General features: G+C 64.9%; 97 protein-coding genes, 1 tRNA gene, 1 rRNA gene and 1 pseudogene (1 of these 100 running past the window's edge). 39 read left to right on the forward strand and 61 right to left on the reverse strand.

Annotated elements, in window-relative coordinates:
- Nucleotides 1-142: 142 nt before the first annotated feature.
- From RND64_RS12440 to RND64_RS12500, 13 genes are all read right to left on the reverse strand, one after another.
- Nucleotides 143-1664, reverse strand: a 16S ribosomal RNA gene (locus RND64_RS12440).
- Nucleotides 1665-2167: 503 nt separating this feature from the next.
- Nucleotides 2168-3469, reverse strand: a complete 1302-nt coding sequence (tyrS, locus tag RND64_RS12445; protein WP_049698122.1) for a tyrosine--tRNA ligase — start codon at nucleotides 3467-3469, stop codon at nucleotides 2168-2170.
- Between the two features lie 75 nt (nucleotides 3470-3544).
- On the reverse strand, nucleotides 3545-3757 hold the full coding sequence (locus RND64_RS12450) for a Trm112 family protein (RefSeq protein WP_049698546.1): 213 nt from the start codon (nucleotides 3755-3757) through the stop codon (nucleotides 3545-3547).
- Between the two features lie 111 nt (nucleotides 3758-3868).
- Nucleotides 3869-6943, reverse strand: coding sequence for an AMP-binding protein (locus tag RND64_RS12455; protein WP_049698123.1), 3075 nt, complete (start codon nucleotides 6941-6943; stop codon nucleotides 3869-3871).
- A 108-nt stretch (nucleotides 6944-7051) separates the two neighbouring features.
- The gene (argH, locus tag RND64_RS12460; RefSeq protein WP_049698124.1) at nucleotides 7052-8509 is read right to left on the reverse strand and encodes an argininosuccinate lyase; all 1458 of its coding nucleotides are present in this window, start codon (nucleotides 8507-8509) and stop codon (nucleotides 7052-7054) included.
- Nucleotides 8502-9704 carry an argininosuccinate synthase gene (locus RND64_RS12465; RefSeq protein WP_049698547.1) on the reverse strand — a complete coding sequence of 401 codons (1203 nt, stop codon included), beginning with the start codon at nucleotides 9702-9704 and terminating at the stop codon, nucleotides 8502-8504. The genes argH and RND64_RS12465 overlap by 8 nt, the downstream gene beginning before the upstream one ends.
- A gap of 150 nt (nucleotides 9705-9854) precedes the next feature.
- Nucleotides 9855-10352, reverse strand: coding sequence for an arginine repressor (locus RND64_RS12470; RefSeq protein WP_039856974.1), 498 nt, complete (start codon nucleotides 10350-10352; stop codon nucleotides 9855-9857).
- A gap of 32 nt (nucleotides 10353-10384) precedes the next feature.
- Complete coding sequence (gene argF, locus RND64_RS12475; protein ID WP_049698125.1) at nucleotides 10385-11308, reverse strand: ornithine carbamoyltransferase; 924 nt, start codon at nucleotides 11306-11308, stop codon at nucleotides 10385-10387.
- On the reverse strand, nucleotides 11305-12492 hold the full coding sequence (locus RND64_RS12480; protein WP_049698126.1) for an acetylornithine transaminase: 1188 nt from the start codon (nucleotides 12490-12492) through the stop codon (nucleotides 11305-11307). The genes argF and RND64_RS12480 overlap by 4 nt, the downstream gene beginning before the upstream one ends.
- Complete coding sequence (gene argB / locus RND64_RS12485; protein WP_049698127.1) at nucleotides 12489-13487, reverse strand: acetylglutamate kinase; 999 nt, start codon at nucleotides 13485-13487, stop codon at nucleotides 12489-12491. Before argB ends, RND64_RS12480 begins: the two co-directional genes overlap by 4 nt.
- Complete coding sequence (gene argJ / locus RND64_RS12490; protein ID WP_049698548.1) at nucleotides 13484-14704, reverse strand: bifunctional glutamate N-acetyltransferase/amino-acid acetyltransferase ArgJ; 1221 nt, start codon at nucleotides 14702-14704, stop codon at nucleotides 13484-13486. Before argJ ends, argB begins: the two co-directional genes overlap by 4 nt.
- A 77-nt stretch (nucleotides 14705-14781) precedes the next feature.
- On the reverse strand, nucleotides 14782-15819 hold the full coding sequence (gene argC, locus RND64_RS12495) for an N-acetyl-gamma-glutamyl-phosphate reductase (protein ID WP_049698128.1): 1038 nt from the start codon (nucleotides 15817-15819) through the stop codon (nucleotides 14782-14784).
- A 38-nt stretch (nucleotides 15820-15857) separates the two neighbouring features.
- Nucleotides 15858-16556, reverse strand: coding sequence for a TetR/AcrR family transcriptional regulator (locus RND64_RS12500; protein WP_049698129.1), 699 nt, complete (start codon nucleotides 16554-16556; stop codon nucleotides 15858-15860).
- A gap of 125 nt (nucleotides 16557-16681) precedes the next feature.
- Between RND64_RS12500 and RND64_RS12505 the strand changes: the two genes are divergently transcribed.
- Nucleotides 16682-17359 (forward strand): DUF4386 domain-containing protein, encoded by a 678-nt coding sequence (locus RND64_RS12505; RefSeq protein ID WP_049698130.1) that lies wholly within the window; start codon nucleotides 16682-16684, stop codon nucleotides 17357-17359.
- A 25-nt stretch (nucleotides 17360-17384) separates the two neighbouring features.
- Here RND64_RS12505 and pheT read toward each other — a convergent pair whose 3' ends face one another.
- The 3 genes from pheT to RND64_RS12520 all read right to left on the reverse strand — a co-directional run bounded on the left by pheT (nucleotide 17385) and on the right by RND64_RS12520 (nucleotide 22482).
- Nucleotides 17385-19859 carry a phenylalanine--tRNA ligase subunit beta gene (gene pheT, locus RND64_RS12510; protein ID WP_049698131.1) on the reverse strand — a complete coding sequence of 825 codons (2475 nt, stop codon included), beginning with the start codon at nucleotides 19857-19859 and terminating at the stop codon, nucleotides 17385-17387.
- 57 nt (nucleotides 19860-19916) lie between these two features.
- Nucleotides 19917-20978, reverse strand: a complete 1062-nt coding sequence (pheS, locus tag RND64_RS12515; RefSeq protein WP_049698132.1) for a phenylalanine--tRNA ligase subunit alpha — start codon at nucleotides 20976-20978, stop codon at nucleotides 19917-19919.
- Nucleotides 20979-21171: 193 nt separating this feature from the next.
- A complete protein-coding gene (locus RND64_RS12520; RefSeq protein ID WP_331436053.1) occupies nucleotides 21172-22482 on the reverse strand; it encodes an acyltransferase family protein in 1311 nt (436 codons plus the stop codon).
- Nucleotides 22483-22594: 112 nt separating this feature from the next.
- Between RND64_RS12520 and RND64_RS12525 the strand changes: the two genes are divergently transcribed.
- A complete protein-coding gene (locus RND64_RS12525; RefSeq protein WP_049698134.1) occupies nucleotides 22595-23053 on the forward strand; it encodes an SRPBCC family protein in 459 nt (152 codons plus the stop codon).
- Nucleotides 23054-23066: 13 nt separating this feature from the next.
- Here RND64_RS12525 and RND64_RS12530 read toward each other — a convergent pair whose 3' ends face one another.
- The 4 genes and pseudogenes from RND64_RS12530 to infC form a co-directional block, all read right to left on the reverse strand.
- Nucleotides 23067-23861, reverse strand: coding sequence for a TrmH family RNA methyltransferase (locus tag RND64_RS12530; RefSeq protein ID WP_197494435.1), 795 nt, complete (start codon nucleotides 23859-23861; stop codon nucleotides 23067-23069).
- A gap of 55 nt (nucleotides 23862-23916) precedes the next feature.
- Nucleotides 23917-24297 carry a 50S ribosomal protein L20 gene (gene rplT / locus RND64_RS12535; protein WP_049698135.1) on the reverse strand — a complete coding sequence of 127 codons (381 nt, stop codon included), beginning with the start codon at nucleotides 24295-24297 and terminating at the stop codon, nucleotides 23917-23919.
- 40 nt (nucleotides 24298-24337) lie between these two features.
- Nucleotides 24338-24532 (reverse strand): 50S ribosomal protein L35, encoded by a 195-nt coding sequence (gene rpmI / locus RND64_RS12540; protein ID WP_005208912.1) that lies wholly within the window; start codon nucleotides 24530-24532, stop codon nucleotides 24338-24340.
- A 105-nt stretch (nucleotides 24533-24637) separates the two neighbouring features.
- Nucleotides 24638-25292, reverse strand: a pseudogene (gene infC / locus RND64_RS12545) (translation initiation factor IF-3).
- A 261-nt stretch (nucleotides 25293-25553) separates the two neighbouring features.
- Here infC and RND64_RS12550 point away from each other — a divergent pair.
- From RND64_RS12550 to RND64_RS12560, 3 genes are all read left to right on the forward strand, one after another.
- The gene (locus tag RND64_RS12550; protein ID WP_005208917.1) at nucleotides 25554-25994 is read left to right on the forward strand and encodes a DUF1844 domain-containing protein; all 441 of its coding nucleotides are present in this window, start codon (nucleotides 25554-25556) and stop codon (nucleotides 25992-25994) included.
- Between the two features lie 159 nt (nucleotides 25995-26153).
- A complete protein-coding gene (locus RND64_RS12555) occupies nucleotides 26154-26453 on the forward strand; it encodes a DUF1540 domain-containing protein (protein ID WP_005208919.1) in 300 nt (99 codons plus the stop codon).
- A 106-nt stretch (nucleotides 26454-26559) separates the two neighbouring features.
- Entirely contained in the window at nucleotides 26560-26946 is a 387-nt protein-coding gene (locus RND64_RS12560) for a hypothetical protein (protein WP_152930025.1), read from the forward strand.
- A 59-nt stretch (nucleotides 26947-27005) separates the two neighbouring features.
- Here the strand turns inward: RND64_RS12560 and RND64_RS12565 are convergent, their stop codons facing one another.
- Nucleotides 27006-27434, reverse strand: coding sequence for an Lrp/AsnC family transcriptional regulator (locus RND64_RS12565; RefSeq protein WP_049698136.1), 429 nt, complete (start codon nucleotides 27432-27434; stop codon nucleotides 27006-27008).
- A 68-nt stretch (nucleotides 27435-27502) separates the two neighbouring features.
- Here RND64_RS12565 and RND64_RS12570 point away from each other — a divergent pair, with 68 nt between their 5' ends.
- On the forward strand, nucleotides 27503-28144 hold the full coding sequence (locus RND64_RS12570) for a LysE family transporter (RefSeq protein WP_049698137.1): 642 nt from the start codon (nucleotides 27503-27505) through the stop codon (nucleotides 28142-28144).
- A 51-nt stretch (nucleotides 28145-28195) separates the two neighbouring features.
- Here the strand turns inward: RND64_RS12570 and uvrA are convergent, their stop codons facing one another.
- The gene (gene uvrA / locus RND64_RS12575) at nucleotides 28196-31078 is read right to left on the reverse strand and encodes an excinuclease ABC subunit UvrA (RefSeq protein WP_049698138.1); all 2883 of its coding nucleotides are present in this window, start codon (nucleotides 31076-31078) and stop codon (nucleotides 28196-28198) included.
- Between the two features lie 290 nt (nucleotides 31079-31368).
- On the opposite strand from uvrA, the gene RND64_RS12580 reads away from it, so the two are divergent.
- The 4 genes from RND64_RS12580 (at nucleotide 31369) to RND64_RS12595 (ending at nucleotide 36423) form a co-directional block, all read left to right on the forward strand.
- Nucleotides 31369-32055 (forward strand): MBL fold metallo-hydrolase, encoded by a 687-nt coding sequence (locus RND64_RS12580; RefSeq protein WP_049698551.1) that lies wholly within the window; start codon nucleotides 31369-31371, stop codon nucleotides 32053-32055.
- Nucleotides 32056-32255: 200 nt separating this feature from the next.
- Nucleotides 32256-33263 (forward strand): DoxX family membrane protein, encoded by a 1008-nt coding sequence (locus tag RND64_RS12585; RefSeq protein WP_049698139.1) that lies wholly within the window; start codon nucleotides 32256-32258, stop codon nucleotides 33261-33263.
- 56 nt (nucleotides 33264-33319) lie between these two features.
- Complete coding sequence (locus RND64_RS12590; protein WP_049698140.1) at nucleotides 33320-34087, forward strand: hypothetical protein; 768 nt, start codon at nucleotides 33320-33322, stop codon at nucleotides 34085-34087.
- Nucleotides 34084-36423: a HelD family protein gene (locus RND64_RS12595; protein WP_049698141.1), complete on the forward strand. Its 2340-nt coding sequence runs from the start codon at nucleotides 34084-34086 to the stop codon at nucleotides 36421-36423. The genes RND64_RS12590 and RND64_RS12595 overlap by 4 nt, the downstream gene beginning before the upstream one ends.
- A gap of 20 nt (nucleotides 36424-36443) precedes the next feature.
- On the opposite strand, the gene helR is transcribed toward RND64_RS12595, so the two are convergent.
- The 3 genes from helR to uvrB form a co-directional block, all read right to left on the reverse strand.
- On the reverse strand, nucleotides 36444-38630 hold the full coding sequence (gene helR / locus RND64_RS12600) for an RNA polymerase recycling motor ATPase HelR (RefSeq protein ID WP_049698142.1): 2187 nt from the start codon (nucleotides 38628-38630) through the stop codon (nucleotides 36444-36446).
- Nucleotides 38631-38908: 278 nt separating this feature from the next.
- Nucleotides 38909-39349 carry a universal stress protein gene (locus RND64_RS12605; RefSeq protein WP_049698143.1) on the reverse strand — a complete coding sequence of 147 codons (441 nt, stop codon included), beginning with the start codon at nucleotides 39347-39349 and terminating at the stop codon, nucleotides 38909-38911.
- Nucleotides 39350-39522: 173 nt separating this feature from the next.
- Nucleotides 39523-41685: an excinuclease ABC subunit UvrB gene (uvrB, locus tag RND64_RS12610; protein ID WP_049698144.1), complete on the reverse strand. Its 2163-nt coding sequence runs from the start codon at nucleotides 41683-41685 to the stop codon at nucleotides 39523-39525.
- A 79-nt stretch (nucleotides 41686-41764) separates the two neighbouring features.
- On the opposite strand from uvrB, the gene RND64_RS12615 reads away from it, so the two are divergent.
- Nucleotides 41765-42286, forward strand: a complete 522-nt coding sequence (locus RND64_RS12615) for a DUF402 domain-containing protein (RefSeq protein WP_049698552.1) — start codon at nucleotides 41765-41767, stop codon at nucleotides 42284-42286.
- Between the two features lie 5 nt (nucleotides 42287-42291).
- Here the strand turns inward: RND64_RS12615 and coaE are convergent, their stop codons facing one another.
- On the reverse strand, nucleotides 42292-43485 hold the full coding sequence (coaE, locus tag RND64_RS12620; protein ID WP_049698145.1) for a dephospho-CoA kinase: 1194 nt from the start codon (nucleotides 43483-43485) through the stop codon (nucleotides 42292-42294).
- A gap of 156 nt (nucleotides 43486-43641) precedes the next feature.
- Nucleotides 43642-45111, reverse strand: a complete 1470-nt coding sequence (gene rpsA / locus RND64_RS12625; RefSeq protein ID WP_049698146.1) for a 30S ribosomal protein S1 — start codon at nucleotides 45109-45111, stop codon at nucleotides 43642-43644.
- Between the two features lie 290 nt (nucleotides 45112-45401).
- Between rpsA and RND64_RS12630 the strand changes: the two genes are divergently transcribed.
- Nucleotides 45402-46004 (forward strand): 2'-5' RNA ligase family protein, encoded by a 603-nt coding sequence (locus tag RND64_RS12630; RefSeq protein ID WP_049698147.1) that lies wholly within the window; start codon nucleotides 45402-45404, stop codon nucleotides 46002-46004.
- Between the two features lie 70 nt (nucleotides 46005-46074).
- The gene (locus RND64_RS12635; RefSeq protein ID WP_200903232.1) at nucleotides 46075-46905 is read left to right on the forward strand and encodes a class I SAM-dependent methyltransferase; all 831 of its coding nucleotides are present in this window, start codon (nucleotides 46075-46077) and stop codon (nucleotides 46903-46905) included.
- A 30-nt stretch (nucleotides 46906-46935) separates the two neighbouring features.
- Here RND64_RS12635 and RND64_RS12640 read toward each other — a convergent pair whose 3' ends face one another.
- Genes RND64_RS12640 through RND64_RS12650 form a run of 3 tightly spaced genes read right to left on the reverse strand, consistent with a single transcriptional unit; the run spans nucleotide 46936 to nucleotide 49619 of the window.
- Nucleotides 46936-47721 (reverse strand): amino acid ABC transporter ATP-binding protein, encoded by a 786-nt coding sequence (locus RND64_RS12640; protein WP_276525305.1) that lies wholly within the window; start codon nucleotides 47719-47721, stop codon nucleotides 46936-46938.
- Nucleotides 47718-48680 carry an amino acid ABC transporter permease gene (locus tag RND64_RS12645; RefSeq protein ID WP_049698149.1) on the reverse strand — a complete coding sequence of 321 codons (963 nt, stop codon included), beginning with the start codon at nucleotides 48678-48680 and terminating at the stop codon, nucleotides 47718-47720. The genes RND64_RS12640 and RND64_RS12645 overlap by 4 nt, the downstream gene beginning before the upstream one ends.
- A gap of 3 nt (nucleotides 48681-48683) precedes the next feature.
- Nucleotides 48684-49619: an ABC transporter substrate-binding protein gene (locus RND64_RS12650; protein WP_197494437.1), complete on the reverse strand. Its 936-nt coding sequence runs from the start codon at nucleotides 49617-49619 to the stop codon at nucleotides 48684-48686.
- Nucleotides 49620-49938: 319 nt separating this feature from the next.
- On the opposite strand from RND64_RS12650, the gene RND64_RS12655 reads away from it, so the two are divergent.
- The gene (locus RND64_RS12655) at nucleotides 49939-51210 is read left to right on the forward strand and encodes a lipase family protein (protein ID WP_053117407.1); all 1272 of its coding nucleotides are present in this window, start codon (nucleotides 49939-49941) and stop codon (nucleotides 51208-51210) included.
- Here RND64_RS12655 and RND64_RS12660 read toward each other — a convergent pair whose 3' ends face one another.
- Nucleotides 51211-52311, reverse strand: coding sequence for an isocitrate/isopropylmalate dehydrogenase family protein (locus RND64_RS12660; RefSeq protein WP_049698151.1), 1101 nt, complete (start codon nucleotides 52309-52311; stop codon nucleotides 51211-51213).
- A gap of 154 nt (nucleotides 52312-52465) precedes the next feature.
- On the opposite strand from RND64_RS12660, the gene RND64_RS12665 reads away from it, so the two are divergent.
- The 3 genes from RND64_RS12665 to RND64_RS12675 all read left to right on the forward strand — a co-directional run bounded on the left by RND64_RS12665 (nucleotide 52466) and on the right by RND64_RS12675 (nucleotide 56319).
- On the forward strand, nucleotides 52466-53965 hold the full coding sequence (locus RND64_RS12665) for an APC family permease (protein ID WP_049698152.1): 1500 nt from the start codon (nucleotides 52466-52468) through the stop codon (nucleotides 53963-53965).
- 54 nt (nucleotides 53966-54019) lie between these two features.
- Nucleotides 54020-55633, forward strand: a complete 1614-nt coding sequence (locus RND64_RS12670) for an amidohydrolase (RefSeq protein WP_049698153.1) — start codon at nucleotides 54020-54022, stop codon at nucleotides 55631-55633.
- 62 nt (nucleotides 55634-55695) lie between these two features.
- Nucleotides 55696-56319 carry a TetR/AcrR family transcriptional regulator gene (locus RND64_RS12675; RefSeq protein WP_049698154.1) on the forward strand — a complete coding sequence of 208 codons (624 nt, stop codon included), beginning with the start codon at nucleotides 55696-55698 and terminating at the stop codon, nucleotides 56317-56319.
- A gap of 10 nt (nucleotides 56320-56329) precedes the next feature.
- Here RND64_RS12675 and polA read toward each other — a convergent pair whose 3' ends face one another.
- The 8 genes from polA to RND64_RS12715 form a co-directional block, all read right to left on the reverse strand.
- Entirely contained in the window at nucleotides 56330-59143 is a 2814-nt protein-coding gene (polA, locus tag RND64_RS12680; protein WP_049698155.1) for a DNA polymerase I, read from the reverse strand.
- Nucleotides 59144-59211: 68 nt separating this feature from the next.
- Nucleotides 59212-59787 carry a GNAT family N-acetyltransferase gene (locus RND64_RS12685; protein WP_049698156.1) on the reverse strand — a complete coding sequence of 192 codons (576 nt, stop codon included), beginning with the start codon at nucleotides 59785-59787 and terminating at the stop codon, nucleotides 59212-59214.
- A 4-nt stretch (nucleotides 59788-59791) separates the two neighbouring features.
- Complete coding sequence (locus RND64_RS12690) at nucleotides 59792-60562, reverse strand: ABC transporter ATP-binding protein (RefSeq protein WP_049698157.1); 771 nt, start codon at nucleotides 60560-60562, stop codon at nucleotides 59792-59794.
- Entirely contained in the window at nucleotides 60546-61556 is a 1011-nt protein-coding gene (locus tag RND64_RS12695; protein ID WP_049698158.1) for an ABC transporter ATP-binding protein, read from the reverse strand. The genes RND64_RS12690 and RND64_RS12695 overlap by 17 nt, the downstream gene beginning before the upstream one ends.
- Nucleotides 61553-62788 carry a branched-chain amino acid ABC transporter permease gene (locus RND64_RS12700; protein WP_049698159.1) on the reverse strand — a complete coding sequence of 412 codons (1236 nt, stop codon included), beginning with the start codon at nucleotides 62786-62788 and terminating at the stop codon, nucleotides 61553-61555. Before RND64_RS12700 ends, RND64_RS12695 begins: the two co-directional genes overlap by 4 nt.
- Nucleotides 62785-63831 carry a branched-chain amino acid ABC transporter permease gene (locus RND64_RS12705; protein WP_049698160.1) on the reverse strand — a complete coding sequence of 349 codons (1047 nt, stop codon included), beginning with the start codon at nucleotides 63829-63831 and terminating at the stop codon, nucleotides 62785-62787. Before RND64_RS12705 ends, RND64_RS12700 begins: the two co-directional genes overlap by 4 nt.
- Nucleotides 63832-63915: 84 nt before the next feature.
- Nucleotides 63916-65142, reverse strand: coding sequence for a branched-chain amino acid ABC transporter substrate-binding protein (locus RND64_RS12710; protein ID WP_049698161.1), 1227 nt, complete (start codon nucleotides 65140-65142; stop codon nucleotides 63916-63918).
- Nucleotides 65143-65309: 167 nt separating this feature from the next.
- Entirely contained in the window at nucleotides 65310-65933 is a 624-nt protein-coding gene (locus RND64_RS12715) for an ANTAR domain-containing response regulator (RefSeq protein ID WP_200903220.1), read from the reverse strand.
- A 153-nt stretch (nucleotides 65934-66086) separates the two neighbouring features.
- On the opposite strand from RND64_RS12715, the gene RND64_RS12720 reads away from it, so the two are divergent.
- A tRNA-Leu gene (locus RND64_RS12720) sits at nucleotides 66087-66163 on the forward strand.
- Nucleotides 66164-66208: 45 nt separating this feature from the next.
- Here RND64_RS12720 and RND64_RS12725 read toward each other — a convergent pair.
- Nucleotides 66209-68434, reverse strand: a complete 2226-nt coding sequence (locus RND64_RS12725; protein ID WP_049698162.1) for an FUSC family protein — start codon at nucleotides 68432-68434, stop codon at nucleotides 66209-66211.
- Nucleotides 68435-68722: 288 nt separating this feature from the next.
- Between RND64_RS12725 and RND64_RS12730 the strand changes: the two genes are divergently transcribed.
- From RND64_RS12730 to RND64_RS12750, 5 genes are all read left to right on the forward strand, one after another.
- Nucleotides 68723-69610, forward strand: coding sequence for a hypothetical protein (locus RND64_RS12730; protein ID WP_049698163.1), 888 nt, complete (start codon nucleotides 68723-68725; stop codon nucleotides 69608-69610).
- Nucleotides 69611-71386, forward strand: a complete 1776-nt coding sequence (locus RND64_RS12735; RefSeq protein WP_049698164.1) for a GMC family oxidoreductase N-terminal domain-containing protein — start codon at nucleotides 69611-69613, stop codon at nucleotides 71384-71386.
- A 147-nt stretch (nucleotides 71387-71533) separates the two neighbouring features.
- Complete coding sequence (locus tag RND64_RS12740; RefSeq protein ID WP_049698165.1) at nucleotides 71534-72571, forward strand: iron ABC transporter substrate-binding protein; 1038 nt, start codon at nucleotides 71534-71536, stop codon at nucleotides 72569-72571.
- A gap of 200 nt (nucleotides 72572-72771) precedes the next feature.
- The gene (locus RND64_RS12745; RefSeq protein ID WP_331436054.1) at nucleotides 72772-74112 is read left to right on the forward strand and encodes an ABC transporter permease; all 1341 of its coding nucleotides are present in this window, start codon (nucleotides 72772-72774) and stop codon (nucleotides 74110-74112) included.
- Nucleotides 74113-74159: 47 nt separating this feature from the next.
- Nucleotides 74160-75182, forward strand: coding sequence for an ABC transporter ATP-binding protein (locus RND64_RS12750; protein WP_270485410.1), 1023 nt, complete (start codon nucleotides 74160-74162; stop codon nucleotides 75180-75182).
- Between the two features lie 57 nt (nucleotides 75183-75239).
- On the opposite strand, the gene RND64_RS12755 is transcribed toward RND64_RS12750, so the two are convergent.
- Nucleotides 75240-76040: a helix-turn-helix domain-containing protein gene (locus tag RND64_RS12755; protein WP_270485413.1), complete on the reverse strand. Its 801-nt coding sequence runs from the start codon at nucleotides 76038-76040 to the stop codon at nucleotides 75240-75242.
- A gap of 202 nt (nucleotides 76041-76242) precedes the next feature.
- Between RND64_RS12755 and cynS the strand changes: the two genes are divergently transcribed.
- The 4 genes from cynS to RND64_RS12775 all read left to right on the forward strand — a co-directional run bounded on the left by cynS (nucleotide 76243) and on the right by RND64_RS12775 (nucleotide 78794).
- Complete coding sequence (cynS, locus tag RND64_RS12760) at nucleotides 76243-76689, forward strand: cyanase (protein ID WP_049698169.1); 447 nt, start codon at nucleotides 76243-76245, stop codon at nucleotides 76687-76689.
- Nucleotides 76690-76716: 27 nt separating this feature from the next.
- Nucleotides 76717-77601: a formate/nitrite transporter family protein gene (locus tag RND64_RS12765; protein WP_270485418.1), complete on the forward strand. Its 885-nt coding sequence runs from the start codon at nucleotides 76717-76719 to the stop codon at nucleotides 77599-77601.
- Between the two features lie 200 nt (nucleotides 77602-77801).
- Nucleotides 77802-78563, forward strand: a complete 762-nt coding sequence (locus tag RND64_RS12770) for a M23 family metallopeptidase (protein WP_270485421.1) — start codon at nucleotides 77802-77804, stop codon at nucleotides 78561-78563.
- An 84-nt stretch (nucleotides 78564-78647) separates the two neighbouring features.
- Nucleotides 78648-78794, forward strand: coding sequence for a hypothetical protein (locus RND64_RS12775; RefSeq protein WP_156525513.1), 147 nt, complete (start codon nucleotides 78648-78650; stop codon nucleotides 78792-78794).
- Between the two features lie 47 nt (nucleotides 78795-78841).
- Here the strand turns inward: RND64_RS12775 and RND64_RS12780 are convergent, their stop codons facing one another.
- Entirely contained in the window at nucleotides 78842-80467 is a 1626-nt protein-coding gene (locus RND64_RS12780; RefSeq protein WP_270485426.1) for an MFS transporter, read from the reverse strand.
- Nucleotides 80468-80742: 275 nt separating this feature from the next.
- Here RND64_RS12780 and RND64_RS12785 point away from each other — a divergent pair, with 275 nt between their 5' ends.
- Together RND64_RS12785 and RND64_RS12790 are read left to right on the forward strand one after the other, a co-directional pair.
- Nucleotides 80743-81555 carry a hydroxypyruvate isomerase family protein gene (locus RND64_RS12785; RefSeq protein ID WP_270485428.1) on the forward strand — a complete coding sequence of 271 codons (813 nt, stop codon included), beginning with the start codon at nucleotides 80743-80745 and terminating at the stop codon, nucleotides 81553-81555.
- Between the two features lie 42 nt (nucleotides 81556-81597).
- Nucleotides 81598-82485, forward strand: coding sequence for a 2-hydroxy-3-oxopropionate reductase (locus RND64_RS12790; RefSeq protein WP_270485431.1), 888 nt, complete (start codon nucleotides 81598-81600; stop codon nucleotides 82483-82485).
- A 14-nt stretch (nucleotides 82486-82499) separates the two neighbouring features.
- Here RND64_RS12790 and RND64_RS12795 read toward each other — a convergent pair whose 3' ends face one another.
- Nucleotides 82500-83120 (reverse strand): TetR/AcrR family transcriptional regulator, encoded by a 621-nt coding sequence (locus RND64_RS12795; protein WP_331436055.1) that lies wholly within the window; start codon nucleotides 83118-83120, stop codon nucleotides 82500-82502.
- Between the two features lie 148 nt (nucleotides 83121-83268).
- Here RND64_RS12795 and RND64_RS12800 point away from each other — a divergent pair, with 148 nt between their 5' ends.
- Both RND64_RS12800 and RND64_RS12805 read left to right on the forward strand, forming a co-directional pair.
- Nucleotides 83269-84303, forward strand: a complete 1035-nt coding sequence (locus RND64_RS12800; protein ID WP_331436056.1) for an agmatine deiminase family protein — start codon at nucleotides 83269-83271, stop codon at nucleotides 84301-84303.
- On the forward strand, nucleotides 84300-86321 hold the full coding sequence (locus RND64_RS12805; protein WP_331436057.1) for an amidase: 2022 nt from the start codon (nucleotides 84300-84302) through the stop codon (nucleotides 86319-86321). The genes RND64_RS12800 and RND64_RS12805 overlap by 4 nt, the downstream gene beginning before the upstream one ends.
- A gap of 151 nt (nucleotides 86322-86472) precedes the next feature.
- On the opposite strand, the gene RND64_RS12810 is transcribed toward RND64_RS12805, so the two are convergent.
- Nucleotides 86473-88362, reverse strand: a complete 1890-nt coding sequence (locus RND64_RS12810; protein ID WP_331436058.1) for an HNH endonuclease signature motif containing protein — start codon at nucleotides 88360-88362, stop codon at nucleotides 86473-86475.
- 102 nt (nucleotides 88363-88464) lie between these two features.
- The gene (locus RND64_RS12815) at nucleotides 88465-88926 is read right to left on the reverse strand and encodes a mycothiol transferase (RefSeq protein WP_331436059.1); all 462 of its coding nucleotides are present in this window, start codon (nucleotides 88924-88926) and stop codon (nucleotides 88465-88467) included.
- Nucleotides 88927-89096: 170 nt separating this feature from the next.
- Here RND64_RS12815 and RND64_RS12820 point away from each other — a divergent pair, with 170 nt between their 5' ends.
- The 4 genes from RND64_RS12820 (at nucleotide 89097) to RND64_RS12835 (ending at nucleotide 91788) form a co-directional block, all read left to right on the forward strand.
- Nucleotides 89097-89354: a BatC protein gene (locus RND64_RS12820; protein WP_331436060.1), complete on the forward strand. Its 258-nt coding sequence runs from the start codon at nucleotides 89097-89099 to the stop codon at nucleotides 89352-89354.
- Nucleotides 89355-89363: 9 nt separating this feature from the next.
- Entirely contained in the window at nucleotides 89364-90590 is a 1227-nt protein-coding gene (locus tag RND64_RS12825; protein WP_331436061.1) for a cupin domain-containing protein, read from the forward strand.
- Nucleotides 90587-91486, forward strand: coding sequence for a sucrase ferredoxin (locus RND64_RS12830; RefSeq protein WP_331436062.1), 900 nt, complete (start codon nucleotides 90587-90589; stop codon nucleotides 91484-91486). Before RND64_RS12825 ends, RND64_RS12830 begins: the two co-directional genes overlap by 4 nt.
- Nucleotides 91487-91584: 98 nt before the next feature.
- The gene (locus RND64_RS12835; RefSeq protein ID WP_005208831.1) at nucleotides 91585-91788 is read left to right on the forward strand and encodes a DUF2945 domain-containing protein; all 204 of its coding nucleotides are present in this window, start codon (nucleotides 91585-91587) and stop codon (nucleotides 91786-91788) included.
- Nucleotides 91789-91814: 26 nt separating this feature from the next.
- Here the strand turns inward: RND64_RS12835 and RND64_RS12840 are convergent, their stop codons facing one another.
- Nucleotides 91815-92369: a hypothetical protein gene (locus tag RND64_RS12840; RefSeq protein ID WP_331436063.1), complete on the reverse strand. Its 555-nt coding sequence runs from the start codon at nucleotides 92367-92369 to the stop codon at nucleotides 91815-91817.
- A gap of 78 nt (nucleotides 92370-92447) precedes the next feature.
- Here RND64_RS12840 and RND64_RS12845 point away from each other — a divergent pair, with 78 nt between their 5' ends.
- The gene (locus tag RND64_RS12845; RefSeq protein WP_331436064.1) at nucleotides 92448-93080 is read left to right on the forward strand and encodes a DUF2461 domain-containing protein; all 633 of its coding nucleotides are present in this window, start codon (nucleotides 92448-92450) and stop codon (nucleotides 93078-93080) included.
- A gap of 42 nt (nucleotides 93081-93122) precedes the next feature.
- Here RND64_RS12845 and RND64_RS12850 read toward each other — a convergent pair whose 3' ends face one another.
- Nucleotides 93123-93521: a YchJ family protein gene (locus RND64_RS12850; protein WP_331436065.1), complete on the reverse strand. Its 399-nt coding sequence runs from the start codon at nucleotides 93519-93521 to the stop codon at nucleotides 93123-93125.
- A gap of 93 nt (nucleotides 93522-93614) precedes the next feature.
- Here RND64_RS12850 and RND64_RS12855 point away from each other — a divergent pair, with 93 nt between their 5' ends.
- The 3 genes from RND64_RS12855 (at nucleotide 93615) to RND64_RS12865 (ending at nucleotide 96839) form a co-directional block, all read left to right on the forward strand.
- Nucleotides 93615-93956 (forward strand): hypothetical protein, encoded by a 342-nt coding sequence (locus RND64_RS12855; RefSeq protein ID WP_331436066.1) that lies wholly within the window; start codon nucleotides 93615-93617, stop codon nucleotides 93954-93956.
- A 266-nt stretch (nucleotides 93957-94222) separates the two neighbouring features.
- Complete coding sequence (locus RND64_RS12860; RefSeq protein WP_331436669.1) at nucleotides 94223-96046, forward strand: APC family permease; 1824 nt, start codon at nucleotides 94223-94225, stop codon at nucleotides 96044-96046.
- A 64-nt stretch (nucleotides 96047-96110) separates the two neighbouring features.
- Nucleotides 96111-96839 carry a DUF998 domain-containing protein gene (locus tag RND64_RS12865; protein WP_331436067.1) on the forward strand — a complete coding sequence of 243 codons (729 nt, stop codon included), beginning with the start codon at nucleotides 96111-96113 and terminating at the stop codon, nucleotides 96837-96839.
- Here the strand turns inward: RND64_RS12865 and RND64_RS12870 are convergent.
- From RND64_RS12870 to hisI, 14 genes are all read right to left on the reverse strand, one after another.
- Nucleotides 96818-97264 (reverse strand): GNAT family N-acetyltransferase, encoded by a 447-nt coding sequence (locus RND64_RS12870; protein WP_331436068.1) that lies wholly within the window; start codon nucleotides 97262-97264, stop codon nucleotides 96818-96820. The genes RND64_RS12865 and RND64_RS12870 overlap by 22 nt on opposite strands.
- A gap of 123 nt (nucleotides 97265-97387) precedes the next feature.
- On the reverse strand, nucleotides 97388-98032 hold the full coding sequence (locus RND64_RS12875; RefSeq protein ID WP_331436069.1) for a hypothetical protein: 645 nt from the start codon (nucleotides 98030-98032) through the stop codon (nucleotides 97388-97390).
- Nucleotides 98033-98038: 6 nt separating this feature from the next.
- The gene (locus RND64_RS12880; protein WP_049698185.1) at nucleotides 98039-98917 is read right to left on the reverse strand and encodes an acyl-CoA thioesterase; all 879 of its coding nucleotides are present in this window, start codon (nucleotides 98915-98917) and stop codon (nucleotides 98039-98041) included.
- Between the two features lie 94 nt (nucleotides 98918-99011).
- The gene (gene pyk, locus RND64_RS12885; RefSeq protein ID WP_039856938.1) at nucleotides 99012-100445 is read right to left on the reverse strand and encodes a pyruvate kinase; all 1434 of its coding nucleotides are present in this window, start codon (nucleotides 100443-100445) and stop codon (nucleotides 99012-99014) included.
- 88 nt (nucleotides 100446-100533) lie between these two features.
- Nucleotides 100534-102039 carry a glutamate synthase subunit beta gene (locus RND64_RS12890; protein WP_331436070.1) on the reverse strand — a complete coding sequence of 502 codons (1506 nt, stop codon included), beginning with the start codon at nucleotides 102037-102039 and terminating at the stop codon, nucleotides 100534-100536.
- Nucleotides 102032-106603, reverse strand: coding sequence for a glutamate synthase large subunit (gene gltB / locus RND64_RS12895; protein ID WP_331436071.1), 4572 nt, complete (start codon nucleotides 106601-106603; stop codon nucleotides 102032-102034). Before gltB ends, RND64_RS12890 begins: the two co-directional genes overlap by 8 nt.
- A gap of 445 nt (nucleotides 106604-107048) precedes the next feature.
- On the reverse strand, nucleotides 107049-109196 hold the full coding sequence (gene lgt, locus RND64_RS12900; protein WP_442903975.1) for a prolipoprotein diacylglyceryl transferase: 2148 nt from the start codon (nucleotides 109194-109196) through the stop codon (nucleotides 107049-107051).
- A gap of 73 nt (nucleotides 109197-109269) precedes the next feature.
- Nucleotides 109270-110094, reverse strand: a complete 825-nt coding sequence (trpA, locus tag RND64_RS12905; protein ID WP_331436073.1) for a tryptophan synthase subunit alpha — start codon at nucleotides 110092-110094, stop codon at nucleotides 109270-109272.
- Nucleotides 110091-111434, reverse strand: a complete 1344-nt coding sequence (trpB, locus tag RND64_RS12910; protein ID WP_331436074.1) for a tryptophan synthase subunit beta — start codon at nucleotides 111432-111434, stop codon at nucleotides 110091-110093. Before trpB ends, trpA begins: the two co-directional genes overlap by 4 nt.
- 64 nt (nucleotides 111435-111498) lie before the next feature.
- The gene (gene trpC / locus RND64_RS12915) at nucleotides 111499-112317 is read right to left on the reverse strand and encodes an indole-3-glycerol phosphate synthase TrpC (RefSeq protein WP_049698191.1); all 819 of its coding nucleotides are present in this window, start codon (nucleotides 112315-112317) and stop codon (nucleotides 111499-111501) included.
- Nucleotides 112318-112396: 79 nt separating this feature from the next.
- Nucleotides 112397-113308, reverse strand: a complete 912-nt coding sequence (locus RND64_RS12920; RefSeq protein ID WP_331436075.1) for a TIGR02234 family membrane protein — start codon at nucleotides 113306-113308, stop codon at nucleotides 112397-112399.
- A complete protein-coding gene (locus RND64_RS12925) occupies nucleotides 113305-114930 on the reverse strand; it encodes an anthranilate synthase component I (RefSeq protein ID WP_331436076.1) in 1626 nt (541 codons plus the stop codon). Before RND64_RS12925 ends, RND64_RS12920 begins: the two co-directional genes overlap by 4 nt.
- Complete coding sequence (locus RND64_RS12930) at nucleotides 114927-115106, reverse strand: tautomerase family protein (RefSeq protein ID WP_005179191.1); 180 nt, start codon at nucleotides 115104-115106, stop codon at nucleotides 114927-114929. The genes RND64_RS12925 and RND64_RS12930 overlap by 4 nt, the downstream gene beginning before the upstream one ends.
- A 124-nt stretch (nucleotides 115107-115230) precedes the next feature.
- Nucleotides 115231-115343, reverse strand: partial view of a phosphoribosyl-AMP cyclohydrolase gene (hisI, locus tag RND64_RS12935; protein WP_331436077.1) — the end only. It continues 286 nt past the right edge of the window; the window shows 113 of its 399 coding nt (coding positions 287-399); its start codon lies off the right edge, out of view — the gene reads right to left on this strand; the stop codon is at nucleotides 115231-115233.

The raw sequence follows: 115343 nt of genomic DNA on the forward strand, positions 1-115343 counted from the left end.
CATACCGGCCTCACGACCGACAACAATCAGAGATGATCGCGCAATGATGCACGGCTCTGACTTGCCTGATGTTTCACCCGTGAACACACTCGTGCCGCACCACGATCGGGTGCAGAAACACGGTTGTTTGTATGCTCCTTAGAAAGGAGGTGATCCAGCCGCACCTTCCGGTACGGCTACCTTGTTACGACTTCGTCCCAATCGCCGATCCCACCTTCGACAGCTCCCTCCACAAGGGTTAGGCCACCGGCTTCGGGTGTTACCGACTTTCATGACGTGACGGGCGGTGTGTACAAGGCCCGGGAACGTATTCACCGCAGCGTTGCTGATCTGCGATTACTAGCGACTCCGACTTCATGGGGTCGAGTTGCAGACCCCAATCCGAACTGAGACTGGCTTTAAGGGATTCGCTCCACCTCACGGTCTCGCAGCCCTCTGTACCAGCCATTGTAGCATGTGTGAAGCCCTGGACATAAGGGGCATGATGACTTGACGTCATCCCCACCTTCCTCCGAGTTGACCCCGGCAGTCTCCTGCAAGTCCCCGGCATAACCCGCTGGCAATACAGGACAAGGGTTGCGCTCGTTGCGGGACTTAACCCAACATCTCACGACACGAGCTGACGACAGCCATGCACCACCTGTACACCAACCACAAGGGAACAGCCATCTCTGACTGCGTCTGGTGTATGTCAAACCCAGGTAAGGTTCTTCGCGTTGCATCGAATTAATCCACATGCTCCGCCGCTTGTGCGGGCCCCCGTCAATTCCTTTGAGTTTTAGCCTTGCGGCCGTACTCCCCAGGCGGGGTACTTAATGCGTTAGCTACGGCACGGATTCCGTGAAATGAAACCCACACCTAGTACCCACCGTTTACGGCGTGGACTACCAGGGTATCTAATCCTGTTCGCTACCCACGCTTTCGCTCCTCAGCGTCAGTTACTACCCAGAGACCCGCCTTCGCCACCGGTGTTCCTCCTGATATCTGCGCATTTCACCGCTACACCAGGAATTCCAGTCTCCCCTGTAGTACTCAAGTCTGCCCGTATCGCCTGCACGCCTGCAGTTAAGCTGCAGAATTTCACAGACGACGCGACAAACCGCCTACGAGCTCTTTACGCCCAGTAATTCCGGACAACGCTTGCACCCTACGTATTACCGCGGCTGCTGGCACGTAGTTGGCCGGTGCTTCTTCTGCTCCTACCGTCACTTGCGCTTCGTCGGAGCTGAAAGAGGTTTACAACCCGAAGGCCGTCATCCCTCACGCGGCGTCGCTGCATCAGGCTTGCGCCCATTGTGCAATATTCCCCACTGCTGCCTCCCGTAGGAGTCTGGGCCGTGTCTCAGTCCCAGTGTGGCCGATCACCCTCTCAGGTCGGCTACCCGTCGTCGCCTTGGTAGGCCATTACCCCACCAACAAGCTGATAGGCCGCGGGCCCATCCCCAACCGCAAAAGCTTTCCACAAATCCCCATGCGAGGAAAAATGAATATCCGGTATTAGACCCAGTTTCCCAGGCTTATCCCAAAGTCAGGGGCAGATCACCCACGTGTTACTCACCCGTTCGCCACTCGAGTACCCAGCAAGCTGGGCCTTTCCGTTCGACTTGCATGTGTTAAGCACGCCGCCAGCGTTCGTCCTGAGCCAGGATCAAACTCTCCATGAAAACCTATCAAAAACCCGCCAACCCCAAAGAGTCGACAGAATTTTCAACACAATCTCAGCCAGAGAGACAAAAACCTGACCAAACAAAAACTAGCAACACCCAGACCCAAAGACCTGAGCGTCACAAAAATAAATCATCACATAATCCAAAAACTTGGACACACGATGCCAAAATATGGCATCAGACAATCTTGTCAATACACTATCGAGTTCTCAAAGAACACACACCTACCAGCGCCACCCCGCATGGCGAGGCGCTCTCTAGTAAGCTGGTGTTTGGAATTGTTGACCCCGTCTCCGGAGCAACTCTTCCAGGCTACCAGATCCGATTCGCGTTCGCAACACCGTGTGTTGCGGGCTATTCGTTTCTGGCCGCATCGGTGTTCCAGGCTATCAGACCTGAGACACTGCAGTTTCCCCGATTCCGTGTCGGCCCCGGGGTCTTGCTCGCTGCGGTGCAACAAGAAAGTTACACACACGGGAACAGGGCGTCAAATCGCCTGGTCAGAGGCTTAAACGAGCGCCGGCAAAGCTCTTCTTACCGCGTCGGATGACCAGCCAACGGCCGTGCAGCAGGTCGGAAGTGCCTGGAGTCCACTCCGGATCGGTGATCTTGGTGTTGTTGACGTAGGCACCTCCTTCGCCGATCGCGCGTCGTGCAGCTTTGTTGCTCTCAGAGAGCCCGCTGTCCACGAGAAGTCCGACGAGCGTCGGTGCGTCGGAGCTGTATTCGGCGATCGTGGTCTCGCCCAGTGCTGCCGCAAGCGTCGACTCGTCGAGATCCGTCAGTTCGGCGCGGCCGAACAGCGCCTGACTGGCCAGTTCCACGGCGTGGGTGTTGGCCGCGCCGTGGATGAGCGTCGTCATCTCCGCTGCGAGGCGCTTCTGCGCCAACCGAAGATGCGGAGTCTCTTCCGTTGCACGCTCCAGCTCACCGATCTCTTCCCTGCTCAGGAACGTGAACCACTTCAAGTAGCGGACGACGTCGGCGTCGGACGTGTTCACGAAGTACTGGTACCAGGCGTAAGGACTGGTGAGTTCCGGGTCGAGCCAGAGGCTTCCGCCGCCGGTCGACTTACCGAACTTCTTGCCGTCCGACGAGGTCACGAGCGGAACTGTCAGCGCATGCACGGTGTCTCCGGTGATCCGGCGCGTGAGATCGACACCGCCGACGATGTTTCCCCACTGATCCGAGCCACCGATCTGCAGGCTGCACCCGTGCCTGCGGTGCAGTTCGAGGTAGTCGTTGGACTGCAGCAGCAGGTAACTGAACTCGGTGTAGCTGATCCCATCGGACTCGAGGCGTCGTCGAACGGTTTCTCGAGCGAGCATCACGTTGACCGAAAAGTGCTTACCGAGGTCGCGGAGGAACTCGATCGCGCTCAGCCCTGCCGTCCACTCCATGTTGTTGACCAGCAGGGCGCTGTTCGGACTGTCGTCGAATCGCAAGAAGCTGGCCAGCTGGTCGCCGATGCGTCCGGTCCATCCGCCAACCGTGTCGACGGAGTTCATGGTCCGCTCACCGACATCACGCGGGTCGCCGATGAGTCCTGTCGCACCACCTGCGAGAGCGATAGGCCGATGACCTGCGAGTTGAAAGCGACGCAGCGTCAGAAGCGGCACCAAATGCCCAGCATGCAGGCTCGACGCCGTCGGGTCGAAGCCCGCGTACACAGTGATCGGGCCGGCTTCGACAGCGGACCGCAGTTCATCGATGTCGGTTGACTGCGCGATCAAGCCTCGCCACTGCAGATCGTCGAGAATGTCTGAACCATCGATTCGGTCTTCAGAGGTCAGTGTGCTCACACATCGATCTTGTCATCTGCGCGTGCGCGGCCGGCGAACACCCGACCTGTATCGATCAGACCCGGCCCTCATCGATCAGGCAGAAGTGAGACGTTGATGCTCTTCGTCGTCGACCGCGCGCGCCTCAGTGGCCAACATGACCGGGATGCCGTCGGCATCGATCCGGTAGGCGACACGAAGCCGCGGGTTGTAGAGCTCATCGCCCGCGTCGAGCAGCGGGCCGTGATCCTGCGGGCACACCAGCCGGTCACGAACGATCGGATCCAGTGACTGCGCGCGAGAACCCATCGGCTTGCTTCCTCTCTCAGCGGATTTCCCCAGCGGATTTCGACGTGCCGCGGGGCACGACAGCAAGCCTAACGGCGCGGCGAACGCGTCGATCACCCGCTCGCCTCCACATCAACGCGTGCCGGTCGCGGCTCCCCCGGCTGTTGTCCTGGTCGGCGCGCCCGCGGTTCCGACAGCTCTTGCCGACGTCGTGCGATCGCGTGAGGTTGCGGAGGACGAATCCGGCAGCCAATCCACTCTGCTCACCGCAGTCTTGGTGAACCGTCGGTACCTGCCCTCCGAGTCGCGGTACCAGACCTTTGACCCGGGTTTCGGCACACCACGAGCCGCCAGTGCGCTCGCCTGGGGGCGATAGGACTCCGATACCGGGATCTCGTCGACGACGCAGACCAGGTGAGGTCGACGGTGCGCGGGCAGTGCGCCGAGGCCGAGCCGCAGTTGCGTGACTGTCAATGAATCCACGTCGACATCGGACCGCATCGTCAGCGCGGCCACCACGATCTGGCCTCCCGGATCGCCGAGCCGGTAGGCGGCCACTTGATCGACACCGGGCACCCGCGAGAGCAGTTGCTCGATCGGCGGGAGGTAGATGGGGCCCTCGATCGAATGCGCCACGGTGTCAACCGATCCCATGAACCACAGGTCGTCGTCGGAGTCCCGGTAGAACAGGTGACCCGACACCTCCCACCGGTCCTTGGGCGCGAAGACGTCACGCAAGACGGTCGCGGTGGTGTCGAAGCGATGCCGTGAACGCGCCAGCAGCAGCCCGACCTCGCCCTGCCCCGCACGGTCGACGAAACCGTTTTCACCGACGACGAGGCGCTCGGCGTCGACGTCGTATGCCGCGATTGCCACCTCGTTGGTTTCCGGCAGAGCGCGACCCATCGACCCGACCTTGTCGGCGGCGACGTTGGCCAGGATGGCCGAACCGTCAGCTGTCGCGAAGAACTCGAGAACGCGGGCACGTGGGAAGCGTTCGCTTATCTCGTCCCAGAGGCCGGTGGGAAGTCCCGATCCCATGAACAAGCGGATCGGATTGTGCTCGTTGATCTGAAAGTTCTTGTCGTGCAGTATCTCTCGCAGCATCGACCAGGTGTAGGACACCACCGTGACGCCGTATCGATGAACCTCGGTGGCGAAGTTCTCGGCGTCGACGCCCTCCGACAATGCGATACGCGACCGTCCGACGGCCGTCGCGCCGAGCGTGGTCAACAATCCGGAGGCGTGGTGCAGCGGCGGGATGCAATAGACCGTGTCGCGGTCTGTGAGACCTGCCGCCGACGCCGCTCCGAACGCCGACATCGCGAACCTGTGATTGGTCACCGGCCACACCGCAAGTTTGCCGCGTGAGCGGGTGAACAGGATGAATGCCAGATCGCCTGCGAGACCGGGATCGGGGCGATACCACGCTGGCATCTGTACGACGTCGGGGTCGATCTGTTCCATGTCGATGACGGTGCGGCCGTCAACGCCGTCGATCTCGCGTGCCGACCCGCTTCCGCCACCGAGCACGAGGACGCGATCGCTGTGAGCTGTCGCGGTCTCGAGGTGAACGGGATCGCAGACGACGACGTTCGCGCCTGCCAGCCGCAGCATCTCGCCGACATCGCCCTCACCGGCGAGAAGTACGGCGACCGCGCCCAACCGGGACAGTGCGGCAACCGCGACCAGCGCGCTCGGGCGGGTGTCCATCAGAACCCCGATGTGCTCGCCGGGGCGCACGCCACACTGCACCAGTCCCGCCACCACGTTGTTGATGCGGGTGTCGACCTGCGAATGGGTGAGAACTCGATTCTCGAAGAGGAAAACCTCGCGGTCGCCGCCCCAGTCGGTGTTCTCCGACATCAGCTTTCCCAGCGAGATACGAGTACCTGACTGGATCTGTCCGAGGCGGAACAGTCGCGGCACCGTGCGGACTGATTCCTGCGCGACGGCAAGCGACGTCCGCTGCACAGCGCCCGCCATTTCCCACAGATCGCGGGACGCCCCGGCACCCGCATCGGCAACCGAACCGATGCCGTGCGTGATCCGAGACAGCAGGCCGACGCCGGTGCCTTTCCCGTCGACCGGCGCCTCCATCGGCTCGACGTGATCGGGCTCAGGCCCCAGGTCCTCCTGCCAATTGATCCATTCCGCAGTCGTCGGCCACGTACGAGTACCCGAAGTACTTCCCACCACAAGACCGAAATGCCCTACGGGAAGCCGTGATTCGTACACGCGAGCTCGTGGTGCCGCACGGACGACACCACGGATAGCGATCGGTTGCCCGATGTCGTCGACCTCGCCGACGAAACCCAGAACGGGGGCGGTGATCTCGGCGAGCGTCACCAGTTCGCCGTTGATCACAAACCCGCCGGACACCATGCGGTTATGTGCGACGAACTGGCGCAGCAGTTCCGCGATGGCCGGGCCGGACCAGGCGACCCACCCTTCGGCTTCGAGGAAGCGGCGCTGATCTTCGCGGGGCAGAAGTGCGTCGCGGTCGTGGAGCTGGCGGAGGAAGTCGAAGCGGCTGCGCGCGGTCTTCACCGGGTCGAGCATTTGGAAACCGAGACGCGCCAGCCAACTGGGCACCCACAGATGTGGAAATACCTTGTCGGCCAAGACCTCCGCGCCGGGAGCGACCAGTGCTGCGGGCAGTCCGAGCGGTAGTGCCGCGAGAACGTCGACCGGGCTACCGAAGGTGATCACGCTGGCCACCCCGCGGGAACGTCGATACGCAGCTGCCTGATAGGCGAACATGCCGCCCTGCGAGTAGCCGGCGACGTGAACATCGCGGCCGGTGGATTCGATGATCCAGTCGATCGCCTCGCTCACCGCGACGACGTGGTCGGCGAGGTTGCGCTCCATCCCGCCTTCTTCGTGATCGGGAGATCCGAAGTCGACGACCCAGGCAGTGATGCCGTTGCGGTGCAGCACAGAGACGGCACCGTTGTGCTCGGTCACGTCATAGACGTTGGCAGACACCATCATCGGGGGAATCAGCACGATGTTGGGACCGGTCGCCGGGGCATCCGGGAAGTAGCGTCGCAACCGGAACATCCGTGTCGTCTCGACCACGGTGAACGGCGCGGGCTCGGTCCCGGTCTGCAGACCGCCGTACCGGAGCACCTCGAGACCATTCTGCGCTGTCGCGAGGACACGCTCGGCAAATGCCTTCACGTCGGGAATACCGCCGCCTGCCATCAACCACGCTCCTCCCCGCACACTGTATGGTGATCTGCATCACCTTACCCAAGCTTGGTCAACTCGCACCGTACACGGATCGACATAGACCCCGCGCACTCGTCGACCTCACTGTGACGGTGAACTCACCGACCACCGTGATCGCAGTGCCGGGAGCGCGCGGTCGAGGACGTCGAGCTGGCGCTGCACCTGCGACGGAGCGGTGCCGCCGTAGGCGTCGCGCGACTCGATCGACCCTCGAACGGTCAGTACCTCACGAACCTGCGGGGTGAGAGCCGGATCGATCGACGCGAAGGTGGCATCGTCGAGTTCATCGAGTCCGACGCCGCGGTTCTCCGCCTCGCGAACACACGCACCGGCGACCTCGTGGGCCACTCGGAACGGAACACCTTGACGCACAAGCCATTCCGCAATGTCGGTGGCGAGGGTGAATCCCGCGGGAGCCAGCTCGGCCATCCGATCCTCGTGGAACTCGAGTGTGCCGACCATCCCGGCGATCGCAGGCAACAGCAACTCGAGCTGCGCGACGGCGTCGAATACGGGTTCTTTGTCTTCCTGCAGGTCGCGGTTGTACGCGAGCGGCTGAGCCTTCAAGGTCGCCAGCAAGCCGGTGAGGTCACCGATCAGCCTGCCCGCTTTGCCGCGTGTGAGTTCTGCGACGTCGGGGTTCTTCTTCTGCGGCATGATCGAACTCCCCGTCGACCAGGCGTCGGCGAGGGTGACGTAGCCGAATTCGGCAGTGCTCCACAGGATCACCTCTTCGGCGAGTCGCGAGAGATCGACGGCGATCATCGCGAAGACGAACGACGCCTCGGCCGCGAAGTCTCGCGACGACGTCGCGTCGATCGAGTTCTCCGCGGCTGCGGCGAACCCCAGATCAGCGGCGATCGCCTCGGGATCGAGGCCGAGTGACGAACCCGCCAACGCACCGGAGCCGTACGGGGACACCGCAGTTCGACGATCCGCATCGGCAAGCCTGTCGACGTCGCGGATCAGCGGTTGCGCGTGCGCGAGGAGGTGATGCGCGAGCAGCACCGGCTGCGCAGCCTGCAGGTGTGTCTTCCCCGGCATGACGGCGTCGGGATGTGCGCGAGCCTGAGCAGTCAACGCCTCGACGACGTCGAGCACACCTGTCGCGACAGAACGCATCGCCTCGCGCAGCCACATGCGAAACAGCGTGGCGACCTGATCGTTGCGCGACCGTCCGGCGCGCAGCCTGCCACCGAGGTCGGCTCCGACGCGTTCGATGAGTCCGCGTTCGAGGGCGCCGTGCACGTCCTCGTCGGACTCGGCAGCCACGAAGGTGCCGTCGGCGACGTCGCTCGCGAGTTGGTCGAGACCGGCGAGCATGGCGGTCAGATCGTCGTCGGACAGCAGGCCTGCGCGATTGAGAACCCTGGCGTGCGCCTTCGACGCCTGGATGTCGAACGGGGCGAGCACCCAGTCGAACTGCGTCGACTTGCTCAACGCGGCCATCGCGTCGGCGGGTCCCGACGCGAAGCGACCGCCCCACAGCGACCCCTGGTTCGTTGTCCCGTGCTGGGCTGAGGGGCCCTGATCACTCACTGAGCAGATCCCGCTTCGCTGCGATCTTCGACGACAGGCCGTGCAGCTCGACGAATCCACGTGCGGCGGACTGGTCGAAGCTGTCGCCCTCGTCGTAGGTCGCGAGGTTGAAGTCGTACAGCGACTCGCCGCTGCGGCGGCCGTTGACCGAGATGTGGCCACCGTGCAGCACAAGGCGGATCTCGCCGGAGACGTGCTCCTGCGTGGAGTCGACGAAGGTGTCCAGCGAGCGCTTGAGCGGCGAGAACCAGAGGCCGTCGTACACCAGCTCTGCCCACTTCTGATCGGTACGACGCTTGAAGCGTCCGAGTTCGCGCTCCAAGGTGACGTGCTCGAGCTCTTCATGGGCGGTGATCAGCACCATCGCGCCGGGAGCCTCGTAGATCTCGCGGCTCTTGATGCCGACGAGGCGATCTTCGACGACGTCGAGGCGGCCGACACCCTGTGCGCCCGCGCGGCGGTTGAGTTCCTCGATCGCCTCCAGCACGCTGACCGGGCGACCGTCGATGGCGATCGGGCGACCCTTGTCGAACGTGATGATGACCTCGTCGGGCGAGTTCCAGTTGATCGTCGGGTCCTCGGTGTAGCTGTAGACGTCCTTGGTCGGCGCATTCCACAGGTCCTCGAGGAAGCCGGTCTCGACGGCGCGACCCCACACGTTCTGGTCGATCGAGAACGGCGACTTCTTGGTCACGTTGATCGGGATGTCGTTCTCCTCGGCGAAGGAGATGGCCTTCTCGCGCGTCCACGCGTAGTCGCGGACAGGGGCGATGACCTCGAGATCTGGTGCCAGCGAAGCGAAACCGACCTCGAAGCGCACCTGGTCGTTGCCCTTACCCGTGCAGCCGTGCGCGACGACGGTGCCGCCGTGATCGCGTGCCGCGGTCACCAGATGCTTGGCGATCAGCGGGCGCGACAGTGCCGACACCAGCGGGTACCGGTCCATGTACAGCGCGTTCGACGTGATCGCGGGCAGGCAGTAGTCGTCGGCGAACTCGTCGCGTGCGTCGACGAGCACGGCTTCGACGGCACCGCAGTCGAGCGCGCGCTGGCGGACGACCTCCATGTCCTCGCCGCCCTGTCCGAGGTCGAGCGCAACGGCGACGACCTCCTTACCGGTCTCCTTGCCGATCCAACTGATAGCGACCGAGGTGTCGAGGCCGCCGGAGTATGCAAGTACGACGCGTTCCGCCATGGTGGTGTGTGCTCCTATGTCGTGGTTCGACATCCATCATCGGATGTCGTGCCCGATGCGATCGGGCTGGGGTCTGTTTGTCGGTCCGGGTTCGGGCCTCGGTGTGTCCGACTCCGGCTCAGGGGCCGCCGGGGCGTCGGTAAGGGGTTGTCACACGAGGCCCTCGATTCGTCGTGCGAGCTCGGCCCCGTCGATCGGTGCGCGTGCGCACACGAAGATCGTGTCGTCGCCCGCAATAGTGCCCACGACGTCGGGCAAGCTGGCCCGGTCGATGGCACTGGCCAGGTAGTGCGCGGCGCCGGGCGGGGTGCGCAGCACGGCGAGGTTTCCGCTCGCATCCGTCGACACCAGCAGTTCGCTGAGCAGACGAGACAGTCGGGCAGTACCGCCGAACACCCCACGAACGGGCGCGCCGTCTTCAGGGACGACGTAGACGCCGACGCCGCCGTCGGCCGCGCGCAACTTGACGGCGCCGAGCTCGTCGAGGTCGCGGGAGAGCGTCGCCTGCGTGGCGTCGACTCCCCTGCCTGCGAGCAACTGCTGCAACTCCGACTGCGACCGCACCTGATGTGACCCGAGCACTTCGACGATGAGCGCGTGTCGCCCCGCTCGCGTGCTCGCGAGCCTGGTGTCGGTGTGATCGGCGATGCGCGCAGCGCCGCCGGTGTCGGCATTGCTGGTCACTTCTGCCCCAGCAGCCAGATGAGCAACGCCTTCTGAGCGTGCAACCTGTTCTCCGCCTCGTCGAGAACCGCACTCGCGGGACCATCGATCACGTCGTCGGTGATCTCATCGCCGCGGTGAGCGGGCAGGCAGTGCAACACGATCGCGTCCGGATCCGCCACTGCGAGGAGGTCGGAGTTGATCTGGTACGGCCGGAACGGTGCGCGACGATCCTTGCCGTCGTCCTCCTGCCCCATCGAGACCCACGTGTCGGTGACCAACACATCGGCCCCGCGCGAGGCGGCGACAGGGTCGGATTCGACGCTGACCGATCCTCGGGTCAGAGCGGCCCGCTTTTCGGCGTCGGCGATCACGACGGGGTCGGGCTCGAATCGGTCCGGCGCACTGATCGTCACGTGCATCCCCGCGGTCGCGCCGCCGAGCGCCAACGAGTGCGCCATGTTGTTCGCACCGTCGCCGAGGTAGGTCATCGTCAACCCCGCGGTACGGCCCTTGCGTTCGACGATGGTCTGCAGGTCGGCGAGGACCTGGCAGGGATGGAAGAGATCCGACAGCGCGTTGACAATCGGAATCGACGCCGTCGAGGCCATCGCTTCGAGCCGCTCTTGCCCGAAGGTCCGCCACACGACGGCCTCGACGAATCGTGACAACACCCGGCCGGTGTCTTCGAGTGATTCATCGCGGCCGAGCTGAGTGGTGCGTCCGTCGACGACGACGGCGTGGCCACCCATCTGCGCGATGCCCATCTCGAACGAGAACCGCGTTCTCGTGGAGTTCTTGTCGAAGATAACCCCGACTCCCCGCGGACCCTCGAGCGGTCGGTAGGCGAACGGCTGGCGCTTCACCTCGGCGGCTAGGGCAAGCACTTCGGCCTGCTCGTCGGGCGTGAGGTCGTCGTCGCGTAGAAAATGTCTGGTCACTGTGCGCTGCTCTCGTCGGTTGCGGCGTCGAGGATCTGCGGCAGTGCTGCGACGAAGTCGCCCGCCTGGTCCTCGGTGAGGATGAGGGGCGGCGCGAGCCGCAGGACGTCGGGAGCCGGCGCGTTGATGAGGAATCCGTTGTCGCGAGCAGTCGACTCGACCTTCGCCGACACCGGCGCGGTGAGCACGACGCCGAGCAGCAGCCCCGACCCGCGCACATGGGAGATCAGCGGATGGTCGAGTGCTTCGACGCCCGTCGCGATCGACTTTCCCACGGCGGCAACATGATCGACGAGGTTGCTGTTGTCGATCTCGTCGAGGACCGCGAGCGCAGCGGCCGCCGACACCGGGTTACCGCCGAATGTCGTGCCGTGCTGTCCGGGAGTGAACAGTTCCGCGGCGGGGCCTGTCGCGATGGTCGCCCCGATGGGCAGCCCGCCGCCGAGCCCCTTGGCGAGAGTCATGACGTCCGGCACGATCCCCGCGGCCTGGTGTGCGAAAAACGTTCCGGTACGACCGATTCCCGTCTGCACCTCGTCGAGGACGAGCAATGCGCCGTGCTCGGCGGTCAGCCTGCGCGCGTGCGCGAGGTAGTCCGCAGGCGGAACGACGACACCGGATTCTCCGAGGATCGGCTCGAGGATCACCGCTGCGGTCTCCGACGACACTGCGGCGGTCAAGGCGTCGACATCGCCGTAGGGCACGAAGTCGACCCCTGCGGGCATCGGTTCGAACGGTGCGCGCTTCGCCGGTTGACCGGTCATCGCGAGCGCACCCATGGTGCGTCCGTGAAATGCCTTGTCCGCGGCCACGATCTGCGGCCTGCCGGTGAGTCGGGCCAGCTTGAATGCTGCCTCGTTGGCTTCGGTTCCGGAGTTGCAGAAGAACACCCGGCCGGGCTGCCCGAACTTGTCGAGAAGACGCTCGGCGAGTTCGACTACCCGCGGGTTGATGTACAGATTCGAGACGTGGCCGAGTGTCTGGAGTTGCTCGGTCACCGCGGCCACGATCGCGGGATGCGCGTGACCCAATGCGTTCACCGCGATGCCGCCGAGTAGATCGAGGTAGCGGTTGCCGTCGGCGTCCCACACGTAGGCTCCCTCGCCCTTCGTCAGGGCGATCGGCGGCGTGCCGTAGTTCTTCATGAGGGCGGATGACCACCGCTCCTGCCAGGGTGCGGTCATGAGTGCGACGCTCCGTCTGTGTCTAGCGTGGTGTGCGCGGTTGCGGGAGAGAGGTTTTCGGGAGCGACGACGGTGGTCCCGGTGCTCGTCGCGGTCAGCAGTTCGGCCAAGACAGCGTGCGGCACACGGCCGTCGACGACATGAGCTCGCCCGACACCGCCTTCGACCGCACGCAGGCACGCCTCCATCTTGGGCACCATGCCTGCGTCGAGACTCGGAAGCAGTTGTGCCAGTGCGTCGGTCGAGATCTGCGACACGAGCGACGAGCGGTCGGGCCAATCGGTGTAGAGCCCTTCGACGTCGGTGAGCATCACCAGTCGGGTGGCACCGAGCGCCTCGGCGAGAGCGCCCGCAGCCGTGTCGGCGTTGATGTTGTGGACGACGCCGTCACGGTCGGGGGCGAGTGTCGAGACGACCGGAATGCGTCCCGCACCAACGAGATCGAGCACCGCGGAGGTGTTGACCGAGGAGATGTCGCCGACGAGTCCGATGTCCGTGGCAACTCCGTCGACGACGACGGTGCGTCGCGTCGCCGTGAACAGGTTGGCGTCCTCACCGGTGAGGCCGACGGCATAGGGTCCGTGCGCGTTGATCAAGCCGACGAGCTCGCGACCGACCTGACCGAACAGCACCATCCGCGCCACGTCCATCACCTCGGGCGTGGTCACACGGAACCCGCCGCGGAACTCGCCCGTCAGGCCGAGACGTGCGAGCATCGCCGAGATCTGTGGTCCGCCACCGTGCACCACGATCGGGTGCATGCCGCAGGCCCGCAGGAAGACGATGTCGGCGGCGAAGGCGCGTTTGAGGTCGTCGTCGATCATCGCGTTGCCGCCGTACTTCACGACGACCGTCGCACCGTGCATGGCCTGCAGCGTAGGCAACGACTCCGCCAGGATCGCGGCCTTCGCGGCGCCGCTGATCGAGCCGTCCCCGCTGATCGAGCCGTCCCCGCCGAGCGAGCCATCCCCGCTGATCGAGCTTGTCGAGATCATGACGAATACGCCGAGTTCTCTTCGACGTACGCGTGCGAGAGGTCGGTGGTCCGAATGCTGCCGGTCTCCGCGCCGAGGCCGAGGTCGACGAGGACCGCGACGTCGGGACCCGACAGGTCGACGTCGCGCGCGCCGTCGACGCCCGTGCCGTTGACGCAGACCGCTTTGCCGTTGAACGACACCGTGATTCGATCGGGGTCGATGGTGACCGGTGCAATCCCCGTCGCCGCGAGCACGCGCCCCCAGTTCGGATCCGACCCGAAAAGCGCTGTCTTGACCAGACTGTCGCGGGCAATGGTCCGCGCGACGGCGATGGCGTCGTCTTCGGTGGCAGCACCGGTGACCGTGATGACGATGCGCTTGGTGACTCCCTCGGCGTCGGCCATCAGCTGCGCGGCGAGATCGTCGCACACCGACAGCACGGCGGCGTCGAGTTCTGTTTGCTCGACGGGGATCTGGCTGGCGCCGGAGCTGAGCAACAGCACCGTGTCGTTGGTCGACGTCGAGCCGTCGATGTCCAGCCTGTCGAACGTCTTCGACGTCGCGCGCCGCAGCGCGAGGTCGAGTTGTTCCGCGCTGGCCCGCGCATCGGTGGTCAGCACGCACAGCATCGTGGCGAGCGAGGGTGCCATCATGCCTGCGCCCTTGGCCATGCCGCCGATGTTCCACCCCTGTGGATGGTGCAGCGCAACCTGTTTCGGCACGGTATCGGTCGTCATGATCGCGTAGGCGGCGTCGGTTCCGCCGGAGAGTCCGCCGCCCATCTCCTGGACGATCTCGGTCACACCCGCGAGCACTTTGTCCATCGGGAGGCGATCACCGATCAGACCCGTGGAACAGACAGCGACCTCGACGGCGCCGGTCTCGGTTCCCCAGTTGCTCAGCGCTTCGGCAACAGCCTCTGCCGTCGCGTGCGTGTCCTGGAAGCCCAGCGGTCCGGTACAGGCGTTGGCGCCACCAGAATTGAGGACGACGGCGCGCAGCCTGCCGGTGGTGAGCACCTGCTTGCTCCACAGCACCGGCGCAGCCTTGACCTGGTTGCGGGTGAAGACGCCTGCCGCCGAGTAGTCGGGGCCCTCGTTGAAGACCAGCGAGAGGTCGGGGGCGCCGGAAGCCTTGATACCGGCGGCGATTCCCGCCGCACGGAACCCGAGCGGTGCTGTCACGCCCTGATTGCGCAGCAGGCGCGGGCCGGTCGCCGGTGCACCGCCGGCGATCCGGTCGTCGGAGTCGTCGACCTGCGTTGTTGTGTTGCCTGCTGTCGAATTGCTCTCTGCCGCATTGCCACTCGAGCTCACGGTGCCACTCCCACAGTGCTCAGTCCTTCTGCTTCGTCCCAGTCCAGCGCGAGGTTCATCGACTGAACCGCCGCGCCGCCGGTCCCCTTCGCGAGGTTGTCGATTGTGCCGACCACCACAAGTGTTCCGGCCCGCTCGTCGACGGTGACGGCGAGTTGCACTGCGTTGGAACCCATCACCGAGCCCGTCGCGGGAAGACTGCCCTCGGGAAGGAGATAGACGAATTGCTCATCGGCATAGGCCTTTTCGTACACCGCGCGGACCTCGTCGGCCGACGCCGTCGTACGCGCCGTGCACGTCGCGAGGATTCCGCGCGACATCGGGACGAGCACAGGCGTGAACGAGACCGCCACCGGTTGGTCGGCAGCCTCCGACAGTGCCTGCGAGATCTCCGGGGTGTGCCGATGCGAGCCGCCGACCCCGTACGCACGCGCGGAACCGATCACCTCCGACGCGAGTAGGTCGACCTTGGGTGCCCGTCCCGCCCCCGACGTTCCACTCACCGCGACGACCGTGACGTGCGGTTCCACGAGGCCGGCCGCGACCGCGGGAAGCAGCGACAGAATCGAGACCGTCGGATAGCAGCCGGGTACCGCGATCCGACTCGCGTTCTGCAGGACCTCGCGGTTGCCGGGGATCTCGGGCAGGCCGTACGGCCAGGTGCCTGCGTGATCGCCGCCGTAGTAGGCGACCCAGTCGTCGGAGTCACGGAGCCGGAAGTCGGCGCCGCAGTCGATGATCAACGTCGTGGGAGGCAGCGCGTCGGCGATCTGCGCCGACGTTCCGTGTGGCAGCGCGAGGAACACGACGTCGTGACCGGCCAGGACGTCGGACGTCGTTTCCTGGAGTTCACGCTGCGCCAACGGCAACAGGTTGGGATGATGGGCACCAAGGAGTGTGCCCGCGTTTCCGCCGGCCGTCAGGGCGCCGATCTCGAGGTCGCCAGATCGCAGACGCGGGTGTCCGCACAGCAGACGAAGCACTTCCCCACCCGCATAACCGCTCGCGCCAGCTACAGCCACCTTGATCGTCATACACATCATTATGCATGGCGGCGCAAATCAATACGGAACTAGGTCGGCGGGCGCAGCGAAGTAGATTCCCAACCGGCGTCGTGTAGTCGTTCGACGGCCTCGAGAATCAGATCCACCGCGAACTCGAACTCGAAGTCGTCGTCGCAGCCAGCGGGCCCCGTACGTGCGCGAGCATCGAGGGCGATCGCCGTCACTGCGGGATATCGTTTCGCGAATTCGGCCTCCGCTGCCGCCTGCGCCGCCGGACCGAGGTCGGCAGGCGGCGCGGCACTACCGGTGAACACTTCCGCCGTGAAGCCCCAGATCCGTGGCCCGACTACGTGCATGGCGTGGTGGGTCAGATCGATTGCGATGCCTCCGTCGATGAACTCCGCCGCCAGGGAATCCATGTACGCGAGCGCGCCCGGCGTAGGAGTGTCACGGGATTCGATCGCTGTGCGCATCCACGGGTGCGCTTGGTACACGCGCCGTGCGGCGAGTATTCGCGAGCGCACCGACCTGCGCCAGCCCTGCGCGGAGGACGCGGGGTAGGAGTCGACGACGACATCGATCATTCCGTCGACCAGGTCGCTCTTGTTGGCCACATGTTTGTACAGCGCCATGGGCACCACGTCGAGCTCGGTCGCAAGCGCGCGCATGGTGACCGCGTCGAATCCGTCTCTGTCGGCAAGACGGACGGCACAGCCGAGTACGCGATCCCGGTTGAGCGGAACTCGCTGAGCTGAGTCATCCGACATACCCGAAACCCTAGCGAAGCCTTGACCGGGTGTACGTAGTACACCTACGGTAGGCGGGGTGTACGACATACACCACTGACTCAGCACGCGTCACGCGCACCAAGGCCACAGGCAGGAGAACTCGCATGGTCGAATCGAACGAGCGAGCCCGGGCGCGGTGGGCCGGTATCTGGTACCTCGTCACCTTCGCGACGTCGCTTCCGGCTCTCGCTCTCAAGAAACCCTTTCTCGACGGCGATCCCGACGCTTCGGGGGCCGCTGCCCAGTTCGGATGCGTGCTGGAGGTCATCCTCGCCGTGAGCTGCGTCGGCACCGCCATTGCGCTCTACCCCATCATTCGACGCCACAGCGACGCCCGCGCACGAGGTTTCGTCGCGTCGCGAACCGTCGAGGCGACGCTCGTGGTGATGGGAGTGGTTGCGGTACTGGCACTCGTCACGGTCCGGGATGCGCCCGGTACATCGTCAGGAGTCGACGACGCGCTCGTCGCACTTCACGATGGCGCGTTCCTCCTAGGACCCGGCCTACTACCGGCAGTCAATGCACTCCTGCTGGCTCCGGTGCTGTACGCGAACCGACTGGTTCCACGTGCCATTCCCGCACTCGGGATCATCGGCGCGCCGCTCCTGCTCGCGTCGGCGACCGCGACAATCCTCGGCCTCGTGTCACAGGTGTCGCCGATCGGCGCGCTCGCCGCCGCCCCCATCGCGCTATGGGAACTCGCGCTGGGCGTCTGGCTGACCGCGCGTGGCGTGCGAGAGCACAGCGAGGCGTCGAACAGCACACCGGTCGCCGTCGCCTGACGTGGTCGGCTATCGACGTGCCGAGCTATCGAAGCCGCGCGCCGACGCCCTCGGTCGCGCGAGCCACGGCAGCCAGTTTCGCCGCGGTCGCCTCGTCTTCGGTGAGGGTCCGATCGCCTGCCCGGAACTTCAGCGCGAAGGTCAACGATTTGTTTCCCTCGCCGACCTGCTCACCGGTGAAGACATCGAAGAGCTCGATGGAGTCGAGCAGCTCACCGGCGCCCTCGCGCAGCAACGCCTCGACGTCTGCCGCGGGCACGCCGTCCGACACGACGACGGCGACGTCCTGCAGCACCGCCGGGAACACGGAGATGTGCGGCGCTGGCAGTGTCGCGTCGAGCGGCAACGCGTCGACGTCGATCTCGACGGCGCACATCCGCTTCGGCAGCCCTGTACGTTCCAGCACCGCGGGGTGGAGCTCGCCGGCATGTCCGACGACCCGACCGTCGACGACGACGGCCGCGCACCGACCCGGATGCCAGGGCGCGTAGGTGTCGGCCACCAATGTGACGTCGACTCCGGCTGCGACGCCGATCTCACGAGCAGCCTCGAAGGCGTCGAGATAGTCACCGGGCCTGCCGGGACCCCACGGGCCCGCCGGATCACGCAGCCCGGTCAGCGCAACCGCGACGTGCAGTGGCTGAGCGGGTAGCGAGTCGTCGAGTTGGGCGATCTCCTCGGCCGTGGGGCGTCGGGTCACGTCGAGTTCGGCCACCGGGCGCATGTGGTCGGTGGCCAAGACGACCTGTCCGATCGTGTACAGCGACAGGTCGCGCTGGCCGCGAGCAATATTCCGGGCGACCATCTCGAACAGCCCGGGCAGAAGCGTCGTGTTCAGCTCCGGCCGGTCGGACTCGAGCGGGTTGAGCACCTTGACCGTGCGGCGTCGAACGTCGTCGGAGGACAGGTCCCAGGTGTCGAAGACGCCCGCGGGCATGAACGGGAAAGGCAGCACCTCGACGTAACCGTCGAGCGCGAGCGTGCGACCGATGCTGCGGCGTCGACGCTGGGTTGGCGTCAGCCCGCGTCCGCCCGGAGCAGACGGAAGAACGGCCGGAATGTCTTCGAGGCCTTCGAGCCGCAAGACTTCTTCGACGAGGTCGGCGCGCTGACGCAGATCCGGTCGCCACGACGGGGGCGTGACGGTCAGCGGGTCGGTGCCGGTGACCGTGCACCCGACCTCGACGAGCCGAGCTGCGGTGGTGCCGGCCGGGTAGGTGACCCCGGCCGTGCGGTCGGGCTCGTCGGCAGAGATCGTGATGGGCGCGGTCGCCGGAAGCGATATCCGCTCCTCGGCCAGTGGCGACGCGATGGCACCACCCGCGAGTTCGACGATGAGTCCGGCTCCGCGGTCAGAACCTGCGGCGGTGATCTCCGGGTCGACGACGCGCTCGAACCGCTTGCTCGCCTCCGACGTGAGCTTGTGACGCTTTCCGGTCCGGAAGACACGGACGGGATCGAAGGTCGCCGCCTCGAGCAGCACACGCGTGGTCTGCGGACCCACCTCGGTGCTCTCGCCGCCCATGACACCTGCCAGCGCGACGGGGCCACTGTCGTCGGCGATGACGACGTCCTCGGGATCGAGGTCGCGAACGACGCCGTCGAGCGTTGTCAGCTTCTCCCCCGACCGCGCGTTGCGGACGGTGATGGTCCCGGACAACTTGTCAGCGTCGAAGGCGTGCAGCGGCTGTCCCAATTCGAGCATCACGTAATTGGTGACGTCGACGATCGCAGAGATCGGGCGGACCCCGGCGACCATCAATCGCTTCTGCATCCACCACGGCGATATGGCAGTCGGGTCGACGCCCTCGATGAGGCGCGCGGTGTATCGGGTTGCGCCGGAATCCTTCTCGATCGCCACGGGCCAGGGCGCACCGTCGGACACCGAGATGGCGGGGACGGAGGTACCGGGATCGACGAACGGCACGGTGAAGCTGCTCGCCAGCTCACGGCCGAGTCCGCGGATCGAGAACGCGTAGCCACGGTCAGGGGTGACGTTGACGTCGATCGCGGCGTCGTCGAGTCCGAGGACCTCGCGGGCGTCGGCGCCGGGCTCTGCGGTGCCGGGCGCCAGGACGAGGATGCCGCTGTGATCGGTGCCGATACCGAGCTCGGACACCGAGCAGATCATGCCGTCGGAGATGTGTCCGTACGTCTTGCGGGACGCGATCTCGAACGGCCCCGGCAGCACGGTTCCGGGCAGAGCGGCAACGATGAGGTCGCCCTCCGCGAAATTGCGTGCCCCACAGACGATTCCGCGGGGTTCCGACTCCCCCACCTCGACCTGGCAGAAGCGAATGGGCTTCTTGAACTCGGTCAGTTCCTCGATGTGCTCGACGCGCCCGATCACCAGCGGGCCGGTGATCTCGGGGAACGACTCGATGTCTTCGATCTCGAAACCGACACGGACGAAACCCGCGTCGATCTCCTCAGTGGTCGCCGACCAGGTCGGATCGCCGGCACGGAGTACCTCGGTGTACCAGGACTGCGGTGCACGCATCGGTCAATCAGCTTCTTTCATCGAGTGGAATCGGTGCGGGTTGCGGCGTCGACCGGCTCAGGCCGCCGGGCCGAACGGGAGGCTGAAGCGGACGTCGCCCTCCACCATGTCGCGCATGTCCGAGATGTCGTTGCGGAACTGCAGAGTGCGTTCGAGTCCCATCCCGAACGCGAACCCTGAGTAGACGTCGGGGTCGATTCCGCTGGCGCGCAACACGTTCGGGTTGACCATGCCGCAGCCACCCCATTCGACCCAGCCCGCGCCGCCCTTCTTGGCGGGAAACCATACGTCGACCTCGGCCGACGGCTCGGTGAAGGGGAAATAGCTCGCACGCATGCGGGTGGTGGTCTCGGGGCCGAACAGTGCGCGAGCGAACGCCTCGAGCGTGCCGCGCAGGTTGGCCATCGTCAGTCCCTTGTCGACGGCGAGGCCCTCGATCTGATGGAACACCGGCGTGTGTGTGGCGTCGAGCTCGTCGGTCCGGAACGTCCGGCCGGGGCACGCCACGTAGATCGGGAGATCTCGCGACAACATCGAACGCACCTGCACGGGTGACGTGTGGGTCCGGAGCACCTGACGTGATCCCTCGGGTGCGATGTAGAAGGTGTCCTGCATCGACCGCGCAGGGTGATCCGGGAGAAAGTTCAGCGCGTCGAAGTTGTAGTGCTCGGTTTCTACCTCGGGTCCCTCGGCGATCTCCCAGCCCATGCCGACGAAAACGTCGGCGACCTGCTCGGAGATCACTGTGATGGGATGGCGCGCTCCACCGGGACGTCGACGACTCGGCAGCGTGACGTCGACCGACTCGGAGACGAGAACCGCGGCGTCGCGCTCGGCCTGCAGCTGCGCCGTCCGGCCGTCGAGGACCGCACTGACCCGCCCACGAACCTGGTTGACCAGTTTGCCTGCTTCGGATCGCTGGTCCTTCGGCAGCGAACCCAGAGCTCGACGAGCGAGCGCTATCGGCGAACGATCGCCGAGGTGCGCGGTCTTGGCGGCCGCGAGCGCATCGAGATCAGCGGCCGCAGCGAATGCCGCAGCGGCGGCGTCGGCCGCGGCGTCGAGTTCCTCGGTGCTGGGGAACGTTGGCTGCGCTTGATCGTCGGCAGAGCTGGCCACGGTCGGCGGTCTCCTAGTGCTTGCTGGTGCGGATGACTGAACCCATCACGACCACCTCGACGACGAGAGCAGATCAGCAATGCGCCGGTCAGAGGCCGTGATACTTCCTCGTCAAGGTTAGTCGACCGTCCTGGGGCCCTACCTCGACGCCCCCACGAACCCGCGCCGATCGATCATCCACGATCCGCCCGGCTCAGCAGCGTCGGGAGCTCGCAGGTGCTCGACCCAGTGATCGAGCGGCCATCGCGGCGGCGACGCCGATCACCAACCAGATCCAGCCGGCGACGATTCCCGAACCGGCCAGGAGCAGCGTCGTCACACCGACGACGACCAGGAGCCCCACGATGAGGGTGTCGCGTCGTGCACTCCACCCACCGACGACCTGCGCGTCCCACCACGGCACCGGACGGTTCTCCAGGACGAGCAGCACTCCGGTCACCGGGATCATCAGCGCGAGCAGGCATGCGGTGGTCGCGAGAACCGTCGGCCAGAACAGCAGGGCGTGGGGATCTCTATGCAATCCACACAGCGCGGAGAGGCCAATGATGAGACCCAACACCGGAAGGTGCCACAGATACAACGTCATCGCACCTCGGTTGCCGAGCACGACCCACCACCAGACCCGTGGGCGGGCGGCGACTCGTGCAAGTGGCGCGCGCAACGCGATGACCAGCGCACACAGCACCACAGTGTGACCAGCGAGTAGCAGGCTCGGCGGACTCATGTTGGACAGTTGCTGTCCGGGGACGGTCACCAACGACATCTCGTACGGACCGAGGGCCACCAGCGCGATGTCGACGACCAGAGCGGTCACGCACAGCACTGCGGCTTCGACCATCGAGAACAGGCGTTTCGCATACGCGACGCCGAGGATCGCCGGGATGATCCACACGCTGAGAAAGTTGACGTAACCGACGTTGTTCGACGCACCGACGGCGATCCGAAGGGCGTCGACGACCGCGGTCACCAGCCACGCGGCCGCCAGAGCTGACAGCACAGCCCGGCGCGACGAGAGTCGTTGGAGCATGGGCATCACCGCGAGCACCAACAGGTAGGCGCCGAGAAACCACAGCAACTGAACTCCCAGGCGCGCCACGACGTCGGCGATGGCGGCGGCACCGACCAGCGTCGACACCCCGTAAACAATCAGGACGACCACGAGATACCACCCGACCGGCCGCAGAAGTCGCTGGACCCGACGCAACAGCCAGTGGCCGGGACGTGTGCCTGGACGCCACCCGTAGGTCGACGCCGCGGCGCCTGCGAAGAAGAACAGCGGAAGGATCTGGAACAGCCAGGTCATCGGTTGCAGAAGCGGAACGTCGGCGAGGGTGTTACCGAGGACGAGCCGACCGTCGTCGACGGACACCGTCAGCATGAGCGAATGCCCGGCGATCACGACGACCAGCGAGGTGAGTCGGATGAGATCGACGACGCGATCGCGGTTGCCGGTCAGCGCGTCGAGTTCTGCGACAGAGGGAGTCAGGGTTGAGTGGTTTCGCACTCCGAGAAGTCTTCGCCGACATGCCCTTTCGATCATGGGTGCAACTACTCAGCACGCGTATGCGTTTCAACTCGATCAGCCGGTGCCGCCCGTCGCCCTAGACTCGACACCCATGCGATACACACTGGAAGATTCCGTTGTCGTCGAGCGCAGCCCGGAGGACGTGTACGCGCTGATCAGCGACGTCACACGCACCGGAGAGTGGAGCGAACAGTGCCACGCGTGTGAGTGGGACAGTTCCGCACGCGGTGCGGGCGCGACCTTCACCGGTCACAACCGCACGCCGGTCCGCGAGTGGTCGACCGTCTCGACCGTGACCGTCGACGAGCCCGGCACTCGCTTCGAATGGACGATCGGAACCAGCGGAACGAGGTGGGGCTATCGCGTCGAAGCCGTCGGCGACGGCAGCACACGGCTCACCGAGTACACCGCCTTCTCTGACACCGGCGAAGTATTCTTCCGCGAGAAGTACGGCGACGACGCCGATGACCAGATGAGGATTCGCCTCGTCGCGGCGGCTGAGGGAATTCCTGCCACTCTCGCCAGGATCAAAGTGATCGCCGAGGCGTGAGCTGCGCTACAACCTAGCGGGCTTGTACTCGTGCGCTCTCGTAGAGACAGATCGACGCCGCCGACGCGAGATTGAGGCTCTCGGCGCGACCGCGGATCGGAATGGACACCCGGTGGTCGGCCGACTGCGCGAGTGGTGCGGACAACCCGTGGGCTTCGTTGCCGAACAGCCAGGCGGTCGGCTCGGCGAGGACGTCTGAGGCGTCGTCGAGCACGAGCTCACCGTCGGCCGACGTCGCCAGGATCGTGATGCCCGCCGACCTCACCGACGACAGCGCCGCGTCGACGTCTCGTTCCCGAACGATCGGCAGATGGAAGACGCTGCCCGCGCTCGCGCGTACGCACTTCCCGTTGTGCGGATCAACCGCGTCGCCGAGCAACAGCACGGCGTCGGCGCCCATCGCGTCGGCTGTGCGGATCAGCGTCCCGGCATTACCTGGTTCACGCGGCTCGACGGCCACCGCCAGTAGGCGCGGACCGGACGACAGCACGTCGTCGAGGGACGCGTCGAGGAGCTCGGCGAGAGCGAAGATTCCGGGCGGCGTCGTCGCTTCCGAAAGCTTTTCGGCGGCGCGATCCGACAATCCGACGACGTCGACGCCTGCGCCGGATGCGGCGCCGAGGATCTCGGCGTGCCGGTCGGCGTCACTCTCGCGGACCAGGATCTGCACTGCCCGACCACTCTCCAGAGCGGCGGCAACCGCATTGGCGCCTTCGACGAGAAATCTTCCCTCGGACCGTCGTACCGACGCCCGATGGAGCTTTGCATACGACACGACCCGCGAGGATCGTTCGGACAAGATCTCCATCAGATGATGTCCGTGATCACTCGCGGGTCGTGTGCGACGTGTTCGATGTGAACGCTCAGGCTGCGGGAGCGTTGACGTCGGCCGGCAGTGCCTTGCGGGCAACCTCGACGAGGCCGGTGAAGGCCTCCGGGTCGGTCACGGCGATGTCGGCGAGCACCTTGCGGTCAACCTCGACACCCGCGGCCTTGAGGCCCTGGATGAAGCGGTTGTAGGTGATGTCGTTGGCGCGGGACGCAGCGTTGATACGCGCGATCCACAGCTTGCGGAACTCACCCTTGCGGGCGCGACGGTCCCGGTAGGCGTAAGTCATCGAGTGGAGCTGCTGCTCCTTGGCCTTGCGGTACAGGCGCGAGCGCTGCCCGCGGTATCCCTTGGAGGCCTCCAGCGTCGAACGACGCTTCTTCTGGGCGTTGACAGCCCTTTTCACGCGTGCCATGTCAGTTCCTCTTGTTCGTCAGATGTGGTGGTCGGGTGCGTCAGCGGTTGAGCAGTCGCTTGATACGCGGTGCGTCGTTCTCACTCACCACGGCGATGCCGTCGAGACGACGGGTACGGCGAGAGGACTTGTGCTCCAGGAGGTGGCGACGGTTGGCCTTCTGGCGGACGATCTTTCCGCTGCCGGTCACCTTGAAGCGCTTGGCTGTGCCCTTGTGGGTCTTGCTCTTCGGCATGTTCTTTCCTTCATTCGAGCGGACGCAAGCCACACCCGCGGTTGTCGGGTGCGGTATGCGTCCGCAGTGGTTCTCCGACGGTCCGTTCTCACGGACCGCATCGGCTTAGCTGGCCGTGTCGTCCTTGGCGCCCTGCTGGCGGGGCGCGCGGTCGTCACGAGTCTGCTGCGCTTTCACGCGGGTCTTCGCGCCCTTGTGCGGGGCGAGGACCATGGTCATGTTGCGGCCGTCCTGCTTGGCCGAGGTCTCGATGAAGCCGTAATCGGCGACGTCGTTTCCGAGGCGCTGCAGCAGTCGGTATCCGAGTTCGGGTCGCGACTGCTCGCGGCCGCGGAACATGATGGTGACCTTCACCTTCGAGCCTGCCTCGAGGAACCGGATGACGTGACCCTTCTTGGTCTCGTAATCGTGGTCGTCGATCTTCGGCCGGAGCTTCTGCTCCTTGATGACGGTCAACTGCTGGTTGCGACGCGACTCGCGTTGCTTCTGCGCTGCTTCGTACTTGAACTTGCCGTAGTCCATGATCTTGCACACCGGCGGACGGGCGTCGGGTGCGACCTCGACCAAGTCCAGGTCGGCCTCGTAGGCCAGGCGCAGCGCATCTTCAACACGCACGATGCCCACCTGCTCCGAATTCGGTCCGACGAGTCGGACCTCCGGTACGCGGATGCGCTCGTTGATGCGGGTCTCAGTGCTGATGGGGCCTCCTTGATAAAACCTGACAGGGGTGGCCGTCGCGGAGTGGTCGGTGGCCGCGCATGGAAAGGGGCTCTCAGCAGAAGAGCCCCGAGATGGTGTTCACCATCGTCAGGGCTCCGATACCGACCGGTCTGCACACCATTGGATGCGCATCGCCGACGGCGTGGAAAGACCACGCCCATCGGCAGGACCGGACCGTACAACTGCGTGAATCGCGTGTGCGGCAAGCGCACATATTCGACGCGTCGTAGCGGTGGGAGCGGAACTCCACTTGCGACCCCGGCGCCAACCGGGGCGGTCGTGCTATGGAAGTCTAGCAGTCATGCCCGAGAACACCTATTCGCCTTCGGGCGACGATGCAGGTGACGACCTCACCGGCGTTCCGAACAACGATTCCGCGCGTCCGGACGTGACTACTTCCACAGACGATGATGACAACGTCCGTGACATGGCCGACATTCCCTCGATCGAGGTCGTGACCCGGGCCATCGTCATGCTGATGAGCGCGTCGGCGGAGAAGCTCGGCCTGGCGCCGGGGGCATCCGAAGACGACGCCGATCTCGATGAGGCCCGAAAACTCATCACCGCACTGGCCGGACTCGTCGACGCAGCCAAACCGGATCTCGGCGTTCATGCCGCTCCCATCCGAGACGGACTCAAGCAACTGCAACTGGCGTTCCGCGACGCGAGCGCATACCCGGACGAGCCAGGCGAGGGCCCCGGCGAGAAGTACACCGGACCGGTTCGAGACCGTCGTCGGTGACGCTCTCGTTGGCCGCGAATTCACCGCGATGTAGGTAGCGCTTACCTAACGTTTCAGCAGGTCAGGCGAGCCTTTGCTTGCTGGAAAGGGTCAACGGACTCACCTAGATTGGAAGGCAGGGCAGATACCCGCCCGCCAACCTCGATCCAGGAGTTCACGATGGCCACGCTCGAAATGCCACATGTCGCCGAATGCACCGTCAGTGAGTGTTCCTACAACCACGACGGCTGCCACGCGTTCGCGATCAACGTCAGCGGAACCAACGGCACTGCCGACTGCGCGACGTTCATCCCCCTGACAACTCGCGGCGGCCTCGACCGCGTCTCCACCCAGGTCGGTGCATGCCAGCGGGTCGACTGCGAGCACAACGCGAATCTCGAATGCACGGCCACTGCGGTCCGTATCGGTGCAGGCGAGAGTTCCGACACCGCGAACTGCCTCACCTACTCCCCTCGCTGACGGCTTCGCGTCACCAGACCACTCTGCAGCCCTCGACGGACGTCGTGCGGGTCATTCTGTGACCAGCGCGGCGTCCGTCGTTTCGTATGCGGGCTAGCCTGAATCCATGACCTCCGAAGGTGCGCACGACCACGACCCGGCCGATCCGACACGGACGACCTCCTCGGCCGGCGGCACAGAGCCCGTCGGAGAGATCATCGACGCCGAGGTCCTGGATACGGAAGTCGTCGACACCGCCTCTCCCGGATCCAGCTTTCCCGGCTCGACGACCATCTCGAGCCCCGGGCACATCGATCCCGACTACAGCGAGCAAGGTGTGCCGAGTTTCGATTTCGTCCGCGACAAGATCGAGAAGCGCATCTCGACCGCGATCGGTTCCCAGGAGTTGGCTGAGGGCACGCCCGAGGGCCAGGGCGTCGACGACATGATGCGCAAGCGCGACGAGGCCGCGAAGAAGAAGCTCGACGAGATCCGAAAGTCCATGGGGCACTGACACTCCCCACCACTCTTCTCCCCCGGCCTCGGCGAACCTCGCGCCGGCGGCGAACCCAGTCAGTGATCCGGCCGCAGCGCGATGCGCGTCTGGGTCTGCGCGGCACCGGCGTCGCTCTTGAGCCGCCGAAGCAGTCTGTCGAGTCCCGCGGTGTCGGCCACCGATACCTGCAGCAGGTAGTCGTAAGGGCCGGTCACGTGGACCGCGTCGCGCACCATCGCCTCACGTTGCGCCCACCGCAAGAACTCCTCCGAGTCGCGATCAGGGTGCAGCCGTACGTCGATGAACGCTTCGATCCCGGCCGGTGACGGTGCGTCATCGGTGCTGATCACCGCGCGATAGCCGAGGATGACACCGTCGCGCTCGAGGCGTCGCACCCGCGCTGCGGCACTGTTGGTTCCAAGCCCCACAAGCCGACCGAGCGCACTGAACGATGCGCGACCATCATGGCGAAGTGCCTCTATGATCTGTCGGTCGATCGGGTCCACATCGAAAAGATATCAGTCGAAGCGACATCTTTTAGGCATCGTCATCAACCGCGGTCGATGGTGGTCAGATGTCGGTGATCCACGCACTCACACTCGGTCTCGTGGCGGGTTTCGGTATTGCGATGCCGCTCGGTGCGATCGGTGTGATGCTCATGCTCGAAGGAGCGGAGCGCGGTGTGCGCAGTGCACTCGAGGCCGCGGCCGGGGTCGCGACGGTCGACGCCGTCTACGCCGCCGCGGCCACAACGTTCGGAGCGGCGATCGCACCGTTCATCAGCCGTCTCGGCCCGTATCCCGGCATCGTCGGCGGCAGCGTGCTCTTACTCGTGGCGGCGCACGCCATATTCCGCGCACACTCGGCGTCGAGCCGTGCCCAGTCGACGTCGAGCCGTGCCCAGTCGACGAGGGGGCACCGCTACCTCATGTTCGTCGGGTTGACCGCGATGAATCCGGCGACGCTCATCTACTTCGCATCCATTGCCGTACCAGCTGTCGCCTTGCCGAGCGGGGGCCACATAAGTGGTTGCGGCGCAGCACTATTCGTGGCCGGGGTCGGCCTCGGTTCCCTGCTGTGGCAGGCGGTTCTGGCGATCGCCGGGGCGGCCGCCGGTACTCGGATAACCGGCAGCGGCCGTCGACTCACGATCATCGCCGGAAACGCCGTCGTCGCTTTGCTGGGCGTGTCACTGATCGCAGCATCACTGCACTGAACCAGATCGGCTGGACGAGACCGGCTGATCGGGACCGCGGGCAAACACGAATCAGCCGGCAGTCGCGACCGGCTCCCCTGTCTCGAGCACGTCGGCGAGGAACTTCCCGGTGTGGCTTCCCGGTGTCTCCGCAATGTCTTCGGGAGTCCCCTCGGCGATCACCGTGCCACCGCCCGTTCCACCTTCTGGTCCCATGTCGATGACCCAGTCGGCAGTCTTGATGACGTCGAGGTTGTGCTCGATCACGATCACCGTGTTGCCCTTGTCGACCAGTCCGTTGATCACGTCGAGGAGCTTCTTGATGTCCTCGAAGTGCAGGCCGGTCGTCGGCTCGTCGAGGATGTAGACGGTTCGGCCTGCCGACCGCTTCTGCAGTTCGGCGGCCAGTTTGACGCGCTGGGCCTCACCGCCCGAGAGTGTCGGTGCGGGTTGTCCGAGACGGACGTATCCGAGGCCGACGTCGACGAGCGTCTTGAGGTAGCGGTGGATCGAGGTGACAGGCTCGAAGAAGTCGGCGGCCTCCTCGATCGGCATGTCGAGAACCTCCGAGATGGTCTTGCCCTTGTAGTGCACCTCGAGGGTCTCGCGGTTGTACCGCGCACCGTGACACACCTCGCAGGGAACGTAGACGTCAGGCAGGAAGTTCATCTCGATCTTGATGGTTCCCTCGCCCTGACACGCCTCGCAGCGTCCGCCCTTGACGTTGAACGAGAACCGTCCTGGCTGGTAGCCGCGCACCTTCGCTTCGGTCGTCGCTGCGAACAGCGTGCGGATCTTGTCGAAGACGCCTGTGTAGGTCGCCGGATTCGAGCGCGGTGTCCGACCGATCGGCGACTGATCGACCTGCACGAGCTTGTCGAGGTTGCCGAGGCCGTTCACGCGAGTGTGCCTGCCCGGTACCTGACGCGCACCGTTCAGCTTGTTGGCGAGCACCGTCGCAAGGATGTCGTTGACCAGCGTCGACTTTCCGGATCCGGACACCCCGGTGACAGCGGTGAGCACGCCGAGCGGAAACGAGACGTCGATGCCGCGCAGGTTGTGCTCGCGCGCCCCCACGACGGTGAGTTGGCGGTTCTTGTTGATCGGCCGACGGATGGGCGGGACCGGAAGCGTCTCGCGGCCGGACAGGTAGTTGCCCGTCAGCGACTTGCGGTTCTTCAGCAGATCCTTGTAGCTACCGGAGTGCACCACCTTGCCGCCGTGCTCGCCCGCGCGCGGTCCGATATCGACTATCCAATCGGCTGCGCGGATCGTGTCCTCGTCGTGTTCGACCACGATCAGCGTGTTGCCCAGATCGCGCAGTCGCGTGAGGGTGTCGATCAGTCGACGATTGTCGCGCTGGTGCAGTCCGATCGACGGTTCGTCGAGGACGTAGAGGACACCGGCGAGACCCGAACCGATCTGAGTGGCCAAACGGATTCGCTGCGCCTCGCCACCCGACAGCGACCCTGCGGCACGGGACAGCGACAGATAGTCGAGTCCGACGTCGAGCAGGAACGTGATGCGTGCCTGCACCTCTTTGAGGACGCGGCCGGCGATCGCCTCCTGGCGTTTGTCGAGCTTCAATCCGCCCAGGTAGCCCGCGGCGTCGGCCACCGACAGCGCCGACACCTCGGCGATCGATTTCGGTCCGTATTCGGGGTGATCGAGCGTCACCGCGAGGATCTCCGGACGCAACCGCGCACCCTGACAGACCGGGCACGGAACGTCGCGCATGTACCCCTCGTACCGTTCCTTCATCTGTTCGGATTCGGTCTGGTCCATGCGGCGGTTGAGGAACGCCATGACACCCTCGAACTCGGTGTAGTACGAGCGCGTCCGTCCGTACCGGTTACGGAACTTGACGTGCACCTGGTGCTCGCTGCCGTTGAGCAGCGCGTTCCGCGCCTTGGCGGGCAACTTCTTCCACGGGGTGTCGACGTCGAATCCCATCTCGTCGGCCAGACCGGACATGAGTCGCAGGAAGTAGTCGGCGTTGTGTCCGGTCGACCAGGGGGCGATGGCGCCCTCGGAGAGTGAGAGGTCAGGATCGGGCACGACGAGGTCCTCGTCGACCTCCTTGCGAATCCCGAGGCCGTCGCATTCGGGACATGCGCCGTACGGCGAGTTGAAGGAGAACGACCGCGGCTCGAGATCGTCGATGGCGATCGGGTGTCCGTTCGGGCACGCCATGCGCTCGGAGAATCGACGTTCGCGGTGGGGATCGTTCTCCTCGATGTCGACGAAGTCGAGGACGACAATGCCATCGGCAAGCCGCAGGGCCGTCTCCACCGAGTCGGTGAGACGCTGCTTGGCGCTCGGCTTCACGACGAGCCGGTCGACGACGACGTCGATGTCGTGCTTTTCCTGCTTCTTGAGCTTGGGCGGGTCCGTCAGCGAATGGATCTTGCCGTCGACGCGCGCACGGGAGAAGCCCTGGGTCTGCAGTTCGGCGAAGAGGTCGACAAACTCACCCTTACGAGTGCGGACGACCGGCGCGAGGACCTGAAAGCGGGTGCCCTCGTCCATGGCGAGCACCTGATCGACGATCTGCTGAGGTGTCTGCTTGGCGATCTCGGCACCGCAGATCGGACAGTGTGCGACGCCGGCGCGTGCGTAGAGCAGGCGCAGGTAGTCGTAGACCTCGGTGATCGTGCCGACCGTCGACCGAGGATTGCGGTTCGTCGACTTCTGGTCGATCGACACCGCGGGCGAGAGTCCTTCGATGAAGTCGACGTCGGGCTTGTCCATCTGCCCGAGGAACTGCCGCGCATACGCAGACAGCGACTCCACGTAGCGTCGTTGGCCCTCGGCGAAGATCGTGTCGAAAGCCAGCGACGACTTCCCCGAACCCGAGAGTCCGGTGAACACGATGAGGCTGTCGCGGGGCAGATCAACATCGACACCGCGAAGGTTGTGTTCGCGGGCACCACGGACGATCAAACGATCAACCACTACTGTCCTATCCACATGTCTTGGCTGGTCCATACGTCTTGGCCAGCCCCTGCGCGGGATCGCCGCGCATCCGGCCGCCGCTGGGCACCGATCGTCGACCGATGTCACGTTGGGCGTGTCTGTCTCGTTGGGCGTGTCCGCGGCTCACCATAACGGCAGCCACCGACAAGAAATCTCGACGCCGAGCCGGCGGTCTCCAGGCGGCGTCACAACACTTGTCAACGATACGCGGCCCACCAGGTGTTCCCATCCTCGTCCACCGCGTCGACCTGCGTGGCTACGCTGAGTTCATGACCTCGTCCGACCTCACCATCACCGACGAATACACCGGCGATCTGTCCGAGACCGGCCCGCAGCGCCGCACACTGAGCAACGCCTCGATCGTGAAGATCTCCGTTGGGCCCATGGACAACAACGTCTACATCGTCACCAGTGTCGCGACCGGCGACCAACTCATCATCGACGCCGCCAACGATGCGGACACCATTCGCGATGTGCTCGACGAACTCGACGGCACCCCGCGCACGATCTTCACCACGCACCAGCACTACGACCATTGGCAGGCACTTGCCGACGTCGCGTCAGCGACGGGAGCGCCGACCGCGGCCGGCAGGATCGACGCTCCCGAACTGCCCGTGACCCCCGACATCCTCCTCGACGACGGCGACGTGCTGACCGTCGGCGACCTGACCTTTGACGCAATCCACCTCGTCGGCCACACGCCCGGATCGATCGCGCTGGCACTCACCGATCCCGCAAGCGGCGTCGTCCACCTGTTCACCGGCGATTCCCTCTTCCCGGGCGGCGTCGGAAAGACCTGGGCGCCAGGCGACTTCGACACTCTCGTCGACGACGTCGAGACCAAGCTCTTCGAGCGCTATCCCGACTCGACCGTCGTGTACCCCGGCCACGGCAAGGACACGACCCTCGGCACCGAACGCCCGTCGCTGGACGAATGGCGCGAACGCGGCTGGTGAGAATCGGCCTACACGCACAACACTTGCGCCAGATCATCAACTCCGCCGAGCGCCCCGACACCGGACGGGTAGCCTCGATAGAGCGCCGCCGACCCCAGTCCAACGCGTGATCGACCAACGCAGTGACCGAAGAGCCGCAGTAAACGAAAAGCACAGTGACCGACTAACACAGTGACTTCCGAAGGGACCGTGTCAACAAGATGATCCTCCGCCGTATTGCCCGACCGATGCTCGCATCGGTGTTCATCGTCTCCGGCTATGACGCCCTGCGACACCCGCAGAAGCGAGCAGAAATCGCGGAGCCCTTCGTGGAGAGCACCGTCGGTGTGCTGCCGGACGAGGTCACCTCCGTCATCCCCACCGATCCGGTCACGCTGGTCCGAGTGAACGGCGGCATCCAACTCGCGAGCGGTGTCCTCCTTGCGACGGGCAAGTTCCCACGCTTCGCGTCGGCCGTTCTGGCGGGCTCCCTCGCACCGACGACGTTCGCCGGCCATCCCTTCTGGGAAGAGTCGGACCCGGTTGCGCGGAGTATGCAGCGCACACACTTCCTGAAGAACCTGAGCCTGATGGGCGGCCTGCTGATCTCGGCGGCCGACACCGAGGGCAAGCCCTCGCTCGCGTGGCGTGGTCGACGCAAGGCCGACGCCGCACTCGCGGCCCTGCCACTCGGCGCGAAGGCGAGCACCACAGCGTGGGATTCGATCCGCGAGCACGCACAGGATTCCGCGTCGACGCTCGGTGAGAAGTCCAGCGAGGCCGCAGGTCTCCTCAAGCAGGACGCGCACAAGTTGGGAGAGCGTTCTGCCGAGGCCGCGGAGAAGTTCCGCGATCGTGCGCCCGTCGTCGCAGAAAACGCCCGCGAGCGTTCGGCGGAATTCGCCGACAAGGTGCGCGACCGTGCGCCCGTCGTCGCAGAAAACGCCCGCGAGCGTTCGGCGGAGTTCGCCGACAAGGTGCGCGACCGCGCCCCCGAGATCGCTGAGACGGCACGCGAGCGCTCCACAGAATTTGCCGACAAGGTGCGCGACCGCGCCCCCGAGATCGCAGAAGCCGCTCGGGAGCGCTCCGCAGAGCTCGCCGAAGCCGCGCGGGAGCGTTCCGCAGAGCTCGCAGAGTCGGCCAAGGAACTGGTGTCGACCGCAGGCGACAAGGCCGACGCAGCCGTCGCCGACAGCAAGAAGCGCTGGCGCAAGGCCCGGTCCTGACCCCTTCGCTCTACGCGCGGACCCCATCGCCTTCGGAACAGACTCCGAGCGGGCGCATGGGGTCCGCCGCGTTTCCGCCACAGCACTATCCGTGGGTCGCGGACACCGACTACGCCCCTCTGGAGATGCGCCACGAAGGTCGCACGCTCATGGTTGCCGTCGGTTCCAACGCATCACGCGCGGTGCTGACCACAAAGCTCGCCGATGTGGGCGGCGTCGACATCCGTCCTGCCCGCGTCGTCGTGAGCGGTATCGCTGTCGGGTATTCCGGCCACGTGTCGGCCCGCGGATACATTCCGGCAGCTCCCTTCGCGTCCCCCGGCGCCAACACACCTCTGACGGCGTTCTGGCTCGACAACGACCAACTCGCCGCACTCGACCGCACCGAACCCAATTACCATCGATTGACAGTGACCACGACTTCTCATCCCCTGCGTGAACTCCTCGACGACGTCGACTCCGCTCCCCTCCGCTCACCGATGCCGGTGCGCGAGTTCGCCATATACGCATCACGACACGGAATCCTCACCGATCGACGCTCGACCCCGCTCCCCTTCTCGACCCAGTCCGCAGTCCTCGCGCACCTTGCGGAAGCGCTCGACGACCCGTCGCTGGCGGAGCCGCCCGCGATCGTCTGCGCGCGACTCGGCGACACCGACGCGGGCAAGGATCTGACAGCGGGCAAGGATCTGACACGGCGCATCCAGAGCCGCGGACAGTGCCGTCCCGACGGCCTCAGCCGCGACACCGCACCCCACCATCCCGACAGCACCGCACATACCGCATTCGGTACGCACGCCGAACCCGACGATGAGATCCGATGAGTACCTCGCCGACACACACCGAACGCACCGATCCCCGGATCGATGAGGAACAGACACACCTCGACGCCGTGTACGGGCGTCTGGACAGGATGCGTGCCAACACCCGTCGTCGACTCGCCGCAACCCTGCGCGAGTCCGCGGGAACCCCGCAGGCGCTGTCCGAACGCGAGTCCTACGAACGCATGTACGTCGACGACCTCGCGAAATACGATGCCGCCGAACACAATCTGTATTTCGGCCGCCTCGACCTCGACGACGGCGAAACCCGGCGGATCGGACGCATCGGAGTCCTCGACGACGATGACGGCGACACGACACTGCTTCTCGACTGGCGGGCGCCCCTGTCGCGAGCGTTCTACCTCGCAACGCCTGCAGCGCCGGAAGAGGTCGCTCGCCGCAGACACATCCGCACGCGAAATCGTGGCGTCCGTGAGGTCAACGACGAATTCCTCACCGCGGGTGAGGCTTCGATCGACGAGTCAGCGCACGGCGACGTGGTCAACGAGTCCGCGCTCGTAGCTGCCCTCAACGCCGCACGTACCGGCGAGATGACCGACATCGTCGAGACCATCCAGCGCGAGCAGGACCTCATCATCCGGTCACCGCACCGCGGCGTCACGGTCATCCAGGGCGGCCCCGGCACCGGCAAGACCGCCGTGGCGCTCCACCGCGCCGCATACTTGCTGTACACACATCGAGACATCCTCTCGCGCAGTGGAATCCTCATCATCGGCCCCAACAGCGACTTCCTCGACTACATCGGCCAGGTGCTGCCTTCGCTCGGTGAGTCCGGAGTGCTCCTCGCGACGATCGGCGAGCTCTTCCCCGGCGTCACCGCGACCGCCGACGAACCTCGACGCACCCGAGAGGTCAAGGGGCGCTTACAGATGCTCGACGTGCTCAAGCGCACGGTTCGGGCACACGAGTCGCTGCCGACCAAGCCGGTATCCGTGGACTTCGACGGTTACCGGGTCGAAATCGACAGTGCACTCGTCAAGGCAGCGCGTACGGCGGCCCGCGGGTCGCGCAGGGCGCACAACCAGGCGCAGCCGGTATTCCTGCGCTCGGCACTCGACGCACTCGCCGCCCGACACTCGGCGGCGATCGGCGCCAGTCTGCTCGACGGGTCGCAACTCCTCACGCCCGCCGACCTCAAGGACATTCGCGACGACATGGGTCGCGATCCGGATATCCGTGAGGCGGTGCTCGCCTTCTGGCCGACGCTCACTCCGACGGACGTTCTCCGCGACCTCTACGACGACCCCGCCGCCATCCGCAAGGCCACGCCGGGCTGGTCCGACGATGATCGCGCAGCGCTCCACCGGGCACGCCGCAGGCCAGTCGGCAAAGCGGAAAAGGGCAGCGAGAGCGACGAGTTCACTCCCGCCGACGTTCCGTTGCTCGACGAACTGGCCGAACTCGTCGGCTACGGCACCGATGAGGCCGAACGTGCCGAACGCGAGCGGTGGCGTCGACAACTCGCCGACGCCCAGGATGCGCTCGACATCCTCACCGGCTCGGCACCACAGGATCTCGAGGACGAACTCGACCCGGAGATCCTGATGGCCTACGACCTGATCGACGCAGAGCAACTCGCCGCGCGCCAGACCGACGTACAACGCGCGACCACCGCGGAGCGCGCCTTCAACGACCGCACCTGGACATTCGGCCACGTCATCGTCGACGAAGCCCAGGAGTTGTCCGGTATGGCGTGGCGCATGGTGATGCGCCGAATCCCGAACCGGTGGATGACCATCATCGGCGACACCGCACAGACCGGCGACCTTGCGGGCACGACGTCGTGGAGCGAGGTACTGACACCCTACGTCGCGAACCGTTGGCAGTTGCGCGAGCTGACCGTCAACTACCGCACGCCGAGTGAGATCATGACCTACGCCGCGCGCGTCCTGGCGCACGTCGGCGATTCACTGACACCGCCGACCTCGTTGCGCAGCAACGGAATCGATCCGTATGCCCGTTCGGTGTCAACTGCCGAGCTCGTCGCGACTGCGATCGAGGAGGCCACGCGACCGGAACTGCGCGGGCTGACCGGAATCGTGGTGCCCGACAGCCTCTTCGACGCCACCTCGCAGTTGGTCGCCGGCCTCGACCCGACGACACTCGGCGTCGACGAGCTCCCCCGCGTCCACACGGTCACCACCTGTAAAGGGCTCGAGTTCGACACGACTGTCGTCGTCGAACCGAGCGCACTCATCGCTCAGTCGCCGCGCGGATACAGCGATCTCTACGTCGCGCTGACCCGCAGCACGCAGCGCCTCGTCGTGGTCAACGCCGACCCGCTGCCAACAGAGCTCGACGACATGCCGCGTCGCTGAACGGCTTTCGACGACGCCCGTCACACTCCTGATCGCTCATCCTGATCGCCCGTATGGTCGCCCTCGGGGTGCAGGATGACGAGTTCGCGGGTCGCACGAGTCATCGATACGTAGCGGTCGACGGCCCCGGTGATCCCCGAGCCGAAGACCTCGGACTCGACAACCACGACCAGATCGAACTCGAGGCCCTTCGCAGTGATCGGATCGAGTGCGCGCACCCGGCCCGTGCTGGTGAAGTCCGGATCACCGATCACACACGCGACGCCCTCGTCATTGCGCGCGAGCCACTCGGCGAGGATCACATCTCGGTCACCGTGCGAGGCATGTCGAACGGGCAGTCCCGATTCCCTGATCGACGACGGCACGTTGGCATCCGGTATGGCAGCTCGGATCACCGGCTCGGCCGCCTCCATGACCTCGGCGGGCGTTCGATAGTTGATCAACAACGACTCGACGCGCACGTCCCGGCATCCGACGCTGCGAAGCCGTTCCGACCACGACTCGGCGAACCCCGCCCGCGCCTGCGCCCTGTCGCCGACGATCGTGATGCTTCCGGACGGGTTGCGCCGCAGCACCATTCGCCACTGCGCCGGGGTGAGTTCCTGCGCCTCGTCGACGATGATGTGCGCGAACGGCCCGTCGAAGGTGCCGGGCTCGATGTCCGGCGCGGCCGAATCGTCGACAAGAACGTCGCGCAGGTCTTTCTGCCGAAGCATCGACATCAGGCCCTCGCCGTCGTCGTAGGTCGTCGACGCCATGAGGTCGTCGACGACGAGGTCCATACGACGGCGCTCGGCTCGCAGCGCGGCGGACCGGCGGCGACGCCGATCGTCCGCACTGCGGTCTCCCAATCGGTTGCGCGCGGCGTCGAGAAGCGGGAGGTCGGCGTCGGTCCACGCATCCGGACGCTCGCGCTGGAGCCGTCGCACGTCATCCGGCGCCAACCACGGCGCACACATTCGGAGGAACGCGGGAACCGACCACAGGTCGCCGACGAGATCCGTCGCGTCGAGCATCGGCCACGCGCGCCCCACTGCCGCCGCAAGAGAGTCGTTGCGCCGCAACGATTCCTGCACGTCGTCCAGGTCGAGGTCATCGTTGCCGATGCGTCGCCGCACCGTCTCGGCCAGGTATTGCCAGATCGCGCCGCGCGCCTCGTTGTGTGGCATGCCGGCCTCGGGCGCCGCGAATGCTTCGGCCCAATCCCGCCGCCGCAGAGTCACATCCGCCCACTCGGTCTCGACAAGAAGCGGTTCCGTCGGCGGTTCCTCGTACCACCGCACCGCCGTCTCGATCGCGTCGACCATCCCCGCCGTCGACTTCAGTGCCGCCGCCACATCGTCGGCCTCTCGCACCGCGGTATCGCCCTCGGCGACCAGATCGCGCAACGTGCACGTCTGCACGCCTTCTTCACCGAGACTCGGCAAGACATCGGCGACATACGAGAGGTACTGCTCGTGTGGTCCGACGATCAGCAGACGTCCGCGCGTGAGCCGCGCGTCGGAGTAGAGCAGGTAAGCGGCGCGATGCAGCGCGACGACGGTCTTTCCGGTGCCGGGGCCGCCGTCGACGACCAGCGCGCCTGCCGAGTCGGCGCGGATGATGGCGTCCTGGTCGGCCTGGATCGTCGACAACACGTCACGCATGCGTGGCGAACGGCTCGCGGAGAGGCCTGCGAGCAGCGCCGAATCGCCGTCGAGCCAGACCCCATCGTCGGCGGCGTCCGCGGTGAACACTTCGTCCCAGTAGTCGGTGATCTGCCCGCGCGTCCATCGGTAGCGTCTGCGGGAACGCACGCCCATCGGCTGCGCCGCGGTCGCGTTGAAGAACGGAGCAGCGGCGGGGGTCCGCCAGTCGACGAGCAGTTGGCGGCCCGACTGATCGGTCACCCCGACGCGACCGATGTAGACGGGGTCAGGCTCGTCGATCAGCGTCATCCGGCCGATGCACAGGTCGAGGCCATAGCGACGCAGCGTCCGCAGACGGCTGGTCAACTGATGAATCTCGAGGTCGCGATCCGATGCGCGCTGCCCACCTCCACCCTCTGCCCTGCGCGCGGCGTCGAGCCTGGCTGAGAGCGCATCGACCGTGCCGGCGAGGGATGCAGTGGTGTCCTCGAAATGGCGCACGTCGCTCTCGATACGAGTCGGGACGGATTTCGGTGACTCGGGCGGAAGATTGAAGACATGGTCGGTCACTGCGGGCACTGGGCGACTCCGAAAAAGGCTGGGCGGGGGGCGGAATCACCGATTGTGCACCCGGATGGGGGCCTTGCGGCAAGGCCCCTACCTCGCGTTATAGTGAAAAGGGCAGGGACGCAGCAGTGACCACGGCGGATCGGGAGTCACGCTCCCCACAGCACATCGCGACGGCTTTCATCACGACGACTTTTCATCACGGCGGCATACGTCGAACCACCAGCACACGCGCAACAGCTGGGCAGACGAATCCGTCTGCCCGGCTGTTGGTTTCGAGGAGAAGCGAACTAGGTGGTGTGCACGATCAGCACATCGCACGCAGACTTACGCGCGACGTCGGCCGGCACCGAACCCAGCAGACGTCCCGCAATCGAATTCAGTCCACGATTGCCGACGACGAGAAGATCAGCTTGAACATCGGTGACCAACTGCAGCAGAGCATCCACGGGTGCGCCCTTCACCGGGCGTGCCACGATCTGCGTGCCCCCCGACTTCGATGCCCGCTCCTTCGCCCGACGCAGAATCTCGTCGGTCGGGGCACTTCCGGTCACCTGATAAGCCTCGTCTTTAAGGACGTCCGCAGCCTCACCGGCGCCGCGATCGTTCGGAAAATATGCACATGCGATCACCAATTTCGAATCGCCCGCGATCGCACCCGCGCGATCGACCGCCTTCAACGACGATTCCGATCCGTCCGTTCCGACGACGATCGTCTGGTAAGCGCCCATCCCTGACCTCCACACATGTCTGATTCCGCACATTCGCGGACTTCATCGATCACGACAACTTTAGAGTCACCTGAATCGGCAGGATAGTGTGCCACGCAACATTTGTCCGATGATCACGGCGATCGCTACACCGCGCACCCGAGTGGGACGAACGTCCCAATGGGGAGTGCCAACTACTTGATTCCGGCGGCATCCATGCCGCGCAGCTCTTTCTTCAGATCTGCGATCTCGTCGCGCAGCCTTCCGGCGAGTTCGAACTGCAGATCGCGAGCCGCGCTCATCATCTGCTCCGTGAGTTGCGCGACGAGATCGGCGAGCTCGGCTCGTGGCATCGATCCCACATCTCGCTTCTCGACGACCCCCGCGGAGCCGCCCTTCGCCTTCGAGACTTCTCCCTGCGCTCGCCGTCCACGGCTGGCGTTGCGGCCGGAGCCACCGACGTCGACTGCCGAATCCTCCGCTTCGCGGTACACCTGATCGAGGATGTCGGCGATCTTCTTGCGCAGTGGTTTCGGGTCGATGCCGTGTTCTTTGTTGTAGGCCACCTGCTTCTCACGACGACGCTCGGTCTCTTCGATCGCGTTGCGCATCGACTCGGTAACCGTGTCGGCGTACATGTGCACCTCACCCGAGACGTTACGGGCAGCACGCCCGACAGTCTGGATCAGCGATGTCGTCGACCGCAGGAATCCCTCCTTGTCGGCGTCGAGGATCGCGACGAGCGACACCTCGGGAAGGTCGAGTCCCTCGCGCAGCAGGTTGATACCGACCAGCACGTCGTATTCACCCGATCGGAGCTGCCGCAGCAACTCGACCCTTCGTAGCGTGTCGACCTCGGAATGCAGGTAGCGCACACGGATACCGAGTTCGAGAAGGTAGTCGGTGAGATCTTCTGCCATCTTCTTGGTCAATGTCGTCACCAGCACGCGTTCGTCGCGCTCTGTGCGATCACGGATCTCGTGAACCAGGTCGTCGATCTGCCCCTTGGTCGGCTTCACCACGATCTGCGGATCGACCAGCCCGGTCGGGCGGATCACCTGCTCGACGAACTCTCCGTTGGACTGGCCGAGTTCGTACGCGCCCGGCGTCGCGGACAAATAGACCGTCTGCCCGATACGACCGACGAACTCGTCCCAGGTAAGCGGACGGTTGTCGACCGCGGAGGGTAGCCGGAACCCGAAGTCGACCAGATTGCGCTTGCGCGACATGTCGCCCTCGTACATGCCGCCGATCTGCGGGACCGTCACATGCGACTCGTCGATCACGAGGAGGAAGTCGTCGGGGAAATAGTCGATCAGCGTTGCGGGGGCGCTGCCCGCCGGTCTGCCGTCGATGTGGCGCGAGTAGTTCTCGATGCCCGAGCAGAACCCGACCTGCCTCATCATTTCGAGGTCGTAGCTGGTGCGCATGCGCAGGCGCTGCGCCTCGAGGAGTTTGCCCTTGCCCTCGAGGTCGGCGAGGCGCGCCTCGAGCTCTTCCTCGATGCTCGTCATCGCCTTCTCCATGCGCTCAGGTCCCGCGACATAGTGCGTCGCGGGGAAGATGCGCAGCGTGTCGACCTGTCTGACCACATCACCGGTCAGTGGGTGCAGGTAGTAGAGCGCCTCGACCTCGTCACCGAAGAACTCGATCCGCACCGCCAACTCTTCGTACGACGGGATGATCTCGACGGTGTCGCCGCGGACACGGAAGCTTCCGCGGGTAAACGACATGTCGTTACGTGTGTACTGCACGTCGACCAGCAACCGAAGCAGTGCGTCGCGGTCGATCTCGTCGCCGACCTCCACCTCGACCGAACGGTCGAGGTAGGACTGCGGCGTGCCGAGGCCGTAGATGCACGACACCGATGCCACGACCACAACGTCGCGTCGTGACAGCAGACTCGACGTCGCGGAGTGCCGCAGGCGTTCGACGTCGTCGTTGATCGACGAGTCCTTTTCGATGTACGTGTCGGTCTGGGCGATGTACGCCTCGGGTTGGTAGTAGTCGTAGTACGAGACGAAGTACTCGACAGCGTTGTGCGGCAACATTTCTCGAAGTTCGTTGGCGAGCTGCGCAGCAAGTGTCTTGTTCGGTGCCATCACGAGCGTCGGGCGCTGGACCCGCTCGATCAACCACGCGGTGGTCGCGGATTTACCGGTGCCGGTGGCGCCGAGTAGGACGATGTCGCGCTCCCCCGCCCCGATACGACGTTCGAGGTCGTCGATGGCTTTGGGCTGGTCACCTGCGGGCTCATACTCGCTGACCACCTCGAACCGACCCTCGGTACGTTCGACGGCACCGACGGGACGGTGCTCGGAGTGCGCGAGAATCGGGTGTTCGGTAGCAAAAGCCATAGTGCCAGGGTAAACGCGACCTATGACAAATCTGTTCCGGATTCACGCACACCCCGTGACCTGCGGTTAAGGTGTGACGATGTCCGATCTGCACCCGCCGAAGCGGGAGATCTTCGACGTTCCTGCAATGACCAATACGGACAACAAGGGGTTCGTCCGACCGGTGGACCGATACGAGGAGACAGCGTTCGGTCTCTACATGTCGCGCACTGCCGATCACCCCAGATTCAGTCACCTCGAGTCCTGGCTGCTTCCCGCACTCGGACTTCGCGCGAACATCTTCCACTTCGTCGATGGGCATCGGACTGGGCAGCGCCTCTACCTCGACATAGGACGCTTCCACGGTCCCGACGACGATGGCCGCTGGCACGCCGCGGACTGGTACCTCGACCTCGTCGATGTTCCCGGTCGCCCACTCGAACTCATCGACGTCGACGAATTGTTCGACGCACACGCAGCGAGCCTGTTGTCGACCGCCGAGTGCGAGGAGGCCGTCCACATCGCACGGCGGGCACTGGTGGGTGCGGCCGAACATGACCACGACATCCAGAAGTGGCTCGACACCGCGAGCGGCGGCCGCGTGTCGTGGCTCGACGACTGACGTCGCTACGTCTCCCGACGACCGGCACGCCAGGCGGCGACTCGCGCATATGCCCGATCGAACCAGGGTTCCTTCGCCGCGACGTACGCGTCGCGGTCGCCGTCTGCAGCGGCCATTGCGGCCAGCTTGATCTCGGCATACTCGTCACGTGCTGCGGCGTCTGACCTCAACCAATCGCGGAACTCGACGGCGAACCGACCGCCCGGTGATCCCTGCGCCCGCACATGCACATTGACCGACCGCCCGGGATCGGCCGAACCGTGGAACCTCTTGCCCCAGAGGCCGTCATCGACCGAGCCGGTCTCCGGATCCGGCTTCGGCCGGTCGCTCGTGGTCTCTGGATTACGCGGGAACCCGCCGTCGGCCAGCACGTCGGCCAGAGCATCCGCGACGTCGAGGTCGGCGACGGTGATCTGGATGTCAATCGTCGGCTTCGCGATCAGCCCCGGCACCGCCGTCGACCCGATGTGATCGATCGCCGACGCTTTGTCGCCGACGATCGCCCACAGTCGATTGACCAGTCGCGCACCTATGGCCGCCCATGCCGGCTCGGGATCGGCCAGTGCCAACGGGCCGGGGACGATCGTCCGGGAGCGCACATTCTCCTCGTATGGCACCAACCGCTCGTCCCAGAGTTGTGCGGCAGCGTCCGCGAGATCGTCTGGTGTGCCCGAGTTGTCGAGCCAGACGTCGGCGACGGCCCGTCGCTGTTCGTCGGTGGCCTGGGCGCGGATTCGGGCGCGTGCGTCGTCCTCGGGCATGCCGCGCAACTCGGTCAACCGTTGGACGCGCAGCTCCTCGTCTGCCCCCACGATCACGACGAGATGGAAGAACGGAGCCATGTTGCCCTCGACGAGCAGCGGGATATCCTGCACCACAATGGCATTCGACGGCGCCTCGGCGAGCAGTTCCTGCGTACGCGCACCGACCAGCGGGTGCGTGATCGAGTTCAGCTTCTGTCGACTCTCGTCATCGACGAACGCCTTGGCTGCCAGTGCTGGCCGATCAAGCGTCCCGTCAGCGGCCAGGATGTCGTCGCCGAAAGCCTCGACCAACTGCGTCAGGCCGGGCGTTCCGGGTTCGACGACCTCGCGGGCGATCTTGTCGGCGTCGATGTGATATCCACCCCGCTCCACGAAGGTCTTGGCCACGGTCGATTTGCCGGCTCCGATGCCGCCGGAGAGCCCTACACGGATCACGAGGTCCAGTGTGGCAAACGGCCGGCCGATCGGGTGATCCGACCGGCGATCTCAGCGGGCCGGGAGCGCAGCGCGAATCTCACACACACAAAGACAAGAGCGCCTTCCGGACGAATCCGGAAGGCGCTCTTGGCGTTTACGTGCGAGACGCAACTATCAGGCGTTGCCCGACAGCTTCTCGCGCAGTGCGGCGAGCTGCTCGTCGCTGGCAAGCGAGCCGCCCGACGATGCGGGAGCGCTGCTCGACGAAGCGCTGCGGCTCTCCGACGATGCCGACGAGTAGTCCTGCGGGGCCTTCTCGGCCTCGGCTGCGGCAGCAGCGAACTTCTCGATCTGCGCGGTGTGCATCTTGTGGCGACGCTCGGCCTCGGCGTAGCGGTTCTCCCACTCTTCACGCTGCTTCTCGTAACCGTCGAGCCATTCGTTGGTCTCGGCGTCGAAGCCCTCGGGGAAAATGTAGTTGCCCTGCTCGTCGTAGCTGTCGGCCATGCCGTACTTCGAGGGGTCGAACTCCTCGGTGTAGTCCTCGTTGGCCTGCTTGAGGCTCAGCGAGATACGACGACGCTCGAGGTCGATGTCGATGACCTTGACCATCGCGTCGTCGCCGACGGCGACAACCTGGTCCGGGACCTCGACGTGGCGCTCGGCCAGCTCGGAGATGTGGACGAGGCCCTCGATGCCGTCGTCGACGCGGACGAACGCACCGAACGGAACCAGCTTGGTGACCTTGCCCGGCACGATCTGACCGATCGCGTGGGTGCGGGCGAACTGACGCCACGGGTCTTCCTGAGTTGCCTTGAGCGACAACGACACACGCTCGCGGTCGAGATCGACGTCGAGAACCTCGACGGTGACCTCGTCACCAACGGTGACGACCTCGGACGGATGATCGATGTGCTTCCAGGAGAGCTCGGAAACGTGGACCAGACCGTCGACGCCGCCGAGATCGACGAACGCACCGAAGTTGACGATCGAGGACACGACGCCCTTACGGACCTGGCCCTTCTGGAGCTGGTGCAGGAACTCGCTGCGGACCTCGGACTGGGTCTGCTCGAGCCATGCACGACGCGACAGCACCACGTTGTTGCGGTTCTTGTCGAGCTCGATGATCTTGGCTTCGATCTCCTTGCCGATGTACGGCTGCAGATCGCGCACACGACGCATCTCCACAAGCGATGCCGGGAGGAAGCCGCGCAGGCCGATGTCCAGGATCAGGCCGCCCTTGACGACCTCGATGACGGTGCCCTTGACGGCCTCGTCCTTTTCCTTGAGCTCCTCGATGGTGCCCCAGGCACGCTCGTACTGCGCGCGCTTCTTGGACAGGATGAGGCGGCCTTCTTTGTCCTCCTTGGTGAGAACCAGGGCCTCGACCTCGTCACCGACGTTGACGACCTCAGAGGGGTCGACGTCGTGCTTGATCGACAGTTCGCGAGAAGGGATCACGCCTTCGGTCTTGTAACCGATGTCGAGCAGAACCTCGTCACGATCGACCTTGACGATGGTCCCTTCGACGATGTCGCCATCGTTGAAGTACTTGATCGTGGAGTCGATGGCTGCGAGGAAGTCCTCAGCCGAGCCGATATCGTTGACGGCTACTTGCGGCGAGGTGATCGTGGGGGACGACATATGTTGAGTTGCTCCGGACAGGTATGTAGTAGGTACAGTTCACATTGTTTGAACAGCGATGTCAGGCGACGCGCGGCTCGATCACAGTGCCACCGAGCTGCGTCCTCCCAGGTCATCACACGAGGGTGACGTCCAGGTGACGACAAGCTGAACTGCGCGAAAGATGCCTCCACGCGCTTTGTCTACCTTACTCTAGCGGCGTTGTGCTGGGCAAATACCACTTCTGAGCGCATCCCGCCACCGTGCAAATGACACGGGCCGGGACACCACGACAGGCGAGGGGTGCAACGTTGGCGCATTCGGTGGAATTCCTCTTCGACGACGAGTCAGAGGTTCGCCTGCGCATGTTCTGGGAAGCCCTCGCGGCGTCTCACCTGCCCAACGCAGGCACGAACCCCTCGCCCACCAACCGCCCGCACGTCACGGCCGCCGCGACTCGACGGATCGACCCGGCCGCCGACCGGGCAGTACGCCAGTGCACCGCAGCACTTCCGATCCCGGTGACCATCGGCGCGCCATTGATCTTCGGCCGTGGCGACCGCCTCGTCGTCGCACTGCTGGTGGTGCCGACCGCCCGCTTGCTGACCGCCCACCTGCAGCTGGTCGAGGCGCTGTCCGGACATGCGTTCACCGCCGACGACGAGCCGGGCGTCTTCTCCCACTCACTCCCGGGCTCCTGGACCCCACACGTCACGATGGCACGCCGTGTGCACTCCGACGTCCTCGCCGACGTCGTGGCCGCGCTCGATCTGCCCCCTCGCGGCATTCGCGCCGGTGCTACCGAAGATGGAGGCATTCGCGCGACCATCACCGCGATCCGACGCTGGGACGGCGACAGTCGAACAGATGTCGTCTTCGATGAGTATCCCGACGGTTCGGGTTCGGCCTCATGACTCCCGGCCGGTCGATGGCTGCGCCGGCTTGAACGCCGATGGCTCCGCCATCTCTAAACTCAGTCAGGTGATCGGCGACGACGAGACTCCCCACGCGCCGCGACTGCTCGGCCGTATCGATTCGTCGACGAGCGATGCCGCGAGCCGCGCCTGGTGGGATGCAGAGGCGCAGGACTATCACCGCGAACACGGCGGTTTCCTCGGCTCCGACACGCGTGGCGGCGAGTTCGTGTGGGGACCAGAACGATTGCGAGAGGCCGACGTTCACCTGCTCGGCGACGTCGCCGGCCGCGACATTCTCGAGATCGGGTGCGGTTCCGCGCCGTGTTCACGGTGGCTCGTCGCCCGAGGTGCCCGCGCCGTCGGACTCGATCTGTCGCAGAAGATGCTCGCGCACGGGCTCGCCACCATGAAGCGATTCGACGAACCGCCCGTACCGCTCGTTCAGGCGACCGCGGAGTCGCTGCCCTTTGCCGACGAGAGCTTCGACATCGCGTTCTCGTCGTTTGGCGCAGTGCCTTTCGTCGCCGAACCCGCCCGGGTGATGGCCGAGTCCGCACGCGTCCTGCGGCCGGGCGGCCGCTGGGTCTTCTCGGTGAATCACCCCATGCGCTGGATGTTTCCCGACGATCCAGGCCCTGCGGGGCTGACCGTCACCATGCCGTACTTCAGCAGAACGCCCTATTCCGAGGTCGACGCCGACGGCACGGTGACCTACGTAGAGCATCACCGCACCATCGGCGATCGAGTCCGCGACATCCGCGCTGCCGGACTGATCCTCGACGACATCGTCGAGCCGGAATGGCCGGACGACCTCGAGAACGAGTGGGGTCAGTGGAGTCCGCTTCGGGGACAGTACTTTCCGGGCACCGCGGTGTTCTGCTGCGTTAAACCCCGCTGATCCCAGCAGAATTCACGACAGCGGAATCGATCACAACAGCTTCGACAGAAAGGTCTTGGTCCGCTCGTGCTGCGGATTGGCCAGCACCTCTCGTGGATCGCCCTGTTCGACGACGACGCCACCGTCCATGAACACCAGTTGGTCTGCCACCTCGCGGGCGAAACCCATCTCGTGGGTGACCACGAGCATGGTCATTCCACTTGCTGCGAGTTCGCGCATGACGCCCAGCACGTCACCGACCAGTTCGGGATCAAGCGCCGACGTCGGCTCGTCGAAGAGCATCAGTTTCGGCTCCATGGCCAGTGCTCTGGCGATGGCGACGCGCTGCTGCTGTCCGCCGGAGAGTTGCGACGGATACGACTGCGCCTTGTCGGCGAGTCCGACGCGCTCCAGCAGGTATTCGGCGCGAGAAGTGGCCTCGGCCTTGTTCTTTCGTTTGACCTGAGTCGGCGCCTCGATCACGTTCTCGATTACCGTCCGGTGAGGGAACAGGTTGAAGTGCTGGAACACCATGCCGATGTCACGACGCTGCTTGGCCGCGTCCTTCGGACTCATCTCGTAGAGCTTGCCACCGCGTTCGCGATAGCCGATGAGATCGCCGTCGACGTACAGCCGTCCCGCGTTGACCTCCTCGAGATGGTTGACGCAACGCAGGAATGTCGACTTGCCAGAGCCCGACGGACCGATGATGCACAGGACCTCGCCGCGCTCGACCTCCAACGAAATGCCTTTGAGCACCTGCGTCGTACCGAAGCTCTTACACACCCGGTCGGCCAGCACCATCGGTGTCGCTGAAGCTACTTCTAAAGCCGTCATACCTGACCACCTCCCCCGTGTGGCGCACCTTTCGATTGCGTTAACGTGCTTTGCGCCTTGCGCTGCTTGTTGGTCAACTCGCGACTCGCACCCCTCGCGTAGTACCGCTCCAGGTAGTACTGCCCGACCATCAGGATGCTCGTGACCACGAGGTACCAGGTCGACGCGACCATCAGCAGCGGGATCGGCTGGAAGATCACGCCCGAGATGTCACGAGCACGACCGTACAGTTCGAGGCTGAACGGCACCGCCGCCACGAGGCTCGTGGTCTTGAGCATGCTGATGACTTCGTTGCCCGTCGGCGGGATGATCACGCGCATCGCCTGCGGGAGCACCGTTCTGCGCATGGTCTGCGACCACGTCATACCCAGCGCCACCGACGCCTCGGTCTGCCCCTCTCCCACCGACGACACACCCGCACGCACGATCTCCGCCATGTAGGCGGCCTCGTTGAGGGCCAGGCCGATGACCGCGAACAGAAAAGCAGCATTCAGCGACTGGATGTCGAAGTGCGCGAACTGAACTGTGAACGGTATACCGAGGTCGATGCGCTTGTAGATCGAGGGGAACAGACCCCAGAACACGAGCTGGACGTACACCGGCGTACCGCGGAACACCCATAGATAGACCCACGACGTCGAACGGAGTACCGGATTCGGCGACAGTCGCATGATCGCCAACACGACGCCCAGCACGATCGCGATCACCATCGACAGGACCGTCAGCGCGAGTGTGTACCCGACACCCGACATGATGCGGGTGTCGAACAGGTACTTGGCGTAGGTGTCCCACGCGTAAGCCTTGTTGGTGGCCGCGCCGTAGACGAACAGGGCGACAAGGATGAGCACGATCGCCGCGGCGATCCACTGACCGGGATGTTTGAGCGGTACGGCCTTGATCGGGGTCGGCTCCGCTTTCGCGGAGTCGACCCCGACTCGGCCGTCAGACGGCGTCGACACGGATCAGCTGACCGCGCCGTTGATCACAGATTTCTGGATCGCGCCTGCTTCGACGCCCCAGTTCTCGGCGATCTGCTTGTACTGACCGTTGTCGATGAGGTGCTGAACAGCCTGCTGCAGCGCCTGGGTCAACGACGACCCCTTCTGCACCGGGTAGCCGTAGGGTGCCGAGTCGAATACTCCGCCTGCGGCCTCGAGCTTGCCGTCCGAGCGCTTGATCGCGTAGGCGGTCACGGGCGAATCCGCCGACATCGCATCCACCTTGCCGAGCACGAGAGCGTTGGTCGCTTCGTCCTGGCTGTCGAACTTGACCTTCTCGATGGCAGGCTTACCCGCGTCGGTGCACGCCTTGCTCTTGGCAGGAACCTCGTCGGTGTCCTCGACGGTGGTCGACTGCACCGCGACTCGCTTGCCGCAGGCGTTGTTCGGGTCAATGTTGCCGCCCGCCTGCTGCGCCCACTGCACACCGGCGTTGTAGTAGGTGACGAAGTCGACCTGCTGCTCGCGCTCCTTGCTGTCGGTGAACGACGACATGCCCACGTTGTAGGTGCCCTGCTGGATTGCCGGGATGATCTTGTCGAAGTCGGCTTCCTTGTACTCCGGCTTGAGACCGAGCACTGCGGCGACCGCGTTCATCAGATCCACGTCGTATCCGACGATCTTGCCGGAGGGATCCTTGAACTCGTTGGGGGAATAGGGAACGTTGACACCGACGATGAGCTGGCCTGACTGCCGAATCGGTTCAGGCACAAGCGCGGCGATGGAATCGACCTTGGTCGCCTCGACGGCCTTCGACGAGCTGGCCGCGCCGCCGGCCGACCCCTCGTCGGACTCGTTGTTCGTACATCCGGCGAGTACCAAAGCCAGCACTGCCACCAGTGCGGCGAACAGGCCACCGAATCGCCATGATCGCGCACGTGTCGATCGCTGAAGTCGCATCGAAATCCTTCCCCCGGCACCCCTGTGGGCGCCTCGAGACCACACACCGACACACCGTCGGCACTTCGAAGTAACTTACTGGCTCAGCGTTGAATCCACCCGGTAGTTACGCAGGATTAACTGCGCTCGGCTCGAGGACGCATCCGAGTACCGGTACTGCCGGGCGCTTAGGTCAGACCGGCCCGAGTCGCACGGTCGGGCATGAACACAACGTGTCCGATCAATAAACTTCTCCACGCGAACATTGTCGAAAAAGCGTGAATTGATGGATACACGTTAAATGTTGCGGCGAATCATTAATCGCATTACCATTCCGACCGTGAAACGCCTTCCTCGGCCATTCTGGGTCGCTTTGTCTGGATTTGTGGCGGCCCTGTTGGCTGCGACGCTCACCGGTTTCCTCGTCCCCGGCACAGCTTCCGCGAGTCCGTTGAAGCCGCCGTCGCAAGATCCCTTCTACGGGACTCAACGCGATCTCACTCACGTCGCCCCCGGCGCACCGCTGAAGACCCGCGTCGTCCAGCTTTCGTACGGCGACAAGCGGTTTCCGGCAGTTGCGACGCAGATCCTGTTCCGCACAACCGATCAGTTCGGCAAGCCGACGGCAGCGGTCACCTCCATCATCGAACCGCCGACATCCGGGCCGCGAAAGCTGATCTCGTATCACTCCCCCTATGACGCGCTCGGGTCCCAATGCGATCCCTCATACGCCCTCCGCGGCGGCAACACTGGCCGCGGACCGGAATTCGACGACATCATCATCGGTTCATTTCTCGCCCAGGGATACACCGTCGTAGTCCCCGACTACGAGGGCCTGAAGATGCGTTGGACGATGGGACGCGAATCCGCACAAACCGCTCTCGACAGCATTCGTACCGCTGAGCGACACCTACGCCTGCCCTCGTCGACGCCGGTCGGACTCTTCGGCTACTCGGGCGGATCGGTGCCCACCGGCTTCGGTGCCGACCTCGCCCCGACCTACGCTCCCGAACTCCGTATCGTCGGCGCGGCCGCGGGTGGAGTCCTGGTCCAGCCGTCGCACAACCTGCCCTATGTCAACGGCAGCAAGCAGTGGGCCGGCGTGATACCCGCGCTCATGAACGTCTACAACGCGACCTTCGACCTCAACATCGGCCAGTACCTGTCCCCCAAGGGCACCCAAACACTCGCGGAGACCCAGGGGCAGTGCCTGATCAACTTCGCGACCAAATATCCAGGACTGACCGACACACAATTGCTGCTACCGCAGTATCCGGGACTGTTGACCGTCCCCGGGATCCCGCAAGCCTTCAACCAGAACATCATGGGTTGGGTCGGCAAGCCGAGGAATCCGATGTTCCTCGGTGTCGGCAACGTCGACGGAACCGGCGACGGGATCATGATCGACGGCGACGTGCAGGGATTGGCGACGAAGTACTGCCGCGAAGGAGTACCGACGCAGTACAAGACCTATCCCAAGCTCAGTCACTTCGATGCGTTCCTGCCCTGGGCACCCGACGCGGAGAAGTTCCTGGCCGACCGGTTCGCCGGGCGCCCCGCAACCTATTGCTCGGGAATTCCCACCGGCAACACGCTGGGACCCATCAGCTGATCAGGCTCCAGTAGCTGATTCGGTGCCGCGGTCGATCGCTTCGACGACCGCGGCACCGAACTCTGTCGTGGTCGCGGTACCGCCGAGATCGGCCGTGCGGATGCCGGCCGCCAGAGTGACGTCGATGGCGTCGTCGATTCTCGCAGCGCAGGCCGTCAGCGCAGCGTCGGCTCGCTGATCGCCCCACCATCGGAGCATCATCGCCGTCGAGGCGAGAATGCCGACAGGATCGGCGATTCCGCGTCCGGCGATGTCGGGCGCCGCACCGTGGCTGGCTTGCGCCATGGCCTTGGTCGACGAGCAGTTCACCGAACCGGCCATGCCCAGCGATCCCGCCAACTCACCGGCGAGATCGGAGAGGATGTCGCCGAAGAGGTTCTCGGTGACGAGCACGTCGAAGTCCGCCGGCCTGCGGACCAGCAGTGCCGCCATTGCGTCGACATGCTGCTCGTCGACGTCGACGTCGGGAAAGTCCACCGCCACTTCGCGACACGCGTCGCGGAAGAGTCCTGTCGTGAGTCGCAGGACGTTCGCCTTGTGCACGATGGTGACATGCCGTGAGCGTTGCCTGGCGAGCCGGAATGCCTCTCGAGCGATTCGACGACTCGCCTCTCGGGTGATCACTCCGACGGCGAGCGCAAGATCTGGTGTCGGCATGAACTCGCCACTGCCGACGGCCATGTTCCGGTCGGCGTAGAGCCCCTCGGAGTTCTCCCTCGCGATCACCACGTCGATGTCAGGTGCGGTTGCGGCTACGCCGCGATACGCCCGACACGGCCGGATATTCGCATACAGCCCGAATCGCTTACGGATCATCGCGCCAGGGGTCAGGGTGCCGCGGAACTGCTCGGGATAGCCGGCAGAGTCGTGCGGGCCGAGAATCCACACGTCGAGTTCGTCGAGACCCGCGAGCGTCGATTGCGGCGTCGGCGTGCCGTGCTCAGCTATGGCGCCACGACCGAGAGGCAAAGGGACCCAATCGAATTCGACGCCTTCTTGCGCGCCTGCAGCACTCGCCGCGCCGACGGCCACCGGCACGATCTCCGGCCCGATCCCGTCGCCGTCGAGTACACCGATCGATAGTCGAGTCTCCCTGCTCATTTCGCAAATATTGCCAGAACGCTTGACAACTCCGGCGAGCCACCTCAGCATAGCTAGAAACCGAATATCATTCGGTTTGGCTTTCAACGCCGCAGGCCAGCCGCCATTCTCTTCGACGACGCTCACGTAGGGCGTCGCTCTCGAAAGGCTCCTCATGAGCACTGCAGATCCATCCCGACTCGTCACCCCACCTGCCGCTGTCGATTCGCCACCACCCGCGGGAGTCGACCTCAAACAGGACGCGCTCGGTGCGCCGTCGATCGCGTTCATGGTGATCGCGGCAGCGGCCCCGCTGACCGTGATGGCTGGGGTCGCGCCATTGGCTCTCGCCATCGGCGGCGTCGGTGCGCCGGTCGCCTATCTCGCCGCCGGAATCAGCTTCGCCGTGTTCGCGGTGGCGTTCATGGCGATGACCAGGGCAACCGGCGGCAAAGGCGCTTTCTACTCCTACATCACGCTTGGCCTCGGACGGGTCACGGGACTCGCGTCGGGCTTCCTCGCAGTCGTCTCGTACAACGCACTCCAGATCGGCGTGTACGGACTCCTCGCCGTTCAGACGCACGACGCCATCTCGCGGGTGCTCGGCGTCGACATCCCCTGGCCAGTCCTCGCGCTCGTCGCGATCGCGATCGTGTGGTTCGTCGGACGTCGGGGAATCGACGTCGGCGCACGATTCCTCGGACTTCTGCTCGCCCTCGAAACCGGCATCCTGCTGGTGCTCGCCGTCGCGATCGTCGTCCAGGGCGGCGCCCACGGTATCGAGTTCTCCACCTTCACTCCCAACGCGATCTTCGCTCCCGGAATGGCAGGTGTACTGGCCTTCGCATTCGCGGCGTTCATGGGATTCGAGTCGACGGCCCTCTATCGCTCCGAGGCTCGCGACCCCGACCGCTCCATCCCCCGCGCCACGTACTGGGCAGTCGGATTCATGGCCGTCTTCTACTGCTTCATCGTCTGGGCGATCGTCCAGGCATTCGGCGCGGCTCAGGTGCAGCAGGCCGCGGGTGACGACGTCGCCGACCTCTTCTTCACCGCGATGACGACGTACGTGGGCACCTGGGCGACCGACGTGATGTCGCTGCTCATCGTCACGAGCGCACTGGCTTCGCAGATCGCGTTTCACAACGCCATCAACCGCTACACGTACGCACTCGCACGCGACGGCGCACTGCCACGCATCCTCGACCGCACCCATCCCGTGTACAAATCCCCTTCTCGCGCAGGCAATCTGCAGACCATCCTCGCCGCCGTCGTCATCGCAGCGTTCGGCCTGGCCGGTGCAGATCCCTACTATCAACTCCTCCTGGTCCTCAACACCCCGGGAATCGTGGGAATCATTGCGCTGCAGGTGATCACATCGCTGGCCGTGGTCGCATACTTCGTACGCAAGCGCTACGTCCGGGCCGAGCGGATAGGAATGATCGCGGGTGTGCTCAGCACGATCCTCCTCACCCTCGCATTGCTGGTACTCGTGGCGAACATCAAGTTGCTGACCAACATGGGAACCGCGGCGAACACGGCACTCGTCGGCAGCGTCGGGGTGGTGTTCCTCCTCGGAATCGTTGCGGCACTCTACTTCCGCGCACGGGTACCTCGCGTGTATGCCCGCATCGGTGGCCTCTACGACGACCCGCACGCCGCCACCGAACGCTGAATCTCCAACGCCGAATCCACAAGCCGACCACTACCTCCGAAACCAGGGACGACCATGACACACCGAGCCGACACCGTGATCCTCGCCGAGACCATCCACACGCTCACAGAGGAACAAGGCCACAGCGCTGTCGCCATCTCCGACGGGCGGATCTGCGCTCTCGGTGACGCGGATTCGCTGGCCACCTACATCTCTGCGTCGACTCAGATCGTCGACCTGGGTAGCGCGACCCTCACCCCCGGCCTCATCGACGGGCACATCCATCCTGTTCTCGGACTGGACATCTCGGCAGGCGTCGACCTCTCGGGCGTCGACAACCTCGATCAACTCGTCGAGACTCTGCGGACCGCCCGCGTCGTCGACGGCTGGGTGCGGGGTTGGGGCCTCGATCCCAACGCGTTCGGTGGCCGACCAGTCACGTCCGACGTGGTGGTGACGGCGTTGGGACCCGACCTGCCCGCCCTGCTCTACCTCTTCGACGGTCATTCAGCACTCGCCACCCCGGCGGCACTGCGCATCGCGGGCGTCGACGGCCCACGGGCATTCAGCGGCAACGCCGAAATCGTCTGCCAGGACGGCATTCCCACGGGTCACCTGCTGGAACTGGAGGCGGTCAGCGTCGTCTCCGCGGTCGTACCGCTCGAGTCGGCGCAGCAACGCCGACAACGCCTCACCGATCTGCTCGGCTCCATGGCTGCGGCCGGACTGACGTCAGCGAACGCCATGGACTTCGAGGGCGACAGCGGCGAGCTCGTCACCGCACTCGAAGCCGACATCGAACTTCCCATGCGGCTCCGTTTCGCTCCCTTCTGCATGCCCGGCACCGATAACGAGCAACTCGACCACATCGTCGAGCTGCAGCGTCGCGGTGGCAGGCGGTGGCGCGTCGACGGCGTCAAGTTCATGGTCGACGGAACCATCGACGGAGGTACCGCATGGCTCGATACTCCCGACTCTCACGGCGAATCAACCGCACCGCTGTGGCCGAACCCAGCGGAGTACCGACACGCGCTCCGCTACTTGGCCAAGCGGGGCGTCCCCACGGTGACTCATGCGATCGGCGACGCCGGAATCCGCTACGCCCTCGACAGTCTCGCTGACCTACCAGAACTCCCGTCGGGCGCACGGCATCGGATTGAACACATCGAGACGCTCCCCGACGACCTCGTCGACCGCTTCGCGCAGCAGGGGGTGGTGGCGAGCATGCAGCCGACCCACTGCACCCATTACACGCGCGCCGATCACTCCGACAACTGGTCGGAAAGACTCGGCACCGAACGCGCCGACCGCGCATTCCGCACACGCGACATCCGTGACGCGGGGGCGATCCTCGCGTTGGGCTCGGACTGGCCGATCGCCCCCTTCGACGCCCGGTCGATCATGGCCGACGCCCAACTCCGACGCCGTGCGGGACATGTCGACGATGCGCCGATCCTTCCCGGACAGGCACTCACCGCTCGCATGGCGCTCGAGGGCTACACCAGCCACGCCGCTCGCGCACAGGGCGCCCGCGACGCCGGAGCCATCGCGGTCGGCCACCGCGCCGATCTCACCGCGTTCGCCGTCGATCCGCTCCGGTGCCCGCCCGACGAGCTCGCCGACGCCCCGATCGTGCTGACCATGGTCGGAGGCGATGTGGTGCATCGCGCCGACCACGTGGACGCCTGAACCGCCAGAGCGTCGAGGCTGCGGCGAACATCAGGCATACGGCGAGTCACTAGGCTTACGGAATGCCTCGACCGCACACGCCGATCCTCGACCCGGACACCATTGCCCGAGCGGCACTCGATGCGCTCGACTCCGACGGCTCGTTCACCATGCCCGGCATTGCGAAGCGCCTCAATGTCGCGGTGTCGTCGCTGTATCACCACGTGGCGAGCCGCGAGCAACTCCTCGAGCTCATCCGCGGGGTGATCGCCGAGGAACTCTCGGTGGCGATCGTGTGGCCCGAGGACTGGCGCGAGGTGGTTCGGCAGTGGCTGATCGGATACCGCGCAGGCTTCGGCGCCCACCCCGAACTGGTACGCGCACTCACGGCGCAAACGGTCCGCGCACCCGAAGTGCTGCGCGGCTACGACCGATTGGCGCAGAAGCTCGTCGACGCCGGGTTCCCGATCGATCGGGTGTTGCACGTCATCACATTTCTCGACACCATCGCGCTCGGGTCGGCGCTCGACGTCGGCGCACCCGACGAGGTGTGGTCGGTCGACGGCGTCGCTGCTGACAGCGCCCTCGGGCGCGCATTGTCAGCGGCGCCAACGGGACGTGTGCGCGCTGATGAGGCGTTCGAGCTGACGGTCGACTTGGCCATCACCGGCCTCGAGAGCGAACTGGCCCGCGCATCCCGGACCTGAGCGACCCGCCTCAGTGCGCGGCGTCGTCCCACGAGCGACCGAAGCCGACCGAAACCTCCAGTGGCACAGACAGATCGATAGCGTTGCCCATCTCTTCACGAACCACCTTCTCGGCCTGTTCGCGTTCGCCCTCGGCGACCTCGACGACGAGTTCGTCGTGGACCTGGAGCAACATGCGGGAGGCAAGCTTCTCGGCGGCGAGGCGCTTGTGCACGTTGATCATGGCGACCTTGATGATGTCGGCGGCCGTGCCCTGGATCGGAGCGTTCAGCGCCATCCGCTCTGCCGCCTGGCGCCGTTGCCAATTGTCGCTGTTGAGGTCGGGCAGATAGCGGCGTCGACCGAAAAGCGTTGCGGTGTACTCGTTTCGGCGTGCCTCGACGACGACGTCATGGAGGTAGTCCCGCACTCCACCGAAGCGGTCGAAGTAGGCCTCCATCTGTTCCTTGGCTTCGTCGCGACTGATCCGCAGCTGCGCCGCGAGCCCGAACGCCGAGAGTCCGTACGCGAGGCCGTACGACATTGCCTTGACGCGGTGCCGCATCTCGGTGGTCACCGCGTCGATCGGCACTCCGAACGCTCGTGACCCGACGAAGTTGTGGAGATCTTCTCCGGTGTTGAACGCCTCGATGAGGCCTGCATCGCCGGAGAGGTGAGCCATGATGCGCATTTCGATCTGGCTGTAGTCAGCCGTCATGAGCGTCTCGTAGGGCTTGCCGGTCCCGCCGGGGCCGTTGTCGGAGCCGACAACGAATCCGTGACGGATCTCCCTGCCTGCCTCCGTACGGACCGGAATGTTCTGCAGGTTGGGTTCGGTCGACGACAGACGACCCGTCGCCGCGACGGTCTGGTTGAAGGTCGTGTGGATGCGGCCGTCGTCGGCCACAGACTTGAGCAGACCGTCGACGGTCACCTTGAGTCGCGTGGCATCGCGGTGTTCGAGAAGATACGCGAGGAACGGATGCTCGGTCTTCTCGTAGAGGGTCTGCAGCGCGTCGGCGTCGGTCGTGTATCCGGTCTTGGTCTTCTTGGTCTTGGGCATGTCCAACTTGTCGAACAGCACCGTCTGCAATTGCTTGGGAGAGCCGAGGTTGATCTGCTCGCCGATCACCTCGTAGGCGGCCTCCGCGGCCGTCCGGATGCGCTCGGAGAACGTTTCCTCGAGCTGCCCGAAGTGCTCGACGTCGACCGCGATGCCCGCGGCCTCGAGGTCGGCGAGCACGAACAGCAGGGGCAACTCCATCTCGGTGAGCAGCGGCTTGGAGTCGATGCGGTCCAGCTCGGTGTCGAGGGTGTCGGCGAGTTCGGCGACAGCTCGCGCTTCGAGCATCGCCTGCTCGGCGATCTTGCCCGCCCCGCCATCGTCGTCGAGGAGCGAGAGCTGACCGGAGTCGGCGCCATCGTCGGCTCGCAGTTCGCGTCGTAGGTAGCGCAGCGCGAGATCGTCGAGGTTGAAGGTTCGTTGGCCGGGCCGCACGAGGTACGCGGCGAGGGCGGTGTCGCTGGTGACGCCGGCGAGCGTCCACCCGCGCGACCGCAGCGCGTGGATGGCCCATTTCGTCTCGTGCAGCGCCTTCTCGACCGACGAATCGGCAAACCACTCGCCGAGCGCCTTCTCGTCGTCCGGTCCGAGCGCTGTGACGTCGACGTAGCCCGAGGAACCGTCGGCCGCGGCTATCGCGACACCGGTCACGTCAGCGCCGACGACCTGATGCGGCGCGGTGACCGTGAGGCCGCTGCGACCGGTACGAGCGTGCGCGTCGAGCCAGTCGCGAACCTCACCTTCGCCGAGGATCGACCCGTCGAGTTCAAACCCTGATTCCGCTTCCGGTTCGACGGAACTGAGCGTCGAGAACAGACGATCGCGCAGGACACGGAACTCAAGGTCGTCGAAGAGTTGGTGGATGCGGTCACGGTCCCAGCCGACCATCGCCAGCTCGTCGGGAGTCGCGGGCAACTGCATGTCGCGGACGAGCTCGGTGAGCTGGCGATTCGTCTGCACCGACGCCAAGTGCGCACGCAATGCGTCGCCGACCTTTCCCTTCACCTCGTCGACATGATCGATGAGTGAAGCGAGAGAACCGTACTCACGAATCCACTTCGACGCCGTCTTCTCCCCCACGCCCGGGATGCCGGGCAGGTTGTCGCTCGGGTCGCCGCGCAGCGCCGCGTAGTCGGGATACTGCGTGGGTGTGAGCCCGTACTTCTTCTCGACCTCTTCGGGTGTGAAGCGGGTCAGCTCCGACACGCCCTTGCGCGGGTACAACACCGTCACCGAGTCGTCGACAAGCTGCAGCGAGTCACGGTCGCCGGTGACGACGAGCACCTTGTAGCCCTGCGCTTCTGCCTGCGTGGCCAGTGTCGCGATGATGTCGTCGGCCTCGTAGCCCTCGATCGCCATGACGGGGATTCCGAGGGCGTCGAGAACCTCTTTGGTCAGATCGACCTGCCCGTTGAACTCGTCGGGCGACTTGGATCGTTGTGCCTTGTACTCGGGGAACATCTCCGAGCGGAAGGTCTTGCGCGAGACGTCGAACGCCGCTGCGACGTGTGTCGGTTCCTCGTCGCGGAGCAGGTTGATCAACATGGAGGTAAAGCCGTAGACCGCGTTGGTCGTCTGCCCGGCCGCAGTTTTGAAGTTCTCGGCGGGAAGTGCGAAGAAAGCCCGGTAGGCAAGAGAGTGCCCGTCGAGCAGCATCAACGTCGGCTGACGCTTATCCTTGCCACCCTTCTGACTCGATCGCGACGACGTCGACGGCGCGGCCTTGCCGGCAGCGGCTGTGCCGTCGGAACTCTTCACGGGTGCACTCTGCGCAGGACTCACACCGCTGAGTCTAGTGACGCCTCCCGACACGCCTCACCCCCGGCAAGTCCGCGGCCCCTTGCGAATCCTCAGCCAGGCGCGCGGCGGTACATCGGCCACACCGTAGGTCCGTTCTCAGGCAGCGTCACCTCTGCGGTCACTGTGAAACCGAATCGCTCGTACAGCGGGATGTTCGCCTCATTCGAGCTCTCCAGATACGCGGGGCCGACGACCGACTCCATCCCGGCGCGCAGCAGCGTGCTTCCGACGCCGCGCCCATGCACGGTGGCACCGACAAATGCCAGGTACCAGTGCGGTTCGCGCGGCCGATACCCGGCGAACATCTCCTCGAGCAGCTGGCCGCGACGGTAGCGCCCGCCCAGAGCCGAGAGGAAGCGCGGAACCGCCAACAGTTGGCGGCCGCTCGAGGGCCGAAACCCCGGCGGGTCCCACACCGCGGCGCCGACTGCGCGGTCGCCGTCGAAGCACACGTCGCGACGTCCGCGCGAGCCGTGACCCGCGGTCAACAACGCGCGATACAGGGCCGCGTACCTGGTGGTGTCGGGTTGCAACCACCGCATCACCGGATCGTCGGCGAACGCCTCTCCGAGTATCTCGCTGACGAGCTTGTTGTCCGATGAGCCCTCGATGGCGTAGGCGGTCACCGCGTCAGGCTACGCCGAGATACGCCTCACGCACCGCATCGTCGACGAGTAGCTCTTTGCCCGGCCCTTCTTTCAGAATCGTGCCGGTCTCCAGGATGTAGCCCCGGTCAGATCGGCTCAATGCCTGCTGAGCGTTCTGCTCGACGAGCAAGATCGTGGTTCCCTCAGCGTTGATCTGCGCGATGATCGAGAAGATCTGCTGAATCACCATGGGCGCCAAACCCATTGACGGTTCGTCGAGTAGCAGCAGATTGGGGCGCGCCATCAGTCCACGACCGATCGCGAGCATCTGCTGCTCGCCACCGGACATGGTGCCGCCGTATTGCTTACGTCGTTCCGCCAACCTCGGGAACAGGTCGAAGACCTGGTCGAGAGCCTGACTGTAGGCAGCCTTGGAGTCGAATTTCCTTCCATAGCAACCCATGTCGAGATTCTCGAGCACGGTCATTCCAGGGAAGATGTGCCTGCCCTCGGGAACCTGGATGATTCCCCGTGCCACTCGCTCGTGCGGGGCCAGTTTGGTGATCGACTCACCGTGAAACTTGATGTCTCCCTGACTCAGTTTGAGCAGACCGGATATCCCGCGCATCGTGGTGGATTTTCCTGCGCCGTTGGCTCCGAGGAGAGTGACCAGCTCGCCCTCGTCGACACGAAGCGAGATGCCGTGCAGCGCTTGGATTCGGCCGTAGTGAATGACGACGTCGGTCATCTCCAGCACCGGCGCCTTGGAGGTCGTCGAAGCCGAATCCTTGCTGAGGTCAGGCGATTTGGTCATCTGGAACTCCCAGGTATGCAGCGACGACGGCGGGATTCTCGCGAACCTCACGCGGTGATCCGTCGGCGATTTTGCGGCCGAATTCGAGGACGACGATGCGATCGGTCACTCCCATGACCAAGCGCATGTCGTGCTCGATGAGCAGCACGGTATAGCCGTCCTCACGGATCTTCTGAATCAACTCCATCAGCGCCGACTTCTCGCTCGGATTGAAGCCCGCCGCAGGCTCGTCGAGGCACAGCAGCTTGGGTTCGGTCGCCAATGCGCGAGCGATCTCGAGCCGACGTTGGTCTCCGTACGGGAGATTCGACGCCTTCTCGGCCGCGCGCGCACCGATTCCGACGAACTCGAGCAGCGCCATCCCGCGGTCGACGGCGTCGTGTTCCTCGCGGTACAGCCGGGGTGTGCGCATGATCGCGCTGAAGACAGACGATTTGTGTCGGGCGTCGGTGCCGACGGCGACGTTCTCCAGAGCGGTCATCTCACCCCAGAGCCGCACGTTCTGGAAGGTACGCGCGATCCCCTTCCGAGTGATCTTGTGCTGCGACATCTTCCCCAACGGCGCGCCGTCGAATGTCACCGTTCCACGAGTCGGGCGATAGACCCCGGTGATCGCGTTGAAGCACGTCGTCTTGCCTGCGCCGTTGGGTCCGATCAGGCCGAGGATCTCGCCGCGCTTGATGTCGAACGTGACGTCGTCAAGTGCTGCCAGTCCACCGAACTCGACTGTCAATCCGTTGACCTTCAACAGCGGCTCACCCTCCGCTGTTGCGATGTCTCGTTGCGGCGCAACGGCTTCGGCGACAGCTTCGGGATCGGCGAGTTGCGGGTCGACCGCGGCGGGATCGACGACGGCCGTCGACTCGGGGTCGGCGAGCACCTCCTCGATCTGTTCGGCGTTGTCAGGACCGGAATTCGCTTTGCTGACATCGACACGCGGCGTCGTGTCGTCGGTGTGATCGCCTTCGGGTTCGTCAGGTGTCCTGTGCGTCATGCGTGCGCCTCCTCACTTCCCGACGGTAGCGGGTTGGGGTTACGACGGACTGCGGCATAGACCTTGCGACCGAAAGTCAACAATCGAGCTCGCGCCGGGAAGAGACCTTGTGGCCGGAAGATCATCAGCACCACGAGGGCGATGCCGAAGAACAGGTATTTGAACTCGCTGAGCGACTGCCCGCCCACCTCGATGCCCTGCACCCGAGCGGGCAGGTAGACGATGATGAACGCACCGGCGATCACGCCGAGCTTGTTGCCCTGTCCGCCGAGCACGACGGCACACAGGAAGAGCATCGAGTTGATGACGGTGAAGGCTTTGGGATCGACGTACTGCACCTGTCCCGCGTAAACCGCGCCCGACAGCCCGCCGATACCCGCGCCGATCACGAACGCCCACAGCTTGTACTTGAACGTGGGCACGCCCATGATCTCGGCGGCGTCCTCGTCTTCGCGAATCGCGACCCACGAGCGTCCGACGCGGCTGCGTTCCAGATTGCCGACGATGATCAGCACGAGGATGACCGCGACGATTCCCAGCCAGTACCACCAGACACCGTAGTTCGTGGTCGGGCTGTTGTTGCCGACGGAGAACACGCCGTCGGGATGCTCGTCGGACCGCCCGAGCTCGGGGAACAGAACACCCTGCAGACCCGACGCACCGTTGGTGATGTCTGACAGGTTGTCTGCAAGCAAGCGGACGATCTCACCGAATCCCAAGGTGACAATCGCCAGGTAGTCACCTCGCACGCGCAAGGTCGGGGTACCGAGGACCAGTCCTGTGAGACCGGTGATGATGATCGCGAGGGGGACGCACGCGAGCCACGCCCATGGCCCCGAGAAGAATCCGTGATCCTCGCTGTCCCACAACGGACTTGCCGGACTCGTCAGCAACGCGACGACGTAGGCGCCCACCGCGTAGAAGCCGACGTATCCGAGGTCGAGGAGACCCGTCTGGCCGACCACGACGTTGAGTCCGATGGCGATCAATGCCGTCATGGCGAACGTCGCCATGACCACACCGAAGTTGGTCGCCGTCGTCGTGATCAGTGGCGGTTTGATGACCGGAAGAAGCGCGAGAAGGATGATGAGCGGTACGCCGAGCAGCCACTGCTGCACGCGAGGCAGGCTGTCCCACCAAGTACGTATCCGGTCGCCGAGGCCGCGCGGCGGAGGCGTGGTCAATTGTGTCGACGCCGCATTCTCTGACGCCACATTGTCTGATGTCGTCATACTCGCGCCTTCCCCAGCTTTTCACCGAGTATTCCGGTTGGACGGAACATCAACACCAGGATCAGGAGAACGAAGGCCACCACGTCCTTCCACTGATTTCCGAAGAGCACCGAACCGTAGTTCTCCATCACACCGAGCAACAAGCCTCCCAAGAGGGCGCCCCGCACGTTGCCGATTCCACCGAGCACCGCGGCGCAGAACGCCTTGATGCCGAGGATGAAGCCGCCGTTGTAGACGATGTTGGTCGGAACTCGCAGCGTGTAGAGCAGCGCCGCAGCGCCCGCCAACAGGCCACCGATGAGGAAGGTCACCAGGATGATGCGGTCACGGGAGACGCCCATCAGCAGCGCGGCATCGGGATCCTGTGCGACCGAACGGATTCCACGTCCCAGCCGGGTCTTGTTGATCAGGAAATCGACGCCGAGTGCCAGCACCAGGGCCGAGCCGATGATCACCATCGTCATGTTGAACACCGGTGCGCCGAAGATCGTGAACTGCTCGACCGGCTGAACCAGTCGGATCGTCGGCTGTGCCGTTGAGCCGCCCAGCGGCGGGTCGACCGGGAACTTCGGTAGCACGTAATGCACGAATTCCTGCAGTACGAACGACATTCCGATCGCGGTGATGAGGAACGCCAGCGGCTTCGCGCCGCGTCGACGCAGAGGCCGATAAGCAACGAACTCCAGTCCGACCGCCGCGCCGCCCGCCACGATCATGCCGCACATCCCCGCGAGGACGAGGTAGACGATCGTCATGACCGTCCCCTCGGAGTACGTGTTACCCGACGGCGTGAAGCCCAACAACAGCAGTCCGATGTAGGTACCGAACATGCCGAGCATGAAGACCTCGGAATGCGCAAAGTTGATCAGTCGGAGCACGCCGTAGACGAGTGTGTATCCAACTGCGACAAGCGCGTACACCGATCCGTAGGTCAGCCCCTCGATGGTCAGACCCCAGAACCCGTCGAACAGCGAGTGGTAGTCGAACCCGATCGTGGATGCCACTGCGGTCGACGTCTGTGCCACCAGAAGTGTGGCGGTCATACGATCCCCTCAATCGTCGAAAAGTCGCAGACACGAACCGCGCCCGGCCGCCGTGATCGACGGCCGGGCGCGGTGGTGTCGTACTTACTTGACCTCGTATACCCAGATCAGTGATGTGGTGAGTTCACCCTTCGGTGTCCACGAGTACTTACGGGCCAGTCCGGTGCCGTTGTACTTGCTGATGTACTCGAGCAGCTTGGGACGGGTGTTGTTGCCCTCCTCGATGCCCTTCATCATGATCGTCGCGATGTCGTATGCCTCAACGGAGTACACGCCGGGCGGCTGGTTGAACGCTGCCTTGTAGTCCGAAGCGAACTTGTCGGGAGCGGGGCCACACGGGCATGAGAGCAGTGCGCCCTTGGCAGCATCGCCGGCCTGCGCGGTGAACTGCGGATCGTTCGCGCCGTCACCCGAGACGAAGAGGATATTCGGATCAGCGGACTTGAGCTGCTGCGCGAGCGGCGCCGCCTCTGCGTAGTAGCCCGCGTAGAAGACCGCATCCGGCTGTGCCGCAGTGACTTTCGAGATGATCGCGGAGAAGTCGCGCTCCCCCTTCTTGACGTCGCCCGAGCAGCCGGCGTCAGCAGCAGAGCCGAGCGCACTGGTGACGGCCTTTTCCAGACCGGCACCATAATCGGTGTCGTCCTTGATGACGCAGACCTTCTTCTTGCCCTTGGTCCCGGTCAGGTACTTCGCGACGGCGGGGCCCTGAATATCGTCGTTGGCAAGGCCGCGGTAGAAGGTCTTCCAGCCGTTGTCGGTGAGCGTCGGGTTGGTGGCCGAAGCGGTCACCGAGACGAGTCCGGCCTGGTTGAAGATGCCGCCGGTTGCCTTGGTCTCACCGGAGAACGCCGGACCGATCAATCCGATGATCGAGTCGTCATTGGTGATGGTCGGCGCAACCTGTGTTGCCTTCTGTGGGTCACCTTCGGTGTCGAAACGCTTGAGGGTGATCTTGCAGTCGGGGTTGGCCTTGTTGTGCTGGTCCACGGCGAGCTGCGCACCGTCGACGATGTTGATACCAAGAGCCGCGTCGGCGCCGGTCAATGCTCCCGCCATCGCGATGGTCGCCGGGTCGCACTTCTGTCCGCTCGGCGAGGACGGATCGAGAGCTTCCGCATCCGATGCCTTCGGCTGTTCCTTGCCCGCCGTATCGATCTGGGCGAGAGCCGAAATGGTGAGCCCCGACCCCGCTGATGCCGACCCACTCGATGACGAATCCGAGTCGGTCGACTTACTGCTACATGCCGAAACGGCGAGCACAGCGGCCAGCGTCGCCCCTAGCGCTGCGGTCGTCACGCGACGATGCATCTTTACTACCTCTCGTCCAGCCACCCGACCCCCTGTGGCCGGGAGGTCTACTGAGGAGACCTTGAGAAAACATAGACCGAGATACGAGTTTGCGTGGGGCAATGAAAGAGAAATCCGCTAGTCACCGTCGACGCGTTTTCACAGATTTAACGCGGCCGACTCAGGGGTCAGTCTGTGGGTCCCAACGTTTCGACGACGACCTGCGCGACGGCCTTCATCGTGGTACGACGATCCATCGCTGCGCGCTGAATCCACTTGAACGCCTCCGGTTCTGACAACGACTGCTTCTCCATGAGCAATCCCTTGGCGCGCTCGACCAGCTTGCGAGTTTCGAGTCGGTCCTGCATTGTCGCAACTTCTTTTTCAAGCATCTTCAGTTCGTGATAGCGACTGACCGCAACCTCGATGGCGGGAACGAGATCGGCTTTGGAGAATGGCTTCACCAAGTACGCCATAGCACCGGCATCTCGGGCTCTCTCGATGAAGTCGCGCTGGCTGAACGCCGTCAACATCACCACTGGCGCCAACCGCTTTTGTGCGATCTCGGTGGCGGCGTCGATCCCGTCGCGGACCGGCATCTTGATGTCCATGATGACGAGATCGGGCGAAAGCTTCTCGGTGAGATCGACAGCCGCCTGCCCGTTGGGTGCCTCGCCCACCACGTCGTAGCCCTCCTCGCGGAGCATCTCGATGAGATCCATCCGGATCAGCGAGTCGTCCTCGGCGACGAGCACCTTGTGTGCAGTCTGCTTGTCCTCGGCCTGGGCCGGAACATTCTCCACCACAGTCACCAATCCCTCCTCCACATCGAGTTGACCAGAGCGGTCGTAACCGGCCGAATCCACTCGCTTGCGACCAGCATCAATGCTCCGAAGCGTACCGGCTCACGCCGCTTCCGGCCGATCATCTACAGTTGTCTGTTGCAGCCGCTCGCGGCGGCAGATGCCCTCGTAGCCCAATTGGCAGAGGCAACGGATTCAAAACCCGTCCAGTGTGAGTTCGAGTCTCACCGAGGGCACCACGAAACCCCTGTTCAGCAGGGGTTTATTCGTTTCTATCGCTGGTCTCATTGCTGCTCAGCAGCATCCGGCACCTTGGTCGCTGTCTGGTCCAGATCCTCCAGCACCTGATTGAGGCGCGACGCTGCCACGATCGCCTCGCCGCGCGGAGTATCCGGCTCCACGTTCAGCTTGGCGAGTAGTGAGATGACGGGGATACGGGCGGGGTCTACTGCCGACTCCGCTTCGCCACTGAGCGCTGCTCGAGTCATCTTGGCCCGCTCCCGGATTCGGTCCAGTGCCTCGCGGATATCGGTGGCGTCGGTACCTGTGAAGACCTGTGGTGGCTCGGACCCGGAGACAACGATGGCCGCGATCAACAGCGAGTGTGCGCAATGATGAATCGCCACGATCGGTTGTCGGACTGCCGCAGTGGATGACCGTGGCTCCAGAAGTGCGACAGCTCGTGTTGACGAACAGGCGGATTCGACGTCGACCTTGGCTTGCTCGAGGCGTCGAGCGGCCTCGGTGATCTGATGACGCTCGCCCGCAGTGGTGAGTCCGGTGGCAACGCAGGCGAGGGCGTCGTCCAGGGCGTCGAAGTACTTGGCGATGGAATCGATGAGCATGGGTCGCGAATTGGTCGAGAGAATCAAGTAGGCGCAGACCACCCCGATCAGCGATCCCGCCACGGTCTCCTCGACGCGCACGACGAGCAGCCGCATGTCGAAGACGCCGAGCAGATCGAACAACGCAGCGATCATCACGGTGATGAACGCCACCAGGTAGGTGTACTGAATCGGGCCGAAGTAGCTTGCGAGGAAGACGCAGAGCACGCCGAGGATCAGTTCGGGGATCACGTGATGGTTCGCGACCACCACCACGAGCGCCCCGATCACGACTCCCAGCAGGGTGCCGACGATCCGGTCCATCGCGCGGGTCAGCACGGCCGCTCGCGTGCTGGCCTTGATGAAGACGATGAACGCGGTCAGAACGGCCCAGTACCAGCGGGAAGCGGAAATGGCCTCGCCTACGACGGAAGCCAGGGCAGTCGCGAACATCACCTGAACAGCCAGCCGCGACGTGGGCTCCCAGTTGCGCCAGTGCTGCAGTTTCCAGGGCGGTGCCGAGATGCCTAGGGTTGCCGGCCCGAGACGTGGACGGTGGTGCTCGCGATGACCGTCGGTGGCGTCGTCAGGGGGCATCGCCTCGGAGTCGCGCGCCGACGCGGTCAGTTCATTGAGCGCATGCCACGTGCGTACACAGCGCGAGATCTCCAGCGTGGCCAGTCCGCCCTCCTCGCTGAGGTCCACGAGGGACTCGGTTCGTTTCGCCCGACGTGCCGCGGCGCGGCTCGCTTCGACGTCGACGTCCTTGGCCAGAACGGTGTGCAGATCGGTGATCGCGTTGACGAGCAATGTGTTTCGTGGCAGTGCGCCGTCGTTTGTCTGCGACGCGTCGCCGAACCTGTCGGCAACGAGCTGACTGCACACCTGCTCCACCGAGATCTGCGCATCCACGACAAGGTCGGCGAGAGTTTGTGATTCGCAATGTAGGTAGCGATGCGTGTCGAACCGTGACTGCCAGTCATCGATCGCGAGGGAGATTCCACCGAGCCGGGCGAGGTCGCGCTCGATATGCGGGCGGCCGGACAGGCTGGTGACGCGCTGCGCGGCGAGCAGGGCGGTGTCGGCCGCGATGCGAAACTCCCTGAGCAGCAACGTGATCTGACGCTGCGGCCGCTCACGAAGCAACGCCGCACGCAGAAGCACTCCGACGCCCATGGTGACGGCGATCACCAGCCACAGCACGGGCAGCTGGGTGTGGTCCAGGCGTAACAGCAGAGTGAGGAAGTACGGAAAGAAAGCTGCGAATCCCAGCGCTCCACCCCGCGGCCCGAATCGTCGAACCCACACCGACAGGCCTGCCACCGCGACGAACACCGCGACCGCCGCGAGGCGGTACGGCTCGAGCAGCGCGGCGAGCGTCGCAAAGAGCAAAGCGAGGATGAGTTGAAGACCGGCGGTGACGAGTCGCGCCTGGGGAGTGGCGTCCTTGGTGGAGTTCGTGCACACCAAAGCGGTGATGATGGGGATCACGAGCATCGACTGGTCCGCGTGTCCCGTGGCTACCAGAACCCATGTCGCCCCGGTAGACAGCGCAACCGCGGAGGTGACCAGAGTCGCGTCGTGCAGCCGTTGCCTTCCCGGATCGGCCGCGTCGGCCAGTCGCAGCAGATGCCGTGGGCTCCAGATCTGTACCGGTTGCGGTAGCCGGTGAAGGAACGTCGACACGCCACTCAGTGTCGCGCACGCGCCCGAAATAGGCCTCGATCCGCCCAATAACGGGCGCTAACTTGCGAGCCATCATCCCGGCGAACGAGATCAGCTTTGAGATGGCATGTGCGAACATACGACCTCGCATGGCGACTGCGTGTCCGCGGCAGCGAGGCATCTGCCTGCCATGGCCCGGTACCTAGCTGGGGAAACTCAAGTACGCGACGACGCCCCGCGGCAAAAGCGACTTTCCCGGCGTTCGTGCCGTAGCCTCGCAATGTGACCCACAACACGGCGATTCTGTAGATGTCCGATTCTTCCGCGGGTTCCCGCGGGATCAGTCGGCGTCAGTTGTTGGGGGCGTCTGGTCTCGCCACAGTGGTTCTCGCGTTGTCGCGCACACCGGCGGCACGCGCCGCACCATCCCCGCCCGACGGCTATTTGGACATGCCGCCCATCGCGAGACAGATACTCGGGGGGCTGCGCATGGCGTCGCGCGACGCGCTCCGTGGCGTATCGGTCATGGTGATGCCGGGTGACGACCGGTACTCGAAGCAGCAGGGTGTCACCGGGCGCGGCCCCGGTGCGATGTCTGACGGTGCGGCCGACGAATTCGTCGGCCTGGTGGACCGTTTCCTACCGCAGGGCGACCAGCTTCTCCGGCCACTGGCAGTGGCACTGTCGGTGACGCTCACCGACCTGGCCGTGACGCCGCTGCAGCTTCCCGACGACAAGGTGGCCTCGGCAGTCGACCGCGCGCTCGGCGTCAGCGACAACGACCGCACCTTCCCGCTGTCCCTGATCGCCGGGTTGGTCATGGATGTCGCAGCGCTACTCGTTGGCGCACCGCTTGCGGGTCCGTTTGCCTCACCCTTCGCCAACGCCAACTTTCAGACGAAAGCCCGTGCATTCGAGTTGGTCGAACAACCTGCTGCCGATCTACTCGCCGTCTTCGACAATGCGCTGCCGCAACCGCTGCGCGGGTCCGGCGCGGGCCTGTTGCGCTTCGTCGGGGGCATCCTGCTCGACGGTTCGGCGTTCACCGTGTGGAGCGAGCATCGGCTCTACGACTACACCGCACGGCGTCTGTCTCGGCGTCCTGTCAGTTGGAACATCACCGGATACCGGCCCAACGGGCTGGTAGACGGCCACGACGATTTCATCGGCTATTACAAGGGATTCGAGGAGTTCTGAGTGCGTGACGTCATTGTGATCGGCGCTGGTGGGGGTGGCCCGGTGGTCGCCGCCGAACTCGCCGGACAGGGCCTCGACGTGTTGCTGCTCGAAGGTGGTCCGCGCCACGCGAACCCCGCCAAACAGTGGTCGCATCTCGAGTTCGACGCCAACGACCCCACAGCCGGTTTCCTCCGCTTCGGACCGGGCGACCGGTCCACACCGTACTGGCACCGCGAATGGGCACAGAACAGCTTCGTCTGGGAATTGGGTGGGGTGGGCGGCACCACTCAACACTTCTTCGGCAACAGTCCGCGACCGTATCCCGGCGTGTTCGCCGGCTACCGCGGTGCCGACGCCGCCCTGTACGACACCGCGCATCGCTTCCCCTTCACCTACCGTGAACTCGTTCCGTATCTCGAGTGGGTGGAAGCGAGCCTGCCGGTCAAGCCTGCCCCGATGGGGACCAAAGAGGCGGTCTTCTTCCGCGGCTGCGAAGGCTTGGGGTTGCCGCTGCAACGATCACGGGACACGACCCGCGCAGCCTTTCGACCGCAGCCGAACTGTATTTTGCATCCAGGCGGAAATGCCGGCCGCACAACAGATTCCAACCTTCTCGCCTACCCGCAGGCGACGGGTTGCACCTTCTGCGGCCACTGTTTTCAGGGTTGCTACCAACCAGCGCGCGCACCACGGAACCTCTTCGCCCGCCGATCGACCGACAACAGTTACGTTCCGCTCGGCCTTGCCGCTGATGCGGTTCGTCGCGGCGGCAAGGCCATGGAACTGCGCGCGGAGTCGTTCGTCGAGCAGATTCACACAGAGGAGCGCCGCGGACGCGTCCGCGCCACCGGAGTGACGTGGCGAGACAACGTCACCGGGGCGCGACACCGCGAAGACGCCGAGGTCGTGGTGATGGCCGGTGGTGCTACCGAGAGCCCGCGGCTCTGGTTCAACAGTGGATTGCCGAACCCGAACGGCTGGGTCGGTCGCGGACACACCGACCACTGGTTCGACTGGGTGGTAGGTCTTTTCGATGAGGACACCGGCAACACGCGGGGTGCCAATTCTTGTGCACGGGTCGAGTTCCCCGGATATGGATGCTTGGAGAACTCCGGAGTCACCCCGGCGATCCAGGCGTTCACGATGACGTTGTCCAACAGCGGTATTCGCGGCCAGTACACCAACGGCCGCGGGATGCGGGGCGCATGGGACGGCCCCACCGGACGACTGGCCGGGGACGAACTCCGCGACTTCATGGCCCACGGGATCGACCGGATGCTGAACGTCTTGTGCATCACCGACGACCACGTCGAGCCCGAATGTCGAATAGTGCCTTCACTTTTCCCGGCCGACTCCCACGGCGCTGTCGCGAAAGTCGACATCGACATTCGCAAGCGGTCGGCCCCAACCCGACGCAACCGCGAGTACATCACGACGAAGGCGGCGCAACTCCTCCGGAAAGCCGGCGCGCGAAAGGTATATCGGCTGGACTGGGCTCCCCTGCTCCTCCACGTGCACTCATCGATGCGCATGGGCGAGTCGGCCCGCAATTCCGTGACGCGCCCCAGCGGTGAGGCACGATTCGTCGACCGAATATTCATCGCGGACAACTCGGTTCTCGCCAACTCACTCGGCGGACCCAACCCCACCCTGACCACCCAGGCGCTCGCCACCCGCACCGCGGAGAAGATCATGGCTACCTACTTCGGAGGCGACCCCTGGGTGGCCACCGGCGAACCGGTCGCGACCACCGATGATCGAATCACCAAGCGGATGATCGAACTCGGGCTCTGACCCCTGCAGCTCCGTCTCGATCGGAGCGGGCGTCGCGGCACCGTCGACCAATTCCGCGAAGGCAAGCCAAAGCAAACAGCGTGCACTATTGTCCACCTTGTCGTGATTGTCCGGAATCCGGAATTCATTCGAAGGAAGTAGCCAGCTGTGCGCTCATGGAAAGAACTGGCCGTCATCGGCGGCACCCTGCTCTTGTCCTCCGGACTGATCGTCGGATGCGGTTCCGACGATTCCGGGTCGGGCGACGCCTCCGCCTCGGCCTCCGACACCGCGCTGGTCCTCTATTCGGGCCGTTCCGAGGAGTTGGTCGGTCCTCTGATCGAACGCGTCGGTGGAACAGTCCCCGTCAAGGCGACCTACGACAGGAAGGCCGCGCAGATCCTCGAGGAGGGCGACCGCAGCCCGGCCGACCTCTTCTTCGCACAGGATGCCGGCGAGCTCGGCGCACTGGCCGAGGCCGGCTTGCTCGCCCCGCTCCCCGAGGACATCAAGAATGCGGTACTCGAGCCGTACCGTTCCGAAACAGGTGGATGGGTTCCGACCAGCGCGCGTTCCCGTGTGCTGATCTACAACCCCAACAACATCGGCGAATCGGAACTCCCTGAGGGTATCGACGGTCTGCTCGCGCAACGGTTTCGCGGTCAGGTCGGTTACGCGCCCACCAACGCATCCTTCAAATCCTTTGTGACCGCGCTGCGCCTGGTTCGGGGGGAAGACGGTGCGCGTGACTGGCTGACCAAGTTTCTCGCAAACGACCCGAAGAAATTCGACGGCAACGGAGCCATCGTCGAGGCGGTCAATTCCGGCAGCCTTGCTACCGGCCTGACCAACCACTACTACTGGGTCCAAGAGATCAACGAGAAGGGCGCGGCTGCAGTCCCTTCCAAGTTGCACTTCTTCAGCAACGGCGACCCCGGAGCACTCGTCAACGTCGCCGGCATCGGCGTGCTGAAGTCGTCGAAGAAGCAGGAACAAGCCTTCGAGTTCGCCCGACAGCTACTGACACCAGAGACTCAGGAGTTCTTCGCCACCGAGGTCGGCGAGTACCCGGTGATCGAGGGTGTCCAACTCAACGTCGCGGGAATCCCGCCCCTGTCCGAACTGCAGCCGCCAAAGATCAACCTCGACGACCTCTCCGACGTCCAAGGCACCGAGAAGCTGTTGACCGAGGTCGGCGCCATCTGATTCAGGTCACTAATTCACTGACTCGCCCGGACCGATCGTTGCGGTCCGGGCGAATCGTGTTGGCTGCGTTCAGCTGTGCTGTAGCGGCGCTGACGCTCTCGCCTGCGGTGTATCTGGTGGTCCGAGCGTCCGAAGCCGGTCGCGACACCATCGACTCCTATCTGCTGCGGCCTCGAACGGCTGAATTGCTTTGGAACACGGTGAGTCTGGCGACAGCGGTTACCGCGTTGTCCGTGATCGTCGGCGTGGGATTGGCCTGGTGCCTCACCAGCGGCGTGGCAAGATCCCGCCCGCTGATGGTCGCACTACTCACCGCTCCCCTGGCAATCCCATCGTATGTATCCGGATTCGTCTGGGTGCGAACACTTCCCGACTTCTACGGCTTCCCTGCCGCCGTCCTCGTCTTGACCCTCGCGTGCTATCCGCTGGTGATGCTTCCTACCGTGGCTGCTCTCTCCGGAATAGGCAGATCCGCCGAGGACGCCGCGCGCACCCTCGGGTGCGGCGCCGCACGCGCCTTCCTCCGCGTGACACTGCCCCGTATCCGCCTCCCCGTAGCCGCAGGCGCACTACTCGTCGCGCTCTACGCGATCAGCGACTTCGGCGGCCCGGCGATCGTGCGCTTCGAGCCCTTCACCGTCGGGATCTATAACGCCTACAACGGTAGTTTCAATCGCACGGTGGCGGCGGTCTATGGCTGCGTGCTGGCGATCATGGCGCTCGCACTCGCGGCCGGAGAACGATTCATCCGCCGCGACGCGGAACCGAGTGCCAACGCGGAACGTACGAGGGGAATCCGCGACCACGCCGGGGCGTGGGCATTCGCGATCGGCATGATCGGCGTCGGCCTCGCGTTCCCGATTGCCGGACTGATCGGTCAGATTCTTCGCTCGCAACGAGCCGACACCGCTCTCGACGACGTCCTGCCTGCCATCGGGGCAACCCTGTCGCTGGCCGTCCAAGCCACCTTGGTGATCACGCTGTTGGCGATTCCGGTCGCCTTCTACACGGCGCGTCCACGCACCCGTCTGTCCGGATTCGTAGACACCGCAACCAATCTCGGTTACGCCCTGCCAGGGGTGACGGTAGCGCTCTCGATGGTGTTCATCGGCTTGCGGGTTGTCCCCGACTGGTATCAGACAACCGCTCTGTTGCTCATCGCCTATGCGGTGCTGTTTCTGCCGGTTAGCATCGGCCCGTCGCGCAGTGCCATCGACGCCATGCCCGACGCGGTATCCGAGGTCTCCCGGACACTGGGCGCGGGAAGTATGGCAACACTACTGCGCGTGGTGCTGCCGATGATCGCGCCCGGAATGCTCGCCGGTGCGGCACTCACGTGCGTGTCGGTCGCCAAGGAGCTTCCCGCAACGCTCATGCTCGCCCCCGTGGGGACCAGGACTCTGGCCGTGGACATGTGGAGTCTGAACAATGACCTCGCCTACGGCCGTGCTGCCGTTCTGGGTCTGATACTGATCGCGGTGACCTCGATACCCACAGTCGTCTTGTCAACCTTGTTCAGTCGCAGAGGACCTTCGACGTGAAGCACGCAGACGTGAACCACTCACCTGACGATCGGCCTAGTGTGCGCGTGGACTCGATCCGTGTCGCCTACGGTGACCACGTTGCGCTTGACGAGGTGAGTTTTGTTGTGCCGCACGGAAGCATCACTGCAGTCGTCGGGCCGTCGGGATGCGGTAAGAGCACATTGCTTCGCGCGATCTGCGGTTTGGAGCCGATCCGATCCGGCCGCATCGAGATCGACGGCCAGGAGGTGTCGAGCGCATCCCGACACGCGCCTCCTGAACGACGCCGGATGGGACTCGTTCCCCAGGAAGGGGCGCTCTTCGAGCATCTCAGCGTCGCGGGCAACATCGGTTTCGGACTTGGCCCGTGGTGGCGCCGCGTCCCCGGCAGGCGCGATCGGATCAACGAGTTGCTGAGCGTCACCGGCCTCACCGATCTCGCAGACCGACGCCCCACCACGCTGTCGGGAGGTCAGCGCCAGCGCGTCGCCCTGGCCCGAGCCCTGGCACCCCGGCCGGTGGTCATCGGCCTCGACGAACCATTCTCGGCACTCGATGCCGACCTGCGAGCCAGACTCCAATCCCACGTTCGCCGCGCTCTTCTGTCGGAGAATGCGACCGGACTGCTCGTCACCCACGACCGCGAGGAAGCCCTCGCCATGGCCGACCACATCGTCGTACTCATCGACGGCCGCGTTCGACAGGACGCGGCCCCGCAGACGGTCTACGTCGAACCCGCCGATCTCGACGTGGCGCGTCTCTTCGGCGACCTCGCCGACCTAGCCGCCACTGCAAGCGGCTCGGTCGCCGCAACCCGGGTCGGGCCGATGGAGCTACGGCGCGAACACCATGGCGACGGTCGAGTCCTCATCCGACCGGACGACCTCCATGTCGTCGACGACGACGACGCGCCTGCCGCTGTAGTTGATGACGTACGGTTCCGCGGACGCGACATCGTGATCTCGGCAACGACACCCCACGGCGACCCGATTCTGGTCAGCGGTTCTGCGACGATCGAGTTTCCGATGCGAGGCCAGAGAATCCGGTATCGGCAACAGGCACCCTTACACTTTCTGCCCTCGCGGTGAATGTCTGTGCGACAGCAGGTTTCACTATGGGGCAAAGAGATCGACACGGTTCGTGGATCAGGCGGTCTGCTTGGCCGACAATCTTGCTGCCCACTGCCCGGGAGCATGACCGAACTTCCGGCGGAAGGCGCGCGTGAAGGTTGAGACGTCCGAGAAGCCGCTGTGGCGTGCTGCCGCCTGCACTGACGAGCCGTGCGTGATCATCTCGGCGGCGAGAGCAAGGCGACGATCGCGTATCTCGGCGGCAGGTGTGTGCCCACCCTCGGACAGAATCTGCTGCAGCGAACGCAGAGACACATGACATTCTCGCGCCAACGTCGACGCATCGAAGTCCGGGTCAGTGAACCGCTCCTGGATTTGCTCGAGGATCCGAGCGCGGACCTGGGTACGCGATGATGCGCCGAGCCGCTCCGACGCGGCGCGGATCTGGCTTTGGTAGGCGGTCTCGGGCTCCCGCGATCGGGCTGCCAATTGTTCGGTGGCGTCAGCGAAGGACAACAGAGTGTGGCCGGTATCGGTCAGGGCACGAGTCGACCACGACACCGGTAGCGCCCGATCATCACGGGTGATGAACCATTCGGGGTCGGCGACGGCCCGATCGGAACTCGGCTGATCGAGAATCGGGCAGGAATCCGCCGGGTAGCGCGAACCATCCGGGTGCCAGGAATGCAGTGTGTCGTGACTCGGCGCACCGATGACATCGGCACTCGAGGCATAGCCGAGGAGTTCGAGGGCAGCCTGATTGGCCAGGACGACCCGTCCGCCACTGTCGATAACCCAAAGTGGCGTGGGGGTGACCTCGATGACCGCCGACAACAGACCGGGATCGGCACTCGTCAGATCTCGTGTTGCGCTCATGTCCCGACTCCCTGAGTGGATGGTGGTTGTCGCGAAACTACGAAGCGGTCATTTCCACTTCGTTGGACGCCGGTAACCCGGATGTAAATCGCACGGTTTGCGCGAATCGCCCGAATCGCTGCGTGGATCGTCATTGTCGGTATGCGACCACCGAGGCAGCCTGAGTTCACAACCAATCGATCCACCAACTGCAGGAGAAGACATGGCGCACAACGCAATTTCCGCCCCGGCGATCGAAGTCGACGACGCTCGTCGGTCGGCCGGACTGTCATGGCAGAAGCTCGCGGACCACATCGATCGACCGCTGGTGTGGACGGTAGCCGCACTGCTCGGGAGCCACCCTGTCCCCCGCGAACAGGCCGAGGCAGTCCGCGATCTGCTGTCTCTGAGTGAGGAGACGACGACGGCGCTGCAACGTCAGCCCTACCGGGTTGCCGACTCCGATCTCGCGTCCGACCCGACGATCTACCGCTTCCTCGAACTCATCAACGTCTATGGCCCAGCGTTCAAAGCGCTGATCCACGAGGAGTTCGGTGACGGAATCATGAGCGCGATCAACTGCAACATCTCGTTCGACCGACGTTCGGACCCGGGCGGCGACCGCGTCGTCGTGACGATCGACGGCAAGTTCCTGCCCTACCAGTGGTGACGGCCCGACGAGAAGGAGACCGCAGACATGTCTTATGTGAAACCAGCAGAACTCGCCACCCGGATGGTCGACGCCGGTGAGTCAAAGGTGTTCCTTTCCACGCGTGACACCCTGATCCGGGCCTATATGGCGGGAGCAATTCTCGCGCTCGCTGCGGCCTTCGCGGTCACTGTGAGCACGCAAACCGGCCAACCGCTGCTAGGGGCCCTGCTCTTCCCTGTCGGATTCTGCATGCTTTATCTACTCGGATTCGACCTATTGACGGCGGTGTTCACTCTCGTTCCGCTCGCCTGGTTGGACAAGCGACCCGGGGTGACGTTCGGCAGGATGATGCGAAACTGGGGACTCGTCTTCATCGGCAACTTTGCCGGGGCACTCACGACCGCACTATTCGTGGCCGTCTACCTGACCTACGCCTTCTCTGCCGACGCGGGAGCTATCGGTGAGGCTCTGCAGAAAATCGGCGAGAATCGGACAGTTGGTTACTCTGCCTATGGCGCCGCGGGCATGCTGGCGCTGTTCATCCGGGGCGTGATGTGCAACTGGATGGTATCCACCGCCGCAGTCGGTGCCATGCTCTCGGATAGCCTGCCCGGCAAGGTGATTGCCATGTGGATGCCGATCTTGGTCTTCTTCTACCTCGGTTTCGAGCACTCCGTGGTCAACATGTTCCTGTTCCCCATCGGGCTGATGCTTGGCGGAGACTTCACCGTCGTCGACTATCTGCTGTGGAACGAAATCCCAACAGTCCTCGGCAACCTCGTCGGAGGACTGGCCCTCGTAGGCATCGTCATCTACGTCACCCACGGACGGACCCGACCATCGCGATCCCGGGCGACCAAGAAGAGCAGCACCACGACGGAGGACATTGCCGTCGTTGAGCGCACCGACACAAAGCAGGCCGCGCAGTAACCGGACCGTCTGTAACACGGCGCGGGGCGTCGTCGTCTCACACGTAGACGACGACGCCCCGCCACTGCCTTGACCTGCGTCGATACCGGATCTGAGCCTCTCCGGCAAACACGACATGTCGCCCAAGCCGCGCGTCTGATAGTCTCGCCGTGTCCATTCCGATATCAAAGCGTTACCAACCCCAGAGCGGACGTATAGCAGTGCCTCACCACCGATTGACCGACCGTGACTCGATCCCGAACGCGACGCGTGCGGTCTTTGACTCGCCACCTCGCGCCAGCCGTGGTCAGCACCGCGCAGCCTTTAACAACGTGCACACCCTCAAGCTGAAGACCGCGACCGTCGCCGCGATCACCGGAGTGATCGGCCTCGGTTCCGTTGGCGCAGCGCAGGCCGCCGCAAAGCCGGCTCCGAAGCCCGCAGCACCGACGGTGGCGTTGCCGGAGAACATCAAGCTGCCAGAGAACATCAAGCTTCCGGAAAACATCAAGCTGCCCGAGAACATCAAGCTGCCACCGCAGCTAGAGGAACTCACCCGCAACGCGTTGCCCCCGAATGCGTCGGTACCGGGCAAGAAGCGTGCCGTTGCACCTACCACCGGCACCGTGACCTCCGGGTACGGCGCCCGCTGGGGATCGCATCACAACGGCGTCGACATTGCCAACCGCGTCGGCACTCCGATCCACGCCGTCACCGACGGCACCGTCCTCGAATCGGGCCCGGCGTCGGGCTTCGGGATGTGGGTTCGTGTTCGCCAGGACGACGGCACAACCGGTGTCTACGGACACGTCAACGAGAGCTTCGTCAGGGCGGGCCAGAAGGTTCACGTCGGCCAGACGATCGCCACCGTCGGCAATCGTGGACAGTCCACCGGCCCCCACCTGCATTACGAGGTCTGGGACAAGAACCAGCAGAAGATCAACCCGCAGGCGTGGTTGGCATCGCGCGGGGTCAACCCCTGACCTCCAACCCCTGACCTCTCGGGGCAGTATTCTCGACGATGTGCGCTGATCGGCGCACATCGTCGCAGGCCCCTGGAGATCGCCATGGGATTCATCTTCTTCACACTGCTCGTCGTTGCCGGCGTCATCGGCCTCATCTACAAGCTCAAGCACGACAAGCCGCAGGATCACGACGGCATGATCAGCTACGACAGCACGGGCTCGAACCCTTCGGATTCGAGCAACGACTGATCGCTCTCCGGTCACACACTGCACCTGCGATGAGACTCGAGCCGCCGTCACTTTCCCACCGCGGCCGGCTCATCCTTGCCCAATTCTGCGCCGGGAACCGTCGGAAGTCGTTGAGCGACAACTAGTCCGAGCAACGCCAAGAATACGGCCAGCAGGATCGCCATCTTGATCGCCTCCAACTGGGCGTTGACGTAGTCGTCGACAAGTGTCGACACCTCACCGGCGGGGATATCGTGCTCCTGAGCAACCGCCTCGAGCTGGTCTCGTCCGAGGATTTCGACGCCGTTCGCCGTCGCGTCATTGATCTGACTCTTCGTCTGCGCCGAGATCGTCGAGTCTGCCTGAGCTGCCGTATTGAAGCCCGAACTGAGCGCGGCAACAAGTAGCGCACCGAGCAGCGCAACGCCCACGGATGTCCCGATGTTCTGGGCCGTGCCCTGCAAGCCGCCCGCTTCACCACGGTCACGATTGCCCACCGACGACATGATCACGTTGCCGAGTTGTGCTGCTATGAAACCGAATCCGGCGCCGAAGATGGCCATGCCGATGGCGAACACAACACTGTTGAGCTCGGGATCGATGGTGGTCACCAGAAGTACGCAACCGACGATCACAAGCACCAGACCGATTCTGACCATCCGCCGGGGCGACTGCGTCGCAGCCAGTTTCGGGCTGGCGAACGCCGCGATCAGCATGGCCACCGACATGGGCGCGAGCTTCACTCCTGTCTCGAAAGCGTTCATCTGCAGTGCGTACTGCAGGTAGATCGGGATGATGAAGAACATCCCGCCGATAATGGTCTGCTGCGCGAGCAGCATGATCAATCCGTTGCGCAGCTGCAGTTTTCGAAGCAACGCGGGGTGAAGCAGCGGTGTGCCGCCACGGTCGATGACACGACGCTCCCAGGAGACAAGACCGATGAGCACAAAGACGCCGAGCGCAATCATGAACGGCACCACCGAGAAACCGAACGGTGTCACTCTCACGTCGCCGATCGTCAGTGCGCCTCGCGGCCAGATGAAGCCCCAGGTGCCTGCCTGCAGCAGCGCGATCACGATGAGCCCGAGTCCCGCTACCGACAACGCGGTTCCGACCCAGTCCATCCCCCCGGGCTCGGCCTTCTCGTCGTCGGCGATGGCACGCACCGCAAGCACGACGAGGATGCACACGACGGTCTCCGCGGCGAACACCACCCGCCAGGTGAGTGCTTCAGTCACCCATCCGCCGATCAACGGACCGGCCGCCGCGCCGGCTGCGGCAATACCGCCGAGGGCGCTGTAGGCGGTTGCGCGGTCGCGACCCGAATAGTTCGACGCCGTCAACGAAATGATCGCAGGCATCACCATGACGGCTCCGGCGCCCTCAACGAAGGACCATCCGAACAAGAGCATGCCGATGTTCTGGCTGAATGCCGTGATGAGCGAACCGATTCCGTACACGATGAGCCCGATGGCGAAAACCTTCCGCCTGCCGAACATATCGCCGAGGCGACCGCCGAAGAGCATGAACGATCCCATGACCAGTGTGTAGAGGGTGATCGCGAGTTGGACCTGGGTCAACGTCGTGCCGAGGTCGGCAACGACCTGCGACACCGACACGTTCATGACCGTGGTGTCGAGCACCATGATGAACTGTGCAGCGCTGAGGATGAGGAGGACCCTCCACCGTCGCATGGCAGCACGATACGCGGAACGCCCTGGCCGCACGCGGTTTCTGCCCGACAGCGGAGGCAATCTCTCCTGATTGGTCGACAGCCACGATCTCAGACCGCGCCGAGTGCGGACACCGACTTCCTCGCTGAGAATGGCCACCTCGCACACCGTTACATTGGGCCTGTACAACCTCAGCAAGGCTAACCATTTGGGCCATTTGGGAGACGCCCACCAATGGCGGTAAAACAGTCGCGAGCAACGTCACGTCCGAGTTGAGCCCACACGAAGGAGCCACGATGAACCGTCGCCGACTGACTGTGAACTGCTCGATGCTGTTCACCGACCTACCGTTGCTGCGCAGACCCCAGGCGGCGCGCGATGCGGGTTTCGACGCCGTCGAATTCTGGTGGCCGTTCGACGACGCTGTCCCCGCCGATCGAGCCGTCGACGAGTTCGTGACGGCGATCGACGACGCCGGGGTACGCCTCACCCACCTCAACCTCGCAGCGGGTGATCTCGCGGCGGGTGAGCGTGGGCTGCTGTCGCATCCGCTGCGGGCGCGCGAGTTCGTCGACAGCATCGACGTTGCGGTCGGAATCGGTGCACGTCTGCGAACCGTGGGTTTCAACGCGCTCTACGGCAACCGAGTATCCGGACTCGATGCCGCCGAACAAGACTCACTGGCAGTCGACAACCTTGCCATCGCGGCTCGTGCCGCTGCGACGATCGGCGCACAGATCCTCCTCGAACCACTCAGTGCGATCCCGGACTATCCGCTCCGCCTCGCCGACGATGCGCTCGCAGTGGCCGACGCCGTTCGACGCGAGCACCGGATAGACAACGTCGCGCTCCTCGCTGATCTCTACCACCTGTCGACGAACGGCGACGACCTCGACCACGTGCTCTCGCACCACACCGGGCGGATCGGTCATGTGCAGATCGCCGACGCCCCTGGCCGTGGCGAACCAGGCACGGGCACAATGGACTTCGCGCGTTACCTGGGTGCGCTCGACGAAGCCGGATACCAGGGATGGATCAGTCTCGAGTATCGCCCGACGCTGCCCGACCCGTTCGCGTGGATCGAGGAGTTCGCAGACGGCGCACACTGAGACACGGCACTCGGATCACCGCATTACGGAGGAGCACCGCCCATGACAACCCTCGCGTTCATCGGCCTCGGCGTGATGGGCAGTCCGATGTCCGTCAACGCGGTTCGCGCTGGACACCGCGTCGTCGGCTACAACCGCACACCATCCAAAGCCGCGGCACTCGTCGAGGCGGGTGGAACCGCAGCGCACTCCATCCCCGAGGCGGTCGCCGATGCCGACATCGTCGCCACGGTGCTCCCCGACTCCCCCGATGTCGAGCAGGCGATGAATGGACCAGATGGAGTGTTCGCGCACGCCAAGCCGGGCACGGTCATCGTCGACTTCTCGACCATCAGACCCGACGTCGCGGTCCGGTTGGCCGACCAAGCGGCTGAGCGCGCCCATTTGTTTCTCGACGCTCCGGTATCGGGCGGCGAGGAGGGCGCAGTCAATGCGACCCTGTCGGTCATGGTCGGCGGCTCAGACCAGGCGTTCGAGGCAGCGTCGCCCCTCCTGCATGCTGTCGGTTCGACCGTCGTACACGTGGGACCAAGCGGCAGTGGACAATTGGTCAAAGCGGCCAATCAATTGATCGTGGCCGCCAATATCGCCGCACTCGCCGAGGCACTCGTCTACCTCGAGGCCAGCGGGGTGCAGACCACCGCAGCGGTCGAAGTCCTCGGCGGAGGACTCGCGGGATCGACGGTGCTCGACCACAAGGCACGTCGGATGATCGATCGAGACTTCGCACCGGGAGCGCGAATCGACCTGCACCACAAGGACCTCGGGATCGTCACCGCCTCGGTACGCGAGGCAGGATTGGCTCTCCCGATCGGCTCCCTCGTCGCGACACTCATGGCGTCGGCGCGGGCCAACGGCGACGGCGGCCTCGATCACGCGGCGCTGTTTCGGACGGTCGAGCGGCTGTCCGGCAGGCTCGACTCGATGTGATGTCCCAGGCCGGCCTACTGCAGGGTTCCGCGCGCGAGTCCGAGCTCGTTCTCCATCGCGCGCCGAACCAGACGCCCTCTGTCGGGAGCACCCGAGTAGTGCACCAGCGCGTGCGAGTTGACGCCGTCGATCATCCCGAGGAACTGCCACGCGACGTCGGCCGCGTCGTCGGTGACGAACTCGCCCGCGTCGACACCCTCGATGATGAGCTCGGACACCAGTGACTGCCAACGGCCCATGACGTCCCGAACTGCGGCAGCGAGAGGGTGATTCACCCTGCCGAGACTGAAGGCGTCGGCCCAGACGATCGTGACGTCGTCGCGGCCCGGCTCGGTCAGCGTCGCGATCAAGGTCCGCAGCTTCGACGTTGAGTTCGGTTCGGTGGCAATGAGTTCGGTGATCTCGTCGACCTCCGCGCTGGTGATCGCCGAGAACGTGGACGCGACGAGCTCGTCCATACTCGGCTCGTAGTGTGCGACGAGCGCGGGCGCCACGCCTGCCCGTGCGCCGACAGACCTCAACGTCAGCCCCGGAAGCCCGTCGGCACGAGCGACCTGACATGCGGCGGAGCGGATCTCGTCCGCCCGTTCCTCAGGCGACTTGCGGGGTGCGCGCGTCCGGCTCTTCGAGACCATCACCCAGCGATCATCGTGCCTGGCCACCACCTAGTCAACCGCTATTGATCACAGAATCAATAATTCGTTCGTTCCACTTGACGGCCCGACCCGCACCCCTTACCGTTCTAGTTATTGATTGCTCGATCAATAACGAAAGGCTCCGAATATGTCCTGGACAATGCCCGCCGAGACCGCCCCCCACGAGCGTGTGTGGATGGCGTTTCCACGGACCAACACCACCCTCGCCGAAAGCGCGGCCGACGCCGAGACCGCGTACGCCGCGTGGAGCGAGGTTGCCAACACGGTCGCGCAGTTCGAGCAAGTCGTCATGGTCGTCGACCCGACAGAGACGACACGTGCGCGTGCCATGCTCTCGGAGGAGATCGAGATCGTCGAAGCGCCGCTCGACGACGCGTGGATGCGCGACATCGGGCCGACCTTCGTCATCGACGACGCAGGCCAACTCGGCGCTGTCACATGGACGTTCAACGGTTGGGGCGCACAGGAATGGGCCGAGTGGACCAACGATCGTCAGATCGGGCGCGTGGTCGCAGGCCGGGCAGGCGTCCCCGTTGTCAGCTCGATGCTCGTCCAGGAGGGCGGCGCCATCCACGTCGACGGCGAGGGCACCGTTCTCGTCACCGAGACGGTCCAACTCGACCCCTATCGCAACCCCTACGCCACGCGCGAGACGATCGAAGCAGAACTCGAGCGCACCATCGGCGCACGGAAGGTGATCTGGCTTCCCCGCGGTCTGACTCGCGACTACGAGCGGTTCGGCACCCGAGGCCACGTAGACATGGTCGCGACCATCCCCTCCCCGGGAACGCTACTGCTGCACCACCAAACGAATCCCGAGCATCCCGACCACGCGGTCACCAAGGGCTTGCGCGAATTCTTCGAGGGCACCACCGACGCAGCCGGGCGTTCGTGGAACATCGTCGATCTGCCCGCTCCCGACACGATCCGGGACTCCGAGGGCTTCGTCGACTACAGCTACATCAACCACCTCGTCGTCAATGGTGGTGTCGTCGCCTGTGGTTACGGTGAACCGGAGGCAGACGCGCGCGCGGCGGAGATCTTGGCGTCGGTCTACCCCGGCCGGCGCGTGGTGACCATCGACGCCCGCGAGATCCTGGCACGCGGCGGTGGAATCCACTGCATCACACAGCAACAACCAGCGGTCGGCGTTACGTCATGACGTCCTCGGCGCAAACCCCACCACTGGTGGAGGCCTCGATAGCCGAACTGAGTGCCGCGCTGGAATCAGGCGCGGTCACCAGCGTCGAACTTGTCTGTGGGTACCTGAACCGCATTGGTCGATACGATCGACATGGGTTGACGCTCAACGCGATTCCCGTTCTCAACCCGACGATGTTCGACGAAGCGCGCGCATCGGACGAACGTCGTGGCCGTGGCGAGGCGTACGGGCCGTTCGACGGCATCCCCTACACCGCGAAGGACAGCTACCGGGTGCAGGGCCTCACCGTGGCGTCGGGTTCGCCGGCGTTCGCACATCTCGTCGCGGGCTCAGACGCGTTCGCCGTCGAACGTCTGCGGGCTGCCGGCGCAATCTGCCTCGGCCTCACCAACATGCCTCCGATGGCCAATGGCGGTATGCAGCGGGGCGTGTACGGACGGGCCGAGAGTCCTTACAACAGCGACTATCTCGCGGCCGCGTACCTGTCCGGCTCGTCGAACGGTTCCGGTGCGTCGACAGCTGCGAGCCTTGCGGCGTTCGGTCTCGGCGAGGAGACATGGTCGAGTGGCCGCTCCCCCGCGTCGAACAACGCGCTCGTCGCGTACACGCCGTCGCGCGGTGTGATCTCGGTGCGTGGCAACTGGCCGTTGACACCGACAATGGATGTCGTTGTGCCACAAACTCGTACGGTCGACGACATGCTCGCGCTGCTCGATGTGCTCGTCGCGGATGACGCCGACACACGAGGAGACTTCTGGCGCACGCAGCCATGGGTGGAATTGCCCGCGGCATCGTCGGTGCGGCCAGAGTCGTATCTGGAACTCCGCGATGACAATGCTTTGCGGGGCAAGCGTTTCGGTATACCACGCATCATCCTGGGTGACGACCCCGACGCGGGCTGGCCGATCACACCACGACCCTCGGTCATCGAGCTGTGGAACCGCGCACGAGCAGATCTGGAGGCAGCGGGCGCCGAGATAGTCGACGTCGACTTCCCCGCCCTGACCAACTACGAACTCGACCGACCCGACGCCCGCGACGGCTATGCCCGCGGAATCCTCCCGGAAGGATTCTTCGACGCGGAGATGTGGGACCTCACGATCTGGTCGTGGAACGATTTCTTGGAGGCCAACGGCGACCCCGCACTGAACCGCCTCGCCGACGTCGACGGGTCGTTGATCTTCCCACTGCCCGACGGCGCGATTCCCGATGAACTGCACGGGTATTACGCGCGGTACAACCTGGACATCAGTGAATACCCCGAGCGCGCCGCACGCGGAATCCCAACGCTCGACGAGATTCCCGATCTGGCCGAGGGCATCCGCGGGCTCGAGGAGATGCGCCGCGTCGACCTCGAGGAGTGGCTCGACGAACTCGGCCTCGACGCACTGGTGTTTCCCTCTGCGCTCGACGTCGGACCCGCGGACGCCGACACCAATCCGGAATCGCACGAACGTGCCATGGCAAACGGGGTGTGGGTGTCGACCGGCAACACCATGATCCGTCACTACGGCATTCCGACTGTCAACGTCACGATGGGCACGATGAGTGACATCGGAATGCCCGTGAACCTGACATTCGCCGGACGCGCCTACGACGACAACGCCCTACTCGCCTACGGCTGGGCCTACGAGCACGCCTCTCGACGCCGCACCGCCCCTACCTCGACGCCGGAGCTCCCCTCCCTGATGCGCCCCCTGATGCGCCCCGGTGCCGTGGCCGGCGGCGACGTCCCTGCGCTTGAACTGACAGCATCGGCTCGACGCGATGCGCAGGTTGCGGTCATCGAGATCGCGGGGTCGTCCGACACCGACCTGCTGCAGGTGTTCGTGGACGGAGATGCTGTTCCGGTCGACCGCGAGGGATCGAGCTTCACAGCATCTGTCGAGATTCCCGCGGCCGAGCTCAAGCGACAACACTCCGCGTGGCGCATCCCGTACGGCGCACTCGTGACAGCGATCGCGACGTCATCGAACGGCGCTTCCAACGCCGAATATGTGATCGTGGACGGCATCTGACCACGCTCCCTCTATTCGGACCTGCCCCGAGCAACCACGTCTGCCCCGCCACCGGATGTGGTGGCGGGGTGTAGACGGGTTGCGGCACAACCGGATTCGTTGTTTTTGCCATGGTTGCCCGGGCAGGTGCGTCGGTCAGCTGACGCGGTGTTCAGGCAGCGTCGGCCAGCGGTGGGTCGACGCCTCCGGGTGGGTCGAATCCGCCGAGCCGGTTGGGGTCGGCTGGTGGAGCCGGACCCGTTGGCGCGCCCGGGTCTGTGGGTGGCTCGGGGTCGGGTGGATCAGCGAGGTTCCATCGGATGTCGACCCGCGAGCTGAGGCGCACCGTGTCGCCGGAGGGCATCGCGCCCACCAACGCGAGTTCGACCCGCCCCCGGGGCGGGTCCGGCATCGATGTCGGCGACACCATCCAGGCGCCGACTGCGTCCGCGACGATCTCGGCGTCCGCCGTACCGGAGGCTCGCGCGACGATCCCGGTATCGGCTGTGTCCGAGGCGATCCCGGTCCCGGTACCGGCCGCGCGTGCAGCCGCTGCGGCTTCGTTGTTGGTGTGTTCGGCGGCGAGGTAGTCGTGGAAGTCGGCTTCGACGTCCGCGATCCGGTTGATGCGTTCCGGATTCTCCGGCATACCCGGCTTGGCGTTGACCCGCCACGCAACCCGGCCGGTGTCGGGGCCTTCGGTGATCATGCGGGTGGTGAACTGCCCGGGTTTCGAGCCGACCCGCCGGTTGTGCACATCACACGCCGGCACCAACTGGTCGATATCGGTCAAGCCGCCATCGGCCCAGTCTTTCGCGGCGTGATGCATCTGCACCCTGCTCGCGGGCTGATTACAACCCGGTGCCGAACACATCTTCCCGCCCGCCGAGGCGAATGAGGCGAGTCGTTGCCCCAACGACGCGATCCGCTTCGACCGACCCAAATACAGCGGGATGCTGGTGTGGTCACCGAACACCGCCAAATACTGGCTCGCCCCGGTCGAGGCGGCCATCTCGATCACATCACCGATCGGCAGCAGTGTTCCGGACGTGGTCTGCGCGATCCCCGCCTGCTCCTCCAACTCGCGCAGGCTGGTGGTGACGATCACCTGGATCGGCAACCCGCGATGAGTGTTGCCCAACATCCCTGATTCAAGTACTTGCTGCAGGAGTGCGGAGAAGGCGTCGTGGTTGCGTTGCGCGGGTGAGCGTTCATCACGCAGGGCGGCGGCCGCGACCTGCTCGGCGTTAGCGGTCGTGATCGGCCCGACCGGCGACTCCGGATCGTCCGGGTTATTCATGCCCGGTTTGGCCCACGCATCCAACACCGTGTCCAGGCGGGCGCGGGCGATCGGATCGAGGTCGGCGGTCAACCGCGACATCAACTGCGCGTTCTGCCGGTTCACCCACAGGCGGCGGCGGCGTTTGCGGTCTTTCGAGGTGGTCAGCGTCCCGTCAGGATCGAGATGCGCCAACAATCGTGATCCCAAATTGGTGATTTCGGCGGGCGTGAACTGGACCGCGTAGCCGGCCATCTGTGCTTCGGCGGCGGCTTTTGTCTCGGCCGAGACCTCACCGGGGATTGCCTCCAGCACTTCGAGCACCGCCCGCACATGTGCGCCGGCGACCCGACCCTCCACCACATAGCCGGCCAGCGTCGGGCACGACGGTGGCAGTCGGTCGCCGCAGATCGTGGTGAACGAGCCGGTCGCCGCGATCACCCGATGCCGCGCCGCCGGATCACCAATATGCAGACCCTGCCCCATGAAGTTCCGAACATCGCGGAAACCCAACGCGCGGGGCAGATCCCGGTCGGACGCTTCCACAATCAAGCGATCCGTCACCGCACCCGCAGTCCGCAACGCCAACCGTTCCGCTTCGACGGTGGCTTCCACCAGCGCGGCATCGGATACCAGCGACACATCGACGGCAGCCAACTCATCCAACACCGCGGCAAGACGTGACAGCTTCTCCGCCACCACCGCATCCGCAGACCCCACCGCAGCAGATCGCAAAGCCGAAGGCGCGCCACCGGCCCCAACGTCATTGCGATTGCTGTTCACGTTCCGCCACCCCCGCCCCGCGTCGTGTCGAATATGTGTTCTACACTACCCGGCAATACCGACAGCGTCGAGGAAAAATCGAAATAGCTTTCGATCGCGGATTCAGGCGCTCAACAGATCGCGGGTGATCTGAAGCTGGCCCAGGTGCTGGGCCAAGTCGTGTACGACATGCAGCACCACCCACTGAGGCGTGACGGTGTCGAGGTCGACCTTCGCGCGTGTTCCGCGTGCATCGCGGCCCGCAATTCCGTCGCGCACCATGCGCGTCGACCACACATCCATATCGGCGCGGACCTGCGCGATGCGTGTGACGAGATCATCGCGCGTTCCCGTCGCGTCGAACTCCCGCGACCGATCACGGGGCAGATCCATTCCGCACCCGAATGTTCCCAGCCACCAGCGGGCCATCTCGATGCAGTGGTGGACGATCGCATACGGCGCGTTGGAACCTGCGACCGGCAAGCTTCTGTTGAGGTCAGCATCGGTCACGCCGTCGAGCGCAGTCAGAACGCCGTCCCAGCATCGATCAGCGGTGTCGCGAGCGGCCTCAAACCAGAGATCCATCGCTATAGCGTGTCACGTTCGGATCGTCGTGATCTTGCAGGAACCGCCATCTCAGCGCAGTAACGAAGTTCGAGCCTCGTCGACGAATCCTCGTCAAGAGCGTGACATATCGACATAGTGGAGTGTGGAGTCGCAAACCGAGCGACTCCCAACGAGGAAAGGGTTTACCCATGGCACTCGACGACGACGACGACATCACCACCTCCAGCCCAGGGGGTGAAGGTCCTGCCGATGGCGGCTCGAATCCCGGCGGACACGACGGCGGCGCAGACGGCACCGCCTCACCCGGCGAAGGACCAGCCGACGGCGGCTCCAACCCCGGCGGACACGACGGCGGCGCAGACGGAACCGCCTCACCCGGCGAAGGACCAGCCGACGGCGGCTCCAACCCCGATGGCCACGACGGCGGCGCAGACGGCACCGCCTGAGTGACAAGCATGCTGAGCCGCTGCATAGCCACCGACCCCGACGTGTTCGCGCGTGACTACTGGGGCCGGCGACCTCTGCTCAGCCGTTCGGACGCGCTCCCCCGCGACTTCGACGATCTTCTCTCGCCGCGCAGCGTCGACGAGTTGATCGCCGAGCGCGGGGTGCGTGCACCGTTCATCCGGATGGCCAAGGAAGGCGGCCTGGTAGGCAAAGAGAACTATCTCGGTCCAGCCGGTTTCGGTGCAGAAATGCCCGACCAGGTCGATTCCGCTAAAGTCCTGGCGCAGTTCGCATCTGGTGCGACGATCGTTCTGCAGGGGTTGCACCGACTGTGGCCGCCCATTATCGACTTCGTGCGTGGAATGGTCGACGACCTCGGTCACCCGGTACAGGCCAACGCCTACATCACCCCACCAGCGAACCGCGGTTTCGATCCCCACTACGACGTGCACGACGTCTTCGTCTTGCAGATCTCAGGCCGCAAGCATTGGCGGGTACATGCGCCAGTCCACATCGATCCCCTCGCCGACCAACCCTGGACCGATCACCGTGATGCCATCAATGCGTGCAGTCACGACGAGCCGGTGATCGACACTGTCCTCGAACCCGGCGACGCCCTCTACCTGCCACGTGGCTGGCTCCACTCGGCAGAAGCGCTCGGCCACACATCGATTCATCTCACGGTCGGGGTGTCCGCTGTGACCGAATTCGATCTGGTCCGCGCAGTCGTCGACCAACTCGGGACGATCGAATCGCTACGCGCCGCACTGCCGATGGGTACCGACTTCACCGATCCCGACGAGTCAGCCGCGCTGGCGGCCAAGACGATTGCTGCCGTTGTCGACGTATTGCAGGCCAACGCAACAGATCTGGCCGAAAGCACCGCTGCGCGATTGTCGAAGATCCACTCCGAGCGGACCCGACCCGTCGCGGTTCGACCACTTGCCACGCTCGACGCAGTCACGTCGCTCGACGAAGACACGGCGGTGAGACGACGCCACGGCCTCACCGTCGAGGTCCGTCGAGCATTGCAGCGCACCGAAATTCACCTTCCGGATCGAACCATCAGCTTTCCCGACTTCTGCACAGAGGCGCTCGAAGTCGCAGCGTCCGGAGTCGCCGTCACCGCGGATGAACTCCCCGGACTCGACACCGCCGACGGCCTGGTGCTGATTCGCAGATTGCTTCGTGAGGGTGTCGTCGTTCCAGACGACGGATCGGTTCCAACCGGATGACCCGTCGTCCTCCGTGTAGCGTGCAATCCGCGGAGCGCGGTGATCCGATCTACGGCACGGCCTCGGCGGGAACATTGTGGGTCCTGCTCGAACTCGGTGGCGCGTGGGGACACTCGGCGTTCCTGCAATCACCATCCATCATCGACCCCGACCTCGGTCTGAGCATCGTGCGTCGGGTCGAGAAGCAGCGCATGCGGATTGTCGCGATTCGACGACCAGGACGTCGGCCGTCAACCCCACGGTGGCGTTGGTTCATCGTCAACTCCACACCTGGGGCCGAAAGCGTGCACGCGGGCGAAGTCGACGGTCCCGCAGGCTATCTCGACCTCGCGCTCGACGGATCCGACGGCACTCCGTCGACAGAACCTCTCGTCGCCGTCTGCGCTCACGGAAAGCACGACCAGTGCTGTGCAGTTCGAGGTCGGGCCGCGACAGCAGCGATCGCGTCGGCCTATCCGGAGTGGACGTGGGAGTGTTCACACCTCGGTGGCGACCGCTTCGCCGCGACGGGGCTGATCCTTCCGCACGGTCTCTGTTACGGAAGACTCGACACCGCCGCCGACCCGGCGTCGATCGTCGAGCTGTACACCCATGGGCGCCTTGTGGATTCGCTGCTGCGCGGACGTACGTCACTCCCCCATGCCGTCCAGGCCGCCCAGCACTTCGCCCGTGTCGAGACCGGAGATGACCGCATCGACTCGTTCGCGCCGATCGACGTCGCACACGTTGACGGACGCATCCACGTCCGTCTGACAGGCCAGGCCGGGCCCGTCGAGGTTGTGCTCGGTGAAGAGTTCTCCGAGCCGCTGTTCTCGATGTGTGAAGCGAATGTCGCTGGACGCGTAAGGCAGTTCACGCTGGACTCCATGACCATCGGGCGCGTCGCCGCGACCTGACCGTAACCCTGTCTCGATCGGTGGTCAGCGACGTATCGAGCACGCGTCACTCACGCCGGCCGTCGTTATCGACGCACACGTGCGCGCATGCTCGACTCATGGGAATCAACAAGAACGACACCGTCGAATGGAATACGTCCCAGGGCCCGACGCACGGGCACGCGAAGGAGAAGCGCACATCGCCGTTCACCTTCGACGGCCAGAAGTTCAACGCAAGCGACGACGATCCGTACTGGATTGTCGAGTCGTCGAAGACCGGATCGCAGGCCGCACACAAGGAGTCGTCGCTCACCAAGAAGTGAGCGGCCCCACCTGGATTCTCGACCGGTCACATATTTTCGAAGGCCCTACCGAGTTCGGCGCCGACGTCGATGATGCGTGCGGCCTTGACCTCGGGCTTGTCGATTTCGTCTGCCACGTGCTGTGCGACGAAGCGCTTGATCTCGGTGTCGACCTGGCCGACGGCGCGAATGAATTCACCACGCAGGTTGTGCGACGCGACGCCGACGATCACGTCCTTCGGCCGCGGTGGAGTGACGTCGATCCGCAGCTCCAGCGGCTCGGCCGCACGAACGGTCAACGGGAGCGTGATCAGCCCGTCGACGTCGTACTTGATGCGGTCGACGCGTAGATCCACGACGAGTCCGATGGTCAGCATGATCTCGACGGTGAACGTGATCAGTTCCCCGACGTTGCGCGCGATACGTGGCTCACCGATCTCGACGTGCGCGGTCACGCGGGCCAGTCCACCGGGGCCGGACGGGATGGGGCCGACGTCGAATGATCCACCGGTAATGGAGGAGAACGCCGACCCCACCCGCTCTTCGGTCACGGCGACCTCGAAGAACCGGCGGCCGAACTCTTCATACGTCAGCTGCGTCATCCCCTTCATCGTGCCATTTCATCGCGCGTCATAGAACTCGTTCGCCTCGATCAGCCGGGCGAGCCGTAACCTCGGAGCATGGCTTTTCAGGGCTTCCCCGAGGCCGCCCTCGATTTCTACGACGACCTCGAGGTCGACAACAGCAAGGCCTTCTGGGAACAACGCAAGCAGACATATCAGAGCGCTGTGGCCGCACCGATGCGTGAGCTCACCGACGCTCTTGCCGACGAGTTCGGTGACGCGAAGCTGTTCCGCCCGTACCGCGACGTCCGGTTCTCGAAAGACAAGTCGCCCTACAAGACCCACCAGGGCGCATACGTCGCCGTGGCACCGGCGACCGGATACTACGTCCAGATCGGGGCACCAGGCGTCATGGCGGGTGCAGGCTTCTACGACGCCTCCCCTGAGCGATTGTCGGCGATGCGGACCGCCATCGACGACGATCGCCGCGGTCGCGAACTCGAAAAGATCGTGCGTCGACTCGAGGACGCAGGATTCGACATCGGCGGAGACCGCCTGAAGACCGCTCCTCGCGGATGGGATGCCGGCCACCCACGAATTGAGCTACTGCGGCACAAGACGTTGACGGTCTCGCGCGATTACGGATTCGACGCCGTGATCCATGGTCCCGAACTGGTCGAGCGTGTGCGCGCTGACTGGCGCACCGCGCGACCACTCGTGGACTGGCTCATCCAACACGCTCTCGCGTGACGACTCGCTTGACGTCCAGAAACGCCTGCGGGACATGCTGCACTAGTCGACCGCGCCGTCGACGTAGACCCACGAGCCGTCGAGTCTGGTGAACGTCGACAGTTCGTGCATCTGTCCTCGACGCCCATCGGCGCGATAGAACGCCGTGAACTCGACCGTGCCCGTGGTGTCGAACGGGCCGCCGCCGCTCACCGATTCGACGTCGAGACGCAGCCACCGCATGCTGTCATCGAGACCGAGGTCGGCCGGTCGGGTATCGGGATGCCAACTGCGCAGCAGGTGATTTCGGTCGCCGACAGCGAACGCGGTGAAGCGCGACCGCATCAACGCTTCGGCGGTTGGGGCACGGCGCTCTCCACGCAGGATCGGCCCACAGCATTCGGCCAACGTCAGGCCGGTTCCGCACGGGCAGCGCGCGTCGTCGTCGAGTGTCGTGCTCATGGCGGCCCAGCATATGCGGCCGCGACCGATGGTCCCAGCCGACTGCCAGCGTCCGCCCATCACGGTGGCAGCGTCGGCGACTGTGATGGTGGCATGACAACGATTACTCATACCCCAGCAGTCACCCGTACCCGTCGCGCCGACACGGTTGTGCTGATCATGGACGGTAGCGTTCGAGCTCACTGCGTCGCTCGACAGATCCTTGATCGCGGGAAGAACCTCGCCATGGCGGGAACCCGTGGTCACGACCTCGTTCCCTACGTCGACGCTGCCGTGCGCGACCGTGTGGTGACGGTCATCGCCGATCCCGGGGATCCGACGCAGATCGACGCGGTCATCGAGCGTGCGAGTGACACCCTCGGACCCGTGATCATGGTTGTCGATCCCGGCGGGTTGCTCTCCGACGTTCACGCCGCCGACCGTCACGCCGCCTGACACGCCGCGGTGGGGGTGGTCTGCGGTAGAGCTGCGTCAAGATCTGACGAGTCGGCGTCAAATTCGCGTCAGAGGCGCTCGCATAACGACTTTCCGGCTATACAACGTCCCTCGTGGCATTACCCGGAACACGTACGCGAGTGTTGACGCGCGACGAGGCATCGTCGTCGAACTCGACCTCCGCTGACCCGTCGAGAACTTCACGAACCCGCGACAAACGTCGCCTGACCGCGACGACGGGTCTGGCAGCGCTCTCGCTCGATGCGATGGCGTCGGTCGCCTATGGGCCAGAGGCGATCGTCCTCGTGCTCGCCGCGGCGGGCGGCAACGCGTTGGGACTGACCCTTCCCGTCAGTGCCGCGATCGTCGTACTCCTCGCGGTATTGGTGCTCTCCTACCGGCAGCTGATCGCTGCATTCCCCGACGGCGGCGGTGCTTACGCCGTCGCCAAAGCCCATCTCGGCCGCCGCGCATCACTTGTCGCCGCGGCTTCGCTCGTCATCGACTACGTCCTCAACGTCGCTGTATCCGTGACCGCCGGAACCGCCGCACTCACCTCCGCCTTTCCCGCTGCGGGGCGGTACACCGTCTGGATCGCGCTCTCGGTGCTGGCCTTGATCACAGCCGTCAACCTGCGCGGAATCGTCAGCAGCGCCAGAGCTTTCGTCACTCCAACCGTTGTGTTCGTGGTGAGCATCGCGTCGGTGATCGTCGTCGGCCTCGTCAATGGCGGAAGCCACAGTGTCCCGCAGGTCGACTCACAAACGGTCGGGACCATCGGAATCTTGCTGGTGCTCAAAGCATTCTCCAGCGGCTGCGCCGCGTTGACGGGCGTCGAGGCCATTGCCAATGCGACGCCACAGTTCAGGGAAAATCGAATCCGCCGCGCGCAGCGTGCTGAGGTGGCGCTCGGCGTGCTCCTCGGCGCGATGATGCTCGGCATCGCCGCACTCGTGGAGCGTCTGCACATCCAGCCGCAGGCAGGCGTCACGGTGCTGTCGCAACTCACGGAGGGCGTATTCGGGCGTGGTGCAATGTATTACGTGGTGCAGGTAGCCACGATCGTGCTGCTCGCCCTTGCTGCCAATACGTCGTTCGGCGGGTTGCCGCAACTGATGAAAGTTGTTGCGAGCGACGATCATTTGCCGCATCGACTCACTCGCCGAACACGCAACGGTGTGTACCGCAACGGTGTTCTCATTCTTGCGGGCGCATCCGCTCTGCTGATTGTCGTCTCGGGCGGAGACGTCAATGCCCTCGTCCCGTTGTTCGCCATCTGCGTGTTCATCGGCTTCACGCTCGCGCAGGTCGGGCTGGTGCGTCACTGGTCGGTCACACGGTCACACGGTTGGCGACGACGCGCCGCGCTCAACGGCTTCGGCGCGGTACTCACCGCTGTGGCGGCAGTCGTCCTCACCGTGATGAAGGCCGGCGAGGGGTCCCTGTGGGTCGTCCTCGTGTTGGCGATACTCGTCGCGGCGATGGAGTTGCTGGCCCGAAGTTACCGACGCACAAGGGAACTCGACATTCGGACGGCCGCCGACAGGTCGCATCCAGGAGAACACCCTCGACACTCCTTTGCCGGACAGGGCCTCGCCGTCGTACCCGTCTCGTCACCGTTGTGTTGTGCCACCAACGACGCCCTGCACGCGGCCCGCGCGTTCGGCCGCGAGGTCGTCGCACTGCACGTCGTCATCGACGGTGACTCAGTACAAGAAGGCGACACGGCACGAGAAGGCGACACGGCGCAAGAAGGCGATACCGGCGCGGCCATCGCTCGCGAGCACGACGATTTCGCGTCGGAGTGGCGGCGGTACCACCCGCTCGACCGCCTGGTCGAAGTGCGCGCACCCGACGAGGACTCCATCGTCGATGTCCTCGCCGACCATATCGCCACCCTGGCAAGCAACGATGACGTGCTCGTGATCATCCCCGACTCCGCGTCGGACACACGCGCAAGGCTCCTGTCCTCGGGACGGGCCGACGACCTCGAGCGAGCGCTCAAGCGCACAACACCCGCTTTGGTCACGAGGACGCGAACCAGCGTCGACGCCCGCCGCTCGACGTCCATCGCGAATGTGCGCAGGTAGCAGCGGGGGCAAGGCACTGGGTAAGCCTCGGGGCACCTGTTCTCCGGTGGACTAACCTGATCGAATGCCTTCGTTGTCGACGACCCGCCGGATCACCGCGGGGATACTCATAGCGCTGGCCGGAATCTGCTACTCGTCGTGGGTCCTCGAGTTCTTCTGGTCGAGCCCGCTCGATCCGCTGAACAGCTTCCTCAGCGAACTCGACGCTGCCCACCGACCCCACCGAGCGGTGTACGAGGTCGGCGACATCCTCACCTCGATCTTCGCGGTGTGCTCGGCGCTGATTTTCTTTCTTCCGCGCCCGATCGTGAGTGGGGTGTACGCACGGATCGCTGTGATCTCGTTCGGCGTGTTCGGTGCAGCGACGTTGGCCGATGCGCTCGCACCCATCGACTGCATCCCCGGCGTCGACAAGGATTGCCCGTACGAACCGAGTGGGCTTCTCCCCCAGTTGCATCACATACATGCGTTGACCAGCACGGTCGCCGTGTTCGCCATCTTCATCACGATGATCGCGGGTGTGGTGGCCGCCTATCGACAACGCCCGCCGATATGGCCCCTGCTCCGGACAGCCGGGCTTACCGTACTCGTCATCGTCGCGGTGACCACCGCGTGGATGCTGATCGCCGACAACCTGCACGGCGACTACTACCTCGGGCTGGCGCAGCGTATCCAGGTCGGAGGCATGTCGGTGTGGTTGATCCTGTGGGGCATAGCGGTGTGCACGCAACGCACACGCGCTCCGGCTCGCGCTGCGACCAGCACACCTGGTCAGGTCAGTTCGACCTCGTAAACGACGAAGTCGTTCGACGCGATGGTGTCGTACAGAGAACGGGCCGTCGTGTTGTCGCGTGCGGTCTGCCAGTAGACCTTCGGTAGTCCCTCGTTGCGAGTCCACTCGAGTACGTGATCGATCAGCGCACGCCCTGCGCCGCTCCGGCGAACATCCGGAGCGACGAAGAGGTCTTCGAGATAGGTGTAGGGAGCATCGCTCCACGTCGACGCATGCGTCAGCCAGTGCACGATGCCGATCGCTCGTCCGGTCTCGTCGCGCGCGATCGCACCGAACATCGGGTAGTCGGGGTCGAGGATCCGTGCGAAGGTCAGCTCATTCTGTTCATCGCTCAGTTCGTGCTCGTAGAACGTCAGGTACCCCGCCCATAGCGGCGCCCAGTCCTGCCGATCGGCCTCCGTCAATGGCGCGATTGTGGTGGTCATCAGTCGTCTCTCTCGTGAGTGTTCGTCGGTGTCGCAAGTCGGTGTCGCAAGTCAGCGATCAGGAAGGCAGCGGCCCGGGCACTCGCATCGGCGGCGCGCCATTCTCATGTGGCGTGTCAGCCGTCATGCAGTCGGGCGAAACACCACTCCACGCTTCAGCGCCGAACCCGAAACCGGTTGTGCAAAGGTATCTCCCACGTGCACCACGTAGCCGCTCTGGCTGGCGTCGACGTCGTCGACGGAGAACCTCAGCACACACTGCCGCCCCTCGTCCGTACTGTGGCGTTCGAGCGGCGTCGTCGCAAGTTTCGTGCCCGTTTCGCTGTAGATGGTCACGACCGACTTGTCGGAAATGGTGCCGCCGTTGGCTTCGGTCTCCCACGACCCGCAGCTCACCGGAACCCCTCCGATCGCAGTGAACTGCGGCGTGTAGTTGATTCCGAGCACGACGGCGAGCCCGGCGAGGGCCGCGAACACAACCATCGCAATCGAGGTGCCGACGATAACCGGCACACGGGTCTTGTGTTGCCAATCGCGTCGCGGCAACGAGGCACCCGAGTCCAGCCAGAACTCGGTGGTCCCTTGCTGCGAGTCACTCGGATACTGCGGTTGCTGGAAGGTCTGCGGGTAGCCCTGGTTCTGCGAGTACTGCTGCTCTTTGGGGTACTCCTGCGACTGTGTGTGTTGCTGCGACTGAGGGTGTTGCGGTGACTGGGGGTGTTGCGGCGACTGTGGGTGTTGCTGGCCCGACCACGATCCCGGATGCACTACGTGTCACTCCTTCGGAGGGAAGTATTTGATCAGGGCTTCTTGCACGACGGAGGTCGCAAGGGTTCCGTCTCGCTTCCAGAAGCGGCCCGAGCCCATCCCGCGCGAGCCGGTGGCGACCGGCGATCGCGTGGCGTAGAGCATCCACTCGTCGAAGCGGAAGTCACGGTGAAACCACATCGAGTGATTGACGGTCGCCGCGAACAATCGGTCGATGCCCCAGGACAGGCCGTGCGTCGTGATGATCGAGTCGAGCACCGTGGTGTCGGATGCGTAGCACATCGCTGCGACGTGGAGCAGCGGATCGTCGGGCATGACGCCGTCGGCTTTCATCCATACTCTGTTGTCGCGCAACGTCTCTCCGGCTTCGCGCATCTTCCATGAGGGATCATTGGCGAAGCGGATGTCGATGGGGTGCAACGCGTTGACGAAGGTGGCGATGCGGTCCTCGAAGCCCTTGAAGTGCTCGCCGAGCGGGGGCAGTTCTTCCGGGTAGGGAACCTGAGGGATCTCGACCGCGTGCTCGAGACCCGCGGCGTTGTCCTGGAAAGCGACGAGCATGGTGAAGATGACCTCGTCGTCTTGGATCGCGGTCACCTGCCGATTGGCGAAGGACTTGCCGTCGCGGTAGCGGTCGATGTGGTACTCGAGGGGCTTCTTGACGTCGCCGCCGCGGATGAAGTGTGCGTGCAACGCGTGGACGGGAGGGTTCCCGCGCGTCAGGGTGCGTCCCGCCGCGACGACGCCCTGCCCGAGCATCTGGCCGCCGAAGGTGCGCGCGGTCTTCTGCTCGGGGTGCTGCCCGATGAACAGGTCGTCCTCGCGTCGTTCGACGTCGAGCAGGTCGAGGAGTTTGCCGAGATCCTCGGACACGTCGGTTGTCATGCAGATCACCCTATGCGGTCAGCCGCAGAGGAGGTGCGGCTGGTGGCTGCGTCGGCTCGTGGCGACGGGCGCAGCCACGAGCCGCGCAGAAACCTCAGTGGTCCTGCTCGCCGATGCGGTGCACGTGAATCATGTTGGTCGAGCCGACGGTGCCGGGGGGCGCGCCGGCGACGATCACGACAACGTCGCCATCGCGAAGCCTCCCGATTCGCAGGAGTTGCAGGTCGACCTGGTCGATCATGTTGTCGGTGGTGTCGACGCGGTCGACGATGAACGTCTCGGTGCCCCAGCTCAGGGCGAGCTGGCTGCGCACGGCCTGGGTGGGCGTGAACGCCAGCAGCGGGAGTCGTGAGTGCAGGCGCGCGAGGCGTCGAACCGTGTCACCGGACTGGGTGAACGCGACGAGGGCTTTGACTTCGAGTCGTTCGCCGATGTCGCGTGCGGCGTAGGAGATGATGCCGCGCTTGGTGCGCGGGACGTGCGACAGCGGCGGGACGTCGCGCGAGCTTCCCTCGACGGCCTTGCAGATCCGGTTCATGGTGCGCACCGCTTCGATGGGCCATTTGCCGACCGATGTCTCGCCGGAGAGCATCACCGCATCGGCGCCGTCGAGCACGGCGTTGGCGACGTCGGATGCCTCCGCGCGGGTTGGGCGCGAGTTCTCGATCATGGAGTCGAGCATCTGCGTTGCCACGATCACCGGCTTGGCGTTCTCGCGAGCCATCTGGATGGCACGCTTCTGCACGAGCGGCACTTCCTCCAGCGGCAGTTCGACGCCGAGGTCGCCGCGGGCGACCATGATGGCGTCGAACGCGAGCACGATGGCCTCGAGGTTGTCGATGGCCTCGGGCTTCTCCAGCTTGGCGATGACGGGCACGCGGCGTCCGACACGGTCCATGACCTCGTGGACGAGTTCGATGTCGGCAGGGCTGCGCACGAAGGACAGTGCCACGAGGTCGACGCCGAGGCCGAGGGCGAATTCGAGGTCGGCGATGTCTTTCTCGCTCATCGCGGGCACCGAGACGTTCATGCCGGGCAGTGAGAGGCCCTTGTTGTTCGAGACCGGGCCACCTTCGGTGACGGTGCAGACCACGTCGTTGCCTTCTACGTCGGTGACCACGAGGCCCACCTTGCCGTCGTCGACGAGCAGCCGGTCGCCGGGGACGGCGTCGTCGGCGAGTCGCTTGTACGTGGTCGACACGCGGTCGTGCGTTCCAACGATGTCGTCGGTGGTGATGCGCACGGTGTCGCCGGTGTTCCACATGACTTCGCCGTTGAGCGCGCCGTCGTCTTCGAATTTGCCCAGTCGGATCTTGGGTCCCTGAAGGTCGGCGAGGATGCCGACGGCCTTCTCGGCGTTGTCGCCGGCCTTGCGCACTCTTTCGTAGACCACTTTGTGGTCGTCGTGCGTGCCGTGGCTGAAATTGAGTCGCGCGACGTCCATTCCGGCGTCGACGAGTTCCTTCAGCCTCTCTTCGCTATTGGTAGCTGGACCCAGGGTGCAGACGATCTTGGTTCGGCGTTCCACTGTGCTCACCTTAGTCCGCTCGTTTCGGCATAGCCATCGTTACACCTGAGTTGTCACCGGACGTCAACGCAGCGTTGCTCGTCGCGGGTCAGCGAACCGACAGCGGGAGTTGGGCTGGTTTTACCGGTGACGGCAAATCCGAGGCACCCATGAGGAATTCGTCGACGGCGCGTGCAGTCGAACGTCCCTCGGCGATCGCCCACACCACCAACGACGCTCCGCGGTGGGCGTCGCCGCACACGAACACGCCGGGCGCGTCGGTCTGCCAGTCGCTTCCGCACGAGATGTTGCCGCGGCGGTTGGGCTCGATCCCCAGATCGGCGAGAAGTGCCGTGTCGCGTACTCCTTCGAATCCGATGGCGAAAAGTGCCAACTCGCAAGGGATCTCGAACTCGTCGCTGACGGGGGTGATCACCCGTCGACCGTCGGGCTCACGTACGACCTTCACTTCGGCGAGCACCATCGCCGTCACGTTGCCGTCGGCGTCGCCGACGAATCGTTGCACCGCAACCTGGTACTTGCGTTCGCCGCCCTCCGCGTGCGCACTCGACGTCCGCATGACGAGCGGCCAGGTCGGCCACGGCGAACGGTTGTCGTCACGGTCGCTGGGTAGTTCGGCGTTGTAGTCGAGCTGGACCACCGACGCCGCGCCCTGGCGATGCGCGGTTCCGAGGCAGTCGGCTCCGGTGTCGCCGCCGCCGATGATGACGACGTGTTTGCCCGCGGCGCTGATCGGCGATGGCCCGTCGCCCTCGCACTCCTTGTTGGCCGGCACGAGGTGCTCCATCGCGAGGTGCACTCCGTTGAGCTCACGTCCCGGGACCGGATTGTCACGCGCCTTCATCGCGCCGATCGCGAGCACGACGGCGTCGTGCCTGCTGCGCAGCTCGTCGACGGTGAGGTCGATGCCGACATCGCAGTTGACCACGAATTGTGTTCCCTCAGCACGCATCTGAGCGATTCGCCGCTCGATGTCGGACTTCTGAAGCTTGTACTCGGGAATGCCGTAGCGCAGAAGTCCGCCGACGCGGTCGTCCTTCTCGTAGACCGTGACGTCGTGGCCGGCGCGTGTCAATTGTTGAGCTGCCGCCAATCCGCCGGGACCGGAGCCGACGACGGCAACCGACTTGCCCGACTTCGCATCCGGCGCTTCGGGGCCGATGATGCCCTCTGCCCACGACTCGTAGGCGATCGTCTTCTCGATGCGTTTGATCGTCACGCTGCCGCCGGTCGTCGGCTCGGAGATCGACAACACGCACGCCGCCTCGCACGGTGCGGGACAGACCATTCCGGTGAACTCGGGGAAGTTGTTGGTCGCGTGCAGGCGCGCGCTTGCCGCATCCCACCGACCACGACGCACGAGGTCGTTCCACTCAGGGATCAGATTTCCCAACGGACAACCCGCAGTTCCGGAGTGGCAGAACGGGATTCCGCAATCCATGCACCGACGGGCCTGCTCGGATACCTCGTTGAGCGAGGCGACGGGGTCGAATCCGTGCGCGTACACGTCTTCCCAGTCCTGCACGCGCTCGGCGACCGGACGATACTTCGATTCTTTCTTCCCGACTTCCAGGAATCCGCGTGGGTCAGCCACGTGCCGCCTCCATGATCGCTGAATCAACATCTCGCCCTTCGGCTTCGGCCATCCTGGCCGCGTCGAGGACGCGCTTGTAATCGGTGGGCATCACCTTGGTGAAGGCCAGGCATCGCCTCGGCCAGTCGGCGAGCATCGACGCACCGATCGCCGATCCGGTGAGCTCGGTGTGCTTCGTGATGTGCTCATGTAGCCAGCGCAGGTCGTCGGGGTCGGGTCGGAGAAGCTCCACCATCGCGCCGTTGACCTTGGTCTCGTCGAGGTCGTAGACGAATGCGATACCGCCGGACATGCCCGCGGCCATGTTGCGCCCGGTAGGTCCGAGGATCACGACGCGACCGCCGGTCATGTACTCGCAGGCGTGATCGCCGACGCCTTCGACCACCGCTGTGGCACCCGAGTTGCGCACGGAGAACCGCTCGCCGACCTTGCCGCGCAGGTAAACCTCGCCCGACGTCGCGCCGTAGAGGATGGTGTTACCCGCGATGACCTGGTCTTCTGCGATGAACCAGGCATCCTCGTGCGGAGCAACCACGATCTTGCCGCCACACAATCCCTTGCCGACGTAGTCGTTGGTGTCACCGGTGAGCTTGATGGTCACACCTGGCGGAAGGAACGCGCCCAGCGACTGCCCTGCCGAGCCGGTGAGCTCGACGGTGATGGTGTCCTCGGCGAGCCCCTCGGCGCCGTATCGTCGTGTCACCTCCGAACCGAGCAGCGTGCCGACGGTGCGGTTGACGTTGCGCACCGGGAGCTCGAGTGTCACCGGATGCGCATCTTCGAGTGCACCTTCGGCGAGTTGGATGAGCGTCTGGTCGAGCGCTTTGTCGAGGCCGTGGTCCTGACCGCGCACACGGCGGGTCGGGCCCTTGTCCTCGATCCGACGGAAGATCGGGCTGAGATCGAGTCCCTTGCTCTTCCAATGGGCGACGGCGGTGTCGGTGTGGAGCCGCTGCGACTGTCCGATCGCGTCGTCGAGCGTCCGGTATCCCAACTGCGCCAGGTACTTTCGCACGTCTTCCGCGATGAACCGGAAGAAGTTGACGATGTGCTCGGCCTGGCCGGTGAACCGCGAACGCAGCACCGGGTTCTGCGTCGCGACGCCGACCGGGCAGGTGTCGAGGTGGCAGACACGCATCATGATGCACCCGGACACGATGAGCGGTGCGGTCGAGAAGCCGTACTCCTCGGCACCGAGCAACGCGGCCATGATGACATCGCGACCCGTGCGCAGGGCACCGTCGCACTGCACGGTGATGCGATCGCGCAACCCGTTCAGCATCAACGTCTGCTGGGCGTCGGCGAGGCCGATCTCCCAGGGTGTGCCCGCATGCTTGAGCGAGGTGAGCGGCGACGCTCCCGTTCCGCCGTCGTATCCGGAGATCAGCACGACGTCGGCATGGGCCTTGGAGACACCTGTCGCGACGGTGCCGACACCGACAGCACTCACCAGCTTCACGTGGATGCGCGCGTCGGAATTGGCGTTCTTCAGATCGTGGATCAGTTGCGCGAGGTCTTCGATGGAGTAGATGTCGTGGTGCGGCGGCGGCGAGATGAGCGCGACGCCCGGCGTCGAATGACGAGTCTTCGCGATCCACGGGTACACCTTGTACGCGGGGAGCTGGCCGCCCTCACCGGGCTTGGCACCCTGCGCCATCTTGATCTGGATGTCGGTGGCGTTGGTGAGGTAGTCGCTCGTCACGCCGAACCGACCCGACGCGACCTGCTTGACCGCGCTGCGTCGTTCCGGATCGTAGAGGCGGTCGGTGTCCTCGCCGCCCTCACCCGAGTTGGAGCGGCCACCGATGCGGTTCATCGCGATCGCGATGGTCTCGTGCGCCTCGGCGGAGATCGAGCCGTAGCTCATCGCGCCTGTGTTGAAGCGCGTCATGATCGACTCGATCGGCTCGACCTCGTCGAGCGGCACGGGATCGCGACCGGTGAAGTCCAATTCGAACAGTCCGCGAAGTGTGCCGCCCTTACGCGACTGATCGTCGACCTTGTCCGAATACGCCTGGAACACGTCGTCGCGTCCGGTCTTGGTGGCGTGCTGGAGCAAGAAGACCGTCTCCGGGGTGAACATGTGCAGCTCACCCTCACGGCGGTACTGGTATTCGCCGCCCACTTCGAGTCGTCGGTACACCTGCTCGGTTGGGTTACGCGGGAACGCCCGGTGGTGTCGGATGCGAACTTCCTCGGCGAGTTCGTCGAGCCCGACGCCCTCGATCCGTGACACCGTCCTGGTGAAGTACTCCTTGACGACAGCAGACGAGAGTCCGACCGCCTCGAACGCCTGCGACGCCGTGTACGAGCTGATGGTCGAGATGCCCATCTTGCTCATCACCTTCAGGACGCCCTTGCCGAGTGCCTCGATGTAGTTGCGCTTGGCCTTCGACGGCCTGACGCCCGTCAGCTCGCCCTCGGCGATCAGATCCTCGATCGATTCGAGTGCAAGGTACGGGTTGACCGCCGCAGCGCCGAAGCCGATGAGCAGTGCGATGTGGTGGACTTCGCGCGCGTCGCCCGACTCGACGATGAGCGCGATCTTCGTGCGCTCCTTGGTGCGGACGAGATGGTGATGCACCGCCGACGCCGCCAGCAGCGAAGGAATCGGCGCGTGCTCACGGTCGGAGTGCCTGTCCGACACGACGAGCGTGCTGTGGCCCTCCGCGATCGCCTGGCTGGCGCGGCGTCGAAGATCTTCGAGCGCATCGGCGAGGCCCTCCCCGCCGCGGGCCACCTCATAGAGTCCGTGGAGGACCTTCGCGGAGAGTCCCGGGTTGTCGCCGTCGTCGTTGATGTGGACGAGCTTGGCGAGATCGTCGTTGTCGATGACCGGCCAGTGCAGCATGATCTGTCGACACGACGCCGCGGTCGGGGCGAGCAGGTTCTGCTCGGGTCCCATCACACGCGCCATCGAGGTGACGATTTCCTCGCGGATCGCATCGAGTGGCGGGTTGGTGACCTGCGCGAATAGCTCGACGAAGTAGTCGTAGAGCAACCGCGAACGCTGCGACATCACGGCGACGGGCGTGTCGGTGCCCATCGAGCCGAGCGGTTCGTAACCCGACGCCGCCATCGGGGTCAGCAAGACGCGCAGGTCTTCTTCGGTGTAGCCGAAGGACACCTGACGTCGGACGACCGTGTCGTGGTTGGGCTTGTAGACGGGGCGCGGCGGGAGCGTGGCGATGTCGAGGAGTCCCGCGTGCAGCCACTCGTCGTAGGGCTCCGAACGCATGAGATCGCCCTTGATCTCCTCGTCGGGAATGATCCGTCCCTGCGCGGTGTCGACGAGGAACATCCGACCCGGTTCGAGGCGCCCCTTGGAGACCACGTCGTCGACCGGGACGTCGAGGACGCCGGATTCCGAAGCGAGGATGACCCGTCCGTCGCGCGTCTGCCACCAACGTCCTGGGCGCAGTCCGTTGCGGTCGAGGACGGCGCCTACGACGGTTCCGTCGGTGAACGTCACACATGCGGGACCGTCCCACGCCTCCATCAGAGAGGCGTTGAACTGCAGAAACGCGCGGCGCTTAGGGTCCATCGACGGGACGTTCTCCCACGCCTCCGGCACCATCAGCATCACCGCGTGCGGCACGCTGCGGCCACCGAGGTGGAGGAGTTCGAGGACCTCGTCGAGCGACGCCGAATCGGAGGCCTCGGGTGTGCAGATAGGGAACGCGCGCTTGAGGTCGCCGGGAATGAGGTCGGTCTCGAGGAGAGCCTCGCGAGCCCGCATGCGGTTGCGGTTGCCGCGCACGGTGTTGATCTCACCGTTGTGTGCGACGAACCGGAAGGGGTGCGCGAGCGGCCAGGACGGAAAAGTGTTGGTGGAGAAGCGCGAGTGGACGATGGCGATGGCACTGAGGCAGCGGTCGTCGCGCAGGTCGGGGTAGTAGAGCGGCAACTGCATCGTCGTGAGCATGCCCTTGTAGACCATGGTGCGGCTCGACAGCGACGCGACGTACAGCCCGGTGCCCGCGGCCTCGAACTCGGGCGTGATGCGCTCGGCCTGCTTGCGGAACGGATAGATGTAGCGGTCGAGGTCGAGGCCGCCGAGACGTGGTTGTCCCGGTTCCGGTTCGACCGTGACGAACAACTGCGCCATGAAGGGCATACAGCCGACTGCGGTCTCGCCGATGTCGGCGCCGTCGACGTCGACGGGGAGGTCACGCCACCCGAGGATCGTGATGCCCTCCGCCTCGGCGAGCGACGCGACGCGGTCCATCGCATCTCGGCGGGCCGCCTGGTCCATCGGCAGGAAGCAGGTGCCGGCAGCATAGGTGTTCGCACCGTTCTCCGACGGCGCGGGAAGTGCGAAATCGACTGTGCCACGGAACAATTCGTCGGGCAGCTGGATCAGGATGCCCGCTCCGTCACCGCTGTTCGGCTCGGCGCCTGCAGCACCGCGGTGTTCGAGGTTCTCGAGCGCGAGCAGACCGTCGGCGACAATCGAATGCGACCGACGACCGTGGATGTCGGCAACCATCGCGACGCCACACGAATCCACTTCTGTCTCTGGGTCGTACAGGCCCTGTTTGGCCGGGAGCGCAGAAAACAACATCACGAGCCTCCACTCGATTCGCGTGAATCAAATGCTGAAGTCCTCAGGGACAGCGCTGGCCCGTGGAGCAGGAGTCAGGACACGACGCCGTTGGGGACGCGTGTTCCCGGGTGAGATCCCACTCTATCCGACCACCGCCCGCCGCGTGGTTTTCGACGCCGCGGCGGGAGTTGGTGTGGAGGTTGGGGTCGGCGGAGGGTCAGGCGTCGGGCGAAGGGTCGGCGGGTCGTCGGCTGGGCGCACCGTCAAGCCGCGGCGCGGCGTCGAGCCGTCGGGTGGCGGCGCAGAATCTAGGGGAAAGAATCCTTCCTCCACTTCCCGACCCTTCCCCAAAAAACTTCGCGGGGACACGCAAGAAGGCCGCGGAAAGAACCCTTCCCCTACTTCCTGCAGCCCACACCAGGCTGACGACCCGGTACCGGGGCAGGCGCCCGAGTGAGTCGAGCTACCGCGAGTCCTTTGGCTTCCAAGGCTTGGCGTCGGCCGACTCGCCGGTGCCCGGGATGATCTTGGCGTCGATCTCTTCGTAGTCGTCGACGACGGCGTCGGGACCGCCCGCGTTCGTCATCTGGCCGTCGGCGAGAACCTCTTCGGCTTCGTCCACGCCCTCTGCCGTCGCGGCGCCGTCGTCATCGGCAGCGTCCTCGGCATCTTCGGCGATGCCCTCGGCGACCTCTTCGGCGTCGATGTCGGCGGTGTCGCCCGGCGTCGTGTCGGACTCAGAATCGGACTCCTCGAGAATCTCCGACTCGGTGGTCACGCCCTCTGGTCGAGCCGGATCGTGTTCGGGGTTCCACGGTTTGGCGTCAGCAGATTCGGCAGTGCCCGGGATGATCTTGGACACGATCTCCTCGTTCTCGTCGAGAACCGGGTCGGGTCCACCCGCGTCGATCTCCTGCCCGTCGGCGAGTTCGGCTTCATCTTCGTCGACGCCCGACGGGCTGGTGTCGCCCTCGTCGTCGGCCTTGTCCTCGATGTCCTCGGACAGCCCCTCCGCAATCTCGTCGGCTGCCACGCTGCTGTCTTCTGCGCTGCTCATCGGAACCCCTTCGTCGGTCGGATCATCCGCCGCGTCGGACCCGGCAGATTCGGAACCATCGGACTCTGTGTCACCGGAATCGGTTACACCAGCCTCGGCTCCACCGGCCTCAGTTGCATCGGACTCGGCTACATCTGGCTCGGTGGTGGCGGACTCATCTCCATCTTCCACGGCTTCGTCGCCGGCGGGGGCGTCCTCATCAGTATCGGTATCCGAGTCGGGTTCAGCGTCCGAGTCAGCGGCCTCGCCCGGGTCGGCCTCGGTCTCGTCGGTCCCAGTCTCGGTCTCGTCGGCGTCGACGTCGGGCGCGACGTCAGCCTCGTCGACGTCGGTGTCCGACGCCTCACCGTCCGACGCCTCACCGTCCGACGCCTCACCGTCCGACGCCTCAACGTCCGATGCCTCGTCGTCCGCGCCGACGGCAGCGGCACCCCCGACGGCAACCGCCGCACCAGCAGCGGCCGCGACCGGGATCGTCTTCGACGACGAGTCATCGGACTCCTCGTCTCGATCCGCTTCGGCGGCCGCGACCTTTTCCCGCTCGGTCTTGTCGTCCTCGACCTTGCCGTCCTCGACCGCGTCGCCGTCGACTTCCTCGTCGTCGAAGAAGTGCTCGCCGTCGTCGTCCTCGTCGTCGATGTCGTCGTCGAAGTAGGCGCCGGTGTGGCCGAGTTCCTCGAGTTCAGCGGCGCGTTCGGGCCAGTAGACCTCGAGCCCTTGCTCCCGGCCGCGGGGCGCGACGATGAAGTAGATCGCGCCGCAGACGATGCCGAGGGCCGCGGTGAACACGTTGATGCGGACGCCTGCGATGTGGGTGAAGGCGGGATCGGACCGCATGAGTTCGACGGCAAACCGCCCGATGCAGTACCCGACGACGTAGAGCGCGAAGAGACGGCCATGGCCGATGCGGAAGTAGCGGTCGACGAGCACCAGGATCACGACGATCAGGAGATTCCACAAGAGCTCGTACAGGAACGTCGGGTGGACGACCGCGACGACCTGGCCGTTCGACACTCCCGTGATCAGGCCGGGGTCGGCCTGTCCCGACGCGTCGACGCGCTCGTAGATCTCCAGGCCCCACGGGACGTCGGTCGGCCGGCCGTAGAGTTCCTGGTTGAAGTAGTTGCCGAGGCGGCCGATGGCCTGGGCGAGCAGGATCGCAGGCGCGATGGCGTCGGCAAACGGCGGCAGTTTGATGCCCATGCGCCTGGTGCCTATCCACGCACCGAGGCCGCCGAACAGCACGGCGCCCCAGATGCCGAGACCGCCGTCCCAGACCTTGAATGCGTCGATCGGGGTCTTGCCGCCGTCACCGAAGTAGATCTGCCAGTCGGTGAGCACGTGGTAGATGCGACCACCGATCAGGCCGAACGGAACCGCCCAGATCGCGACGTCGAGAACCTCGCCCGAACGCCCACCACGGGCAATCCACCGACGATTTCCCCACCACACGGCGATGATGATGCCGACGATGATGCATAACGCGTAGGCCCGGAGCGGAAACGAGCCGATGTACCACACGCCCTGCGGCGGGCTGGGGATGTAGGCGAGCATCGTCGTCGTCGGCGCTGTCACGCTGCCACCCTAACGGACGCTGCGGACCCCACGGCCGAAGCCACCGAGGCGGTCAGAGGTCTGCTCGCGGTTCGTGCACGCCCGCAGCCAGTTCCGTGACGAGGTCGGCCAGGTGGTCTTGGCCTGCCTTGGCCGCTGTGACCAGTGCCGAGCCAACGATCACTCCATCGGCGTAGCTCGCGATTTGCGACGCCTGCTCACGATTTCGAACACCGAGTCCGACGCCGAGCGGGATGTCGGAGTACTCGCGGACGCGTGCACACAGCTCTGGCGCGGCGTCGGACACCGCGTCGCGCGCTCCCGTGACACCCATCGTCGACGCGACGTAGACGAACCCGCGCGATGCGTCGACGGTCAGCGCGATGCGCTCGGTCGTCGACGACGGTGCGACGAGGTAGATGCGGTCGAGGTCGAACTCGTCGGACGCCGCGTGCCAGGCAGCACCCTCTTCTGGGATCAGGTTGGGCGTGATCATGCCCGCACCGCCCGCAGCCGCCAGGTCACGCGCGAACTTGTCGACGCCGTACTGCAGCACGGGATTCCAGTAGCTCATGACGACGGCATTCCCGCCCGCGGCGGCGATCGCTTCGACAGCACGGAATACGTCGCGGACCCGCACCCCGTTCGTCAGCGCGAGGTCGGCGGCCTCCTGGATGGTCGGTCCGTCCATGACCGGATCCGAGTACGGCACACCGACTTCGATGATGTCGCAGCCCGCGCGGACCATCGTCTCGAACGACTCAATGGACTTTTCGACGGTCGGGTAGCCGACGGGGAGGTACCCGATGAGCGCGGCACGCCCCTCGGCGCGACACTTCTCGAAGACCGGGCTCAACTTCGACGGTCCCGCGTGCACGGGTGCCTTCGGCTGTGTCATTGCACGTCCCCCGTGGTGCTTGTTGCGGCCGCCGTACCGGTCGTCACGCCGACCTCGTTCTCCGATGGTGGCGGGTCGAAGAGGTGGAACCAGCGCGCAGCGGTGTCGACATCCTTGTCGCCGCGACCGGAGAGGCTGACCAGAACGATCGCGCCCTCCCCCAGTTCCTTACCGAGCTCCAGAGCTCCGGCGAGTGCGTGTGCCGACTCGATGGCGGGGATGATGCCCTCGCGACGGCTGAGCAGAGCGAGCGCCTCCATCGCCTCGGTGTCGGTGATGGGACGGTACTCGGCGCGGCCGGTGTCTTTGAGCTGTGCGTGCTCGGGCCCGACCCCCGGGTAGTCCAGTCCCGCTGAGATCGAGTGCGATTCGATTGTCTGGCCGTCTTCGTCCTGCAGCAGGTACGAGTAGGCGCCCTGGAATGCGCCGGGTGTGCCTCCGGTGAACGTCGCGGCATGTCGACCGGTCTCGACGCCGTCGCCCGCGGCCTCGAAGCCGACGAGGCGAACCTCGGCATCGTCGAGGAAGGGGTGGAAGATGCCGATGGCGTTGGATCCGCCACCGACACAGGCGGTGACGGCGTCGGGTAGGCGCCCCGCCTGGTCGAGGATCTGCGCGCGGGCTTCGAGTCCGACGATGCGTTGCAGGTCGCGCACCATCATCGGGAACGGATGCGGACCGGCCGCCGTACCGAAGCAGTAGTACGTGTTGTGCGCGTTGGTCACCCAGTCGCGCAGCGCCTCGTTGATCGCGTCCTTCAGGGTCGCAGAACCGTTGTCGACCGCGACGACCTCCGCGCCCAGCAGTCGCATCCGTGCGACGTTGAGTGCCTGCCGGTCGGTGTCGACGCGGCCCATGTAGACGATGCACTCCATACCGAACAGTGCGCAGCCGGTCGCGGTGGCCACACCATGCTGACCGGCACCGGTCTCGGCGATGATGCGGGTTTTACCCATGCGCTTGGCGAGCAACAACTGACCGAGCACGTTGTTGATCTTGTGCGAACCGGTGTGGTTGAGGTCTTCGCGCTTCAGGAAAATCCGTGCGCCACCGGCGAATTCGCTCAGGCGCGTGGCTTCGTAGAGCGGCGAGGGACGTCCGACGTAGTCGCGCTGCAGGCGATCGAGCTCACCGAGAAACTCGTCATCTGTGCGCATCTTCTCGTAGGCAGCGGTCACGTCGTCGATGACCGCCATCAGCGCCTCGGGAACGTGACGCCCGCCGTACACGCCGAAGTGTCCGCCCGCGTCGGGTTCCGACGACGTACGGGTGCTGACTCCGACACTCGCAGTGGGGAACTCGGCGCGAAGTTGATCGTCGGATCGGGATTCGGTGGTCACGGAACTCTCACAGACATCTCGTCGTCCGTGACACGGCAAGTCGACGCTAAATCGAAAGCGAGTGTCAGCGAACGGGTTTCGGACAGGAAGGATGGGTACCGGCGGTCACGAGTTCGGAGACCGCAGTACGCGGGTCGCCACTGGTGACCAGGCCTTCACCGACGAGTACCGCGTCGGCACCCGCACCAGCGAATGCCAGTAGATCTGCGGTACCGCGCACACCCGATTCGGCGACCCGGATGGTCTCGGTTGGCAGACCCGGAGCGATGCGCGCAAACGTGTTGCGGTCGACCTCAAGGGTTTTCAGGTTGCGGTTGTTGACACCGATGACCGACGCACCCGCTTCCAGAGCGCGGCTGGCTTCGTCTTCGGTGTGCACCTCGACGAGCGCGGTCATCCCGAGACTCTCGGTGCGGTCGAGCAGCGAGGCGAGCACGTTCTGCTCGAGTGCCGCGACGATCAGCAGGATGACGTCGGCGCCGTGGGCGCGAGCCTCGTGGATCTGGTACGGGCCGACGATGAAATCCTTGCGCAGCACGGGGATGTCGACGCGGGCGCGCACGGCGTCCAGGTCGGCGAGCGACCCACGGAACCGACGCTCCTCCGTGAGGACGCTGATGATGCGCGCACCACCGGCTTCGTACGCGGCGGCGAGGTCGGCTGGATCAGGGATGTCGGCGAGCTCACCCTTGGAAGGACTCGCTCGCTTCACCTCTGCGATGACACCGATTCCGGTCTTGCGCAACGCAGCCATCGCATCGCGAGGAGCCGGCGCGGCAACGGACGCCTTTTTGACGGCCGCGTAGTCGACGATCGCCTCGCGCGCGGCGACATCGGCTTTCACTCCCTCGAGAATTGAATCGAGGACGGTGGGCGTGCTCACGACAGCTGGCTCCCTTTCTGTTCGTGCTCTCAGGGTAGACGGCCGCCTTCGAAGCGCCGGGAGCGGGTTGTGTTTTTCGTCATCGTTGATCAGTCGGATCGATCCCGGTGTCGAGAGCGTCCCAGAGCATGCGCTCGTTGGGCGCATCGTGCTCAGCATCTCGCTCGCTCGTCGACTCGGCAGACTCCGCCGAATCGTCTGCCGCAGCGCTCTTCTCCCCCGCCGGTGACCCCGCCGACGAGACGGCGCCGGCAGTCCGGGAGTCGCCATCGCTCTGGCCGCTCTTGCCTGTCTGGCCACTCTTGTCCGTTTGGACACGCTTGTCGGTCTGCGCTGATTCGGTTGCCTGGCGCCGCTTGTGTTCTGCGAAGATCTCACGCTCGATGTCTTCGCGTCGCGCGGCAGGCGTCTTGTACTTCGACGACATGCCCGCGCCGGATGCGACACGCATGAGCAGGACCCCGGCGGCGACGGCGCACAGCGACCCGACGAGGACAACGGCGGCCACCCAGTTGTTGGTGGTCACCAACTGCACGACGTATCGATCGCTGAGGCCAGCGGCGGTGGCGGCGTACAAGTCGTTGGTTCCGCCCATGATGAGGGAGATCGCCGGGAAGGCGGCGAGCACACCCGCTGCGGCAACCAGGAGCGCCAGGATGCGCAAACCCCACCCACGAAGCGACATCGCCGCCAGAATCGCTGCGAGCAACACCAGTGCGAGCGGCGTGAGCCACGGGCTCCAGTCGCTGCCCTTGACGTCGAAGGTCCGCGCCGGGGACAGCCCGTCGGCAGCGAGCACCGTTGCCCAGGTCAGGCGTGACGCAATCCAGAATGCGAGCGCCGCAGCGGCGAGCAGTATCGATCCGAGAAGCTTTGTTCGACGCTGCGCTCGTGCCACCTGCTTCTCACCATCGGCGGCACTACCCGCCTCAGCGCCCTCGACATCAGGGCCTTCAGCGCCGGGATTTCGTTCAGGGTCGGGAACGGTCATCGGTCACTCTCCACGCCGACACTCTCCACGCCGACGCGACGCATCGTCGTGGCAGCCGCTATCGCGTTGAGTACAGCGGTGGCCTTGTTGCGGGCCTCGTTGTACTCGTAGTCGGATTCGCTGTCGGCCACCACGCCGCCGCCCGATTGCACGTAGGCGATGCCCGTGCGCATCAGAGCGGTGCGGATCGCGATGGCGGTGTCGGCGTTGCCTGCGAAATCGAGGTAGCCGACGATCCCGCCGTACAGGCCACGTCGTGTCTTCTCGTTGGCTTCGATCAGTTCCATCGCGCGCACCTTGGGTGCACCGGTCAGCGTTCCCGCGGGAAAGCATGCGGTGACGGCGTCGAGCGCGTGCTTGTCGTCGCGCAGCGTGCCAGACACCGTCGACACGAGGTGCATCACGTGGCTGTACCGCTCGATGTGGCGGTAGTCGCTGACCTTGACGGTGCCCGGGGCGCACACACGCCCGAGGTCGTTGCGGCCGAGGTCGACGAGCATCAGGTGCTCGGCGTTCTCCTTCTCGTCCTCGGTGAGTTCCTTGCCGAGGAGTTGGTCTTCTTCCTCGGTGGCTCCGCGCCAGCGGGTCCCGGCGATCGGGTGCGTCGTGGCCACCCGGTCGGTCACGGTCACGAGCGCCTCGGGACTCGATCCGACGATCGTGAACGGTGTGCGGGGTGCACCGCTGTCGTCGGTACCCACGCCCGGCATGCGCAGCAGGTACATGTACGGACTCGGGTTGGAGGCCCGCAGAATGCGATAGACGTCGAGGGGGTCGGCGTCGGTGTCGATCTCGAAGCGCATCGACGGCACCACCTGGAACGCCTCACCCGCCTCGATCTCGCGCACCAGGCCGGTGACGATCTCGCCGTATTCCTCGCGGGTGCGCTGCACGCGGAAATCGGGTGCCGGCCTGTCGAAACGCGACACGGTCGACGGCGCGGGTGCAGCCAGTGCCTGCGTCATCGCGTCGAGTCGGGCGACGGCGTCGGCGTACGCCTCCTCGGCGCGTTCGGCACTGCCGTCCCAATTCACCGCGTTCGCGATGAGGGTGATGCTCCCCTCGTGATGGTCGACGGCGGCAAGGTCTGTCGCCAACAACATCATCAGATCGGGAAGGCCGAGGTCGTCGACTGTTGTCTCGGGTAGCCGCTCGAGCCTGCGCACCATGTCGTACGCCATGAATCCGACGAACCCGCCGGTCAGCGGCGGCATGCCGGGCAAGGGATCGGTGGCCAGCAGCCGCAGCGACTCGGCGAGCACGGTGAGTGGATCGCCGTCGACGGGAGCGCCCGCGGGAACAGTGCCCCACCAGGCGGCCTTGCCGTCGACAACGGTCAGCGCCGAGGGCGCACCGACGCCGATGAACGACCACCGCGACCACGACCGGCCGTTCTCCGCGGATTCGAGAAGGAACGTGCCCTCCCGCTCACCCGCCAGTTTCCGATACGCCGACAACGGCGTCTCCGAGTCGGCGAGCACCTTGCGCGTGACCGGCACGACGCGATGGTCGGAGGCGAGGTCGAGGAACTCCTCGAGCGTCGTCGTATCGGCATTCGTGGTCGACGTAGAACTGCTCCGCGAGCCGTCGGTCGCCGCTGCGAGTGTGTGTTCGCCGCTCATCCGAGCGGCTCGCCGCCGACGCCCCACTGTGAACGGGGCACCTCGGTGATCGTGACCCATACCGAATCCGGGTTCTTGCCGGTGGCCTTCGCGTACGCCTCGGTCACCGCCGCGATGGTCTCGCGTTTGACCCGGTCGGAGAGACCTGGGGTCTGCGAGATCTGGATCAGTGGCATGACTGCGTCACCGCCTTCCGTCGGCTGGTCCGCGTCGAGTCCTCGGCCGCAGCGTCGTGCGGCGTTCGAGCTCGTGAAGTGCGGAGCTGTGGGGAGAGTGTCTCCCCGACGATTGTCCCAGGCATCAACTCGACGCCGCGCCCGCCCCGTCGGCGTGCTGATCATCGCCCTGCTCGTCGTCGACGTCGAAGGGCAGCGACGGGGTGTCGAAACAGCTGTGGTTGCCGGTGTGGCAGG

This window comes from Gordonia sp. w5E2, from assembly GCF_036540975.1.
Classification (GTDB): domain Bacteria; phylum Actinomycetota; class Actinomycetes; order Mycobacteriales; family Mycobacteriaceae; genus Gordonia; species Gordonia jacobaea.

Excerpts from the sequence above, each read along its gene's own strand:
- RND64_RS12450 (WP_049698546.1), bottom strand. The coding sequence starts at position 3,757 with ATGGGTTCTCGCGCGCAGTCACTGGATCCGATCGTTCGTGACCGGCTG.
- RND64_RS12455 (WP_049698123.1), bottom strand. The coding sequence starts at position 6,943 with ATGGCAGGCGGCGGTATTCCCGACGTGAAGGCATTTGCCGAGCGTGTC.
- RND64_RS12465 (WP_049698547.1), bottom strand. The coding sequence starts at position 9,704 with ATGGCGGAACGCGTCGTACTTGCATACTCCGGCGGCCTCGACACCTCG.
- RND64_RS12480 (WP_049698126.1), bottom strand. The coding sequence starts at position 12,492 with ATGACCGCACCCTGGCAGGAGCGGTGGTCATCCGCCCTCATGAAGAAC.
- argB (WP_049698127.1), bottom strand. The coding sequence starts at position 13,487 with ATGATCTCGACAAGCTCGATCAGCGGGGATGGCTCGCTCGGCGGGGAC.
- argC (WP_049698128.1), bottom strand. The coding sequence starts at position 15,819 with ATGACGATCAAGGTGGCTGTAGCTGGCGCGAGCGGTTATGCGGGTGGG.
- RND64_RS12500 (WP_049698129.1), bottom strand. The coding sequence starts at position 16,556 with ATGTCGGATGACTCAGCTCAGCGAGTTCCGCTCAACCGGGATCGCGTA.
- RND64_RS12505 (WP_049698130.1), top strand. The coding sequence starts at position 16,682 with ATGGTCGAATCGAACGAGCGAGCCCGGGCGCGGTGGGCCGGTATCTGG.
- pheT (WP_049698131.1), bottom strand. The coding sequence starts at position 19,859 with ATGCGTGCACCGCAGTCCTGGTACACCGAGGTACTCCGTGCCGGCGAT.
- RND64_RS12525 (WP_049698134.1), top strand. The coding sequence starts at position 22,595 with ATGCGATACACACTGGAAGATTCCGTTGTCGTCGAGCGCAGCCCGGAG.
- RND64_RS12530 (WP_197494435.1), bottom strand. The coding sequence starts at position 23,861 with ATGGAGATCTTGTCCGAACGATCCTCGCGGGTCGTGTCGTATGCAAAG.
- rplT (WP_049698135.1), bottom strand. The coding sequence starts at position 24,297 with ATGGCACGCGTGAAAAGGGCTGTCAACGCCCAGAAGAAGCGTCGTTCG.
- rpmI (WP_005208912.1), bottom strand. The coding sequence starts at position 24,532 with ATGCCGAAGAGCAAGACCCACAAGGGCACAGCCAAGCGCTTCAAGGTG.
- RND64_RS12550 (WP_005208917.1), top strand. The coding sequence starts at position 25,554 with ATGCCCGAGAACACCTATTCGCCTTCGGGCGACGATGCAGGTGACGAC.
- RND64_RS12555 (WP_005208919.1), top strand. The coding sequence starts at position 26,154 with ATGGCCACGCTCGAAATGCCACATGTCGCCGAATGCACCGTCAGTGAG.
- RND64_RS12560 (WP_152930025.1), top strand. The coding sequence starts at position 26,560 with ATGACCTCCGAAGGTGCGCACGACCACGACCCGGCCGATCCGACACGG.
- RND64_RS12570 (WP_049698137.1), top strand. The coding sequence starts at position 27,503 with ATGTCGGTGATCCACGCACTCACACTCGGTCTCGTGGCGGGTTTCGGT.
- RND64_RS12580 (WP_049698551.1), top strand. The coding sequence starts at position 31,369 with ATGACCTCGTCCGACCTCACCATCACCGACGAATACACCGGCGATCTG.
- RND64_RS12585 (WP_049698139.1), top strand. The coding sequence starts at position 32,256 with ATGATCCTCCGCCGTATTGCCCGACCGATGCTCGCATCGGTGTTCATC.
- RND64_RS12590 (WP_049698140.1), top strand. The coding sequence starts at position 33,320 with ATGGGGTCCGCCGCGTTTCCGCCACAGCACTATCCGTGGGTCGCGGAC.
- RND64_RS12595 (WP_049698141.1), top strand. The coding sequence starts at position 34,084 with ATGAGTACCTCGCCGACACACACCGAACGCACCGATCCCCGGATCGAT.
- RND64_RS12605 (WP_049698143.1), bottom strand. The coding sequence starts at position 39,349 with ATGGGCGCTTACCAGACGATCGTCGTCGGAACGGACGGATCGGAATCG.
- uvrB (WP_049698144.1), bottom strand. The coding sequence starts at position 41,685 with ATGGCTTTTGCTACCGAACACCCGATTCTCGCGCACTCCGAGCACCGT.
- RND64_RS12615 (WP_049698552.1), top strand. The coding sequence starts at position 41,765 with ATGTCCGATCTGCACCCGCCGAAGCGGGAGATCTTCGACGTTCCTGCA.
- rpsA (WP_049698146.1), bottom strand. The coding sequence starts at position 45,111 with ATGTCGTCCCCCACGATCACCTCGCCGCAAGTAGCCGTCAACGATATC.
- RND64_RS12640 (WP_276525305.1), bottom strand. The coding sequence starts at position 47,721 with ATGACGGCTTTAGAAGTAGCTTCAGCGACACCGATGGTGCTGGCCGAC.
- RND64_RS12650 (WP_197494437.1), bottom strand. The coding sequence starts at position 49,619 with ATGCGACTTCAGCGATCGACACGTGCGCGATCATGGCGATTCGGTGGC.
- RND64_RS12660 (WP_049698151.1), bottom strand. The coding sequence starts at position 52,311 with ATGAGCAGGGAGACTCGACTATCGATCGGTGTACTCGACGGCGACGGG.
- RND64_RS12665 (WP_049698152.1), top strand. The coding sequence starts at position 52,466 with ATGAGCACTGCAGATCCATCCCGACTCGTCACCCCACCTGCCGCTGTC.
- RND64_RS12670 (WP_049698153.1), top strand. The coding sequence starts at position 54,020 with ATGACACACCGAGCCGACACCGTGATCCTCGCCGAGACCATCCACACG.
- RND64_RS12675 (WP_049698154.1), top strand. The coding sequence starts at position 55,696 with ATGCCTCGACCGCACACGCCGATCCTCGACCCGGACACCATTGCCCGA.
- RND64_RS12690 (WP_049698157.1), bottom strand. The coding sequence starts at position 60,562 with ATGACCAAATCGCCTGACCTCAGCAAGGATTCGGCTTCGACGACCTCC.
- RND64_RS12695 (WP_049698158.1), bottom strand. The coding sequence starts at position 61,556 with ATGACGCACAGGACACCTGACGAACCCGAAGGCGATCACACCGACGAC.
- RND64_RS12700 (WP_049698159.1), bottom strand. The coding sequence starts at position 62,788 with ATGACGACATCAGACAATGTGGCGTCAGAGAATGCGGCGTCGACACAA.
- RND64_RS12705 (WP_049698160.1), bottom strand. The coding sequence starts at position 63,831 with ATGACCGCCACACTTCTGGTGGCACAGACGTCGACCGCAGTGGCATCC.
- RND64_RS12710 (WP_049698161.1), bottom strand. The coding sequence starts at position 65,142 with ATGCATCGTCGCGTGACGACCGCAGCGCTAGGGGCGACGCTGGCCGCT.
- RND64_RS12730 (WP_049698163.1), top strand. The coding sequence starts at position 68,723 with ATGTCCGATTCTTCCGCGGGTTCCCGCGGGATCAGTCGGCGTCAGTTG.
- RND64_RS12755 (WP_270485413.1), bottom strand. The coding sequence starts at position 76,040 with ATGAGCGCAACACGAGATCTGACGAGTGCCGATCCCGGTCTGTTGTCG.
- cynS (WP_049698169.1), top strand. The coding sequence starts at position 76,243 with ATGGCGCACAACGCAATTTCCGCCCCGGCGATCGAAGTCGACGACGCT.
- RND64_RS12765 (WP_270485418.1), top strand. The coding sequence starts at position 76,717 with ATGTCTTATGTGAAACCAGCAGAACTCGCCACCCGGATGGTCGACGCC.
- RND64_RS12775 (WP_156525513.1), top strand. The coding sequence starts at position 78,648 with ATGGGATTCATCTTCTTCACACTGCTCGTCGTTGCCGGCGTCATCGGC.
- RND64_RS12780 (WP_270485426.1), bottom strand. The coding sequence starts at position 80,467 with ATGCGACGGTGGAGGGTCCTCCTCATCCTCAGCGCTGCACAGTTCATC.
- RND64_RS12785 (WP_270485428.1), top strand. The coding sequence starts at position 80,743 with ATGAACCGTCGCCGACTGACTGTGAACTGCTCGATGCTGTTCACCGAC.
- RND64_RS12790 (WP_270485431.1), top strand. The coding sequence starts at position 81,598 with ATGACAACCCTCGCGTTCATCGGCCTCGGCGTGATGGGCAGTCCGATG.
- RND64_RS12795 (WP_331436055.1), bottom strand. The coding sequence starts at position 83,120 with ATGGTCTCGAAGAGCCGGACGCGCGCACCCCGCAAGTCGCCTGAGGAA.
- RND64_RS12800 (WP_331436056.1), top strand. The coding sequence starts at position 83,269 with ATGTCCTGGACAATGCCCGCCGAGACCGCCCCCCACGAGCGTGTGTGG.
- RND64_RS12805 (WP_331436057.1), top strand. The coding sequence starts at position 84,300 with ATGACGTCCTCGGCGCAAACCCCACCACTGGTGGAGGCCTCGATAGCC.
- RND64_RS12815 (WP_331436059.1), bottom strand. The coding sequence starts at position 88,926 with ATGGATCTCTGGTTTGAGGCCGCTCGCGACACCGCTGATCGATGCTGG.
- RND64_RS12820 (WP_331436060.1), top strand. The coding sequence starts at position 89,097 with ATGGCACTCGACGACGACGACGACATCACCACCTCCAGCCCAGGGGGT.
- RND64_RS12825 (WP_331436061.1), top strand. The coding sequence starts at position 89,364 with ATGCTGAGCCGCTGCATAGCCACCGACCCCGACGTGTTCGCGCGTGAC.
- RND64_RS12830 (WP_331436062.1), top strand. The coding sequence starts at position 90,587 with ATGACCCGTCGTCCTCCGTGTAGCGTGCAATCCGCGGAGCGCGGTGAT.
- RND64_RS12835 (WP_005208831.1), top strand. The coding sequence starts at position 91,585 with ATGGGAATCAACAAGAACGACACCGTCGAATGGAATACGTCCCAGGGC.
- RND64_RS12840 (WP_331436063.1), bottom strand. The coding sequence starts at position 92,369 with ATGACGCAGCTGACGTATGAAGAGTTCGGCCGCCGGTTCTTCGAGGTC.
- RND64_RS12845 (WP_331436064.1), top strand. The coding sequence starts at position 92,448 with ATGGCTTTTCAGGGCTTCCCCGAGGCCGCCCTCGATTTCTACGACGAC.
- RND64_RS12850 (WP_331436065.1), bottom strand. The coding sequence starts at position 93,521 with ATGAGCACGACACTCGACGACGACGCGCGCTGCCCGTGCGGAACCGGC.
- RND64_RS12855 (WP_331436066.1), top strand. The coding sequence starts at position 93,615 with ATGACAACGATTACTCATACCCCAGCAGTCACCCGTACCCGTCGCGCC.
- RND64_RS12860 (WP_331436669.1), top strand. The coding sequence starts at position 94,223 with ATGGCGTCGGTCGCCTATGGGCCAGAGGCGATCGTCCTCGTGCTCGCC.
- RND64_RS12865 (WP_331436067.1), top strand. The coding sequence starts at position 96,111 with ATGCCTTCGTTGTCGACGACCCGCCGGATCACCGCGGGGATACTCATA.
- RND64_RS12870 (WP_331436068.1), bottom strand. The coding sequence starts at position 97,264 with ATGACCACCACAATCGCGCCATTGACGGAGGCCGATCGGCAGGACTGG.
- RND64_RS12880 (WP_049698185.1), bottom strand. The coding sequence starts at position 98,917 with ATGACAACCGACGTGTCCGAGGATCTCGGCAAACTCCTCGACCTGCTC.
- gltB (WP_331436071.1), bottom strand. The coding sequence starts at position 106,603 with ATGTTGTTTTCTGCGCTCCCGGCCAAACAGGGCCTGTACGACCCAGAG.
- lgt (WP_442903975.1), bottom strand. The coding sequence starts at position 109,196 with ATGCTCGCCTACATCCCCAGCCCGCCGCAGGGCGTGTGGTACATCGGC.
- trpA (WP_331436073.1), bottom strand. The coding sequence starts at position 110,094 with ATGACACAGCCGAAGGCACCCGTGCACGCGGGACCGTCGAAGTTGAGC.
- RND64_RS12920 (WP_331436075.1), bottom strand. The coding sequence starts at position 113,308 with ATGACCGTTCCCGACCCTGAACGAAATCCCGGCGCTGAAGGCCCTGAT.
- RND64_RS12925 (WP_331436076.1), bottom strand. The coding sequence starts at position 114,930 with ATGAGCGGCGAACACACACTCGCAGCGGCGACCGACGGCTCGCGGAGC.
- RND64_RS12930 (WP_005179191.1), bottom strand. The coding sequence starts at position 115,106 with ATGCCACTGATCCAGATCTCGCAGACCCCAGGTCTCTCCGACCGGGTC.